At 60.6% G+C, this 115,343-nt stretch carries 98 protein-coding genes and 1 riboswitch (2 of these 99 cut by a window edge); of the genes, 44 read left to right on the forward strand and 54 right to left on the reverse strand.

What is annotated here, in order from left to right; all coding sequences use genetic code 11:
* From VC35_RS08850 to ahcY, 4 genes are all read right to left on the reverse strand, one after another.
* Positions 1-472: the start of an RNA helicase RhlE2 gene (locus VC35_RS08850; RefSeq protein WP_046039300.1), read on the reverse strand. It extends 1,397 nt beyond the left edge of the window; 472 of the gene's 1,869 nt are visible here — the first part of the coding sequence; its start codon is at positions 470-472; its stop codon lies beyond the left edge, outside the window.
* Between the two features lie 222 nt (positions 473-694).
* Positions 695-1,513 carry a substrate-binding periplasmic protein gene (locus VC35_RS08855; protein WP_046039301.1) on the reverse strand — a complete coding sequence of 273 codons (819 nt, stop codon included), beginning with the start codon at positions 1,511-1,513 and terminating at the stop codon, positions 695-697.
* Positions 1,514-1,705: 192 nt separating this feature from the next.
* Positions 1,706-2,551 carry a methylenetetrahydrofolate reductase [NAD(P)H] gene (gene metF / locus VC35_RS08860; protein ID WP_046039302.1) on the reverse strand — a complete coding sequence of 282 codons (846 nt, stop codon included), beginning with the start codon at positions 2,549-2,551 and terminating at the stop codon, positions 1,706-1,708.
* 189 nt (positions 2,552-2,740) lie between these two features.
* Positions 2,741-4,150 (reverse strand): adenosylhomocysteinase, encoded by a 1,410-nt coding sequence (gene ahcY / locus VC35_RS08865; protein ID WP_046039303.1) that lies wholly within the window; start codon positions 4,148-4,150, stop codon positions 2,741-2,743.
* 23 nt (positions 4,151-4,173) lie between these two features.
* Positions 4,174-4,276, reverse strand: a riboswitch (S-adenosyl-L-homocysteine riboswitch).
* Between the two features lie 197 nt (positions 4,277-4,473).
* On the opposite strand from ahcY, the gene VC35_RS08870 reads away from it, so the two are divergent.
* Positions 4,474-4,878, forward strand: coding sequence for an acyl-CoA thioesterase (locus VC35_RS08870; protein ID WP_046039304.1), 405 nt, complete (start codon positions 4,474-4,476; stop codon positions 4,876-4,878).
* A 111-nt stretch (positions 4,879-4,989) separates the two neighbouring features.
* Here the strand turns inward: VC35_RS08870 and VC35_RS08875 are convergent, their stop codons facing one another.
* Positions 4,990-6,159, reverse strand: coding sequence for an MFS transporter (locus VC35_RS08875; protein WP_046039305.1), 1,170 nt, complete (start codon positions 6,157-6,159; stop codon positions 4,990-4,992).
* Between the two features lie 218 nt (positions 6,160-6,377).
* Between VC35_RS08875 and VC35_RS08880 the strand changes: the two genes are divergently transcribed.
* Both VC35_RS08880 and VC35_RS08885 read left to right on the forward strand, forming a co-directional pair.
* Entirely contained in the window at positions 6,378-7,211 is an 834-nt protein-coding gene (locus tag VC35_RS08880; protein WP_046039306.1) for an EamA family transporter, read from the forward strand.
* 31 nt (positions 7,212-7,242) lie between these two features.
* A complete protein-coding gene (locus VC35_RS08885; RefSeq protein WP_046039307.1) occupies positions 7,243-7,626 on the forward strand; it encodes an MAPEG family protein in 384 nt (127 codons plus the stop codon).
* Positions 7,627-7,758: 132 nt separating this feature from the next.
* On the opposite strand, the gene mltA is transcribed toward VC35_RS08885, so the two are convergent.
* Positions 7,759-8,943, reverse strand: coding sequence for a murein transglycosylase A (gene mltA / locus VC35_RS08890; RefSeq protein WP_046039308.1), 1,185 nt, complete (start codon positions 8,941-8,943; stop codon positions 7,759-7,761).
* Positions 8,944-9,071: 128 nt separating this feature from the next.
* Here mltA and VC35_RS08895 point away from each other — a divergent pair, with 128 nt between their 5' ends.
* On the forward strand, positions 9,072-9,521 hold the full coding sequence (locus VC35_RS08895; RefSeq protein WP_046039309.1) for a c-type cytochrome: 450 nt from the start codon (positions 9,072-9,074) through the stop codon (positions 9,519-9,521).
* 191 nt (positions 9,522-9,712) lie between these two features.
* Here VC35_RS08895 and VC35_RS08900 read toward each other — a convergent pair whose 3' ends face one another.
* From VC35_RS08900 to VC35_RS08915, 4 genes are all read right to left on the reverse strand, one after another.
* Positions 9,713-10,108: a DUF1090 domain-containing protein gene (locus VC35_RS08900; RefSeq protein ID WP_046039310.1), complete on the reverse strand. Its 396-nt coding sequence runs from the start codon at positions 10,106-10,108 to the stop codon at positions 9,713-9,715.
* Between the two features lie 96 nt (positions 10,109-10,204).
* Positions 10,205-11,884 (reverse strand): NAD-dependent DNA ligase LigB, encoded by a 1,680-nt coding sequence (ligB, locus tag VC35_RS08905; protein ID WP_046039311.1) that lies wholly within the window; start codon positions 11,882-11,884, stop codon positions 10,205-10,207.
* Between the two features lie 187 nt (positions 11,885-12,071).
* Positions 12,072-13,262, reverse strand: a complete 1,191-nt coding sequence (gene metK, locus VC35_RS08910; RefSeq protein ID WP_008050251.1) for a methionine adenosyltransferase — start codon at positions 13,260-13,262, stop codon at positions 12,072-12,074.
* Between the two features lie 18 nt (positions 13,263-13,280).
* The gene (locus VC35_RS08915; RefSeq protein ID WP_046039312.1) at positions 13,281-14,276 is read right to left on the reverse strand and encodes an ArsR/SmtB family transcription factor; all 996 of its coding nucleotides are present in this window, start codon (positions 14,274-14,276) and stop codon (positions 13,281-13,283) included.
* A 261-nt stretch (positions 14,277-14,537) separates the two neighbouring features.
* Between VC35_RS08915 and tkt the strand changes: the two genes are divergently transcribed.
* From tkt to fba, 6 genes are all read left to right on the forward strand, one after another.
* A complete protein-coding gene (gene tkt / locus VC35_RS08920) occupies positions 14,538-16,535 on the forward strand; it encodes a transketolase (RefSeq protein ID WP_046039314.1) in 1,998 nt (665 codons plus the stop codon).
* 152 nt (positions 16,536-16,687) lie between these two features.
* A complete protein-coding gene (gene epd, locus VC35_RS08925; protein ID WP_008050248.1) occupies positions 16,688-17,740 on the forward strand; it encodes an erythrose-4-phosphate dehydrogenase in 1,053 nt (350 codons plus the stop codon).
* A gap of 12 nt (positions 17,741-17,752) precedes the next feature.
* Positions 17,753-18,916 carry a phosphoglycerate kinase gene (locus VC35_RS08930; protein ID WP_046039315.1) on the forward strand — a complete coding sequence of 388 codons (1,164 nt, stop codon included), beginning with the start codon at positions 17,753-17,755 and terminating at the stop codon, positions 18,914-18,916.
* A 34-nt stretch (positions 18,917-18,950) separates the two neighbouring features.
* Complete coding sequence (locus tag VC35_RS08935) at positions 18,951-19,172, forward strand: hypothetical protein (RefSeq protein WP_046039316.1); 222 nt, start codon at positions 18,951-18,953, stop codon at positions 19,170-19,172.
* A gap of 56 nt (positions 19,173-19,228) precedes the next feature.
* Positions 19,229-19,561, forward strand: coding sequence for an MliC family protein (locus tag VC35_RS08940; protein ID WP_046039317.1), 333 nt, complete (start codon positions 19,229-19,231; stop codon positions 19,559-19,561).
* 119 nt (positions 19,562-19,680) lie between these two features.
* Entirely contained in the window at positions 19,681-20,745 is a 1,065-nt protein-coding gene (fba, locus tag VC35_RS08945) for a class II fructose-bisphosphate aldolase (RefSeq protein WP_007981624.1), read from the forward strand.
* An 89-nt stretch (positions 20,746-20,834) separates the two neighbouring features.
* On the opposite strand, the gene VC35_RS08950 is transcribed toward fba, so the two are convergent.
* The gene (locus VC35_RS08950) at positions 20,835-21,503 is read right to left on the reverse strand and encodes a polysaccharide lyase family 7 protein (RefSeq protein ID WP_046039318.1); all 669 of its coding nucleotides are present in this window, start codon (positions 21,501-21,503) and stop codon (positions 20,835-20,837) included.
* A 322-nt stretch (positions 21,504-21,825) separates the two neighbouring features.
* Between VC35_RS08950 and VC35_RS08955 the strand changes: the two genes are divergently transcribed.
* The 3 genes from VC35_RS08955 to VC35_RS08965 are packed head-to-tail and all read left to right on the forward strand — an operon-like array spanning position 21,826 to position 24,817.
* Complete coding sequence (locus VC35_RS08955) at positions 21,826-23,949, forward strand: putative bifunctional diguanylate cyclase/phosphodiesterase (RefSeq protein WP_046039319.1); 2,124 nt, start codon at positions 21,826-21,828, stop codon at positions 23,947-23,949.
* A 45-nt stretch (positions 23,950-23,994) separates the two neighbouring features.
* Positions 23,995-24,483 carry a M48 metallopeptidase family protein gene (locus VC35_RS08960; protein ID WP_046039320.1) on the forward strand — a complete coding sequence of 163 codons (489 nt, stop codon included), beginning with the start codon at positions 23,995-23,997 and terminating at the stop codon, positions 24,481-24,483.
* Between the two features lie 37 nt (positions 24,484-24,520).
* Positions 24,521-24,817, forward strand: coding sequence for a winged helix-turn-helix domain-containing protein (locus VC35_RS08965; protein WP_046039321.1), 297 nt, complete (start codon positions 24,521-24,523; stop codon positions 24,815-24,817).
* A 109-nt stretch (positions 24,818-24,926) separates the two neighbouring features.
* On the opposite strand, the gene VC35_RS08970 is transcribed toward VC35_RS08965, so the two are convergent.
* Complete coding sequence (locus tag VC35_RS08970) at positions 24,927-25,379, reverse strand: GNAT family N-acetyltransferase (RefSeq protein ID WP_046039323.1); 453 nt, start codon at positions 25,377-25,379, stop codon at positions 24,927-24,929.
* Between the two features lie 258 nt (positions 25,380-25,637).
* Between VC35_RS08970 and VC35_RS08975 the strand changes: the two genes are divergently transcribed.
* A complete protein-coding gene (locus VC35_RS08975) occupies positions 25,638-26,375 on the forward strand; it encodes a substrate-binding periplasmic protein (protein ID WP_046039324.1) in 738 nt (245 codons plus the stop codon).
* Between the two features lie 84 nt (positions 26,376-26,459).
* Here the strand turns inward: VC35_RS08975 and yccS are convergent, their stop codons facing one another.
* The 9 genes from yccS to betI form a co-directional block, all read right to left on the reverse strand.
* Complete coding sequence (gene yccS / locus VC35_RS08980) at positions 26,460-28,643, reverse strand: YccS family putative transporter (protein WP_046039325.1); 2,184 nt, start codon at positions 28,641-28,643, stop codon at positions 26,460-26,462.
* 220 nt (positions 28,644-28,863) lie between these two features.
* Positions 28,864-30,042, reverse strand: a complete 1,179-nt coding sequence (locus VC35_RS08985; protein ID WP_046039326.1) for a BaiN/RdsA family NAD(P)/FAD-dependent oxidoreductase — start codon at positions 30,040-30,042, stop codon at positions 28,864-28,866.
* A gap of 147 nt (positions 30,043-30,189) precedes the next feature.
* The gene (gene dbpA, locus VC35_RS08990; protein WP_259674431.1) at positions 30,190-31,527 is read right to left on the reverse strand and encodes an ATP-dependent RNA helicase DbpA; all 1,338 of its coding nucleotides are present in this window, start codon (positions 31,525-31,527) and stop codon (positions 30,190-30,192) included.
* Between the two features lie 105 nt (positions 31,528-31,632).
* Complete coding sequence (mdtD, locus tag VC35_RS08995) at positions 31,633-33,060, reverse strand: multidrug transporter subunit MdtD (protein WP_046039330.1); 1,428 nt, start codon at positions 33,058-33,060, stop codon at positions 31,633-31,635.
* 189 nt (positions 33,061-33,249) lie between these two features.
* Entirely contained in the window at positions 33,250-34,587 is a 1,338-nt protein-coding gene (locus tag VC35_RS09000; RefSeq protein WP_046039331.1) for a TldD/PmbA family protein, read from the reverse strand.
* Positions 34,587-36,029 carry a TldD/PmbA family protein gene (locus VC35_RS09005; protein WP_046039332.1) on the reverse strand — a complete coding sequence of 481 codons (1,443 nt, stop codon included), beginning with the start codon at positions 36,027-36,029 and terminating at the stop codon, positions 34,587-34,589. Before VC35_RS09005 ends, VC35_RS09000 begins: the two co-directional genes overlap by 1 nt.
* 284 nt (positions 36,030-36,313) lie before the next feature.
* Entirely contained in the window at positions 36,314-38,014 is a 1,701-nt protein-coding gene (gene betA, locus VC35_RS09010) for a choline dehydrogenase (protein WP_046039333.1), read from the reverse strand.
* Positions 38,015-38,154: 140 nt separating this feature from the next.
* Positions 38,155-39,627 carry a betaine-aldehyde dehydrogenase gene (gene betB, locus VC35_RS09015; protein ID WP_046039335.1) on the reverse strand — a complete coding sequence of 491 codons (1,473 nt, stop codon included), beginning with the start codon at positions 39,625-39,627 and terminating at the stop codon, positions 38,155-38,157.
* 61 nt (positions 39,628-39,688) lie between these two features.
* Positions 39,689-40,282, reverse strand: a complete 594-nt coding sequence (gene betI, locus VC35_RS09020; protein WP_046039336.1) for a transcriptional regulator BetI — start codon at positions 40,280-40,282, stop codon at positions 39,689-39,691.
* 380 nt (positions 40,283-40,662) lie between these two features.
* On the opposite strand from betI, the gene VC35_RS09025 reads away from it, so the two are divergent.
* Positions 40,663-42,603, forward strand: a complete 1,941-nt coding sequence (locus tag VC35_RS09025) for a BCCT family transporter (protein WP_223465367.1) — start codon at positions 40,663-40,665, stop codon at positions 42,601-42,603.
* Between the two features lie 255 nt (positions 42,604-42,858).
* Here VC35_RS09025 and choV read toward each other — a convergent pair whose 3' ends face one another.
* The 3 genes from choV to VC35_RS09040 form a co-directional block, all read right to left on the reverse strand.
* Positions 42,859-44,037 carry a choline ABC transporter ATP-binding protein gene (gene choV, locus VC35_RS09030; RefSeq protein WP_046039341.1) on the reverse strand — a complete coding sequence of 393 codons (1,179 nt, stop codon included), beginning with the start codon at positions 44,035-44,037 and terminating at the stop codon, positions 42,859-42,861.
* Entirely contained in the window at positions 44,034-44,879 is an 846-nt protein-coding gene (gene choW / locus VC35_RS09035) for a choline ABC transporter permease subunit (protein WP_046039343.1), read from the reverse strand. Before choW ends, choV begins: the two co-directional genes overlap by 4 nt.
* A gap of 66 nt (positions 44,880-44,945) precedes the next feature.
* The gene (locus VC35_RS09040) at positions 44,946-45,890 is read right to left on the reverse strand and encodes a choline ABC transporter substrate-binding protein (protein WP_046039346.1); all 945 of its coding nucleotides are present in this window, start codon (positions 45,888-45,890) and stop codon (positions 44,946-44,948) included.
* Positions 45,891-46,325: 435 nt separating this feature from the next.
* On the opposite strand from VC35_RS09040, the gene VC35_RS09045 reads away from it, so the two are divergent.
* Both VC35_RS09045 and gbdR read left to right on the forward strand, forming a co-directional pair.
* A complete protein-coding gene (locus VC35_RS09045) occupies positions 46,326-47,702 on the forward strand; it encodes an L-serine ammonia-lyase (RefSeq protein WP_046039348.1) in 1,377 nt (458 codons plus the stop codon).
* Positions 47,703-48,253: 551 nt separating this feature from the next.
* On the forward strand, positions 48,254-49,357 hold the full coding sequence (gene gbdR, locus VC35_RS09050; protein WP_007975492.1) for a choline metabolism transcriptional regulator GbdR: 1,104 nt from the start codon (positions 48,254-48,256) through the stop codon (positions 49,355-49,357).
* Positions 49,358-49,453: 96 nt separating this feature from the next.
* Here gbdR and VC35_RS09055 read toward each other — a convergent pair whose 3' ends face one another.
* From VC35_RS09055 to choX, 6 genes are all read right to left on the reverse strand, one after another.
* Positions 49,454-49,720, reverse strand: coding sequence for a hypothetical protein (locus tag VC35_RS09055; RefSeq protein ID WP_046039350.1), 267 nt, complete (start codon positions 49,718-49,720; stop codon positions 49,454-49,456).
* A 385-nt stretch (positions 49,721-50,105) separates the two neighbouring features.
* Positions 50,106-51,269 carry a gamma-butyrobetaine dioxygenase gene (locus tag VC35_RS09060; RefSeq protein ID WP_046039353.1) on the reverse strand — a complete coding sequence of 388 codons (1,164 nt, stop codon included), beginning with the start codon at positions 51,267-51,269 and terminating at the stop codon, positions 50,106-50,108.
* A 13-nt stretch (positions 51,270-51,282) separates the two neighbouring features.
* Positions 51,283-51,759 carry a thioesterase family protein gene (locus tag VC35_RS09065; RefSeq protein WP_046039355.1) on the reverse strand — a complete coding sequence of 159 codons (477 nt, stop codon included), beginning with the start codon at positions 51,757-51,759 and terminating at the stop codon, positions 51,283-51,285.
* A gap of 136 nt (positions 51,760-51,895) precedes the next feature.
* Entirely contained in the window at positions 51,896-52,861 is a 966-nt protein-coding gene (locus VC35_RS09070; RefSeq protein WP_046039357.1) for an L-carnitine dehydrogenase, read from the reverse strand.
* 231 nt (positions 52,862-53,092) lie between these two features.
* The gene (cdhC, locus tag VC35_RS09075) at positions 53,093-53,980 is read right to left on the reverse strand and encodes a 3-dehydrocarnitine:acetyl-CoA trimethylamine transferase CdhC (protein ID WP_008048151.1); all 888 of its coding nucleotides are present in this window, start codon (positions 53,978-53,980) and stop codon (positions 53,093-53,095) included.
* Between the two features lie 96 nt (positions 53,981-54,076).
* Entirely contained in the window at positions 54,077-55,021 is a 945-nt protein-coding gene (choX, locus tag VC35_RS09080) for a choline ABC transporter substrate-binding protein (protein WP_046039360.1), read from the reverse strand.
* 224 nt (positions 55,022-55,245) lie between these two features.
* Here choX and VC35_RS09085 point away from each other — a divergent pair, with 224 nt between their 5' ends.
* Positions 55,246-56,190, forward strand: a complete 945-nt coding sequence (locus VC35_RS09085; protein ID WP_046039362.1) for a GlxA family transcriptional regulator — start codon at positions 55,246-55,248, stop codon at positions 56,188-56,190.
* A gap of 124 nt (positions 56,191-56,314) precedes the next feature.
* Here VC35_RS09085 and VC35_RS09090 read toward each other — a convergent pair whose 3' ends face one another.
* The 3 genes from VC35_RS09090 to VC35_RS09100 form a co-directional block, all read right to left on the reverse strand.
* The gene (locus VC35_RS09090) at positions 56,315-56,731 is read right to left on the reverse strand and encodes a DUF3010 family protein (protein ID WP_046039547.1); all 417 of its coding nucleotides are present in this window, start codon (positions 56,729-56,731) and stop codon (positions 56,315-56,317) included.
* A gap of 33 nt (positions 56,732-56,764) precedes the next feature.
* Positions 56,765-57,088: a helix-turn-helix domain-containing protein gene (locus VC35_RS09095; protein WP_046039364.1), complete on the reverse strand. Its 324-nt coding sequence runs from the start codon at positions 57,086-57,088 to the stop codon at positions 56,765-56,767.
* Positions 57,089-57,304: 216 nt separating this feature from the next.
* Entirely contained in the window at positions 57,305-57,706 is a 402-nt protein-coding gene (locus VC35_RS09100; protein ID WP_046039366.1) for a lysozyme inhibitor LprI family protein, read from the reverse strand.
* A 236-nt stretch (positions 57,707-57,942) separates the two neighbouring features.
* Here VC35_RS09100 and VC35_RS09105 point away from each other — a divergent pair, with 236 nt between their 5' ends.
* The 7 genes from VC35_RS09105 to VC35_RS09135 all read left to right on the forward strand — a co-directional run bounded on the left by VC35_RS09105 (position 57,943) and on the right by VC35_RS09135 (position 67,224).
* Positions 57,943-58,920 (forward strand): dipeptidase, encoded by a 978-nt coding sequence (locus tag VC35_RS09105; RefSeq protein ID WP_046039549.1) that lies wholly within the window; start codon positions 57,943-57,945, stop codon positions 58,918-58,920.
* A gap of 78 nt (positions 58,921-58,998) precedes the next feature.
* Positions 58,999-59,529 (forward strand): DUF5943 domain-containing protein, encoded by a 531-nt coding sequence (locus VC35_RS09110; RefSeq protein ID WP_008048169.1) that lies wholly within the window; start codon positions 58,999-59,001, stop codon positions 59,527-59,529.
* Positions 59,530-59,544: 15 nt separating this feature from the next.
* A complete protein-coding gene (gene dgcA, locus VC35_RS09115) occupies positions 59,545-61,605 on the forward strand; it encodes a dimethylglycine demethylation protein DgcA (RefSeq protein WP_046039367.1) in 2,061 nt (686 codons plus the stop codon).
* Between the two features lie 222 nt (positions 61,606-61,827).
* Positions 61,828-63,774 (forward strand): dimethylglycine demethylation protein DgcB, encoded by a 1,947-nt coding sequence (gene dgcB, locus VC35_RS09120; RefSeq protein ID WP_046039368.1) that lies wholly within the window; start codon positions 61,828-61,830, stop codon positions 63,772-63,774.
* Entirely contained in the window at positions 63,774-64,994 is a 1,221-nt protein-coding gene (etfA, locus tag VC35_RS09125) for an electron transfer flavoprotein subunit alpha (protein ID WP_046039370.1), read from the forward strand. Before dgcB ends, etfA begins: the two co-directional genes overlap by 1 nt.
* A gap of 15 nt (positions 64,995-65,009) precedes the next feature.
* The gene (etfB, locus tag VC35_RS09130) at positions 65,010-65,780 is read left to right on the forward strand and encodes an electron transfer flavoprotein subunit beta (protein ID WP_046039371.1); all 771 of its coding nucleotides are present in this window, start codon (positions 65,010-65,012) and stop codon (positions 65,778-65,780) included.
* A gap of 277 nt (positions 65,781-66,057) precedes the next feature.
* Positions 66,058-67,224 carry a retropepsin-like aspartic protease gene (locus tag VC35_RS09135; protein ID WP_046039373.1) on the forward strand — a complete coding sequence of 389 codons (1,167 nt, stop codon included), beginning with the start codon at positions 66,058-66,060 and terminating at the stop codon, positions 67,222-67,224.
* Between the two features lie 779 nt (positions 67,225-68,003).
* Here VC35_RS09135 and gbcA read toward each other — a convergent pair.
* Complete coding sequence (gene gbcA / locus VC35_RS09140) at positions 68,004-69,299, reverse strand: glycine-betaine demethylase subunit GbcA (protein ID WP_046039375.1); 1,296 nt, start codon at positions 69,297-69,299, stop codon at positions 68,004-68,006.
* A 283-nt stretch (positions 69,300-69,582) separates the two neighbouring features.
* Here gbcA and gbcB point away from each other — a divergent pair, with 283 nt between their 5' ends.
* Positions 69,583-70,683, forward strand: a complete 1,101-nt coding sequence (gbcB, locus tag VC35_RS09145; protein WP_046039551.1) for a glycine-betaine demethylase subunit GbcB — start codon at positions 69,583-69,585, stop codon at positions 70,681-70,683.
* A gap of 73 nt (positions 70,684-70,756) precedes the next feature.
* On the opposite strand, the gene VC35_RS09150 is transcribed toward gbcB, so the two are convergent.
* Positions 70,757-71,581, reverse strand: a complete 825-nt coding sequence (locus VC35_RS09150; protein ID WP_046039377.1) for an SDR family oxidoreductase — start codon at positions 71,579-71,581, stop codon at positions 70,757-70,759.
* Between the two features lie 243 nt (positions 71,582-71,824).
* Positions 71,825-72,862: a threonine aldolase family protein gene (locus VC35_RS09155; protein WP_046039378.1), complete on the reverse strand. Its 1,038-nt coding sequence runs from the start codon at positions 72,860-72,862 to the stop codon at positions 71,825-71,827.
* Between the two features lie 132 nt (positions 72,863-72,994).
* Here VC35_RS09155 and VC35_RS09160 point away from each other — a divergent pair, with 132 nt between their 5' ends.
* From VC35_RS09160 to fdhA, 8 genes are all read left to right on the forward strand, one after another.
* Positions 72,995-73,759, forward strand: coding sequence for a TraX family protein (locus VC35_RS09160; protein WP_046039379.1), 765 nt, complete (start codon positions 72,995-72,997; stop codon positions 73,757-73,759).
* Between the two features lie 283 nt (positions 73,760-74,042).
* A complete protein-coding gene (gene glyA / locus VC35_RS09165; RefSeq protein ID WP_046039380.1) occupies positions 74,043-75,296 on the forward strand; it encodes a serine hydroxymethyltransferase in 1,254 nt (417 codons plus the stop codon).
* A 23-nt stretch (positions 75,297-75,319) separates the two neighbouring features.
* Positions 75,320-76,570: a sarcosine oxidase subunit beta gene (locus VC35_RS09170; protein WP_007947735.1), complete on the forward strand. Its 1,251-nt coding sequence runs from the start codon at positions 75,320-75,322 to the stop codon at positions 76,568-76,570.
* Between the two features lie 14 nt (positions 76,571-76,584).
* Entirely contained in the window at positions 76,585-76,914 is a 330-nt protein-coding gene (locus tag VC35_RS09175; protein WP_046039383.1) for a sarcosine oxidase subunit delta, read from the forward strand.
* Positions 76,911-79,928 carry a sarcosine oxidase subunit alpha gene (locus VC35_RS09180; protein ID WP_046039385.1) on the forward strand — a complete coding sequence of 1,006 codons (3,018 nt, stop codon included), beginning with the start codon at positions 76,911-76,913 and terminating at the stop codon, positions 79,926-79,928. Before VC35_RS09175 ends, VC35_RS09180 begins: the two co-directional genes overlap by 4 nt.
* A 147-nt stretch (positions 79,929-80,075) precedes the next feature.
* Positions 80,076-80,708, forward strand: a complete 633-nt coding sequence (locus tag VC35_RS09185; RefSeq protein ID WP_007980412.1) for a sarcosine oxidase subunit gamma — start codon at positions 80,076-80,078, stop codon at positions 80,706-80,708.
* 217 nt (positions 80,709-80,925) lie between these two features.
* Positions 80,926-81,783: a formyltetrahydrofolate deformylase gene (gene purU, locus VC35_RS09190; RefSeq protein ID WP_007981374.1), complete on the forward strand. Its 858-nt coding sequence runs from the start codon at positions 80,926-80,928 to the stop codon at positions 81,781-81,783.
* Between the two features lie 204 nt (positions 81,784-81,987).
* Positions 81,988-83,187 carry a formaldehyde dehydrogenase, glutathione-independent gene (fdhA, locus tag VC35_RS09195; RefSeq protein ID WP_046039387.1) on the forward strand — a complete coding sequence of 400 codons (1,200 nt, stop codon included), beginning with the start codon at positions 81,988-81,990 and terminating at the stop codon, positions 83,185-83,187.
* A 63-nt stretch (positions 83,188-83,250) separates the two neighbouring features.
* Here fdhA and VC35_RS28790 read toward each other — a convergent pair whose 3' ends face one another.
* Positions 83,251-84,390 (reverse strand): RHS repeat-associated core domain-containing protein, encoded by a 1,140-nt coding sequence (locus VC35_RS28790; protein WP_080925285.1) that lies wholly within the window; start codon positions 84,388-84,390, stop codon positions 83,251-83,253.
* A 225-nt stretch (positions 84,391-84,615) separates the two neighbouring features.
* Here VC35_RS28790 and VC35_RS09205 point away from each other — a divergent pair, with 225 nt between their 5' ends.
* Entirely contained in the window at positions 84,616-85,170 is a 555-nt protein-coding gene (locus VC35_RS09205; protein WP_046039391.1) for a DUF2780 domain-containing protein, read from the forward strand.
* 1 nt (position 85,171) lies between these two features.
* Here the strand turns inward: VC35_RS09205 and VC35_RS09210 are convergent, their stop codons facing one another.
* A complete protein-coding gene (locus VC35_RS09210) occupies positions 85,172-86,059 on the reverse strand; it encodes an acyltransferase (RefSeq protein WP_046039392.1) in 888 nt (295 codons plus the stop codon).
* 164 nt (positions 86,060-86,223) lie between these two features.
* On the opposite strand from VC35_RS09210, the gene rloA2 reads away from it, so the two are divergent.
* Positions 86,224-86,730: a retropepsin-like aspartic peptidase RloA2 gene (gene rloA2 / locus VC35_RS09215; RefSeq protein ID WP_046039553.1), complete on the forward strand. Its 507-nt coding sequence runs from the start codon at positions 86,224-86,226 to the stop codon at positions 86,728-86,730.
* A gap of 254 nt (positions 86,731-86,984) precedes the next feature.
* Here rloA2 and VC35_RS09220 read toward each other — a convergent pair whose 3' ends face one another.
* Positions 86,985-87,788, reverse strand: a complete 804-nt coding sequence (locus VC35_RS09220) for an RHS repeat-associated core domain-containing protein (protein WP_080925286.1) — start codon at positions 87,786-87,788, stop codon at positions 86,985-86,987.
* Between the two features lie 179 nt (positions 87,789-87,967).
* Here VC35_RS09220 and creB point away from each other — a divergent pair, with 179 nt between their 5' ends.
* The 3 genes from creB to creD all read left to right on the forward strand — a co-directional run bounded on the left by creB (position 87,968) and on the right by creD (position 91,531).
* On the forward strand, positions 87,968-88,648 hold the full coding sequence (creB, locus tag VC35_RS09225) for a two-component system response regulator CreB (RefSeq protein ID WP_046039393.1): 681 nt from the start codon (positions 87,968-87,970) through the stop codon (positions 88,646-88,648).
* A complete protein-coding gene (creC, locus tag VC35_RS09230; protein ID WP_046039394.1) occupies positions 88,648-90,066 on the forward strand; it encodes a two-component system sensor histidine kinase CreC in 1,419 nt (472 codons plus the stop codon). Before creB ends, creC begins: the two co-directional genes overlap by 1 nt.
* Positions 90,067-90,160: 94 nt before the next feature.
* Positions 90,161-91,531, forward strand: a complete 1,371-nt coding sequence (gene creD / locus VC35_RS09235; protein ID WP_046039396.1) for a cell envelope integrity protein CreD — start codon at positions 90,161-90,163, stop codon at positions 91,529-91,531.
* Between the two features lie 210 nt (positions 91,532-91,741).
* Here creD and VC35_RS09240 read toward each other — a convergent pair whose 3' ends face one another.
* The 9 genes from VC35_RS09240 to VC35_RS09280 all read right to left on the reverse strand — a co-directional run bounded on the left by VC35_RS09240 (position 91,742) and on the right by VC35_RS09280 (position 102,546).
* Positions 91,742-92,371: a glutathione S-transferase family protein gene (locus VC35_RS09240; protein WP_185754758.1), complete on the reverse strand. Its 630-nt coding sequence runs from the start codon at positions 92,369-92,371 to the stop codon at positions 91,742-91,744.
* Between the two features lie 193 nt (positions 92,372-92,564).
* The gene (locus VC35_RS09245; RefSeq protein WP_046039399.1) at positions 92,565-93,863 is read right to left on the reverse strand and encodes an MFS transporter; all 1,299 of its coding nucleotides are present in this window, start codon (positions 93,861-93,863) and stop codon (positions 92,565-92,567) included.
* Between the two features lie 285 nt (positions 93,864-94,148).
* Complete coding sequence (locus VC35_RS09250) at positions 94,149-94,328, reverse strand: hypothetical protein (RefSeq protein ID WP_046039401.1); 180 nt, start codon at positions 94,326-94,328, stop codon at positions 94,149-94,151.
* The gene (locus VC35_RS09255) at positions 94,325-95,455 is read right to left on the reverse strand and encodes a PepSY-associated TM helix domain-containing protein (protein ID WP_046039556.1); all 1,131 of its coding nucleotides are present in this window, start codon (positions 95,453-95,455) and stop codon (positions 94,325-94,327) included. The genes VC35_RS09250 and VC35_RS09255 overlap by 4 nt, the downstream gene beginning before the upstream one ends.
* Before the next feature lie 72 nt (positions 95,456-95,527).
* Positions 95,528-97,972, reverse strand: a complete 2,445-nt coding sequence (locus tag VC35_RS09260) for a TonB-dependent siderophore receptor (RefSeq protein ID WP_046039403.1) — start codon at positions 97,970-97,972, stop codon at positions 95,528-95,530.
* Between the two features lie 285 nt (positions 97,973-98,257).
* Positions 98,258-99,232 (reverse strand): FecR family protein, encoded by a 975-nt coding sequence (locus VC35_RS09265; RefSeq protein WP_046039405.1) that lies wholly within the window; start codon positions 99,230-99,232, stop codon positions 98,258-98,260.
* The gene (locus VC35_RS09270; RefSeq protein ID WP_046039406.1) at positions 99,229-99,747 is read right to left on the reverse strand and encodes an RNA polymerase sigma factor; all 519 of its coding nucleotides are present in this window, start codon (positions 99,745-99,747) and stop codon (positions 99,229-99,231) included. The genes VC35_RS09265 and VC35_RS09270 overlap by 4 nt, the downstream gene beginning before the upstream one ends.
* Positions 99,748-99,901: 154 nt before the next feature.
* Positions 99,902-100,609: a 3'-5' exonuclease gene (locus VC35_RS09275; protein WP_046039408.1), complete on the reverse strand. Its 708-nt coding sequence runs from the start codon at positions 100,607-100,609 to the stop codon at positions 99,902-99,904.
* Entirely contained in the window at positions 100,606-102,546 is a 1,941-nt protein-coding gene (locus VC35_RS09280) for a putative nucleotidyltransferase substrate binding domain-containing protein (protein ID WP_046039410.1), read from the reverse strand. Before VC35_RS09280 ends, VC35_RS09275 begins: the two co-directional genes overlap by 4 nt.
* Positions 102,547-102,799: 253 nt before the next feature.
* On the opposite strand from VC35_RS09280, the gene VC35_RS09285 reads away from it, so the two are divergent.
* Positions 102,800-103,246 (forward strand): response regulator, encoded by a 447-nt coding sequence (locus VC35_RS09285; RefSeq protein WP_046039412.1) that lies wholly within the window; start codon positions 102,800-102,802, stop codon positions 103,244-103,246.
* Positions 103,247-103,328: 82 nt separating this feature from the next.
* Here VC35_RS09285 and VC35_RS09290 read toward each other — a convergent pair whose 3' ends face one another.
* The gene (locus VC35_RS09290) at positions 103,329-105,518 is read right to left on the reverse strand and encodes a malate synthase G (RefSeq protein ID WP_046039414.1); all 2,190 of its coding nucleotides are present in this window, start codon (positions 105,516-105,518) and stop codon (positions 103,329-103,331) included.
* Between the two features lie 546 nt (positions 105,519-106,064).
* On the opposite strand from VC35_RS09290, the gene VC35_RS09295 reads away from it, so the two are divergent.
* Complete coding sequence (locus VC35_RS09295) at positions 106,065-106,583, forward strand: glycine cleavage system transcriptional repressor (protein ID WP_046039415.1); 519 nt, start codon at positions 106,065-106,067, stop codon at positions 106,581-106,583.
* Positions 106,584-106,798: 215 nt separating this feature from the next.
* Here VC35_RS09295 and rarD read toward each other — a convergent pair whose 3' ends face one another.
* From rarD to VC35_RS09320, 5 genes are all read right to left on the reverse strand, one after another.
* Positions 106,799-107,686 (reverse strand): EamA family transporter RarD, encoded by an 888-nt coding sequence (rarD, locus tag VC35_RS09300; RefSeq protein ID WP_046039417.1) that lies wholly within the window; start codon positions 107,684-107,686, stop codon positions 106,799-106,801.
* 205 nt (positions 107,687-107,891) lie between these two features.
* Positions 107,892-108,866, reverse strand: a complete 975-nt coding sequence (locus VC35_RS09305) for a serine/threonine protein kinase (RefSeq protein WP_046039418.1) — start codon at positions 108,864-108,866, stop codon at positions 107,892-107,894.
* 196 nt (positions 108,867-109,062) lie between these two features.
* On the reverse strand, positions 109,063-110,964 hold the full coding sequence (locus VC35_RS09310; RefSeq protein WP_046039419.1) for a PhoX family protein: 1,902 nt from the start codon (positions 110,962-110,964) through the stop codon (positions 109,063-109,065).
* A 67-nt stretch (positions 110,965-111,031) separates the two neighbouring features.
* Positions 111,032-111,796 (reverse strand): TOBE domain-containing protein, encoded by a 765-nt coding sequence (locus VC35_RS09315; protein WP_046039420.1) that lies wholly within the window; start codon positions 111,794-111,796, stop codon positions 111,032-111,034.
* A 63-nt stretch (positions 111,797-111,859) separates the two neighbouring features.
* A complete protein-coding gene (locus VC35_RS09320; RefSeq protein ID WP_046039421.1) occupies positions 111,860-112,600 on the reverse strand; it encodes a ComF family protein in 741 nt (246 codons plus the stop codon).
* Positions 112,601-112,693: 93 nt separating this feature from the next.
* Here VC35_RS09320 and bioB point away from each other — a divergent pair, with 93 nt between their 5' ends.
* The 3 genes from bioB to VC35_RS09335 form a co-directional block, all read left to right on the forward strand.
* Complete coding sequence (gene bioB / locus VC35_RS09325) at positions 112,694-113,749, forward strand: biotin synthase BioB (protein ID WP_046039423.1); 1,056 nt, start codon at positions 112,694-112,696, stop codon at positions 113,747-113,749.
* A 159-nt stretch (positions 113,750-113,908) separates the two neighbouring features.
* Positions 113,909-115,087, forward strand: a complete 1,179-nt coding sequence (gene bioF, locus VC35_RS09330) for an 8-amino-7-oxononanoate synthase (protein WP_046039424.1) — start codon at positions 113,909-113,911, stop codon at positions 115,085-115,087.
* Positions 115,080-115,343, forward strand: partial view of an alpha/beta fold hydrolase gene (locus tag VC35_RS09335; protein WP_046039426.1) — the 5' portion only. It continues 468 nt past the right edge of the window; the window shows 264 of its 732 coding nt (coding positions 1-264); its start codon is at positions 115,080-115,082; its stop codon lies beyond the right edge, outside the window. Before bioF ends, VC35_RS09335 begins: the two co-directional genes overlap by 8 nt.

Consider the following 115,343-nt stretch of genomic DNA (forward strand, 5'->3'; position numbering starts at 1 on the left):
CGAGGATTTCCACGTGTGACAGATCGACGCTGCCTTGGCCGGCCAGGTCGAGCAGGCGCCCAGGGCAGGCCACCAGCACGTCTACGCCACGGGACATGGCCTGAACCTGCGGGTTCATGCCGACACCGCCGAAGATGCAGGCGCTGACGAACTTCAGGTCACGGGCATAGACCTTGAAGCTTTCATGCACTTGCGCGGCGAGTTCGCGAGTCGGGGTCAGGACCAGTACGCGCGGCTGGCGCGGGCCGTGACGCTGGGATTTGTCCGGGTGACCGTTGGGGAACAACCGCTCCAGAATCGGAAGGGCGAAACCGCCGGTTTTACCAGTACCTGTCTGTGCCGCGACCATCAGGTCGCGACCTTGCAACACGGCGGGAATGGCCCGCTGTTGCACCGGAGTAGGCTCGGTATAGCCCGCTGCCTCGATGGCGCGGACTAAAGCCTCGGAGAGACCGAGGGAAGCAAAGGACATGAGTAATCCTGTTCTAGTTAGGGCTTGGCCCAATGGGAGTCTTGCCTGGCGCGAATCGCGTTTAAGAGGACGCAATCCCGTCCGGTCCTGCTGGGTCTCGAAGGCTCGTCTGCAAGCGCTCGCGCGGGCTGAAAGCTGCGCAGTAGCGGGGTTGAGATGCCTTTAACGATTCCGAGCGTCCGGGCGTGAGCCTGGCGGGAAGGCCGGAGTATAACAGAGCAATCACTGCGCGCCGCTTTCCTGCTGCTCAACGGTTTTTTCCGTGGCAACCGTGGTCTTTTCGTTTTTCACGCTGGCTGCCGGTTCCGCGCCGTAGCGGGCACTCAGTTCAGCGTAGGCGGGCTCGCGCTTGAAGCGTTTGAGTTCGGCGCCAAAACGCTGCACCAGCAGATCCATGCCCGCATTGCGCCGTACCGCGAGAAACTGGCTTTGCTGGCTGATGATCGTAGGGTTTTCGGTGATCTTGTTGCGGATTCCCAGTTCGTCGAGCAAATGCTGGCCGACCCGGCGGTCGGTGATCAGCAGGTCAATCCGCCCGCGTACCAGTTTGCCGAAGTTGGCTTCATGGGTGGGGGCCGGCTCGCGGGTGAACAGCGTCGAATCGCTGAAGTCCTTGCTGTACAGGTAACCCGGCGAGGTGCCGATGGTCAGGCCGCGCAAGTCATCGAGGGTGCGAAACGGATGGGGCCGTTCATTGGCGTAGAACATCACGAACTGGACTTCAGACAGTGGTTCGCTGGGGTAGAGCAGGGTCGCATCGCGTTCGTCGCTGTGAAAGATGTCCAGCGCGCCGTCGGCCTGGCCTGACTCCAACATCGACAGGCAGCGTTTCCATGGCAGGAATTGCCACTCCACTTCGATGCCCAGGCGCTTGAAGACAATGGCGGTGGTTTCGTAGTCCAGGCCCAGGGATTTGCCGTTGTTGTCTTCGTATACGTAGGGCGCCCACGGCTCCGTGACAATGCGCAGCTTCTCGCCCCGGGCGGTGAAGCTCAGGCAAGTGAAGACAAGCACGGCGATTAACTGCGTGATCAAAGGCATGGGCTGAGATTACGACGAGAAACCGGAAAGAGCCAGAAACTGACCGCAGAAGCTCTAACTCCGTGGATTGCTGCACATTAATAGTGCGCTGAAAGCAAAAGATCGCAGCCTGCGAAAGCTCCTACAGGAGCTGCCGAAGAATACGATCCTTTGATCTTGCTTGTCGCTTTCAGCTTGAAGCTTGCAGCTGCTTCAACGCGGCAACTTCAGGTTGTTCCACACCGCCAGGCTCGCTTCAGCCTGGTTCAGGGTGTAGAAGTGCAGGCCTGGAGCGCCACCCTGCAGCAGTTGTTCGCACATCTCGGTGATGACCTGTTCGCCAAAGCGCTGAATGCTCTGGGTGTCGTCGCCGTAGGCTTCCAGTTGCTTGCGGATCCAGCGCGGGATTTCCGCACCGCAGGCATCGGAGAAGCGCGCCAGCTTGCTGTAGTTGGTGATCGGCATGATGCCCGGCACGATCGGGATGTTCACACCCAATGCCCGCACGCGTTCCACGAAGTAGAAGTAGCAGTCGGCGTTGAAGAAGTACTGGGTGATCGCACTGTCGGCGCCAGCGTTGGCCTTGCGCACGAAGTTGGCAACATCGTCTTCGAAATTGCGCGCTTGCGGATGCATTTCCGGGTAAGCGGCGACTTCGATGTGGAAGTGATCACCGGTTTCTTCACGAATGAATTCAACCAGGTCATTGGCGTGGCGCATTTCACCGCTGGCCATGCCCATGCCCGAAGGCAGGTCACCGCGCAGGGCGACGATACGCTTGATGCCGGCGGCCTTGTACTGGGCCAGCAGGCCACGCAGGTCAGCTTTGCTATCGCCCACGCAGGACAGGTGCGGAGCGGCAGGGATTTTGACTTCGCTTTCGAGCTGCAACACGGTGTTCAGCGTGCGATCACGGGTCGAACCGCCGGCGCCGTAGGTGCAGGAGAAGAAATCGGGGTTGTAGGCGGCCAGCTGGCGAGCAGTGGCGAGCAGCTTTTCTTGCCCAGCATCGGTCTTCGTAGGGAAGAACTCGAAGCTGTAGCGACGATCTTGGGACATGGAGGGAACCTCCAGCTACAAGCTGCAAGCCACAAGCTGCAAGAGAAGCGGAGGTGCGCTCGTCTCTTGTGCCTGGAACTTGCTGCCTGACACTGTTTTGGCAAATTGGGGCAAAACTGCGGGCTTCGTGCGGCAAGATCGGCTTTTGGCCTGTGCTTGCCGCTTGAAGCTCAAAGCTTGCAGCTGCTCTTAGTAGCGGTAAGCGTGCGGCTTGAACGGACCTTCGACGGTCACGCCGATGTAGTCGGCCTGGGTCTTGGTCAGTTGAGTCACAACGCCGCCGAAGCCGCGGACCATTTCCAGGGCCACTTCTTCGTCGAGTTTCTTCGGCAGTACTTCAACGGTCAGGCGCTCGGCTTTCTTGGCTGGCGACAGGTCGGCGTACTTCTGGCCGAACAGGAAGATCTGAGCCAGAACCTGGTTGGCGAACGAACCGTCCATGATGCGGCTCGGGTGGCCAGTGGCGTTACCCAGGTTAACCAGACGGCCTTCGGCCAGCAGGATCAGGTAATCGTCGTTCTGTGGGTCGAAATCGCCAGCGCCGGTGCGGTGGATCTTGTGAACCTGTGGCTTCACTTCTTCCCATGCCCAGTTCTTGCGCATGAAAGCGGTGTCGATTTCGTTGTCGAAGTGGCCGATGTTGCAGACAACAGCACGCTTCTTCAGGGCCTTGAGCATGTTTGCGTCGCAAACATTGACGTTACCGGTGGTGGTCACGATCAGATCGATCTTGCCCAGCAGTGCCTTGTCGATGCTCGCTTCGGTACCGGTGTTGATGCCGTCGATGAACGGCGAAACCAGTTCGAAACCGTCCATGCAGGCTTGCATGGCGCAGATCGGGTCGACTTCGGAGACTTTGACGATCATGCCTTCCTGACGCAGGGACTGGGCCGAACCCTTGCCCACGTCGCCGTAGCCGATGACCAGCGCTTGCTTGCCGGACAGCAGGTGGTCGGTGCCGCGCTTGATCGCATCGTTCAGGCTGTGACGGCAGCCGTACTTGTTGTCGTTCTTGCTCTTGGTCACCGAGTCGTTGACGTTGATGGCCGGGATTTTCAGCTCGCCCTTGGCCAGCATGTCCAGCAGGCGGTGAACGCCGGTGGTGGTTTCTTCGGTCACGCCGTGGACGCGGTCCAGAACGGCTGGGTATTTCTTGTGCAGCAGCTCGGTCAGGTCGCCGCCGTCGTCGAGGATCATGTTGGCATCCCAAGGCGCGCCATCTTTCAGGATGGTTTGCTCCAGGCACCACTCGTACTCTTGCTCAGTCTCGCCTTTCCAGGCGAAAACCGGGATGCCGGCAGCGGCGATGGAAGCGGCGGCCTGATCCTGAGTCGAAAAAATGTTGCAGGACGACCAGCGCACTTCGGCACCCAGGGCAACCAGGGTTTCGATCAGCACGGCAGTCTGAATGGTCATGTGGATGCAGCCGAGGATCTTCGCGCCCTTGAGCGGTTGCTCTTCGGAGTACTTGCGACGCAAACCCATCAGGGCTGGCATTTCAGACTCGGCGATGATGGTTTCGCGACGGCCCCAGGCAGCCAGGGACATGTCGGCGACTTTGTAGTCGGTAAAATCTGCAGGCGTGTTGACAGCGCTCATGAAGAGCCTCCATTCGTAATGTATGCGAATGGGCGCCGTTGTGCGTTTAGTGTCCAGCCAGTGAAGGCCAGGCAACGCCCCATCCGAGCCTGACAGGTCGAACCTGCTGCAGCGCCCCTCGGACAGGTGGCGGGAAAACGGTAGCAATTGAAGATGACCGTTTTGAAACGGTGGCGATTATAGCTTTCTTTGAGCGGCAAGTTGCAAGCTGCAAGCGACAAGTTGCAGCGGCAAGTTGCAAGCGGCAAGCTACAAGAAATAGCCGCTCGACGATCAACTTGCAGCTTGTAGCTTGCCGCTTGAAACTGCTTTCAGGAGTGAACATGAACTTCCACACCCGCAAATGGGTAAAACCCGAAGACCTCAACCCCAACGGCACGCTGTTCGGCGGTAGCCTGCTGCGCTGGATAGACGAAGAGGCGGCGATCTACGCCATTGTCCAGTTGGGCAACCAGCGTGTGGTCACCAAGTACATTTCCGAAATCAACTTCGTCAGCGCCTCGCGCCAGGGCGACATCATCGAACTGGGCATCACGGCGACCGAATTCGGCCGCACTTCCATCACCCTGACCTGTGAAGTGCGCAACAAGATCACCCGCAAGAGCATCCTCACCGTTGAAAAAATGGTGTTCGTGAACCTCGGTGAAGACGGCTTGCCGGCGCCTCATGGTCGGACAGAGATCAAGTACGTCAAGGATCAGTTCAAGGATGATGACGCCGGTCAGTGAGATCGGTGATGTCCCCATCGCGAGCAGGTCGAATCATCGCTCCCACATTGAGCCGCGATCCCTTGTGGGAGCAAGCCTGCTCACGAATGCGGCATACAATCAAGGTGATGCTCAGCCCACCAAATCAAGCGCAGTCGCACCGCGACGCTGGCGATAGATGAAGAACAGTGCAGTCAACACGGTCAGCCCGCTGACCAGTGCACCGGTCCACGGCAAGTCCGCAAGGTCCGCGCCGCTGGCCACCACCAGCCCGCCGATCCAGGCGCCGGCCGCGTTACCCAGGTTGAAGGCGCTCTGGTTCAGTGTCGAACCCAGGTTCGGTGCCTCGTGGGCCTGATCGATGATCAGCAGTTGCAGGATCGGGCACAAGGCAAAGGCAAACGTCCCCCACAACACCAGTGTGATTGCCGCCGGGATCACCGAATGGCTGGTTTGCGTGAATGCCGCCAGCACCAACAGCACCGCCAGCGCCATGCCCACCAGCGAAGGCAGCAAGCGGCTGTCCGCCAGACGACCACCGAGCATGCTGCCGGCGGTCAAGCCCACGCCGAACAATAGCAGCATGATGGTGACGCCGTGAGGGCTGACTCCGGTGATGTCCTGCAGGATCGGTGCAATGTAAGTGAACACACTGAACAGGCTGGTTGAGGCCAGCACGCTCATGCCCAGGGCCAGCAGCACGTTGGCCTTGCCCAGTACCTTGAACTCGCTGGCCAGGTTGGCTTTATCCATCGCGATGTTTTTCGGCAGCCAGACCCATTGCGCAATCGCCGCCAGAACCCCGATCACCGACACCGCCCAGAAGGTCGAGCGCCAACCTGCGTATTGCCCGAGTGCGGTGCCCAGTGGCACGCCGAGCACATTGGCCAGGGTCAGACCGGTGAACATCATGGCAATCGCCTGAGCCCGTTTGTTGGGTGCCACCAGCCCGGCAGCCACCACCGAACCGATGCCGAAAAATGCGCCGTGGCACAGTGCCGTGATCACGCGCGCGGCCATCAGCGTGGCGTAGTTCGGCGCCAGTGCGCAGAGCATGTTGCCGAGAATGAACATCAGCGTCATGCCCAACAGCGTGGCCTTACGTGGCATGTTGGCGGTGCCGACCGCGAGGATCGGAGCACCGAACACCACGCCCAGGGCGTAGCCGGTGATCAGCAATCCGGCATCGGGAATGCTCACGCCGAGGTCGCGGGCGACATCGGGCAAAAGACCCATGATGACGAATTCAGTGGTGCCGATGCCGAAGGCGGCAACAGCGAGGGCAAGCAAAGCGAGTGGCATGCGCAAGGTCTCTGTCGGTAGTCTTGACGCTGTGATCAGGCATACGCAGGCCGACGACCGTTCTCGACGAGAGCGGGTCGGGCAGAATTTTTATTGGAATTAGTCTGTGCGCAACTGAGTGCGGCGTGGTCACTTGCAGTATAAGCAGCCACTGAAGTATGGCGAATCAATTCTCGGCGCCCCTATAAGGATCGTGGAGACAACAAAAGGAGTAGGCCGTGCTTGCGACGGCGTTGGTGTTGGTGGCGGCGCTGTTGCATGCGGCGTGGAATACCCTGATCAAGTTCAGTGCGGAGCGACTGTTGGTGGTGGCCTGCATGGACAGCGTGGCGCTGCTTTTTGTCGCGCTGATGCTGCCGTTCCTGAGCGTGCCGCCACTGGAGATCTGGCCGTGGATCCTGGCGTCGGCGGCGTTCGAGTTGCTCTATCGCTATTTGTTGATCCAGGCCTATCGGGTCGGTGACCTCGGGCTGGTCTATCCATTGATGCGCGGCCTGTCACCGTTGGTGGTGCTGGCGCTGACGCTGATCTTTGCCGGGGAGGTGCTGACCCATCAGCAGATCTTCGGAATCCTGCTGATCCCGTTCGGCATGCTGTGCCTGCTCTGGCAGGGCGGCGGCGGAGCGCGCCTTCCATGGTCGATGCTACCGGTGGTGGCGCTGATCGGTCTGTGCATCGGTTGCTACACCTACATCGACGGTCAGGCATTGCGGCGCTGGTCCCATCCACTGGATTACCTGGTCTGGGTCACCTTGCTCAGTGCCTGGCCGTTTCCGCTGTTGGCGTTGGTGCGCAAGCGGCCCGCGTTCATGTTGTTCTGGCGCGAGCAGTGGCGACTGGGCCTGGCCGTCGGGTTTTGCGTGTTGTTCAGCTACGCTCTGGTGCTGTGGGCGATGCAATTGGGCTCGATTGCAGAAGCGGCGGCGTTGCGCGAGATCAGCGTAATTCTGGTGGTGCTATTTGGCATGCGTTACCTGAAAGAAACTTTTGGCGGACCGCGCCTCTTAGCTTGTGGGCTGGTGCTGATCGGCATTTTGGTCATGAAATTTTGACTGTTCTGAAACGTGAAGAAGGGACTGCTTTATGACGGTTGCTCTGTGGTGCATTTTGATCGCGATTCTCCTGCCGTATGTGTGTACGTGGGTCGCCAAGATCAGTGGCGGGTTCAGGTTGAGAGACAACCATGACCCCCGGGATTTTCTCGATTCGCTGGAAGGCTTGGGCAGGCGCGCGAATGCGGCGCAACTGAACAGCTTTGAAGTGATCCCGGCGTTCGCTGCGGCAGTGATCGTAGCGCACCTGGCAGGCAATGCCGAACTGGTGACGATCAATGTGCTGTCGGTGTTGTTCATCACCAGTCGCCTGCTCTACATCATTTGCTACCTGGCGGACTGGGCGACGCTGCGGTCGCTGGTGTGGTTCGTGGGGATGGCGTTGATCGTGAGTTTTTTTGTGGTGTCGGTCTAAACGATCTTCAGGGTTTTTGCCGGCCTCATCGCGAGCAGGTCGAATCGTCGCACCGTCGCTCCCACATTGGAACGCGTGTCTTCTGTGGGAGCGAGCCTGCTCGCGAAAGCTATCTAACGGTCAACACTCGCCTCAGGGCTTGGTCTTCTCTGCATCCGCCACCTGCGGTACTTGTGGCAGCGCAGCACCTTTGGGCCAGAGCATCCAGATCTGTCCCTGCTGTTTCATGTCCCCGGCCAGTTGCCCGGCCGCATCGCCGGTGCCCCAGAACAGATCCGCCCGAACCTCGCCGGCAATGGCGCCGCCGGTGTCCTGTGCTGCCACCGGGCGAACCAGTGCAGTGCCGTCCGGTTTGGTGGTCGATAACCACAGCAGACTGCCCAGCGGAATTACCTTGCGATCCACCGCCGCGCTGTAACCGGCAGTCAACGGTACGTTCAGCGAGCCGCGCGGACCTTCGTTGCTGTCCGGGTTGCGGGTGAAGAATACGTAGCTGGGGTTGCTGCCGAGCAGTTCGGGAATCCGCGACGGATTGGCCTTGGCCCAGGTGCTGATGGCGCCCATGGTCACGTCTTCTTTTTTCAACTCGCCCTGTTCCACCAGCCAGCGGCCGATCGGTCGATACGGATGGCCGTTCTGATCGGCGTAGGCAATGCGCAACTGGCGACCATTGTCGAGCTGGATACGGCCCGAACCCTGGATTTGCAGGAACTGCAGGTTCATCGGATCGGTCAGCCAGGCCACGACCGGCGCCTTGACCCCTTTGCTTTCGATGGTTGCCGCATCGTCGTACGGCTTGAGCACACGACCTTCGAGTCGACCGCGCAGGCGCTTGCCCTTGAGTTCCGGGTAAATGCTGTCGAGGGCGACGATGATCATGTCTTCGGGGACGCCATACACCGGCACACTGGCAACGCTGGTCTGGGTCAGACTGCCGGGGTAAACCGGTTCGTAGTAACCGGTGATCAAACCGTTGGAGTTGTCGTTGGCAGCGCGCAGGCCATAGACATCGAGGTTCTGCTTGAGAAAACCGCGAATGTCGCTGGCGGTTTGCGGCACGTTGGCAGCCGCTACGCAGGTGCCACCCCAGACCGGGTCGGCCTTTAGTCGGGTGCAGGCGCTGCGCCAGGAACCGAAACCGGCGACCAGGTCGCTGTCGGACACCGCCGGCAGCGCTTCCCATGTGGCGCTGGAGTAGGTGGCCAGGGCGTGGGTTTTCGGTTGTTTGTTGTCGCCACCGGTGCAGCCTGCGAGCAGGGCCACCATCGGCAGGGTCCAGGCCAGGCTGTGACGCCAGGCCTTGAAACGGCTGTTCATGGAGTGATTCCTTTGCCGGTTGCCTGAGCGCTCCATGTGCTCAAGCAACCCTTGTTGATAATAGGGCTATTGGTCTTTGCCGATGACGCGAGGATACTGGCCGCCGTTTCCCGTGACCTGAAGCCACCATGACTTTTAAAAGACTTTCTGTTGTATTGCTGGCCTGCCTGACGTTGTCCGCTTGTGGCGGTGTCGACCCCAACTCGCCGCTCGGCCAGCGCAAGGCCATTTTCAAGCAGATGCTCAAGACTGGCGAAGACCTGGGCGGCATGTTGCGTGGACGCATTGCGTTCGATGGTCCGAAATTCGCCGAAGGCGCGGTGAAGCTCGATGCGTTGTCCCGTGAGCCGTGGCAGCATTTTCCGCAAGTGCGCGAGGAAGATCACACCAGCGCCAAGAGCGATGTCTGGGAGCAACAGGCACGCTTTCAGGCAATGGCCCGCGACCTTGAAAGCGCCACCGGTGAATTGGTGATCGCCAGCCAGGTCCAGCCCTACAAGGCCAGCAACCTGGGGCCGGTGGTGCAGAAAGTCGAAGATGCTTGCAGTGCTTGTCATAAGGCGTTTCGGGATCATTGATTCTCGGCTGCGACGGTCTGTTGTTGTGGCGAGGGAGCTTGTCGGAGCGCCGCATCGTCCCGCTCGTCTACGCAGCAGGCGTTAGTTGGCAGTCGGGTTCGATCTGATGTTCAGGATGGCTGGTTTGGGGCTACTTCGTAGCCCGGCGGGAGCAAGCTCCCTCGCCACGGTTAGCCTTGGGTGTTGCTTGTTTATTTATCCAGCTCATCCAGTGCGTTCTGCAATTCCTTGCGGGCATCGGCGAGTTTGTCTTTGCGCTTGTTGATCTTGTCGGGGTCGCCTTTGCTCATGGCCTTGTCGAGGTCCGCCTGACGCTTGCTGACTTCGTGCTTGGCGTCGAGCACCTTGTTTTCCCGTTCCTTCTTCAGCGAGGCGTCGGTGCAGTTCGCTTCGACTTCGCTCAGGGCCTTTTCCAGGCCGGCCTGCTGGTCGGCATTACCGTGGACCTTGGCCAATTCGATCTGGTTGATGATTCCTTGCTTCTTGGCGGCGCAACCGGTCAGCCCTGGCGCTTCCTCGTCCGCCATCAACGGGGTGGCCAGCACGCTGCAAAGGGTCAACAGGGCGAGCGGTGAAAGAAATTTCATAAAAGCTCCATGTAGGAAAGCAAGCAGGCCGGTGTGGCAATGGCTTGTTGGAGCCCAGCGGTCCCTTGGGGTTCCCGGTGGGCGCAGGGCCGACAGCTAAAAGCCGTCAATCCCCGCATCACGTAACGTTTCACTCAAGGCCAGGACCTGCGGATCGCGGAAAAATGCGTTCAGTTGCGCTGCGCGCCCTGGCCCGATATCGGCCTCGGCCCGCCATTGTTCGATGTTTCGCTCTGCCAGTACCTGCCATGAATCGCCGAGATGCGCCTGGCCTGTCGGTGGTAATCCCAAGGCTTTGAGCCAGTGCGCGAACGGGCGTTGCCGGGCCTGGTTGAAGCCGTCCGCAAGGCGAGCCGCACTGCGCTCGCCGAAACCGTCAATGGTAGCAAGCTCTTGGGCATCGAGGGTCAACCAATCCAGCAGACCGTTCAGGCGACCTGTTGCAAGAAGTTTTTCCCAAGTACCCGGACCCACATTGGGTAGCGCCAGGCCCTGCTTGCTGCTGAGCCAGGTCAGGCGCGCGAGAAACTGGCTCTCGCAGCCCGGAGTCGGTTGCCAGCAACTCAATAAATGGAAGTCTGCTGCCAGCGGTGTGTTCAATTCGGCGCGTTCGCTGCTGCGCAATACAACGCTATCGAGCCTGGGAATGGTCAGCCCGGCCAGGCTGATGGCGACCTGATCACCCGGGCGTATGTCCAGCGCCTGCCAGCGTTGCAACGAACCGACGCTGACGTGTTTGATCTGCCGGTCATCGAGCTTCACCGGGGTCAGTTCAAGTACCGGAGTGATCCGCCCGGTCCGGCCGATTTTGAAGTGAACCTGGCGGACTTCGGCCAGTGCCTGGGCGAAGGGGTATTTCCAGGCGATGGCCCAGTAGGGCGACCTGGCCTGCCAACGCTCAGCGGCTGGGCGCTGGTTTTGGCGCAGGACGATGCCGTCGCTGGCAAAGGGCAGGGCAGAGCGATACCAGTGCTCGCGCCAGCGTTCGGCATCGACAGCGGAGGCAATGGGCTGGCTGTATGTCGTGGTACTCGGGAAGCCAAGCGCAGTCAGCGCCGCGGCACGCGCGGGCACGCTCGCCGGCCCTTGGGGCCAGTCCCAGACAAACAAGTCGATGTTGGCGGCCTGTTCGGCGCTCAAGACCTTGCGCGCCATCAGGCCGGCCACCGAGCCACGAGCATTGAGGCTACCGGCCCGGGCCTGCACATGATCGGTCAGGCGCCAATACAGTTCGCCTTGCACGATCAGGTCCCGGGCCTGCGGTAGCCGTTGCGGGATGGCCGGAATCTGCCGTGCAGGAAGCGTCCAGTCCTGACCACTCTTGCCGTCACCACGGCTGATGGCCTGGGCCAACAGACCGTTGCGGTAAACCAGGGTCACCGCCACGCCATCGATTTTAGGCTGGACCCAGACGTCCACCCGGCCACGCAGCCATTTTTCCACGGCGGGCTGATCGTGCAGTTTGTCCAGGCCAGTGTGGGCGATAGGGTGGGGCAGTGTGCCGCGTGCAGTGCGCAAGGGGTCTGCGGACGGGCTCAGGTTGAAGCAGTGGCGCCATTGGGTGAGTTGGGCGCGGGACTGGTCGTAGAGTTCATCGGCGACCAGTGAGCGTCCCTGGCGGTGATAGCTGTCGTCCCAGAGGTCGACTTGCTGTTGCAGTTTGTTGACTTCAATCAGGGCGCGTTCCGGCGTCCAGTCGGGGCACTCGGCGGTATTGGCGGTCATGTGGGTAAAGAACAGTAGAACGGCAAAAAACAGGCGCAGGTGGGGAAGCATCTTGAGCGTCCTTGCTCGGTGAGGTGCTTGAAGGCTAGGTCAGTATCAGTTAGCGCAGCGGGCGGGGTTTTTACCGAGTGTTTCTAATGGCTTGCCCGCGAAGGCTGCGATGCGGTGTAAAGCGAATCCCAATAAAAAGCCCCGCAGGGCGCGAACCGTGCGGGGCTTCGGGTGTTGCGGGGAAGTCTTACAGGCCGGCAGCAGAACGCAGAGCGTCGGCGCGATCGGTTTTTTCCCAGGTGAACGTGGTGAAGGTGTCGTCGCCCACGGTCTTGGTCGCCGGGGTGCGACCGAAGTGGCCGTACGCAGCGGTTTCCTGATACATCGGGTGCAGCAGGTCGAGCATCGTGGTGATCGCGTATGGACGCAGGTCGAACACTTCGCGGACCAGTTTGACGATCTTGTCATCGCTGATCTTGCCGGTACCGAAGGTGTTCAGCGAGATCGAAGTCGGCTGAGCAACGCCGATGGCGTAGGACACCTGAATCTCGCAACGCTCGGCCAGGCCGGCGGCAACAATGTTCTTGGCCACGTAACGACCGGCGTAGGCAGCCGAACGGTCAACCTTCGATGGATCCTTGCCGGAGAATGCGCCACCGCCGTGACGGGCCATGCCGCCGTAGCTGTCGACGATGATCTTGCGACCGGTCAGACCGCAGTCACCCACCGGGCCGCCGATAATGAACTGGCCGGTCGGGTTGATGTGGAACTGGGTGTCCTTGCTCAACAGTTCGGCAGGCAGCACGTGCTTGACGATCAGCTCCATCACGCCTTCGCGCAGGTCGTTGTACGACACTTCCGGGTTGTGCTGGGTCGACAGAACGACGGCGTCGATACCGACAACCTTGCCGTTTTCGTAACGGCAGGTCACTTGCGACTTGGCGTCCGGGCGCAGCCAAGGCAGCAGGCCGGATTTACGGGCTTCGGCCTGGCGCTGCACCAGTTGGTGCGAGAAGGTGATCGGTGCAGGCATCAGCACGTCGGTTTCATTGCTGGCGTAGCCGAACATCAGGCCCTGGTCGCCGGCACCCTGATCTTCAGGCTTGGCACGGTCGACACCCTGGTTGATGTCTGGGGACTGCTTGCCGATGATGTTCATCACGCCGCAGGTCGCGCCGTCGAAGCCGACGTCGGAGCTGGTGTAGCCGATGTTGGTGATCACGTCACGAACGATCTGCTCCAGGTCAACCCAGGCCGAAGTGGTGACTTCGCCGGCGATGATCGCCACGCCCGTTTTCACCAGAGTCTCGCACGCCACACGGGCGAACTTGTCTTCAGCAATGATGGCGTCCAGCACCGCATCAGAAATCTGGTCGGCGATTTTGTCCGGATGCCCTTCAGACACGGACTCGGAGGTGAAAAGGGAGTATTCGCTCATCTCGATGTTTTCCTGAAATTACCGATGGTGAGTGTCGCCAGCCGGTCGCTGAAAATGGCGGACCTGGATCTGGAAACCATTACGTAAGCCTACATAGAGGCTTTCCCCGGGAACGAGTCCCGCAGCGGTGGCCCAACGGGCCAGATCGTCCTGTTCAAACCCCAGCCAGAGATCACCGCAGGCCTCCTTGGCCCAACTCTGGTTGTGGCTACATAACTCTGTCACTAACAGGCTACCGCCTGGTTGCAGCAAATTGGCCATGTGCTTGAGCGCATCGGCCGGCGCGGCAAAATGGTGCAGCACCATGTTCAGTACAACGCAATCGGCCTTGAGGCTGACGCCGTTCAATGCATCGGCCAGTTGCAGGCTGACGTTAGTCAGCTTGTCGCGTTCGCAGACCTGGCGCGCCAGCTCAAGCATCGCGCTGCTGTTATCCAGCGCCGTGACTTGCGCGAAGCGGCGCGCCAGTTCCGGCAGGAATGCGCCATCGCCGGGGCCGACTTCAATGGCCGTGGCGTCTTTGTCGAAGCTCAGCTTGTCGAGCAGGGCCACCACGCTTTCGCGGTATTGCGGCAGGCCGGCGATCAAGTCTTGCTGGGCGCGAAACTTCTCCGCCACCCGTGAGAAAAAGTCCTGGCTGGCGGCCGCGCGTTGTCCATGGACCTGGGTGATGCGCGACTGTACGTCGGTCGGCAGCGTCAGGTTGTCCACTTCTTCGAGCAGCGCTGCGTGCAATTTGCCGCCCAGCAGTTCGGTGTGGGGCAGTGCACGACGGTAGAAAATCGCGTTGCCTTCGCGGCGCGTCGCCACCAGGTCGGCCTGGGCCAGTACCTTGAGGTGGTGGCTCATGCCTGACTGGCCGATGCCGAAGATCTGTGCCAGTTCCAGCACACCGAACGAATCGTTGGCCAGTGCGCGCAAGACATTCAACCGCAGGGGATCGCCGCCAGCCTTGCACAAGGCTGCCAGCTCATCGCAATCGTCATGTTGAATGGATGGCACGCGTAAATTCATAAGGCCGGCAGTCTAGTCACGGGTCGAAGGCATCGCAAGAGCAATATCAAAAAGTTTTGATATTGCTCGATAGATGGCACTTCTTAACGTTAGCTTCAGTCAACAAACGGACGGCGGAAAGGTTTCACCAAGCGAATACGTCGTTATCCATTGGAAAAACGCCTTCAGATGACTATCTGTCATTGCCCCGAGGCGTCCCGGTGAGGGAAAATGCTCGCCTTTTTTCCGTTTCGTTTTATTCAAGCCCCCAGGAGAACAGCGATGCCTAGCCGTCGTGAGCGTGCCAACGCCATTCGTGCCCTCAGCATGGATGCCGTGCAAAAAGCCAACAGCGGCCATCCCGGTGCCCCGATGGGTATGGCGGATATCGCCGAGGTACTTTGGCGCGACTACCTCAAGCACAACCCGAGCAATCCATCGTTCGCCGACCGTGACCGCTTCGTGCTGTCCAATGGCCACGGCTCGATGTTGATCTACTCGCTGCTGCACCTGACCGGCTACGACCTGTCGATCGATGACCTGAAGCAGTTCCGTCAACTGCACAGCCGCACCCCGGGCCACCCGGAACTCGGCTACACCCCGGGCGTAGAAACCACCACCGGTCCACTGGGCCAAGGCCTGGCCAACGCCGTGGGTTTTGCCCTGGCTGAAAAAGTCATGGCGGCGCAGTTCAACCGTCCTGGCCATAACATTGTCGACCACCACACCTATGTGTTCCTGGGTGATGGCTGCATGATGGAAGGCATTTCCCACGAAGTCGCTTCCCTGGCCGGTACCCTGGGCCTGGGCAAGCTGATCGCCTTCTACGATGACAACGGCATCTCCATCGATGGCGAAGTCGAAGGCTGGTTCACCGACGACACGCCGAAGCGTTTTGAGTCCTACAACTGGCAAGTGATCCGCAATGTCGACGGTCACGACCCGGAAGAGATCAAGACGGCGATCGACACTGCGCGCAAAAGCGAGCAGCCAACCCTGATCTGCTGCAAGACCACCATCGGTTTCGGTTCGCCGAACAAGCAAGGCAAGGAAGATTGCCACGGCGCCCCACTGGGTGACGCGGAAATCGCCCTGACCCGTGCGGCGCTGAAATGGAACCACGGTCCGTTCGAAATCCCGGCCGATATCTACGCCGAGTGGGACGCCAAGGAAGCAGGTAAAGCTGTCGAGGCCGAGTGGGACCAGCGTTTCGCCGCTTACTCCGCCGCGTTCCCGACTGAAGCCAGCGAACTGGTGCGTCGTCTGAGCGGTGAGCTGCCAGCTGATTTCAGCGAAAAAGCCTCGGCCTACATCGCCGAAGTGGCTGCCAAGGGCGAAACCATCGCCAGCCGTAAAGCCAGCCAGAATGCCCTGAACGCATTCGGCCCGTTGCTGCCTGAGTTCCTCGGCGGTTCGGCTGACCTGGCCGGTTCCAACCTGACCCTGTGGAAAGGCTGCAAAGGCGTCACCGCCGAAGACGCCAGCGGCAACTACATGTACTACGGCGTGCGCGAGTTCGGCATGACCGCGATCATGAACGGTGTTGCCTTGCACGGCGGCCTGGTGCCTTACGGCGCGACCTTCCTGATGTTCATGGAATACGCGCGCAACGCGGTGCGCATGTCGGCCCTGATGAAGCAGCGTGTGATCCACGTCTACACCCACGACTCCATCGGTCTGGGCGAAGACGGCCCGACTCACCAGCCAATCGAGCAACTGGCCAGCCTGCGCTGCACGCCGAACCTCGATACCTGGCGCCCAGCCGACGCCGTTGAGTCGGCGGTGAGCTGGAAATACGCACTGGAGCGCAAGGACGGTCCTTCGGCCTTGATCTTCTCCCGCCAGAACCTGCAGCACCAGACCCGCGACGCCGGCCAGATCGCCGACATCAGCCGTGGTGGTTACGTGCTGAAAGACTGCGCTGGCGAGCCTGAGCTGATCCTGATCGCCACCGGTTCGGAAGTCGGCCTGGCCGTTCAGGCCTTCGACAAACTGACCGAGCAGGGCCGCAAGGTACGCGTGGTTTCCATGCCGTGCACCAGCGTGTTCGATGCCCAGGACGCCGGCTACAAGCAATTGGTCCTGCCGTTGCAGGTCAGCGCCCGTATCGCCATCGAGGCTTCCCATGCGGACTACTGGTACAAGTACGTGGGCCTGGAAGGCCGCGTGATCGGCATGACCACCTACGGCGAGTCGGCGCCTGCGTCGGCCTTGTTCGAAGAGTTCGGCTTCACCCTGGAAAACATCCTGGGTCAGGCTGAAGAGCTGCTGGAAGACTAAGTCCGACAGTGATGTTGTCCGGGCTGACGCCTTCGCGAGCAGGCTCGCTCCTACAGGGTTCTACATCGCCCATGTAGGAGCGAGCCTGCTCGCGATAGCGTCGGTTCAAACGACACAAAACTGATGGATTCACCACGGTAATCGAGAACCCCATGCCTCAACCGCGTCCCTACAAAGTTGCACTCAACGGCTACGGCCGGATTGGTCGTTGCGTCTTGCGTGCGTTGTTCGAGCGAGGCGAGAAGGCCGGGTTCGAGATTGTCGCGATCAACGATCTGGCGGACATGGCCAGCATCGAATACCTGACACGCTTCGACTCCACCCATGGCCGGTTCCCCGGCGAAGTGAAGGTCGACGGCGATTGTCTGCATATCAATGGCGACTGCGTGAAGGTCCTGCGCAGTGCTACCCCCGAAGGCATCGATTGGGCGTCCCTGGGCGTCGATCTGGTGCTGGAGTGCTCCGGTGCTTATCACACGCGAGAGGACGGCCAGCGTTTCCTCGACGCCGGCGCCCCGCGTGTGCTGTTTTCCCAGCCGATGGCCAGCGAGACGGACGTCGACGCAACCATCGTCTATGGCGTGAACCAGGATTGCCTGACCGGCGACGAGTTGCTGGTGTCCAACGCGTCCTGCACCACCAACTGCGGCGTGCCGCTGTTGCGCCTGTTGAATCAGGCCATTGGTCTGGATTACGTATCGATCACCACCATTCACTCGGCGATGAACGATCAGCCGGTCATCGATGCCTATCACCACGAAGACCTGCGCCGTACCCGTTCGGCGTTCCAGTCGGTGATTCCGGTGTCCACCGGTCTGGCGCGTGGTATCGAGCGCCTGCTGCCGGAACTTGCCGGCCGAATTCAGGCCAAAGCCGTGCGGGTGCCGACGGTCAACGTGTCCTGCCTCGATATCACGATGCAGACCGCCACCGCGACCGACGCCACCGAGGTCAACCGGATCTTGCGCGAAGCCGCCACCAGCGGCCCGCTCAAAGGCTTGCTGGCCTACACCGAGCTACCTCACGCAAGCTGTGATTTCAACCATGACCCACATTCGGCGATCGTCGATGCCAGTCAGACCCGCGTTTCCGGCCCACGGCTGGTGAACATCCTGGCCTGGTTCGACAACGAATGGGGTTTTGCCAACCGAATGCTGGACGTTGCAGAACACTATCTGCAAACAGCAACTTCAAAAAAACCGTAGGAAGTGCGACCCATGACCGTGTTGAAGATGTCCGACCTCGATCTGCAAGGTAAGCGCGTATTGATCCGCGAAGACCTCAACGTCCCAGTCAAGGACGGTGTTGTCACCAGCGATGCGCGTATCCTGGCCTCGCTGCCGACCATCAAGCTGGCCCTGGAAAAAGGCGCGGCCGTGATGGTCTGCTCGCACCTTGGCCGTCCGACCGAAGGCGAGTTCTCGGCCGAGAACAGCCTCAAGCCAGTCGCCGACTACCTGAGCCGTGCTCTGGGTCGTGAAGTGCCGCTGGTGGCCGATTACCTGGGCGGTGTCGACGTGAAAGCGGGCGACATCGTGCTATTCGAAAACGTACGCTTCAACAAGGGCGAGAAAAAGAACGCTGACGAACTGGCCCAGCAATACGCAGCCCTGTGCGACGTGTTCGTGATGGACGCCTTCGGCACCGCTCACCGTGCCGAGGGTTCGACCCACGGCGTGGCCAAGTTCGCCAAAGTCGCTGCTGCCGGCCCGCTGCTGGCTGCTGAACTGGATGCGCTGGGCAAAGCCCTGGGCGCCCCGGCCCAGCCGATGGCGGCCATTGTTGCCGGCTCCAAGGTGTCGACCAAACTCGACGTGCTGAACAGCCTGAGCCAGATCTGCAACCAGTTGATCGTCGGCGGCGGCATCGCCAACACCTTCCTGGCTGCTGCCGGTCACCCGGTCGGTAAATCCCTGTACGAGCCGGACCTGCTGGACACCGCTCGCGCCATCGCCGCCAAGGTCAGCGTACCGCTGCCAGTGGACGTGGTGGTTGCCAAGGAATTCGCCGAAAGCGCCACTGCGACCGTCAAGCTGATCGCTGACGTTGCTGCCGACGACATGATCCTGGACATCGGCCCGCAGACCGCGGCGAATTTTGCCGAGCTGCTGAAGTCGTCGCAAACCATCTTGTGGAACGGTCCGGTCGGCGTGTTCGAATTCGATCAGTTCGGTAACGGTACCAAGGTGCTGGCCCAGGCCATCGCAGACAGCGCGGCGTTCTCCATTGCCGGCGGTGGCGACACCCTGGCCGCCATCGACAAGTATGGCGTGGCCGAGCAGATCTCCTACATTTCTACCGGTGGCGGCGCGTTCCTCGAATTCGTCGAAGGCAAGGTCCTGCCAGCCGTTGAAGTCCTGGAAAGCCGGGCCAAGGCCTGAGGGTCGCCCGTTTGACCAGGCAGGGAGTGTTGAAATGGTCAAGACGTTAGCGCTGTTGATCGTCGCAGGTTCGCTGGTGGCGTGCGGGAGTAACCCGAAGGCCACTGCGGAACCGGCGCCGTCCGAGTCGGACAAAGGCTGCTACCAGGCTGACTGGCAGGCGGAAACCAACCCGGTGCTCAACAAGCGTTCCGGGCCGGAGGGCCTGGACAAATACGAGACCCAGGCACCCGCCAAGGAACATGGCTGCCCTTGACGGGTCTGACTCATTACTCAGGGCTGGCGGCGTGCGCCGTCAGTCGAGGGACACGGATGAAAGGTTTTATCGCCGTTGCGGCGCTGACGTTGTTGGCCGGTTGTGCTCAGTTGAACCTGTTCCAGTCGTCCGCCCCTGTGGATAACTGGACCACCTGGACCTGCGACAGCCAGGCCAAAGTGCTGTGGCGCTACACCGACGACAGCCGCAGGGAAGTCGACGTGCGCCTGGGCGGTGCCGATCAGGTCTACCGCCTGAAGCAGGAACCGGGTGCATCGGGTTCGCTGTACAGCAATGACATGCTGGCGTTTCACATAAAAGGTGAGGAAGGCCTGGTTTACTGGGTCGCCACCAATGATTTGATCGGCCGTGGTTGCAAGGCCGAGTAAAACGAAGAACACCGAATCCGCAGCCCGGGCCAACCCCCGATCTGCAAAAACTTGAATAGCCGCCGCCGCTCCGGCAGGCTGGCACGATTAACGACCCTCAACCGGGAGAGATACACACAATGGCACTTATCAGCATGCGCCAGATGTTGGACCACGCAGCCGAGTTCGGCTACGGCGTTCCAGCCTTCAACGTCAACAACCTTGAGCAGATGCGCGCCATCATGGAAGCCGCTGACAAGACTGACTCCCCGGTGATCGTCCAGGCTTCGGCCGGCGCCCGTAAATACGCTGGCGCGCCATTCCTGCGTCATCTGATCCTGGCCGCGATCGAAGAATTCCCGCACATCCCGGTGTGCATGCACCAGGACCACGGCACCAGCCCTGACGTCTGCCAGCGTTCCATTCAACTGGGCTTCAGCTCGGTAATGATGGACGGTTCCCTGGGCGAAGACGGCAAGACCCCGACCGACTACGACTACAACGTCCGTGTTACCCAGCAAACCGTAGCCATGGCTCACGCCTGCGGCGTTTCGGTAGAAGGCGAGCTGGGCTGCCTGGGTTCGCTGGAAACCGGTATGGCCGGTGAAGAAGACGGCATCGGCGCCGAAGGCGTTCTGGATCACAGTCAGATGCTGACCGACCCGGAAGAAGCCGCTGACTTCGTAAAACGCACTCAGGTTGATGCCCTGGCGATCGCCATTGGCACCAGCCACGGCGCCTACAAGTTCACCAAGCCGCCTACCGGCGACGTGCTGGCCATCGACCGCATCAAAGAGATCCACAAGCGCATTCCGAACACTCACCTGGTGATGCACGGTTCGTCTTCGGTTCCGCAAGAGTGGCTGGCGATCATCAACCAGTACGGCGGCGACATCAAAGAAACCTACGGCGTACCGGTTGAAGAAATCGTCGAAGGCATCAAGCACGGCGTGCGCAAGGTCAACATCGACACCGACCTGCGCCTGGCATCCACTGGCGCAATGCGTCGCCTGATGGCCACCAACCCGAGCGAGTTCGACCCACGTAAATTCTTCGGCGCCACCGTTACCGCCATGCGCGACGTGTGCATCGCTCGCTACGAAGCCTTCGGCACTGCCGGCAACGCTTCGAAGATCAAGGCGATCTCGCTGGAAGGCATGTATCAGCGTTACCTGAAAGGTGAGTTGAACGCCAAGGTCAACTAAGCCTGAGCGTTAAACTGCCTTGATGAAAAACCCGCCGAGAGGCGGGTTTTTTTGTGGGCGAGAGAAATGTATGACGCGGACTTTCGGGGCTATTGATTGTGATCGATATCCAGCTTGCTAAATGTCACTTTGCCGCCTTCCGTGGTGTACCCGGTGTTGTCCTGCACATAGACCCCGGCCTTGAAATACAGCGGTTTGTCGCGCCAGGTTGTGCTGATTTGCGTATCCCATTGATAACCTGCGGCGCTGATGCCCAAGGCGCCACCAGGGCTGAGATGAATGAGATAGTTGAACTCCTGGTCGAGTTTCACCCCCGTCGCAACGATGATCACCTGGCCTGTATCGTCATCGGGATGCATCCGGACCTTGGCGACGATATTGCCGGTGCCTGTACTGGTTTTGTATTGGTATTCGACCTTCACCAGAGGTTTCTGGCTTTGATAGGCATGGATCTGGCCGATGACGATCTTCCCGGAACTCGGCACCTGGTTTACTGCCAGAGTGGCATACAACAAATTGTCGGCCTCCGGGTAATACCAGTTTTTCAACGTGCCGTTGCTGTAGGTTTCACGCAATTCGGTGCGCGGATAAATCGCGTTTTCGGTACGGGAGCCGGTCACGGGCGACCAGAAAAACAATGTGCCGGTGTCGGAATGGAAGTATTGATCTTTGAAGCCATCCACCAGTTTGGCGGTTTCGACGGTGTACGGTGGGCTGCCAACGGGAACGCTGAGGTTCCAGGTTGCGAGATCGATCATGTCGGTTCTTCCACTGGGTTCATGCTGCACGGGCGTACCAGAAGCTCTAGACCGCACCTTTTGGGCGGCCTTTATAAGCGTAGCGGGGGATTTTGTTAATGCTCGCCTGACGGATGGCTGACGTCAACATCCTGTCGAAATGCCATCTTCCGGGGTTTCATCGGACAGAGCATTCGACCGTTAGTCGGTAAAAAGACACAATGATTAAATGATGGCTCACTGACACCTTCTGCTTTCGCAGAACCGGGTCTAGAGTGAAGGCACAGTATTTGTCCGGTTTTCACGAGAAACCGGCCTGACACCCCGCAATTAGAGAAGCAGCATGGAATGCGCGCAACCCACGCCAGTAGAAGGCGGCTCAACCCTTTTAGTCGTCGACGATTACCCTGAAAACCTGATTAGCATGCGCGCGTTGTTACAGCGCCAGGGCTGGCGGGTCATTACTGCCAACTCGGGTTTCGAGGCCCTCGGCTTGTTACTTGAACACGATATCGACCTGGTGCTGCTGGACGTGCAGATGCCAGGAATGGACGGTTATGAAGTGGCGCGCCTGATGCGCGGTAGCCAGCGGACCCGTCTGACACCGATCATTTTCCTGACCGCCAACGAACAGTCCAAGGACGCCGTGATCAAGGGCTATGCCAGTGGTGCGGTGGATTACCTGTTCAAGCCGTTCGACCCACAGGTCTTCACGCCCAAGGTCCAGGCGTTGCTTGAACACCAGCGTAACCGCCGGGCCCTGCAGCGACTGAGTCATGATCTGGAAGCCGCTCGTGCCTTTAATGCGTCGGTGCTGGATAACGCAGCCGAAGGCATTCTGGTATTGGGTGAGGACGGTCTGATTCGTTTTGCAAATCCTGCGATGTCTCGGTTGCTCAATGCCCCGGTGCAGGAGCTGCAAGGCAAGGAGTTTCTGGACTACCTGCAAAAACCGCATATCCCGATATGGGCCGATTCCGAGTTGCTGGCCGGATACAAACGCGGCGAAACCCTGCGACTGCACGATGCCCAGCTACGAACCGCGCCCGGCCAGCAGGTGCCGGTGGCCTTGTCCTGCGCGCCATTGCCTGCCGAGCAACACGCGATGGTCGTGACCGTGCTGGACATGTCGGTGGTGCGCCATCTGCATCAGCAACTGGAGTTTCAGGCGGTCACCGATCCGTTGACCGGATTGCTCAACCGCCGGGGTTTCTACCAGACCGTAGAGAACCTGCTGTTGCGCGGTGAGCGTTCCGACAGTTCCTGGGTCTTGATGTACCTGGACCTCGACGGCTTCAAGCGAGTCAACGATTCCCTAGGGCACGATGCTGGTGATCGTGTGCTGCGCTGGGTCTCCGAACAGTTGAAGGCTTGCCTGCGGCCCTTCGACATTCTGGCGCGGATGGGCGGCGACGAATTCACCGCGCTGCTGGATCTGGAGTTCCCCGAGCAGGCGGCGAAGATTGCCGAGAAGCTCATCGAGCGAGTGTCGATCTGTCAGCAGGTCGATGGCCTCGATATCGCCCTGGGTGCCAGCATCGGCATCGCCACGTTCCCTGATTGTGGCGCCAATCTCGACGGCATGCTGCGGGCGGCCGACATCGCCATGTACGAAGCCAAGCGTGCCGGCCGTCAGCAATATCGCTTCTACGATCATGAAATGAATGGCCGGGCGCGCACGCGGCTGATGCTGGAAGAAAGTGTGCGCACGGCCATCGAGAACCGGGATTTCAATCTGGTGTATCAGCCTCAGGTGGCGATTGCCGACGGGCGGATTCGGGGCTTCGAGGCCTTGTTGCGCTGGCAGCATCCGAGCGTTGGCGATGTCCCCCCGGGGCTGTTTTTGCCATTGCTGGAGGAGGCGCGGCTGATCAGTCGCCTGGGTAGCTGGATCTACCATCGCGGCGCCGGGCAACGCAAAGCCTGGGAGTCCCTGTTTGCCGAGGACCTGGTGCTCGGCGTCAGCTTGAGCAGTACGCAGTTCGGCTTGCCAAATCTGGTCACCGAGTTGCGCCAGGTGCTGGAGCGCCATGGCCTGCAACCGCGTCATCTGGAAGTCGAGGTCACGGAAGAGGCCTTGATGCACAACCCCGAAGAAACCCGCAAGCAATTGCGCCTGTTGCACAATCTGGGCGTACGAGTGGCATTGGATGACTTCGGGGCCGGCCCCTGTTCCCTGACGCACTTGCGCGACCTGGAGCTGGATACCCTCAAGATCGACCGCCATTTGATCGCCAAGTTGCCGGCGTCGGCAAAGGATGCGGCGCTGGTGCGCAGTGTGATCGACCTGTGCAAACAGTTCGGGATGCTGGTGATTGCCGAAGGGGTGGAAACCGTTGCGCAGTATGAATGGCTGCAAGCCAACGGCTGTGAATCTGTGCAAGGTTTTCTGGTGGCCCGGCCGCTGATGGCCGAAGACACCGGGGTCTTTGTCCAGCCGTTTGACTGGGGCGCGCTACCCCGCTGAATTCGCTACACTGGCGACCTTTTAGTGACCTGTATTGCCGCCCCGATGACCGTGTTGAAATATCTCCAGGCTTATCCCGCTACCCTGCAGGATCAGGTGCGCCAGCTGATCGCCGACGGTCGGCTGGGCGATTACCTGAGCCAGCGTTATCCGCAAAAGCACGGGGTGCAGAGCGACAAGGCGCTGTACACCTATGCCCTGGACCTCAAGCAGGAGTACCTGCGTAATGCTCCGGCCATCGACAAGGTGCTGTTCGACAACCGCCTGGACCTGACCCACCGTGCCCTTGGCCTGCACACCACGATTTCCCGGGTGCAGGGCGGCAAGCTCAAGTCCAAGAAGGAAATCCGCATCGCTTCGTTGTTCAAGGAGGCGCCTTCCGAGTTCCTGAAAATGATCGTGGTGCATGAGTTGGCGCACTTCAAGGAATCGGACCACAACAAGGCGTTCTACAAACTGTGCGAACACATGCTGCCGGGTTATCACCAGGTGGAATTTGATGTGCGGGTGTACCTGACGTGGCGGGATCTGTAGGCGTTGCCGCAGGCTGCGATCTTTTAAGGAGCATTGGATGGACGTGAGCAAGACCAAGAGCAGCTTCTATCGCCGGTTGTACGTGGCGTACCTGATCGACAGCGGGCTGGCCAGCAGCGTCCCGTCGCTGACCGAGGTCACCGGCATGCCCCGGCGCACGGCACAGGACACCATCGCGGCGTTGGCGGATCTGGATATCATTTGTGAGTTCGAGCAGGAAGAAGGCGCGCGCAACCATGCGGGGCGCTATCGGATTCGCGAGTGGGGGGCGATTGATCGTGATTGGATCGAACGTAATCTGCGGCAGATCAAGGCAGTGTTGGAGTATCCCTGAAATCTTTCAGTGGTTTGACTGACGCCTTCGCGAGCAAGCCCGCTCCCACAGTTGATTTGAGTTGTGAACACAATCCAGTGTGGGAGCGGGCTTGCTCGCGAAGAGGCCCTTACGGGCGACGCATGCCAATGTGTGGAATGCCATCCTCGACATATTCCTCACCCGCCACGACAAACCCGTACCGCCCGTAATACCCCTGCAAATGCGCCTGGGCCGAGAGGTAGACCGGCAGGCCGGGCCAGTATTTTTCGATCTGTTTCAACGCCTGATCCATCAGCTCATGCCCCAGGCCGACGCCGCGTGCCTGAGGGGCAATGATCACCCGCCCGATCACCACGTCGCCGCCTTGTGACTGCGGGTCGAGCAGCCGCAGGTAGGCCACCAGCCGGTTACCGTCCCAGGCCATCACGTGGCAGGTGTCGCCTTCCAGGTCCTGACCATCAATATCCTGGTAAACGCATTTTTGCTCGACGACGAACACTTCCGCACGCAACTGCAAAATGGCGTACAGCTGCTCCTTGCCCAGGTCGCTGTGGTGTTTGCAGATCCAATCGACTGTCATGTTTTTATTCCCTGAAAACGTCGTTCCGATACTAAGCGCACTCACGCCAGAAGTCTTTATGGTGGAAGAATCTGTGACAAAGGCCAAAATGCCATCATTCATTTCTCGCGCAGATGTCTTCTTTGTGTAATCTGGATCGAAGCGCTGTGCTGTGGCGTCGATGAGCTAATGTTGAGTACCCGGGTCTTGCCGATACAGGGGCCTTGGGGTTTTGGCTGAAAACACGTCGGGCAACCTGCCCGCTAAGGATTTTCTGGCATGCCGCGATTGCATCGAGCTTTGGCCTTGATTGGATTGCTGTTGCTGGTTCAGGGAGCGGCGGCAGAAAAACTGCGGCTGGTCGCTGATGCCTGGCCCCCCTTTACCGATTCCACGCTCGTCAACGGTGGTTTGGCCACGGACATTGTCAGTACCGCACTCGCCAGGGCCGGCTATGCCAGTGAGTTCGAGCAGGTGCCCTGGGCACGGGCCTTGATGGGACTGGGCGAGGGTCGATACGACGTGCTGGTCAACGCCTGGTACACCGAGGAGCGGACCAGGCTTGGCCAGTTTTCTGGCGAGTACCTGCTTAATCGCGTACGCTTTCTCAAGCGCAAAGACGCGCCCATCGAATTCAATAACCTGCAGCAATTGCACACCTATCCGATCGCGATCGTGCGTGGATACGCGTATTCGCCTGCGTTCGACAGCGACGAGTCGTTGCAGAAAATCCCCGTGCACAGTTTCGCCATGGCGGTGCGCATGCTCGCGGCCGACCGGGTCAAGCTGACACTGGAAGATGAGTTCGTCGCTCGCTACTATCTGGCCCGTGAGTCACCCAAGGTGCGAAACGCCGTGGAGTTCCTGCCCAAGCCATTAAGCGAGAACAGCCTGCATATCATGGTCAGCCTGAAGAATCCTGAGCATGCGCGGATCGTCGCCGGTTTCGACCGCGAGATCGCGGCGATGAAGGCGGACGGGAGTTATGACAAGTTGATCAAACAGCACGGGATGTGAGTGGGTTGAGCCAGTTTCTGTGTTGTTGCTGATGGCCTCATCGCGCGCTTGCTCGCGATGAGGTCCGCACGGACACCACAGGTCTCAATCCTCACTGGTGTCCTTGATCAGATGCGCCGCCAGCGTCCTCAACGGCCCCAACTGCCGGCAGATCAACGCCAGTTGCGTCTGCACCAACCGCTGCCCCTCATCGATTTCATCAGGCATCTGTTCCAGTTCATTGGCCAGTGCTTCTTCTTCATCGCTCTGAATCTCGATCGAAGACTTGCTCGCCAGCCCTTGGGCGATCGCGTCGATGCTGGTGGCCAGTTTCACCCCGGCCCCATCGATCAAGTGCTCGCGCACGTCTGTCGGCAGTTGAGTTTCCCGATGCGCACCCAGGCCCGACAGGTAGCTGAGTAGCGTGTGTGACAGCACCAGGAAGCGGAAGCCTACATCCGCTTCCTTTCGGAAATGCCCAGGCTCCATCAGCATGTTGGCCAGTGTGGTGGACAGCGCCGCGTCGGCGTTGTGCGCGTTGCGGCGGGCCAGGCGGTAAGCCAGGTCGTCGCTTTTGCCCGCAGCGTATTGCTGCATGATCTGGCGCAGGTAAATGCTGTTGCAGGCCAGGGTGTTGGCCAGCACTTTGTTCAGGCGTCGGCCCTGCCAGTCCGGCAGGAACAGGAACACAGCGAGCCCGGCGATCAGGCTGCCGAGCAAGGTATCGAACAACCGTGGCAGGAACAGCCCGTAACCGTCACCCACCTGGTTGAAGCAGAACAGCACCATCAGGGTGATTGCCGCCGTCGCCAGGGTGTAGCGGGTGGTGCGGTTGGTAAAGAACACCACCCCGGCGGCAATGGCGAAACACGACTGGATCAGCGGGTTCGGGAACAGGTCGAACAGCGCCCAGGCCAGGGTCAGGCCGATGGCGGTGCCGATGATCCGTTGACCGAGTTTGCGGCGGGTGGCGCCGTAATTCGGTTGGCAAACGAACAGCGTGGTGAGGATGATCCAGTAACCCTGGGACGGGTGAATCAAATGCACCATGGCGTAGCCGATACTCAAGGCCAGGGGCAATCGCAGGGCATGACGGAACAGCAGCGAGGTCGGCGTCAGTTGCGTGCGCAAGCGCAGCCACACGTCCTTGAGGCTGCGCGGCGAACGGTCGAGCAGGCTGCTGTCGGTGGCATCGGCCAGGGCGTCGGGGTTGCTGGCATCGCTGAGCAGGCGGTCGAGAGTACCGAGGTTGGCCGCCAGTGCCCGCAGTGAACGCAGCAAGCCGCGCCAGGCCGGGTTGCTCTGGATGCGCAGGTGTTCGAGAGAGGCATCCAGGTCGCTCAGGGCCTCGGCGAAACTGGCGTCATAGGTGAACGGCTGGCGCATCTGGATCGATTCGGCCAGGGCCCGGCAGGCCTTGCCTTGCTGACGCAACAGGCGTTGGCAGCGGAACAGCACGTCGCTGTGGAAGAAGGCGTCGGCCAGAGCGTTATAAGGGTAGTGCGATGAGCTGGCGCGCTCGTGGATGTCCTGGGCAAGGAAGTACAGCTTGAGGTAGCGGCTGACTTTCGACCCCGGGCGACCATTGCCGACCCGGTGCAGGATGATCTCCTTGGCGGCGTTCAGTGCCGCCACCACCCGGCCGTTCTGCTGGGCCAATTCCAGGCGCCGCGCCTCCACGTCCATCTGCCGGATCGGCTCGAACAGCGAGGATTTCAGCTTCAGGTAAAAACCCAGTTCGCGGAACAACCGCGCCAGGCTCTGCTGCACCGGCTGATTGGAAAACAGCGCCTGCCACACCACCGACAGCAAGCCGTACCAGGCAGCACCGGCCACCAGCAGCAACGGTTCGTGCCAGACATCGCTGACCGCTCCGCCGCGCTGGTCCACGCCGATCATGGTGTAGACCGAAAGGATCAAAGTTGCCGAGGCAATCGCGCCATAGCGCTCGCCAAGAGCGCCGAGCATGGTCAGGCAGAACGCGGCCAGGGCGAAGGCGATGATAAACAGCGAGGGGTAGGGGAAGAGCAGTTCGACAGACAGGGCGGCGACAGCGAAACACACCAGCGTCACCGCCAGCGCGTTGATACGGCCCTGCCAGCTGTCGTCGGTTTCGGCCAGGGCACTGGCGATAATCCCCAGGAACAACGGGATCAGCAGGCCCATTTCATCCTGATACCAACACAGCGCCATGGTGCCGGTCAGGGCAATGAATACCCGCACGCTGTAGCTGAATTTATCCAGCGCCCAAAGGCGACGCAGAGACTGGCGGAACGAAGTCGATGACATGAAATGCGAAGGCCTTCCGAGGCAATGACGCTAAATTGAGCCACTAATGACGCCGACGCAATGGCGCCGATCACATCAGACAGCAAAATCTGTTCCTTGATACCACACGTATTCAATGTAGGAGCGAGCCTGCTCGCGATGAGGCCGGTACATTCGATATTGATGTCGACTGTTAGACCGCTATCGCGAGCAGGCTCGCTCCTACAGGTTTTGGGGTGAGTCAGACGTACTGCGCGGCGGCGTAACCAGAAGCCCACGCCCACTGGAAGTTGAACCCGCCCAGATGCCCGGTCACGTCCAGCACCTCACCAATGAAGTACAGCCCCGGGCTTTTCAGCGATTCCATGGTCTTGGACGACACTTCATTGGTGTTGACGCCGCCCAGGGTCACCTCAGCGGTGCGATAGCCTTCGGTGCCGGCGGGCACGACTTTCCAGCTCGCCAGTTTTTCCGCGATATCGGCCAGCTCGGCGTGGGTGTACTGCTTCATCGGTTTGGAGACGAACCAGTTGTCCGCCAGCAGGTTGGCCATCTTCTTGGTGAAGATTTCGCCAAGCAGGGTTTTCAGCTCGCTGTTGGGGCGTTCGGCTTGCTGCTGTTGCAGCCAGTCCGGCACGTCGTGATCCGGCAGCAGGTTGATCTCGACGGTGTCGCCGGATTCCCAGAACGACGAGATCTGCAAAATCGCCGGGCCGCTGAGGCCGCGGTGGGTGAACAGGATGTTCTCGCGGAAGCTCTGGTCATTGCAGCTCACCAGGCAATCCACCGACGTGCCGGACAACTCGGTGCACAGGGCCTTGAGCTGATCGGTGATGGTGAACGGCACCAGGCCGGCGCGGGTCGGCAGCAGTTCGTGTCCGAATTGCCTGGCCACCTGGTAACCGAAACCGGTGGCACCCAGGGTCGGGATCGACAGACCGCCGGTGGCGATCACCAGGGATTCGCAGGTGATCTGGTCGAGTGTCGTGTCCAGCAGGTAGCCGCTTTCGAGTTTCTCGATGGTCTGGATCGAGGTGTCCAGGTGCAGGCTGACGCCGACCTGATCGCACTCGTTGAGCAGCATTTCGAGGATGTCGCTGGATTTGTTATCGCAGAACAGCTGGCCGAGTTTTTTCTCGTGGTACGGCACGCCGTGCTTGGCCACCATGCCGATGAAATCCCACTGGGTGTAACGGGCCAGGGCGGATTTGCAGAAGTGTGCGTTCTGCGAGAGGAAATTGCTCGGCTCTGTGTACATGTTGGTGAAATTGCAGCGGCCACCGCCCGACATCAGGATTTTCTTGCCGGCCTTGTTGGCATGGTCGAGCAGCAACACCTTGCGCCCACGCCCGGCGGCGGTCAGTGCACACATCAACCCTGCGGCGCCAGCGCCAATGATCACGACTTCGGTAGAGCGCAAAACGGTGTCCTCACACAAAATTCAAATTCACCGGCGATCCATGTGGGAGCGGGCTTGCCCGCGATGGCGGACTGACAGACAACATTGATGTTGAATGTTCTGGCCTCATCGCGGGCAAGCCCGCTCCCACAGGGGTATACGTTGTTCTTACAGGATGCGAACGCGCAACGAACGGCCCTTGATCTTGCCGTCGTTCAAACGCTGCAAGGCCTGCTTGGCGACGCCGCGTTCTACGGCCACATAGGCCTGGAAGTCGAAAATCGCGATCTTGCCGACCTGGGCGCCTGGGATGCCGGCGTCACCGGTCAGTGCGCCAAGAATGTCGCCCGGACGAACCTTGTCCTTGCGGCCGGCGGCGATGCACAGGGTGCTCATCTGCGGCAACAGTGGGCCACCGCCCTTGGAGGTGAGGTTGTCCACCTGATCCCAGGTCAGTGGTGTCTGCTGCAATTGCTCGATGGCTTGGGCGCGCTGCGCTTCGGACGGCGCCACCAGGCTGACCGCGAGGCCTTTCTCACCGGCGCGGCCAGTACGGCCGACGCGGTGGATGTGGATTTCCGAATCACGGGCCAGTTCGACGTTGATCACCATGTCCAGGGAATCGATATCGAGGCCGCGGGCTGCGACATCGGTCGCCACCAGTACCGAAGTACTGCGGTTGGCGAACATCGCCAGCACCTGGTCGCGGTCACGCTGTTCCAGATCGCCGTGCAGGCCGACGGCGGAAATGCCTTTGGCGGTCAGGTGGTCGACGGTTTCCTGAACCTGCTGCTTGGTGTAGCAGAAAGCCACGCAGGAGGCCGGGCGGAAGTGGCCAAGCACCTTGGTCACCGTGCTCATGCGGTCATCCGGGGAAATCTCGTAGAAGCGCTGCTCGATCTGCGTGTCGTCGTGGAACGCCTCGGCCTTCACTTGCTGCGGGTTGCGCATGAACTTCGAGGCCAGCTGCTTGATGCCTACCGGGTAGGTGGCGGAGAACAGTAGGGTCTGGCGACGCTCCGGGGCCTGCATGATGATTTCTTCGATGGAATCGTAGAAACCCATGTCGAGCATGCGGTCGGCTTCGTCGAGGATCAGCGTGTTGAGGCCGTGGAGTACCAGCGAACCCTTGCGCAGGTGTTGCTGGATGCGTCCCGGGGTGCCGACGATGATGTGCGCGCCGTGCTCCAGCGAAGCGATCTGCGGGCCGAGGGACACGCCGCCGCACAGGGTCAGGACCTTGATGTTGTCTTCGGCACGGGCCAGGCGACGGATTTCCTTGGCGACCTGGTCAGCCAACTCGCGGGTCGGGCACAGGATCAGCGCCTGGCAACCGAAGTAGCGCGGATTGATCGGGTTCAGCAAGCCGATGCCGAACGCGGCGGTCTTGCCGCTGCCGGTCTTGGCCTGGGCGATCAGGTCCATCCCCTTGAGGATCACCGGCAAGCTTTGCGCCTGGATCGGCGTCATCTGGGCATAACCGAGGGAGTCGAGGTTAGCCAGCATGGCGGCGGACAGCGGCAAAGTATTAAATTCGGTGGCGATGGTGGTCACGGGACTGGCCTGCAAAACAAAATGTCGCGCAGTGTACCAGCCCGGTGGCCATTCGCCCTAAGGCTCTATGTGTTCTTCCGGACGTTTGACTCGCCGTCCGTCATTCTTTGACAGTTGCGAGAAAATCGTAGCGGCCAGCATCGCCATGATTCCCACGGTCACGAAGGTCAATTGGAATGCCCCCAGAACCGTGTCCACGCCATCATTGCCAATCTCCGCCGTAAAGCCACCGAGCAATGCACCTGCGCACGCAACCCCCAGGCTCAGGGACAATTGTGCGACCACTGACAGCAGGCTGTTGCCGCTACTGGCATTGGCATCGTCGAGGTCGATCAGGGTCACGGTGTTCATCGCGGTGAACTGCAAGGAGTTGATCGCGCCAAGGATCGCCAGCAGGCACAGCAGCAGCCAGTACGGCGTCTGCTCGCTGACCAGGCCCATGCTCGCCAGCATGATGCCCAACGCAAGGGTGTTGCCGGTGAGCACGATGCGATAACCCAAGCGCTCGATCAGCGGCCGCGCGACCCACTTGGCGATCATCGCCGCCGCGGCCAGCGGCAGCATGCTCATCCCGGCCTGGGACGGCGAATAGCCCAGCGCCACTTGTAGCAACAACGGCACCAGAAAGGGCAGGGCGCCGCTGCCGAGGCGGGCGAACAGGTTGCCGAGAATGCCCACGGCAAAGGTCCGGGTCTTGAATAGGGACGGCGCAAACAACGGGTTCTCGATATGCCCGGCCCGCAGCCAGTACGCCGCCAGGCACGCCATGCCGCCGAACAGCAACAACATCACCCGCAGGTGCGGCAGGTGCAGTTCGCCCAGGCCTTCCATGGCGATGGTGATCAGAATCATCGCCGCGCCAAACAGCACGAAGCCCAGGCTGTCGAAACGGGTGCGCTCGGAACCGCGCAGGTCCGGGATGAATTTCCACACGGCGTAGCAACCGACCAGCCCCACCGGCAGATTGATCAGGAAAATCCAGTGCCAGGTCAGGTATTGCACCATCCAGCCGCCCATGGTCGGGCCGATCAACGGGCCGAGCAGCCCGGGAATGGTGATGAAGCCCATGATCCGCACCAGTTCCGAGCGCGGGTAGGCGCGCAACACCACCAGCCGCCCGACCGGCAGCATCAACGCGCCGCCCAGGCCCTGGATCACCCGGGCGCCGATCAGCATGCTCAGGCTGCTCGACAATGCGCAGAGCAGCGAGCCGAGGCTGAACAGCAAAATCGCACTGAAGAAGATTTTCCGGGTGCCGAAGCGATCGGCGATCCAGCCGGACGCGGGAATCAGCAAGGCGACCGTGAGCATGTAGGCGATGATCACACCCTGCATGCGCAATGGATCTTCGGCCAGGTCCCGGGCCATGGCTGGCAGGGCGGTGTTGAGGATTGTCCCGTCGAGGGACTGCATGAAGAAGGCAATGGCGACAACCCAGGGTATCCAGCGGGCGGTTACAGCGTCGAGAGGTGGGCGGTTGGGCATGGGACCTCAATTGGACTAGAAAGGACCATTGTGGCGAGGGGGCTTGCCCCCGTTCGGCTGCGCAGCAGTCGCAAATCCGGCAATGTGGTTGATCTGACGAAACGCATTTGCCGATTTTGGGGCCGCTTCGCGACCCAACGGGGGCAAGCCCCCTCGCCACAGGTTTCCCGGTATACCGGGATATTGCGTTTACAGCGTCAGGGTCAATCGGCTGACCAACGCCCCCGGCAACAACGCCGAAGCCGTCGCTCGCTGGCTGTAGGTGCTCGCCGACAGCAACAACTCCCGCTCCTCGGTCAACGCTTCCAGTTGCGAACCGAGCAGGCTGAAGGCGCTGTCATCGAAGCGCATGGTGCTGACCGGTGCCTGGATCTCGCCGTTCTCGACCCAGAACGTGGCAAACCGGGTCATGCCGGTCAGGCGTGCGGCCGGTTGATCGGAGAAGTTCAGGTACCACAGGTTGCTGATGTACAGCCCGGTGCCCAGTTGCTTGAGGATGTCCGCGTCAGGCAATGCCCCGGCTTTCATGTTCAGCGCGCTCGGCGATTCACCACCGCTGGCACCATTGGCGGTCAAGCCGTATTCGGCGGCGCTGCGCGAGCTGACCAGTCGTGCCCCGGCCTTGCCGTCGACGATCAACCCCAGATCGCTGCGCGGATACCCTTCATCGGAAAACGCCGGGCTCAGCGAGCCGCTGACTTTTTCATCCAGCGAGACCAGCGGGCTGAACGCGCTGTCGCCACCGTAGAGCTTTTGCAGCGGGCTGCTTTTGCTGGCAATCGACTGTGCCGAGAATCCACCCCAGCACAGCATGCCCATGATTTCTTCCAGCGCGGCCGGTGCCAGGTAGGCGCGGTATTGGCCGGGTGGCAAAGTGCGCAGCGGCCGGCCCAGAAACTCAAGCTGCTCGCGGGCTTGCTGGAAGCGTTTGGCAAAGCCTTCGCTGTTCCAGTCGTGCCCGGCGTAGCTGGCTTTCACGGCCTGGCCATTCTCGTGGAACAGACTGAAGTCGAAGTTGAAGCTGTTGGCCTGATGCCAGCCGAAGGCGCCCGAAGAGCTGGCAAAGCCACGACTGATCGGGCCGGCAGCGTAGAAACCGACAAGATCCAGACCTTCGGCGGCCTGGGTGATTTGCGCGACCACCTGCTCGGTGTCCGGCAGCGGATGCGACTGCACGTTGTTGCTCTGCCAACCGTTGTAGTTGAGCAGCAAGTAAGGATCCTGAGGCAGCAGCGGCAAGGTTTCCCGCAGCTGTTGCAGACCTTCGGTCAAACGTTGCAGATCAACCTGGGGATCGCCGGCCAGGGTGATGTTCAGGTCGGCATGGCGGCCTTCGTTGATCAGTTTCAGGCCGATGCTCGCCTGCTGCACCTGACCGGCCTGACGCACTTTGGCGTGGTTGAAGCGCACGAAGGCCGACGACTCGGCGGCGTAGCTGAGGGTGAACTGCTCGGGCTCGCGCAGGGCTTCACGCAGGCTGTTGACCAGCGCCTTGAACGACGCGGACTGGCTGTTTGAAGGATTCATCAGGCGTCTCCTCCGAATACATCAACGTTGCTGAACACGCAGGCCGGTGACGCGTGGCCGACGCGGATCACCTGGTTCGGTTCGCCCTTGCCGCAGTTCGGTGTGCCGAGGACCTTGAGGGTAGTGGCATCGCCGACGGCGCTGAGGCTCTTCCAGAATTGCGCGGAGATGCCCCGGTAATTGGGGTTCTTCACCACGCCCTTGAGTTCGCCGTTTTCGATCAGTTGGCCCCATTCGCAGCCGAACTGGAATTTGTTGCGCGCATCGTCGATCGACCATGAACGGTTGGTCGACATCAGCACACCGTTTTCGATACCGCCGATCAACTGCTTGATGGACTGATCGCCCGGTTCGATGTTGAGGTTGGCCATGCGGTCGATCGGTGGGCGGTTCCAGCCACAGGCACGGCTGTTGGCGACGCCTTCCATACCGGCACGGAATTGCGACAACGCACCGCCCAGCGGGCGCAGCAACAGGCCTTCACGGATCAGGAACTGTTTGCTGGCAGGCGTGCCGTCGTCGTCATGGCTGTAGCTGGCGAGTTCTTCGGGGATGTCCGGGTCGAAGGTCACGTTGAGCAGGCCGGAACCGTATTGCAGGCGGCCGAAATCACTGGCTTTGACGAAGCTGGTGCCGGCGTAGTTGCGCTCGTCGCCGAGGATGCGGTCCAGTTCCAGCGGATGGCCGATGGACTCGTGGATTTGCAGCATCATCTGGTCGGGCATCAGCAGCAGGTCGCGTTTGCCTTGCGGGGTGTTTGGCGCCAGGAGCAACTGCAGGGCCTGATCGGCCACCTGGGCACCGGCACCGATCAGGCCGCAGCGGCTGATGACGTCCGCCGCGCCTTGCTGGCCGAAGTTTTCGCGGCCAAGGCTGCGGGTCTGGCTGTCGTTGCCGTCGTAGGCCGTGACGTCCAGGCCGGGGTACACAAAGCGTTGGGCCTGGCGCAGTTCGGCACTGGCGCTGTTGAGGTAGATCTGCTCGACGTGGGTGATGCCGAGGCTGACTTGCCAGTTTACCAGGCGGTCGTCCTTGGGCACGGCGGCGGATTCGGCGCCGAGCAACTGGAAGCAGTCGCTCAGGGGCGGAAAGGCCTGGTCGAGGTTGGGTGAAAAGTAATCGGCGCGGTCGCTGGAAACGGCTTGTTCGCGCAGGTCCAGCAGGGCGTGGGGCTTGAGTCGACGGGCCTGGAATTCGGCGCGTTCGAGGGCAGCTTGCAGGCCCTGTTGCGACAGGTCGTTGGTGGCCGCATAGGCCTCGACGCCATTAACCCGCACGGTCAGCATCGCCCCTTCGTCACGGCTCAGGCTTGGCGGTTCGGCGACGTTCTTGCGCACCGACAGGTACTGTCCGGATTCGCGCACATAACGCAGGGAAAAGAATTCGGCACCCGTGCGCAAGGCAGCGAAGCGCTGCTTGAGCTGGGGGTAAAAATCGAACATTCGTGAACCTCCTGGGTATGGAGTGGCGATGGAGCGGTGTTGCGAGGGGAGGGGTGAAACGATTGCGTGGCGCTAGATTAGGCCTGCAAGGGGGGAGGATCAAGTTTGGATCTGTGGAGAGAGGGATTGCTGGGTTTGTCCGGAAGATGTGTGCGGGTTGTCAGGACCTCATCGCGAGCAGGCTCACTCCTACAGTGGTTGAGGGTGGATCACAAATCTGCAATCCAACCTGAAACCTGTAGGAGCGAGCCTGCTCGCGAATAGCCGTAACGCGGTGTAACGCCTTAAGCGATCTGGCTCAATTCCCGCACCGGCTTGCCCTTCACCGGCGCTTCACCCGCCACATAGTAAGTGGCGGTGCTGCGCGGCAACGGCTTGCGGCCACGGATCTTGTCGGCGATTTTCTCGGCCATCATGATCGTTGGTGCGTTGAGGTTGCCGGTGGTGATGATCGGCATGATCGACGCATCGACCACCCGCAGGCCTTGCATGCCATGCACGCGACCTTCGCCATCGACCACGGCCATTTCGTCGGTGCCCATCTTGCACGAGCAGGACGGGTGGAACGCGGTTTCGGCGTGCTCGCGGATGAACTTGTCCAGTTGCTCGTCGCTCTGCACGTCGATGCCTGGGCTGATCTCTCGACCACGGAAGGCATCCAGTGCAGGTTGCTGCATGATTTCACGGGTCAGGCGGATGCCGTCGCGGAATTCCTGCCAGTCCTGCTCGGTGGCCATGTAGTTGAACAGGATGCTCGGGTGCTGGCGCGGGTCCTTGGACTTGGCCTGGATGCGCCCGCGGCTCGGCGAACGCATGGAGCCCATGTGCGCCTGGAAACCGTGCTCTTTCACACCGTTGCTACCGTTGTAGTTAATCGCTACCGGCAGGAAGTGGTACTGGATGTTCGGCCATTCGAATTCCGGACGGGTGCGGATGAAACCGCCGGCTTCGAACTGGTTGCTGGCGCCGATGCCGGTGCCGTTGAACAGCCACTCGGCACCGATGGCCGGCTGGTTGTACCAAAGCAGCGACGGGTACAGGGAGACCGGTTGGGTGCAAGCGTATTGCAGGTACAGCTCAAGGTGATCCTGCAGGTTTTCACCGACGCCCGGCAGGTCGTGGACCACCGGAATGTCGAGCTTGTTCAGCAGCTCGGCCGGGCCGACGCCGGAGCGTTGCAGGATCTGCGGTGAAGCGATGGCGCCGGAGCACAACAGCACTTCCTTGCGCGCCTTGACCTCAACGCGCTCTTCAGCGGCGCCGACCAGGTAACGCACGCCGACCGCACGCTTGCCTTCGAACAGGATCTTGTCGGTCAGGGCGTGGGTGACGATGGTCAGGGTCGAACGCTTCTTGGCGACGTCCAGGTAACCACGGGCGGTGGAAGCACGACGACCTTTCGGTGTCACGGTGCGGTCCATCGGGCCGAAGCCTTCCTGCTGGTAGCCGTTCAAGTCTTCGGTACGCGGGTAACCGGCCTGCACGCCGGCTTCAACCATGGCGTGGAACAGCGGGTTGTTGCCGGCTTTCGGCGTGGTCACGCTGACCGGGCCGTCGCCACCGTGGTAGTCATTCGGTCCGATGTCGCGGGTTTCCGCTTTACGGAAATACGGCAGGCAGTCCAGGTACGACCAGTCTTCCAGGCCTGGCAGTTTCGCCCAGCCGTCGTAGTCCATGGCGTTACCGCGGATGTAGCACATGCCGTTGATCAGCGAAGAACCGCCCAGGCCCTTGCCGCGACCGCATTCCATGCGACGACCGTCCATGTGCGGCTCGGCATCGGTTTCGTAGGCCCAGTTATAGCGACGGCCTTGCAGCGGGAACGCCAAAGCGGCCGGCATCTGCGTGCGGAAGTCGAAACGGTAGTCCGGGCCGCCCGCTTCGAGCAGCAGGACAGTGACGCCTGCGTCTTCGGTCAGACGGGTCGCCAGGGTGTTACCGGCCGAGCCGGCACCGATGATGATGTAGTCGAATTCTTGGGACATTGAATGCCTCCGTGAGCTGCAAGCCTCAAGCTTCAAGCTGCAAGTAGAAGCAGCGAAGCGGGGCTTGGTTGAAATGAGAGCGGTGGGCAAGCAAGGCTTTTGCCCTTGCTTGCCGCTTGAAACTTGTGGCTTGCCGCTGCTCAGAACACTGAGCTGTAATCGCCCAGCTCGACCTGTACCGATTTGATGCGGGTGAAGTTGTTCAGCGAGCTGATCCCGTTCTCACGGCCGACACCCGACTGCTTGTAGCCGCCAACCGGCATCTTCGCGTCGGACTCGCCCCAGGCGTTGATCCAGCAGATACCGGCTTCCAGCTGATGAATCACGCGGTGGGCGCGGTTCAGGTCCTTGGTAACGATACCGGCGGCCAGGCCGAAGTCGGTGTCGTTGGCGCGGCGGATCACTTCTTCCTCGGTTTCGTAGGACAGGATCGCCATTACCGGGCCAAAGATTTCTTCACGCACGATGGTCATGTCGTCGGTGCAGTCGGTGAACACGGTCGGCGCCACGAACGCACCTTTGGCGAACTCGCCGTCAGTCAGGCGCTCACCGCCGCATAGCAGGCGGGCACCTTCTTCCTTGCCCTTGGCGATGTAGCCCAGCACGCTTTCCATGTGCGCAAAGCTGACCAGCGGGCCGAAGTTGGTGTTTTCGTCTTCCGGGTTGCCGATGCGGATGCGCGCAACGCGCTCAGCGATCTTGGCTTCGAAAGCGGCCTTCAGGTGGGCCGGTACGAACACACGAGTGCCGTTGGTGCAAACCTGGCCGGAGCTGTAGAAGTTGGCCATCATCGCGGTGTCGGCGGCGCGATCGAGGTCGGCGTCGTCGCAGATGATCAGCGGCGATTTGCCGCCCAGTTCCATGGTCACGTCCTTGAGCGAAGAGCTCGAAGCGCTGGCCATGACTTTCTTGCCGGTGTCGGTGCCGCCGGTGAACGAGACTTTCTCGATGCGCGGGTGTTCGGTCAGCCAGGTGCCGACTTCACGGCCGCTGCCGGTCAGGACGTTGAACACACCGTTTGGCACGCCGGCTTCGGTGTAGATCTCGGCCAGTTTCAGGGTGGTCAGCGAGGTGACTTCGCTTGGCTTGAAGATCATCGCGTTACCGGCCGCCAGGGCTGGTGCGGATTTCCACAGGGCGATCTGGATCGGGTAGTTCCACGCGCCGATACCGGCCACGACGCCCAGCGGCTCGCGACGGGTGTAGACGAACGAAGTGGTGCGCAGCGGAATCTGCTCGCCTTCGATGGCCGGTACCAGGCCTGCGTAGTACTCCAGCACGTCAGCGCCGGTGACGATGTCGACGTAGCGGGTTTCGGAGTAGGCCTTGCCGGTGTCCAGGGTTTCCAGGGCGGCCAGTTCGTCGTTGCGCTCGCGCAGGATTTCCACGGCGCGACGCAGGATGCGCGAACGCTCCATGGCGGTCATGGCGGCCCAGATCTTCTGGCCCTTTTCGGCGCTCACCACAGCGCGTTCGACGTCTTCCTTGGTCGCACGTTGCACTTTTGCGAGGACTTCACCGTTAGCCGGGTTGATGGCTTCGAAAGTGGCGTCGCTGCTGGCGTCGCTGTACGCGCCATCGATGTAGAGTTTTTGCAGTTCGAAACGGGCCATAAAGTCCTCGCAAGAGCATTAAGTGGCTGGCGCGTTCGGTGGTTGAGCGTTTATGTGTGCTCTAACTCACCCGCTTGGCCAGTTGGGTATCCATGTATTCGTAAGCAATCTGTTGCGCCTGCTCGGTGTCGAAAGCATCTCCCGACAGCGCGCCGCGCAACCACAACCCGTCGATCAACGCTGCCAGGCCTCGGGCGGCACTGCGCGCATCATTGAGCGGCAGCACGCGGCGGAACTGGCAGCACAGGTTGGAATACAGACGGTGATCGTTGATCCGCTGCAACCTGTGCAAAGACGGCTGGTGCATGCTGGTGGCCCAGAAGGCCAGCCAGGTTTTCATTGCCGGGCCATTGACCTGGCTGGCGTCGAAGTTGCCTTCGATGATCACCTGCAGATGCGCCCGCGGGCTGTCATCTCTCAGCGCCTGTCGGCGCAGGGTGACGTTCTCGCTCAGGACGGTCATCAGGTACCCCATGGTGGCGGCAATCAGGCCGTTCTTGTCCCGAAAGTAGTGACTGATGATGCCATTCGAGACACCGGCCAAACGGGCGATCAGCGCAATGCTGGCGTCCCCCATTCCGACCTGATCGACGGCCTGCAAAGTGGCTTCGATCAATTGCTGGCGGCGGATGGGTTGCATACCGACCTTGGGCATCTTGCACATCTCCTTAGGCCTTCCGGTGGACGTGGAACGGCTACCGGGTTGAAGGCCAGTCTATTTTGTTTTGATTGAACGTTCAATCAACAAAGAATAAGATCTGCGACAAATCGTCGCTGCCTGTGAATTTTCCTACGTGCAGTGGCGGAAAAAACGACAACTGAAACGGCTCGAAACCTACGCGCTGCGGCGCTCCAGGGGTTTCGGGCTTTTTTCGGGGTGTCTTTATATCACCCGCCGGTCGGCTGCCCACTAATCGATTGGTCGGGTAACACGTTTGTCTTGCGTTCTTCTCTCGCACTGCCCGGAGCATCTGTGCCATGAGTTCTGCCTCGCTAATAAAGACCCCACCCGAGAAGGTGACGGTCAACGGTTGGGTGTTCTACACCTCTACCGCGTTGATTCTGTTGTTGACCGCCATTCTGATCATCGCCCCGCAAGAGGCCGGCAGAATGCTGGGTACGGCGCAAGCCTGGTTGTCCCGCAGCTTCGGCTGGTACTACATGGTGGTGATTGCCGCCTACCTGATCTTTGTCGTCGGCCTGGCGTTTTCGTCCTACGGCAAACTGAAACTGGGCAGCAAGGACGACACCCCGGACTTCAGCTACGGCGCCTGGGCGGGGATGCTGTTCTCCTCAGGTATCGGCATCTCGTTGCTGTACTTCGGTGCGTCGGAGCCCCTGGACCACTACTTCAACCCACCGGAAGGCGTGGCCGGCAGCAACCTTGCCGCCCGTCAGGCGGTTCAGCTGACATTCCTGCACTGGGGCCTGCATGGCTGGGCGATCTACGCGCTGGTGGGGTTGGCCGTGGCGTACTTTGCCTACCGGCATAACCAGCCGCTGGCGTTGCGTTCGGCGTTGTATCCGCTAGTGGGCGAGCGTTGGGTCAAGGGCGCTGCCGGGCATGCGGTGGACGGCTTCGGCATGTTCGTGACCCTGCTGGGGCTGGTGACGAACCTGGGGATCGGTTCGCTGCAAGTGTCGTCGGGGCTGGAAAACCTGTTCGGCATGGAACACAGCAACACCAACCTGCTGATCGTGATCATCGTGATGAGCACCGTGGCGACCATCGCTGCCGTGTCGGGTGTGGAAAACGGCATCCGCCGTCTGTCCAACCTCAACATCGTGCTGTTCAGCGGCCTGCTGATTTTCGTGCTGTTGTTCGGCCCGACCCTGCACCTGCTCAACGGCTTCGTACAGAACGTCGGTGACTACCTGAACGGCGTGGTGCTGAAGACTTTCGACCTCTATGTGTACGAAGGCGACAGTGAGAAATCCGACCGCTGGTTGGGCCTGTGGACCCTGTTCTACTGGGCCTGGTGGATTTCCTGGGCGCCATTCGTGGGCATGTTCATCGCGCGTATTTCCCGTGGCCGCACCGTGCGTGAACTGGTAGCCGGCGTTCTGCTGATTCCGCTGGGCTTCACCCTGGCGTGGCTGTCGATCTTCGGTAACTCGGCTTTGGACCTGGTGATGAACCATGGGGCGGTGGAGCTCGGGAAGACGGCGCTGGAACAGCCGTCCATGGCGATCTACCAGCTGCTTGAGCATTACCCGGCGTCGAAGGTTGTGATCGGCGTGTCGATCTTTGTCGGTTTCGTGCTATTCCTGACCCCGGCGGATTCCGGCGCGGTGATGATGGCCAACCTTTCGTGCAAGGGCGGCAATGTCGACGAAGACGCGCCGCACTGGCTGCGGATCTTCTGGTCGGCGGTGATCACCCTGGTGACCATCGGCCTGCTGTTCGCCGGCAACTTCGAAGCCATGCAAACCATGGTGGTGCTGGCCGGTCTGCCGTTCTCGGTGGTGCTGGTCTTCTTCATGTTCGGCTTGCACAAGGCCATGCGCCAGGACGTGCAGATCGAACAGGAGCAGGCGGAACTGGCGGCACGCGGTCGCCGTGGTTTCAGCGAGCGTTTGACCCAACTGGACCTGCAGCCGAGCCAATCGGTGGTGCAACGTTTCATGGACAAGCAAGTGAGCCCGGCGCTGGAAGATGCGACGGCGCAAATGCGTGCTCAAGGCCTGCAAGTGCAGACACTTCTGGGCAAGTCCAAGCGCTGCATGGGCGTACGGGTTGAGATGGAAGAGGGCAACCCTTTCGTCTACGAAGTGAGCCTGGACGGGTATCTGGCGACGCCAACCGAGTCGGCGCAGGTCGATGAAGCGCGTCAGCGTTTCTATCGCGCCGAGGTGTACCTGCACAACGGCAGCCAGGACTACGACTTGATGGGCTTCACCCAGGATCAGATCACCCGTGACGTGCTCGATCAGTTTGAAAGCCATCGGCAGCTCCTTGGCCGGGTTTATAGCTAAGGTGTGAAGGGGTTGCGGTGCAGTGATTGCACCGCAGTTCTAATTGTGGTGAGGGGGCTTTCCCCCGTTGGGTTGCGCAGCGACCCTAAACCCATACACCGCAGTAGTTCAGATAAACCGCATTATCCGGATTTACGACGGCGGCGCCGCCGAACGGGGGCAAGCCCCCTCGCCACAGGGTTCTCTGTTTACAGCTGAATATCTGCACAAACAAAAACGCCGCGATTCTCTCGCGGCGTTTTTGTGTCTGTTGCCTTACCCCAGGTTCTTGCCGAGCAGTGCGTGATACAGCTCGCTGTCGCCAAGAATCCCCACCACATGGTTGTTATCGTGCAGCACCAGTTTGTTGCCGGTCTGATAACGAATCTGCAGCGCATCGCGCATGCCGATGTTCGAGTCCACCAGGGTTGGTCGACGACCCAGGCCTTCAACGGCCTGACCCGGTACCCAGTTCTGCAAGTCCAGCGCAGACCCGTTCTGGCGAGCGCCCTTGATGGTGTTGCCTTCGGCCAGGTCCAGCCACGAATCGCCACCCGGATCGAGGCATACCGAACCGTTGATGCGTTTGCAGTTGTCCAGGCTGCGCATCAGGCTGCGGCCGCACAACACGTTCAGTGGGTTGGTGTGGGCTACGAAGGTCCGCACGTAGTCGTCCGCCGGGTTGAGGACGATTTCTTCCGGTTTGCTGTACTGGATGATCCGGCCGTCCTTCATGATCGCGATACGGCTGCCGAGTTTCAGCGCTTCATCAAGGTCGTGGCTCACGAAGACGATGGTCTTGTGCAACTTGCGTTGCAGTTCCAGCAGCTCGTCTTGCAGGCCTTGGCGGATCAGTGGATCGAGGGCCGAGAACGGTTCGTCCATCAGCAAAATGTCGGCGTCCATCGCCAGTGCGCGAGCCAGGCCCACGCGTTGTTGCATACCACCGGACAGCTCGTTGGGTTTCTTGTTGCGCCACTGGGTCAGGCCCACCAGCTCAAGCTTGTCGTCCACCAGTTTGCGGCGTTCTTTCTCGGGACGACCCTGCATTTCCAGACCGAAGCTGATGTTTTCGCGAACGGTCAACCAAGGCATCAGGGCGAACTTCTGGAACACCATCGCGATGCGCTTGGTGCGCATCATTTTCAGTTCTGCCGGCGTGCACGAGGCAATGTCGATCTGCTTGCCTTCGTGCTCGACGAACAACTTGCCACGGCTGACGGTGTTGAGGCCGTTGATACAGCGCAGCAGGCTGGACTTGCCGGAGCCGGACAGTCCCATCAGTACGCAGATTTCACCTTTTTCGATGTCCAGGCTGGCTTTTTCAACGCCGACAATCTGCCCGGTCTTTTTCAGGATTTCGTTGCGGGTCATGCCCTGGTCCAACAGCTTGAGGGCCTCGCGTGGATCCTTGGAGAAGATAACGTCAACGTTATCAAAGCGAATAATGCTCATGCATCACCCCCTACTTTGGCGTCGGGTTGTTTGCAGATACGGTCGAGCATGATCGCCAGCAGTACGATCGCCAGGCCTGCTTCGAAGCCCAGGGCGATATCAGCAGTGTTCAGTGCGTTGACCACCGGTTTGCCCAGGCCATCGGCGCCCACCAGTGCCGCAATCACCACCATCGAAAGGGACAGCATGATGCACTGGGTGATGCCGGCCGCGATGCTTGGCATGGCGTGGGGCAGTTCGATTCGTGAAAGCAACTGACGGCGCGAGCAGCCAAAGGCCTTGCCGGCGTCCATCAATTCTTCCGGAACATCGCGGATACCCAGGTAAGTCAGGCGGATGGGCGCGGCAATCGCGAACACCACCGTGGAGATCAGGCCCGGGACCACACCCAGCCCGAAGAGGGTGAGGGTAGGAATGAGGTATACGAAGGTCGGTACGGTCTGCATCAGATCGAGTACCGGACGCATTAAAGTATAGAACATCGGCTTGTGCGCGGCGACGATGCCCAGCGGCACGCCGATGACCACACAGACCAGGGTGGCGAACAGCACCTGGGCGAGGGTTTCCATGGTTTCCTGCCAGTACCCCAGATTGAGGATCAGCAGGAAGGAGGCAACGACAAAGGCGGTCAGGCCCCATTTGCGCTGGATGTAGTGGGCGAGCAGTGCGATCAGGCCGATCAATGCCAGCGGGTTGAACCAGGTCAGCGCAAACGTCACGCCGTGGATCATCGTTTCCAGTGTCACGGCGATTGCGTCGAAGGTGCTGGCGCCGTGTTGCGTCAACCATTCAACGAAGCTCGCGATGTACTGGCCTAGGGGTATTTTCTGATCAATCAGCATGGTAGTGAACGTCCGCATGCAAGGAAATAAACAGCCCGGGCAGGCGAACCTGCCCGGCATAAGCGATTACTGCAGTTTGGCTTTCACGGCCTCCAGGCCAGGTTTACCGTCAATGGTGGTCACGCCAGCGAGCCAGGTATCGAGCACCTGTGGATTCTTTTTCAACCAGGCCTTGGCGGCCGCGTCAGGCTTCATCTTGTCGTCCAGGATGTTGCCCATCAGTTCACTTTCCATGTCGACGGTGAACTCCAGGTTCTTCAGCAACTGACCAACGTTGCCGCACTCCTGCGCGTAACCCTTGCGGGTGTTGGTCGCTACGGTGGCGGCACCGAAGTCCGGGCCGAAGAAGTCATCACCACCGGTCAGGTATTGAATCTTGAAGCGCTTGTTCATCGGGTGCGGCGCCCAGCCCAGGAACACCACGGCGGTGTCGCGTTTCTGCGCGCGGTCGACCTGCGACAGCATGCCGGCTTCGGAGGATTCGACGACTTTGAAGCCGGCGGCCTTCAAGCCGAAGGCATCTTTGTCGATCATGCTCTGGATCAGACGATTGCCGTCGTTGCCAGGCTCGATGCCGTAGATCTTGCCGTCGAGCTCCTTCTTGAATTTGGCGATGTCGGCGAAGTCATGCAGGCCCTTGTCGTACAGCGCCTGAGGGACGGCGAGGGTGTACTTGGCGCCCTTGAGGTTGGTGCGCAGGGTTTCCACGGTGCCGGCATCGCGGTAGGCCTTGATGTCGTTTTCCATGGTCGGCATCCAGTTGCCCAGGAACACGTCCATGTTCTTGCCGTCGGCCAGGGACTTGTAGGTCACGGGCACGGAAATCATGGTGGTCTTGGTCTTGTAGCCGAGGGCGTTGAGCACAACGCTGGTGGTCGCGGTAGTCGCGGTGATGTCGGTCCAGCCGACATCGGAGAAGTTTACGGTACTGCATTGCGCCGGTTCTGCGGCTTGCGCCAGAACCGGCAGACTAAGCATGGCGGCCAACAACAACGACGGGGAACCTTTCATGGATGGACTCCTTGGTGTTTTTTTTGGCAGTGTTCCGACTGGACCACCGCACTTATAGGTTGCGGTTGGATGGCGTTCTGGAGACAGCTCTACCACGTCGCCTTGCAATCGAGTCGATATGATCATGTACCAGTGAAAATCTGACGCCTACAGGGTGCGTCGTATCCAGTACAGGGATGGTCGCATCCAGTGTCGGTGACGTCGTTTACAGATTTTTTCAGCCCGATTTCCCCCTCTGAACCGCAAAAAAACGGCGAAAACACAGCGTAAAAGACACGCGGCGCTGGTGGGCATGAGTGCGTCGGTTAGAGACGTCGAACAACTGGATAAAAGCTTGATGATGCGGTCATCTCGGCGGATTGCAGCTTGAGCGTAGCAGCTCCGTCACCGTGCGCTTTCGCGTGCGCAGTGGGCCCATCCAGGAGTTCGGCAGTAATGGCTATCAGTGTTTTCGACCTGTTCAAAATCGGCATCGGCCCTTCCAGTTCACACACCGTGGGGCCCATGCGGGCGGCGGCGTTGTTTGTGCAGGGCCTGCGCGAGCGCGGGCTGCTTGAGCAGGTGCGGCGTGTCGAAGTCCAGCTGTTCGGCTCGTTGTCGGCCACCGGCATCGGCCACGGCAGCGACAATGCGGTGATCATGGGCCTGATGGGCGAGTGGCCGGATGCGATCGATCCGTCGCAAATCGGCATTCGTATCGCCACCCTGCGTGAGACCGATACTCTGCTGCTCGACGGTCGCCTGCCAGTGCCCTTCATCTGGGCCCGGGACATGCGCCTGATCGACGAGAACCTGCCATTCCACCCCAACGCCATGACCCTGATTGTCGAAGGTGATGACGGCGAGTTGTATCGCGACACCTACTATTCGGTTGGCGGCGGATTTGTCGTCGATGAGGCGCAGGCCTCCAGCGGTGTCGTCGACCTCGACCGCACCGTGTTGCCTTATGACTTTTCCAGTGCGGCCGAGCTGCTGGAGCTGTGTAAAAAGCACAACTTGCGCGTGGCTGAGTTAATGATGGCTAACGAGAGGGTGTGGCGCAGCGAGGAGGAAATCCGCAGCGGCCTGATGAAGCTCTGGCGCGCCATGCAGGATTGCGTCGAACAAGGCCTCAAGCACGAAGGCATCCTGCCCGGCGGGCTGAACGTGCGCCGCCGCGCGGCCAAGCTGCATCGCAGCCTGCAGGAGCTGAACAAACCCAACGTGATCGGCTCAACCTTGAGCGCCATGGAATGGGTCAACCTGTTCGCCCTGGCGGTCAACGAAGAAAACGCCGCCGGCGGGCGTATGGTCACGGCACCGACCAACGGCGCGGCGGGGATCATTCCGGCAGTGCTGCACTACTTCATGAAATTCAGCGAGGTGGTGACCGACGCCAATGTCGTCGATTATTTCCTCGGCGCGGCGGCGGTGGGGATCCTGTGCAAGAAGAACGCCTCGATCTCCGGTGCCGAAGTCGGCTGCCAGGGCGAAGTCGGTTCGGCCTGCGCCATGGCGGCGGCCGGGCTGGCGGAAATCCTTGGCGCCACGCCAGAGCAACTGTGCAACGCGGCGGAAATCGGTCTGGAGCACAACCTAGGCCTGACCTGCGACCCGGTGGGTGGACTGGTCCAGGTGCCGTGCATCGAGCGCAACGCGATTGCCGCGGTGAAGGCGATCAACGCCGCGCAGATGGCTTTGCGCGGTGATGGTCAGCACTTCATTTCGCTGGATCGGGTGATCCGCACCATGCGCGATACCGGTGCCGACATGCATGACAAATACAAGGAGACATCGCGGGGTGGGTTGGCGGTTAGCGCGGTGGAGTGCTGAGACCGTATTGACCCTGTGGCGAGGGGGCTTGTCGGACCGCCGCACCGCCCCGTTGGGTCGCGAAGCGGCCCTAAAACTTTTACGACTGCTTCGCAGCCGAACGGGGGCAAGCCCCCTCGCCACGGACCAGTCAAAACTGCGCGCTAAGTGAACACCCGCTCGAAAACGCGCCACCTTTTAGCGCGTCGCTCACAGATAAATCGTCTTGCCACTGATCGAGGGCCAACCGGCCTTCGACCGCCCGTCACCCGTGCCTGCGGTGACACTCCTTTCCATCGCGGCGCAACGCCGTTCCCACAAGTGCTACCGAATTGCTCACGGCTTGTGGGCCGGGGCGCTTGCCAGTCCTGATGGCCATTTAAATCCCCCCGCCTTGCAAGACATATATAGACACATTCCGACGTCGTTTTTAGGAGTTATTGAACGCGCATTCAAATTTAGGCATGGCAATTGCTCTGTCATTACAAAGCCCGTCTCCCACGCGAGAACGATGGCAATAAAAAGAGCCTCCGCCTGAGGCCATCACCCGCTTTGTGTGAGGAGATACCGCGATGACGACGTTCAACTCCGGGGCCCAACCCCAGAACCGTGCGCCTCAATCCATCGGCTTTCTGCTGCTGGACAATTTCACGCTGATTTCTCTGGCCTCCGCAGTGGAACCCCTGCGCATGGCCAACCAGTTGTCCGGTCGCGAGCTGTATCGCTGGACCACCCTCACCGTCGACGGCGGCCAGGTCTGGGCCAGTGACGGCCTGCAGATCACCCCCGACGCCTCCATGCACAAAGCCCCGCCAATGGATACCGTGATTGTTTGCGGCGGCATCGGCATCCAACGCACTGTTACCCGCGAACACGTGTCATGGCTGCAAAGCCAGGCGCGCCAGTCCCGCCGCCTTGGCGCGGTGTGCACCGGCAGTTGGGCCCTGGCCTGCGCCGGCCTGCTCGACGGGTTTGATTGCAGCGTGCACTGGGAATGCCTGGCGGCGATGCAGGAAGCTTTCCCCCGTGTAGCGATGAGTACCCGCTTATTCACCCTCGACCGTAACCGTTTCACCAGCTCCGGCGGTACCGCGCCGCTGGACATGATGCTGCACTTGATCAGCCGCGATCACGGTCGTGAGCTGTCGGCGGCCATTTCGGAAATGTTCGTCTACGAGCGCATCCGCAACGAGCAGGATCACCAGCGAGTGCCGCTCAAGCACATGCTCGGCACCAACCAGCCGAAGTTGCAGGAAATCGTCGCGTTGATGGAAGCCAACCTCGAAGAGCCGATCGACCTGGACGAACTGGCGGTGTATGTCGCGGTGTCCCGTCGTCAGCTCGAGCGGTTGTTCCAGAAGTACCTGCACTGCTCGCCGTCGCGTTACTACCTGAAACTGCGCCTGATCCGCGCGCGCCAGCTGCTCAAGCAAACGCCGATGTCGATCATCGAAGTGGCGTCGGTCTGTGGCTTCGTGTCCACGCCGCACTTCTCCAAGTGCTACCGCGAATACTTCGGCATTCCGCCGCGTGACGAGCGCGTAGGGTCCAACACCACCCAGCAAGTGGCGATGATGCCGTTGCCACAAGCGCTGGTGCTGTCACCGTTGTCCGGGCCGTTGTCGGCGCTGAGCCAGGCGCGCAATGAGTCGACGTTTGCCAGTGTAAGGCTCTAGACCGGGGCGACTTCATTCGCGAGCAGGCTCGCTCCCACATTTGATCTGTGTTGTTCACAGAACCAATGTGGGAGCGAGCCTGCTCGCGAAGGCGTTTTATCGGGTGGTGTGGTTTTGCTGATACTCCGCCAACGCCGGCAGCAATTGTTTGTCGATGGCCTGGCGCACTGCCGGCAGGATCGTCGCGCTGCTGGTGTACATCTCCTTGACCATCTTGCGAAGTTCATACGCCCGGGCATCGTCCAGGCCCCTTACCACGCACTCGCAAGCCTGCTCGGCAGTGGCTCCATTGGGCACGTTGAATCCCAACGACTTGAGCTGGCCCAACAGGTCTTCCTGGTCTATCAAATCGGCGTGCATCATGACGCAATCCTTCTTCAGGGAACGGTGTCGTGGTTCGATTCTGGTAGGGGTGCCGGGTGTCGGCAAGGACGAATTGTCGCAATGGCTCAATTGGTTATGAACATGTCGTTTTCGGCTAACCTGGCCCGCGGGGGAGTGGGCACACTGGACTCAGCTCGCTTCACGAAGGTTTGGTCACCCTCGCACGGCAGCTCCTCAACAGTACCCTCTGCCTCGATCCTGTCACGGCTTGATCGGGGTTTTTTTTGCCTGTGATTCAGTGGGTTTTGTGTTGATTGATATACCGCCTTCGCGAGCAAGCCCGCTCCCACATTCAGCCGCGTTCCTATGGGAGAATCCGATCAACTGTGGGAGCGAGCCTGCTCGCGAAGAACGATGACGCGGTCTAGCGCTGTAACACCAGAATCCGCGACAACAACTCATCCCGGTCCACATAGCAGCCCTGGAAGTGCCGCGCCCCGGTGGCGGGGTCGAAGGCGTTGCGGGCATGCAGGGTGCGGCGGTTGTCGAAGCACCACAGTTCACCGGGATTGAGCCGCTGCATCAACCTGAACCGAGGCTCGCGGGTCATCGCGATAAAGCGCCGGTAGGCCTGATACAGCTTGGGCATCTGCTCCACCGAGGCATCGAACGGCCCGCGCAGAAAGTTCGCCATGCGGATCTCAGACACCTGCCCCAACGCATCCAGTGCAATGATCGGCGCCAGACAGCGGTAGTCGCTGTGACGGTCCTTGTTGCGAAACTCCACGGGGATTTCGCAGAGGCTTTTGAAGGATTCGGGGGCCTCTCGGCGCAAGGCGTCGGCAATGGCAAAACCGTCGACAAAAATGCTTTCGCCACCCTCGGCGTCATTGACCAGGCAATGCAAAAATTGCAGCCCCGGTTGCAACTCTCGGGTCGGCAAGTCGCTGTGCAGCGGCAGGTTGAAGGCGGTGTAGGCGTTGCTGTCGGCGTCGGCCTTGGATTGCACGTTGAACAGCACGCCGAAATTGCTCTCGCGGATGAAGGAAATTCGTTGGGCGATCAGCTTCAACGAGCCGGGCTCGGTGGGCACGCCACGGACCTGGGTCAATCCCACATCCCGCACCGCCAGCAGCCATTGCAGTAACGCTTGCGAGTCGTTCATCAGCGCCTGGTATTCGAACACTGGCAACTGCAAATCGCTGTGCCAGAGCCTGGCTTTAGGCTTGTGCTGCTGACGCTCGGCGCGGGATTCGTCGTCATAGGCATGGGCGCGCAGCCAGCCAGGGTCGAAACGGCTTGAGTGGCCGTCCTGCCAATCAACCGACAAACAGCCATCGCCGTCGATACTGGCGTTATCGGGCATCAGATCTTGAGCCACGTCGACGATTTCCAGTACTTGCTCGCGGGTCACGGTGTAGACGCATTGCGGGCACGGGCAGTTATCCCGCAGCCATTGATGGTGGAAAGGGCTGACGCGATCGTCGGCCCACTTCACCAGAACACTGTCCGCCAGGGTCTGCACGCCAGCCAGCGCGCTGATCAACGGATAGGTACGGAAGTCGGCAAGTGCAGCGGCGGTATTCATGGCGATCTCCTTGTTATTTTTTTGGGGGTAATGCAATCACTCGGCCAATGTACCCGGGTGTTGGCAGGTCCGCCTGTTCGGCGACGATGGCTTGCAAGCGGCCCAACGACTGTTCGCTGAACGGCGCCGAACGCGGCCCGGCGAGATCCACGTGCAGCAGCATCTGTTCGTTGCCTGCGAGCTCCTGGGCTTCACCGACCAGATGCAGGCTGTGATAGAGGTGCACGCGCTTGCTGTCGTGGGCGATGATTTGGGTGTGCACTTCGACCTGGGTGTCGAGCTTCACTTCGTGCAGGTAATTGAGGTGCAGTTCGAGGGTGAACAGCGAGTTGCCGCTGGCCTCGCGGCTGTTGCTGTCCAGGCCCAGGCGATCCATCAGGGCATCGGTGGCGTAGCTGAAGATCAGCAGGTAGAAGGCGTCGCGCAGGTGGCCGTTGTAGTCGACCCAGTCGGGGATGATTTTGGTTTGGTAAGTTGTCAGGGTGGGCATGGTTCTGGTTCCGAGATTTGTGGTGACTGTACCGGCGCTTTCGCGAGCAGGCTCGCTCCTACATTGGGATGCATTCCCCCTGTAGGAGCGAGCCTGCTCGCGATGGGGCCAGTGCTGCTGGCCCCACAGCCTGGGCTTACTCGCTGAAAGCCATCCCATGCTTCTCTTTGGTGGTCTTCACCGCTTCCAGCACCGCCAGCAGGCAGTCATCACGATAGCGCTCCAGCGCCGAAATGCTGTGTTTGCCCAGTTGATCGCTGGTGCCATCGACCACGTCGTCGATCAGTTTGTCGGTCAGCTCCGGTGCCGGCAGGTAGGTCCACGGCAATTGCAACGCTGGGCCGAACTGCGCCATGAAGTGGCGCATGCCGGCATCGCCACCGGCCAGGGTGTAGGTCAGGAAGGTGCCCATGAACGACCAGCGCAAGCCCGCGCCGAAGCGGATGGCATCGTCGATTTCGCCGGTGGTCGCCACGCCGTCGTTGACCAGGTGCAACGCTTCACGCCAAAGCGCTTCGAGCAGGCGGTCGGCGATGAAACCCGGTACTTCCTTGCGCACGTGCAGCGGGCGCATCCCCAGGGATTCATAGACCTTCATGGCCGCTTGCACAGCTTCCGGGGCGGTGTTTTTGCCACCGACCACTTCCACCAACGGCAGCAGGTAAACCGGGTTGAACGGGTGACCGACCACGCAGCGTTCCGGGTGCGTGGCACTCTCGTAGAACTCGCTCGGCAGCAGGCCGGAGGTGCTGGAGCCGATCAACGCATTAGGCTTGGCCGCCGCGCTGATTTTGCTGTGCAGGTCCAGTTTAAGCTCCAGCCGTTCCGGGGCGCTCTCCTGGATGAAATCGGCATCGCGAACGCACTCTTCGATGGTCGCGACAAAGCGCAGGCGATCCTGCGATGCACCCGGCGCCAGGCCTTGTTTCTCCAGCGCACCCCAGGCATTGGCGACGCGTTTGCGCAAGGCGGCTTCGGCACCGGGGGCCGGGTCCCAGGCCACTACATCCAGACCATGGGCGAGGGCGCGGGACACCCAGCCGCTGCCGATGACACCGCTGCCCAGCGCTGCGAAGGTTTTGATTTCGGTGATGAAGGTCATGGCAATTTCCTGAATTTGGCTCGGAAAAAAAACTGTGGGAGCGAACTCTGTGGCGAGGGGGGCTTGTCGGAATGCCGCACCACCCCGTTCGACTGCGAAGCAGTCGTAAACCATTGAGCTTGGTGTGTCTGAAACACAGCAGTTTCTGGTTTTAGGGCCGCTTCGCGACCCAACGGGGGCAAGCCCCCTCGCCACAAAAGCTCGCTCCCACAGGGGGAAAGTGTGTAAGGGTCAACCGCGCTTGGTCAGGCCCATTTTTGCCCGGCCTTCAGCCGGGGTCAGGACGCGGGCACCGAGGCGGCTGAGGATTTCACCGGCGCGCTCGACCAGTTGGCCGTTGGTCGCCAGCACGCCCTTGTCCAGCCACAGGTTGTCTTCCAGTCCGACCCGTACGTTGCCGCCGAGCAACACCGCTTGCGCCGCCATCGGCATCTGCATGCGACCGATACCGAAGCCCGCCCAGACCGCGTCGGCCGGCAGGTTGTCGACCATGGCTTTCATGGTGGTGGTGTCTGCCGGCGCGCCCCAAGGGATGCCCAGGCACAGCTGGAACAACGGGTTGTCGAGCAGGCCCTCCTTGATCATCTGCTTGGCGAACCACAGGTGGCCGGTGTCGAAGATTTCCAGCTCGGCTTTCACGCCCAGCTCTTGAATGCGTTTGGCGCCAGCGCGCAGCTGGGCCGGGGTGGAGACGTAAATGGTGTCGCCGTCGCCGAAGTTCAGGGTGCCACAGTCGAGGGTGCAGATTTCCGGCAGCAGTTCTTCGACGTGGGCCAGGCGGGTCAGCGGGCCGACCAGGTCGGTGTTCGGGCCGAATTCCATCGGGTTTTCGCCGGCACCGATTTCCAGGTCGCCGCCCATGCCGGCGGTGAGGTTGACGATGATGTCGACGTCCGCCTCGCGGATGCGCTCCATCACTTCGCGGTACAGCGCCACGTCACGGCTGAACTTGCCGGTTTGCGGGTCACGCACATGGCAGTGAACCACGGTGGCGCCGGCCTTGGCGGCTTCCACGGCGGCAGCGGCGATTTGTTTCGGGGTGACCGGCACGTGTGGGCTCTTGGCGGTCGTGTCGCCAGCACCGGTGAGTGCGCAGGTGATGATGACGTCGTGGTTCATTTGGGCGGTTCCTTACAGGCGAGTTTTTGGTTTTGGCCAGGCGTGGTGGTCCCGTTCGCAGCCCGTCGGGGCTGCGAGTCGGTGGTTCTATCGGGTTTATTTACTGGTCAGTTGCAGGTTTTCAGCGGCCGGTTTGCCATCGAAGGTGGTGACGCCTTCAAGCCAGCGCTTTTTGTCCTGCGGGTGATCCTTGATCCATTGCTTGGCCGACTCGAAAGCGTCCTTGTGATCCAGCAGCGGCTGCATCATCCGGCTCTCGTCTTCGGCGGTGAACGTCAGGTTGCTCAGCAGGCGACCGATGTTCGGGCATTGCTCGGCGTATGTCGGTGCAGTGACGGTCCACACCGTGGCCTTTCCTTCGTCCGGCCCAAGGGCGTTTTCACTGCCGGTGAGGTAGGTCATTTTCACGTTGACGTTCATCGGGTGCGGCGCCCAGCCGAAGAACACCACGGCTTCGTTGCGACGTACGGCGCGATCCACGGCGGCGAGCATGCCGGCTTCACTGGACTCGACCAGCTGGAACTTGCCGAGGCCAAACTGGTTCTTGGAGATCATCGCCTTGATCTGGGTGTTGGCGCCCGAGCCAGGCTCGATGCCGTAGATCTTGCCGCCCAGTTCTTTTTCGAATTTGGTGATGTCAGCGAAGGTTTTCAGGCCCTTGTCGGCGAGGTAGGTCGGCACGGCTAGGGTCGCGCGGGCGTCCTGCAGGCTTGGCGCTTCAAGCACCTTGACCTGTTTGGCGTCGACGAACGGGGTGATGGTCTGGGTCATCAGCGGGTTCCAGTAGCCGAGGAACAGGTCCAGACGCTGGTCGCGGATCCCGGCGAAGATGATTTGCTGGGAGGCGCTGGTTTGTTTGGTGCTGTAGCCGAGGCCATCGAGCAATACCTGGGTCATGGCGCTGGTGGCGATCACGTCGGTCCAGTTCACTACACCCATGCGCACGTTCTGGCACGCGGCGGGTTCGGCTGCCATGACACTGGCGCTCAGCAAAGCGGTACCACTGAGTGCAAGAACACAGCTGCTGATCAGTCGTTTCATCTCAGGTTCCTCGGCAGTTCGTTTATTGTGAGTTCCGGTGTCTGATGCGCCGGTGATGCCAAGTTACGCAGCAAAGCACCGATGAAAGCGCACTGCGGCGACCAGCTCTTGCACTGCAGCGACCTGTGCTCTTGAATGCCGCTCGCAACTGGCGTATCAACATCCCTACGCTGCCCGCCCTCTCGTTACCTGGCCTCTTGTTACCTGCTAAGCGAGTGCGCTCCATGTCCCAGGATTTCTACTTCTTGTTGATGCCGGGTTTCTCGGCCATCGGATTTATCTCGGCCATCGAGCCGTTGCGGGTCGCTAATCGATTTCGTGGCGAGCTGTATCGCTGGCATGTGCTGAGCGCTGATGGCGGGGCGGTGCTGGCCAGTAACGGCATGTCGGTCAACGCCGACGCGGCGCTGGAACCGTTGAAAAAAGGCGCGACGCTGCTGGTGGTCGCCGGCTTCGAGCCCCTGAAGTTCACCACCCCGGCGCTGGAGCACTGGCTGCGCCGCCTGGACCACGAAGGCGTGACCCTAGGCGCCATCGACACCGGCAGCTTCATCCTCGCCGAGGCGGGTTTGCTCGACGGTCATCGCCTGACCTTGCACTGGGAAGCCATCGACGCCTTCAAGGAATCTTATCCACAGCTCAGCGTCACCCAGGAACTGTTCGAGATCGACCGCCGGCGCATCACCTCTGCCGGTGGCACCGCTTCCATTGACCTGATGCTGGACTTGATCGCCCAGGCCCACGGTCCGGAATTGGCGATTCAGGTCAGCGAGCAATTTGTGCTCGGCCGCATCCGCCCACGCAAAGACCACCAGCGCATGGAAGTAGCCACGCGCTATGGCATCAGCAACAAGAAACTGGTGCACGTGATCGGCGAGATGGAGCAGCACAGCGAACCGCCGCTGAGCACGCTGGAACTGGCGGAATCGATCAAGGTGACGCGGCGACAGTTGGAGCGCCTGTTTCGCCTGCATCTGAACGACACGCCGAGCAATTTCTACCTGCGGTTAAGGCTGGAAAAGGCCCGGCAGTTGCTACGGCAGACGGATATGAGCGTGCTTGAAGTGAGCATTGCCTGCGGGTTTGAATCGCCGTCGTATTTCACCCGCAGTTATCGGGCGAAGTATGAGCGCTGTCCGCGGGAGGACCGGCGTACCGCGAAAGCATAAACACCCGAAAACCCTGTAGGAGTGAGCCTGCTCGCGAAGGCAGTCTGTCAGACACATTCATGTCGACTGATGCACCGCTATCGCGAGCAGGCTCACTCCTACAGTTGTACAGCGGTGCCTGAGATTACTTCTTCACCAACGCCGAACACGCCGCTTTGTAAGCCTCATGCTGATACTTGTTCAGCGTCCCTGGCAGTTCGAAATTGTGCTTCTTGGCCTGGGCATTGATGGTCTGCGGCGACAGCAGGGCTACCTCGCAATTCTCCAGTAACTGGAAAACCCCTTCGATCTTGAAGGTGGTCGGCCCGCCAGCGAACTCGCCTTTCTTGCTGCGCTTCTTGATCGCGATGCGGTCGATGGAATTCTCGCGGACAAACGAGGCGACCTGAGCGGCGAACACTTTGACGTTGGCGGCTTCGTCGTCATCGTCCAGGGCAATTTTCTTGGTGGCGAGCGCGACATGGCCCAGCGCCTGACCGTCCAGCGTGGCCACGGCGATGATCGCTTCGCTGCCTTTGATTTCGATGCCGCAGACTTTCATGTTCAATCCCATTAGTGACAGAGGGTGTGTAGCTTACAGCTCAAGCTGACTGGCGGTGATGCCAAAAGCCGCAGCGATCTTCTCGCGGGTGGCCTTGCGAGGCTTGGCGACAGTCTCTTGCTGGGCGAAGGCCGGTTGAGTGATGCCCATGCGTTTGGCCACTTCTTCCTGGGTAAGGTTCAAGTGTTCGCGCCAGGCGCGGATGGGAGTAGCGCCATCGACGATTCGGCTCACCACCTCATGGGGGATCAAGTCGGGTTCGATTTTCTGCGCCACGTATTGTGCATAGGGAATGACCACGAAGGCTGGATTACCTTCGGCGTCATTGATGATTTGGATGTCAGTAGGTGCGTTCATCTCGGAAAAATATAAGTCTTTTATAAGAATTGCGAATCTTTGCTTATATTTTTATGGTTGGCCATCAACAACATTTGTCGGCATGTTGCGTGAAAAGTCCACAGAACAGCGGCTTTGGACAGAAGCTGTAGGTCAGATCAGAGTACTTTGTGGGAAAAGGGTTTTTGGGCGATTGAAAGCTGGTGGTAGTCCCAGCTTTCACCGGAATTTTCAGGACTACTCCTGCCCAATCGACTCCAAAAACTCCGACCGTTCATCACTCATCCGCGCCACACAATCGTTCTGGGCAATGGTGAACGCCTTGCTGCCAGCGGTAGTCGGGAAGGCTTCGACGGCGCAGTCTGCGTCGCGGGTCTTCAGCCATTGCTGTTGGGCGGCCTTGATCTTGGCGGTGATGTCGGCCAGTTGCGACGGGGTTTTGCCGTACTGCGACTGCATGCGCTCGGCCAGGCCCTGGAGGTTTTCCTTGAGCAGGTCTTCGGCGGTGGTTTTGCTGAAGGCCGAGCATTCCAGGGTCTGGACGTCGTTTTCGACTTTGTCGCACGGGTTGTCGTCGGACACCTCCGCTGCGTGTACGCCGGTCGCAATCAGTGCCATTGCCAGAATGATCGATTTCATTATCGTTGCCGCTCTTGTCCAGTGAAGCATCCAGTGATGCGGCGAATTCTGGCCCAAGCAGGCGGCCTTGAACAGGTCGGTGATTGTGCCTGGCGACGACCCTTTGTCGCGGATTGACGCTTTCGGCAATTCCCCTGTCGTTTTTGCACCCGGCTGCTTAGGCACCGAGGCATATGCTGGCCCCAAAGCGCCGGCAGACGATTCGGCGCATGAATCGCCAACAAGGGGACAGCCTGATGAGCCCAGCCGAATTACACGCCGACAGCATCGTTATCGACGGTCTGATCATTGCCAAATGGAACCGCGAGCTGTTCGAAGACATGCGCAAGGGCGGTCTGACGGCAGCCAACTGCACCGTGTCGGTGTGGGAGGGCTTTCAGGCCACCGTCAACAACATCGCCGCCAGCCAGAAGCTGATCCGCGAGAACAGCGACCTGGTGATTCCGGTCCGCACCACCGCCGACATCCGTAAAGCCAAGGAGCAGGGCAAGACCGGCATCCTTTTTGGCTTCCAGAATGCCCACGCCTTTGAAGACCAGATCGGCTATGTCGAAGTCTTCAAGCAGCTTGGCGTCGGTATCGTGCAGATGTGCTACAACACCCAGAACCTGGTGGGCACCGGTTGCTACGAGCGTGACGGCGGCCTGTCGGGCTTCGGTCGCGAAATCGTCGCCGAGATGAACCGGGCAGGCGTGATGTGCGACCTGTCCCACGTCGGTTCCAAGACTTCCGAAGAAGTCATCCTCGAATCGAAGAAACCGGTCTGCTACTCCCACTGCCTGCCGTCGGGGCTCAAGGAGCACCCGCGCAACAAGTCCGATGAAGAACTCAAGTTCATTGCCGACCACGGCGGCTTTGTCGGCGTGACCATGTTCGCGCCGTTCCTGGCCAAGGGCATCGATTCGACCATCGACGACTACGCCGAAGCCATCGAGTACGTAATGAACATCGTCGGCGAAGACGCCATCGGTATCGGCACCGACTTCACCCAGGGCCACGGCCAGGACTTCTTCGAATACCTGACCCACGACAAGGGCTACGCCCGCCGTCTGACCAGCTTCGGCAAGATCATCAACCCGCTGGGCATCCGCACCGTGGGCGAGTTCCCGAACCTGACCGAGACCCTGCTCAAGCGCGGCCACTCCGAGCGCGTGGTACGCAAGATCATGGGCGAGAACTGGGTCAACGTCTTGAAAGATGTCTGGGGCGAATAAGCCGCCGCACTTCTGAATCCTTTCCCGCTGCCGTCCGTGCAGCGGGCAACACAACAAATTTTCTGGAGTTAAGTTTCCATGGCCAAGATCGCCCCGCAATTGCCAATCGAAGTCGACAGCGAAACCGGTGTCTGGACCTCCGACGCCCTGCCGATGCTGTACGTGCCACGTCATTTCTTCGTCAACAACCACATGGGCATCGAGGAAGTGCTGGGCGCTGAAGCCTACGCCGAAATCCTCTACAAGGCCGGCTACAAGTCCGCCTGGCACTGGTGTGAAAAAGAAGCCGAATGCCACGGCCTGGAAGGCGTCGCAGTGTTCGAACACTACATGAAGCGCCTGTCGCAGCGTGGCTGGGGCCTGTTCAAGATCCAGGACATCGACCTCGACAAAGGCACCGCCAGCGTCAAGCTCGAACACTCGGCGTTCGTCTACGTGTACGGCAAGGTCGGGCGCAAGGTCGACTACATGTTCACCGGCTGGTTTGCAGGGGCGATGGATCAGATCCTCGCCGCTCGCGGCAGCAAGATCCGCACCGTGGCCGAACAAGTCTACGGTGGCTCCGAAGAGGGCCACGAAGACGGCTTGTTCACCGTCAAGCCGTTGTAAGTCGAGGAACCCGCCATGGCTTTCGAAGCAATGTTCCAGCCGATCCAGATCGGCAAACTGACCATCCGCAACCGCGTGCTCAGCACCGCGCACGCGGAGGTCTATGCCACCGACGGCGGCATGACCACCGACCGGTACGTCAAGTATTACGAAGAGAAAGCCAAGGGTGGGATCGGCCTGGCGATTTGCGGCGGCTCCTCCAGCGTGGCCATCGACAGCCCGCAAGGCTGGTGGAAGTCGGTGAACCTGGCGGACGACCGGATCATTCCGCACTTCCAGAACCTGGCCGATGCCATGCACAAGCATGGCGCCAAGATCATGATCCAGATTACCCACATGGGCCGTCGTTCCCGTTGGGACGGCGAGCACTGGCCAACCCTGCTGTCGCCGTCGGGCATCCGTGAGCCGGTGCACCGTGCGACCTGCAAGACCATCGAGCCGGAAGAAATCTGGCGGGTGATCGGCAACTACGCCACTGCTGCGGCGCGGGCCAAGGCCGGTGGCCTGGACGGCGTCGAACTGTCGGCCGTGCACCAGCACATGATTGACCAGTTCTGGAGCCCGCGGGTCAACAAGCGTACCGATGAATGGGGCGGCAGCTTCGAGAACCGCATGCGTTTCGGCCTGGAAGTGATCAAGGCTGTGCGCAAGGAAGTCGGTCCGGATTTCTGCGTCGGCATCCGTCTGTGCGGTGATGAGTTCCACCCGGATGGCTTGTCCCATGAGGACATGAAGCAGATCGCCAAGTACTACGACGACACCGGCATGATCGACTTCATCGGTGTGGTCGGCTCGGGTTGCGACACCCACAACACCCTGGCCAACGTTATCCCCAACATGAGTTATCCACCGGAGCCGTTCCTGCATCTGGCGGCCGGTATCAAGGAAGTGGTCAAGGCACCTGTACTGCACGCGCAGAACATCAAGGACCCGAACCAGGCGACCCGTATTCTGGAGGGCGGCTACGTCGACATGGTCGGCATGACCCGCGCCCACATCGCCGACCCGCACCTGATCGCCAAGATCAAGATGGGCCAGGTCGACCAGATCAAACAGTGCGTCGGCGCCAACTACTGCATCGACCGTCAGTACCAAGGCCTGGACGTACTTTGCATCCAGAACGCCGCGACCTCCCGTGAATACATGGGCGTGCCGCACATCATCGAGAAGTCGACCGGTGTGAAGCGCAAAGTTGTGGTGGTCGGTGCCGGTCCTGCCGGGATGGAAGCCGCTCGCGTGTCGGCCGAACGTGGCCACGACGTGACCCTGTTCGAGAAGAAAGAATTCATCGGTGGCCAGATCACGACCGCATCGAAAGCCCCGCAACGGGACCAGATCGCCGGTATTACCCGCTGGTTCCAACTGGAATTGGCGCGTTTGAAAGTTGACCTGCGCCTGGGCGTGGCGGCCGATGCGGCAACCATTCTCGACTTGCGTCCAGACGTGGTGGTGCTCGCCGTCGGCGGCCATCCATTCCTGGAGCAGAACGAACACTGGGGCGCGGCTGAAGGCCTGGTGGTCAGCAGTTGGGACATCCTTGATGGCAAGGTTGCACCGGGCAAGAACGTACTGGTCTACGACACCATTTGCGAGTTCACCGGGATGTCGACGGCCGACTTCCTCGCCGACAAGGGCAGCCAGGTCGAGATCGTCACCGACGACATCAAACCGGGCGTGGCCATCGGCGGTACGTCGTTCCCGACTTACTACCGCAGCATGTACCCCAAAGAAGTGATCATGACCGGGGACATGATGCTGGAGAAGGTCTACCGCGAAGGCGACAAGCTGGTGGCGGTGCTGGAAAACGAATACACCGGCGCCAAAGAGGAGCGGGTGGTCGACCAGGTGGTGGTGGAAAACGGCGTGCGTCCGGACGAAGAAATCTACTACTCGCTGAAGGAAGGCTCGCGCAACAAAGGCCAGATGGACATCGAAGCCTTGTTCGCGATCAAGCCGCAGCCATCGCTGAGCACCACGGGTGACGGCTACTTGCTGTTCCGTATCGGCGACTGCGTGGCTCAGCGTAATACACACGCTGCGATCTATGACGCGCTGCGGTTGTGCAAGGATTTCTAACAGTATCACCATCATCACTGTGGCGAGGGGGCTTGCCCCCGTTGGGCTGCGAAGCGGCCCCAAAATCAGTCAATGCGGTCTGTCAGTAAAAAATGCATTTGACCGATTTACGACTGCTTCGCAGCCGAACGGGGGCAAGCCCCCTCGCCACAGGTCGGTGTCAGGCCTTTAACGGCAAGCACATGAACCCTTGCAAGACCCGAGGTCTTTGGGAGCTTCACCATGTTGAACACCCTTCTTCCAATCCTGTTGTTCGCAGCCCTGGGCCTTGGTGTCCTGGGCGCGTTGCGGCGGGTGGCCATGTGGCGCCGGGGCCGGGCTTCGAAAGTCGACCTGATCGGCGGCCTGTTCGCCATGCCCAAGCGCTACATGGTCGACTTGCACCATGTGGTCGCGCGGGACAAATACATTGCCAACACCCACGTCGCCACGGCCGGCGGTGCGGTGGCGTCCATCGTGCTGGCGATCCTGGTGCATGGTTTCGGCCTGCATAACCGCTTCCTCGGCTATGCGTTGCTGCTGATGACAGCGGTGATGTTCGTTGGTGCGATCTTTGTTTACCTGCGTCGGCGCAACCCGCCGTCCCGTCTGTCGAAAGGCCCGTGGATGCGCCTGCCGAAAAGCCTGCTGGCGTTCTCGGTCTCGTTCTTCCTGTTGACCCTGCCGGTGGCAGGGATCCTCCCGGAAAACTTCGGTGGCTGGCTGTTGGCGGCGATTCTCGGGGTTGGCGTGTTGTGGGGCGTGTCGGAGCTGTTCTTCGGCATGACCTGGGGCGGGCCGATGAAACACGCCTTCGCCGGTGCGCTGCACCTGGCCTGGCACCGTCGCGCAGAACGCTTCGGTGGCGGTCGTTCCACGGGCCTCAAGCCTCTGGACTTGAATGACCCGACCGCGCCACTGGGCGTGGAAAAACCCAAGGATTTCACCTGGAACCAATTGCTCGGCTTCGACGCCTGCGTGCAGTGCGGTAAATGCGAAGCGGCGTGCCCGGCGTTCGCCGCCGGCCAGCCGTTGAACCCGAAAAAACTGATTCAGGACATGGTCGTCGGCCTGGCCGGTGGCACTGACGCCAAGTTCGCCGGCAGCCCGTATCCGGGCAAGCCGATTGGCGAACACGCGGGTAATCCGCATCAACCGATCGTCAACGGCCTGGTGGATGCCGAGACCCTGTGGTCGTGCACCACCTGCCGCGCCTGCGTCGAGGAATGCCCGATGATGATCGAGCACGTCGATGCCATCGTCGACATGCGCCGTCATCTAACCCTGGAAAAAGGCGCCACCCCGAACAAGGGCGCCGAGGTGCTGGAAAACCTGATCGCCACCGACAACCCGGGCGGTTTCGCGCCGGGAGGGCGGATGAACTGGGCAGCAGACTTGAACCTCAATCTGCTCAGCGAAAAGAAATCCACCGACGTGCTGTTCTGGGTTGGCGACGGTGCCTTCGACATGCGTAACCAGCGCACCCTGCGTGCGTTCGTCAAAGTGCTGAAAGCGGCGAAAATCGACTTCGCGGTGCTCGGCCTCGAAGAACGCGACAGCGGTGACGTGGCTCGGCGCCTGGGCGACGAAGCGACCTTCCAGCTGTTGGCCAAGCGCAACATCCAGACTCTGGCCAAATACAGTTTCAACCGCATCGTCACCTGCGATCCGCACAGTTTCCACGTGCTGAAAAACGAGTATGGCGCTTTCGATGGCAACTACCTGGTGCAGCACCACAGCACCTACATGGCGGAAATCATCGATGCTGGCGCGCTCAATCTCGGTCAGCACAAAGGCGACAGCGTGACCTACCACGACCCGTGCTACCTCGGCCGCTACAACGGCGAATACGAGGCACCGCGTCAGGTGTTACGCGCCCTAGGGATCGAAGTGAAAGAGATGCAACGTTCCGGCTTCCGCTCGCGCTGCTGCGGCGGTGGTGGCGGCGCGCCGATCACCGACATTCCCGGCAAGCAACGCATTCCCGACATGCGCATGGAAGACATCCGCGAAACCGGCGCCGAACTGGTGGCCGTGGGTTGTCCACAATGCACCGCGATGCTCGAAGGCGTGGTCGAACCCCGGCCGATGATCAAGGACATTGCCGAGCTGGTGGCCGACGCGTTGCTGGAAGAAGCCGCCTCCAAACCCTCTACGCCGGCCCAACGTGAACCAGCGGAGGCCCACTGATGAGCGACATTATCCGCCGCGACCCGCGGGCCGAATGGATTGCCCGCAACCGTCTGCACCCGCTGCACGCAGCCATGCAGCCGGCGCAACACAGCTGGATGGGGCCTAACGGCGTCATCCGCAAGAATCCCCATGGAGTCGGTTTCATCGGCCCCAACGGTATCAAACGCATCGACCGCAGCGGCGCTCAGCAGGGCGGGGCGACCAAGCGCTCGGCTGCCGTGGAAGTACAATTGCCGCTGCATCAGGTGACCGCGCCTGCGTTTTACATCAGCGTGGTGCCGGACATGGTCGGTGGTCGCTTGAGCAGTCACGACCGCGACCTGCTGGGCCTGGCCCATCAACTGGCCGGCAAGGACGGCGCAGTGCTGGCCGTGGTGTTCGGCGAACACAAGGAAAACGCTTTCGCCACGGCGGGCGTCGACCGCCTGCTGGTGCTGGAAGGCGAAGAATTCAACGGTTATGCACCGGAGCAACGGGTCCAGGGCCTGCGGGCTGTGGATAACCAGTTCAGCCCGCGTCACTGGTTGCTGCCGGACAGCCGCAGTGGCGGTGGCGAACTCGGCCGTCGTTTTGCTGCGGCACTGGGCGAGCGCCCGGCCACGCGGGTCTGGCAGGTCAAGGATCAGGAGTGCATCGGCCGTGCTGGCGCAGGTCTGCAAGACCTTGCCCGGCCGCTGGCGCGATTGATTCTGGCGGCTGCCGAGTGCGCCGAACCGGTCAGCGAAACCCGTCACGAAGCCTTGGCCGTGGAGTTATCCACAACTGTGGCGCGCAGCCTGTCGCGGATCGAAGATCTGGGCGCGGTGGCCGTCGATCCGGCGGCAATTCCAATGGCCGAAGCCGAGTTCATTTTCTCCGGTGGCAACGGGGTCAAGGACTGGGGACTTTTCCACAGGACCGCCGAAGCCCTCGGCGCGACCGAAGGCGCATCGCGGGTGGCGGTGGACGACGGCTTCATGGCCCGCGACCGCCAGGTCGGCGCGTCCGGCACCTGGGTCACTGCACGGGTCTATGTGGCGGTGGGGATTTCCGGGGCGATCCAGCACCTGCAAGGCATTGGTGCCTGCGACAAGGTGGTGGCGATCAACCTCGACCCGGGCTGCGACATGATCAAGCGTGCGGACCTCTCGGTGATTGGCGAGAGCGCGGAGATTCTTCAAGCCTTGATCGAGGCGGTAGAGGCTTACCGCAACGACGCCAAGCGCGATGCGGCTTAAGGGAAGGAAAGGGTTATGAGCACGAAAATCATCAGCCTGGTGTCCATCGGCGCCCACCCGACATCCGGTCGGCCGCGTCGCGCGGAGCAGGATGCGCGGGCGGTTGAACTGGGCCTGCAATTGGCTGGGGATAACTTGCAGGTGCTGCATGCCGGCGACATTTCCGAGCCTGCATTGCGCGCCTACCTGGGCATGGGGCTTGAGCAACTGCATGTGCTGGAACAACCGCAAGGCGCCGACGCGCTACCGGCGCTGACCGACTATTTGCGCGATGCCGGGGCGCAGGTGGTGTTGACCGGTAGCCAGGCGGAAACCGGTGAAGGCTCGGGCATGTTGCCCTTCCTGCTGGCCGAAAGCCTGGGCTGGCCGCTGGTGGTGGGACTGGCGCAGGTCGAGTCCATCGATGGCGGTTCGGCGCTGGTGCTGCAAGCCTTGCCCCGCGGTCAACGTCGTCGGCTGAAGGTACGCCTGCCGTTTCTGGCGACGGTGGATAACGCTGCACCCAAGCCTCGGCAGAGCGCTTACGGCCCGGCCCGACGCGGCGTGCTGCAAGCGCAGGACGTCGAGGTCATCGACGATGAACTGCTCGCGGTCGCAACCCTGCAACCGGCCAAGCCAAGGCCCAAGCGTCTGAAGGTGATCAAGGCCAAGAGCGGTGCCGACCGAATGAAAGCCGCGACGGCCAAGGCCAGTGGTGGAGGCGGGCAGGTACTCAAGGGCGTGACGGCGCAAGCCGGGGCCGAGGCCATCCTCAAATTGCTGATTGAAGAAGGTGTGGTTCGCTAACAAACACTGTGGGGGCGGCTTGTTCGCGAAAGCGTGGTATCAGGCGGCATTGATGTTGACTGATACTCCGTCATCGCGAGCAAGCTCGCTCCCACAGGATCTCTTCGTCCCGCACCACACCCGTCAGCCCGGTGAGCTACAGTTTTCCATGCGCTGATCAAGGGTGCGGCACGTTTTCGGGAGCTTTCAGACATTCAGCGCTGACTCATAAAACCCTGTTTTTATGACTGGCCTGAATATGAAGACTTTCGCTCTTCTGGCGCTCTGTGCATCGGCCATGTGGTTATCCACAGGCTTGATCTCTGCCGCCCAGACAAAGGCGTCCGAGGCTGATCAGGATTTTTACCGCTGGATAGACTCCGAACAAGGCCGCAACGCGTCCCTGGCGCAACTGCGGCAACAGTGCGACAAGGTACTGGATGCCGACAGACACCTCAGCTGCTCGGTGACGGTCTTCGCCAGATTGCTCGAAGCCAAGGCCGCCAATCAAATCCCCGAGTACTACCTGGCGATCAAGGCCAGGCATGCCCGGGCGATTGCGGCCAGCGCCGATCTGAAGCCGCTGTTCTCCACGTTTGGCAGCAAATCACTGGCTGTCCTGGCGGCGACCGGCGATTTCACGGTCAACGGTTCGACGCGGTATGAGGTGCTGCCGCTCTATCCGTATGCCGACGACTTCTACAACGCTGAACAAGTGCTGCCATTTATCGAGGTCGGCGCGGCCAATGGTGTCTCGGCGCGTTTTGTTCTGGACACGGGCGCACCGCAAACCCGGGTCAACATCGACACTGCGAAACAGTTGGGCATCAGGTTGTTGCCCGATGCTTTTTATCGCTACAGCACGTTTTATGGCGAAAAAGGCTTGGCCGCGAGGCTGGGAGTTCTCGGGTCGCTGAAAGTCGGCACCCGCGAGTTCAGGAATGTCCTGGTCTTTGTCAGCGACCGGGACAATCTGTTGGGGCTGGATCTGATCAGCAAGCTGGGGCGCTTGAAGATCACCAGCAGAACACTGGAGCTGAATCCGCCGCCGGCCACACGCTGTGATGCGCCGATTGCCATTAGCCGCCTGGATCTCAATCAACGGTTGGTGGTGGCCGCACAGCTGGATCGCCGGGCAACGCAGGCCATCATCGATACCGGAAATGTCGACTACTTGACGGCCTCGTCGCCCGGCAGGCAAGTCAGCGTTGTGCAGGCGCTGACACCGGGAGGCTCGAACGTTTACACCGGCAACAACAAACGCTTCCAACGCTTCGACGGCGTATTGGCCCTGCAAGGCAACACCATGGCGGTCACCTACAAATACTACCCGGGCTTTACCATCCCGCCGTCGCTGATAGGCGGGCAATACGTCCCGTCAATATTGCTCGGATGGCACGCGTTCAAAGACTTTGAATTGAACCTGGATCTGGATTCAGGTCGCTCATGTCTCAATAAAATCTGAACAACTTCGGTGTTTACCCACAATCCCTGTTGGTGGTTCTGTGGATAACATGTTCGCCCATGGCTACACCCCATATAAATCAGGCCCTGCAAGCCTCAGGTCAAAAAACAACCAGTCCTGTCCGTGGTTTTTCCAAGCTTTTTCAACGGGATAAGTGCTGTTGTGGGTGCAGACTTGCCCCCAATCTCTGTTGGCGCTTCTGTGGATAAGATGTTTGCTATCGGCTGTAGGCCTTATAAACAGCGGCTTTCATGGTTGCGATCAAAAAGTGATCAATTGATGGTTGTGAGCCGTAGAATTCCGTGCAAACACCGGTTTTTTGCGGGTTGTAGCGGTTTTCCACAGAGCCTTCGAAGTTAACCCCAAAGTCTGTTGGCGCTTCTGTGGATAAGGTGTTTGCCATCCTCTGAAAGCTACGCAGTCCGTGCCTTTCAGGCTTTTGATCAAAAAACGACCAGTCCGCTCGTGGAAGCATGCTTCTGGATAAGTCACGATTTTTCTTTGGGTTTTGTGGAGAAATTTTGCGGTCTGTCCACAGTTGTCCCCAATAGCTGTGGGTGGAGATGTGGATAACTTGTTCGCGGAAGGCTGGGAGGTGCGGCGGGCATAGGCCTGAACGAGATAGGTCATATTTCGTGCAGTTCTAATGAGGAGAGGAATTACCGAGAGGATTGTGTTGATGCAGAGGGTGCCATCGCGAGCAGGCTCGCTCCTACAGTGGATCTGTGAACGACACAGATCGAGTGTGGGAGCGAGCCTGCTCGCGATGCTTTTGATGTTTAGCCGCTAACCGGGACACCCTTGAGGTACGGCGCAGGCTCGGCCCCCAGGTTGCTCAGCAGACGCTCGCTGTACCAGTCCACGAAGTTCACCACACCAAACTCATAAGTCTTGGAGTAAGGCCCAGGCTGGTACGCAGTGGAGTTGATGCCGCGCTGGTTCTCTTCGGCCAGACGACGGTCCTGGTCGTTGGTGGCGTCCCAGACCTGGCGCATGCGCTCCACGTCGTAGTCCACGCCTTCGACCGCGTCCTTGTGCACGATCCACTTGGTGGTGACCATGGTTTCCTGGGCGCTGATCGGCCACACGGTGAACACGATGATGTGGTCGCCCATGCAGTGGTTCCACGAGTGCGGCAGGTGCAGGATGCGCATCGAGCCCAGGTCCGGGTTCTGGATGCGGCCCATCAACTTGGCGCAGCCCTGCTTGCCGTCCATGGTCATCGACACGGTGCCCTTGAGCAGCGGCATGCGCACGATGCGGTTACGCAGGCCGAAGCTGGCGTGGGCGTAAGGGATCTTCTCGGCTTCCCAGGCAGCGGCGGAGGCGGCGACGTGGTCCTTGAAGGCCTGGTCGGCGCGCGGGTCGGTGACGTCGTCCCACTCCAGCAGGGTTTTCAGCAGTTCCGGGTGCGACGCGTTGCAGTGGTAGCACTCGCGGTTGTTTTCCAGCACCAGTTTCCAGTTGGCCTTTTCCATCAAGGTGGTTTGCACCGCCACCTTGGTGTTCTCCATGTCGTACGGTTCCATGTAATGGTTCAGTGTCGACAGGAAGTCATCGATGGCCGGCGGATTCTCCGCCAGGCTGATGAAGATGTAGCCGCCGGCGGTCTTCACGTTCACCGGCTTGAGGCCGTACTCTTTCATGTCGAAGTCGGCGCCCATTTCGGTGCCGGCGAACAGCAGGCGGCCGTCCAGTTCGTAGGTCCACTGGTGGTAGTGGCAAACCAGCTTGGCGACCTTGCCCTTGTCGCTGGTGCACAGGCGCGAGCCACGGTGGCGGCAGACGTTGTGGAACGCATGCACCACGCCTTCGGCGCCACGGATCACGATGATCGGGTTCTTGCCGATCTGCAGGGTCAGGTAGTTGCCCTTGGTAGGGATCTCGCACGTCATGCCGGCGATCAACCACTCTTTCTGAAAGATTTCCTGCATGTCGATATCAAACAGGCGCTCGTCGGAGTAAAACGGCTGCGGCAGCGAGAACGTGCGCTCGCGCTCTTGCAGCATCTGTGCGGTGGCCTTGCGTGCGGGTTCCAGCGGATCGCCCAGGCTCAGGGTAGTAGTGACGTCCATCGTTTAATCCTCAAGGCCATTCTGTGTGGCCGGCGAAAGTGGCTAATCAGGGTTGCTACGCAAGGTGTAAAGAATGTGTCTTGGTATGGGGCGAGTGTGGGGCCGGCGCTGGCCAGAACCTTATCCATGGGCGACATGGTGCAATCTGTTCCCGACGCGCAAGCCCCGGTCGTTGGGGGCTGGTCGCGATAAGCATGTCAATGTCGCAGATAGGTAAATGGATGGTTCGCGCTATACGCAGAATCGCCAACATGAAGGCCGACAGTCGGCCGTGGAGATCAGCATGTCCAACAGCTTCCTGAACCCGGTAACCACCCAGACCTGGGCCAATGGTCGACACATCGTCCGTTGCGTCAAAGTCATCCAGGAAACCTGGGATGTGCGCACCTTTTGCTTCATGGCCGACCAGCCGATCCTGTTCTTCTTCAAACCGGGGCAGTTTGTCACCCTGGAGCTGGAGATTGAAGGCCAGCCGATCATGCGTTCGTACACCATTTCCAGCTCGCCATCGGTGCCGTACAGCTTTTCGGTGACCATCAAGCGCGTGCCGGGCGGCAAGGTGTCCAACTGGCTGCACGACACCCTGCACGAAGGCCAGGAGCTGGCGGTGCACGGGCCGGTCGGGCTGTTCAATGCCATGGACTTCACCGCGCCGAAGGTGCTCTACCTCAGCGGCGGCGTTGGTATCACGCCGGTCATGTCCATGGCGCGCTGGTTCTACGACACCAACGGCAATGTCGACATGGTGTTTATCCACAGCGCCCGTTCGCCTAAAGACATCATTTACCACCGTGAGCTGGAACACATGGCGTCGCGGATCGAGAACTTCAGCCTGCACCTGATCTGCGAGAAGCACGGCATGGGTGAGCCATGGGCCGGTTATCGCGGTTACCTGAACCACAGAATGCTTGAATTGATGACGCCTGACTTCCTTGAGCGCGAAGTATTCTGCTGCGGCCCGACACCGTATATGAATGCGGTCAAGCGCTTGCTGGAAGCCGCTGGCTTCGACATGTCGCGTTATCACGAAGAATCCTTCGGAGCGACCCCGCCAGAGGCGCGCGCTGACGCCGTGGAACACGCCGAACAAGCGGCCGAGGCACCGGAAGTCGACGCCGCGGACTTGCATCAAGTGGAATTCACCACCTCCGGCAAGAGCATCCGCGTGGCCCCGGGCGAGACCGTGCATGCAGCGGCGGCCAAGGTCGGCCTGATGATTCCGAAAGCGTGCGGCATGGGCATCTGCGGCACCTGCAAGGTGTTGAAACTGGGCGGCGAAGTGGAGATGGAGCACAACGGCGGGATCACCGAGGAAGACGAAGCCGAAGGGTTCATCCTGTCGTGCTGCAGCGTGCCGAAAGGCGATGTGCGGATCGAGTATTGATTCGGGTGGGAATATATCTCTGAAAGCAGTGGTGTTCCCTTGTGGGAGCGAGCAGGCTCGCTCCCACAGGTTTTTAGTCAATAAACAGATCCGTCATCAGCTTGTCGCTGCTGTCCGGCGCGAACCGATAGTGTTCGAACTCCGTCACACCGCTTTCTCGCAGAATCTCCTCATCAATCAACAAACGCCCGGTCAGGCTGCGCCCGCTGCTGCTCAGAATCACATGGGCGGCATCGGCCATGATCGCAGGCAGGCGCGCATGCTTGAACGACTCGCGCGACCCCAACTGAAACTCGATCGCGGCGGTGGCAATCATCGTCTGTGGCCATAGCGAGTTGACGCTGATCCCGTAGTTCTTGAATTCCTCACTCATGCCCAGGGTCAGCATGCTCATGCCGTACTTGGTGACGGTGTAGGGGCTGTATTGGGCGAACCACTTGGTGGCAAGGTTCAGCGGCGGGGACAGATTGAGGATGTGGCCGCCGGATTTTTTCAGGTAAGGCAACGCAGCCTGGCTGCACAGTAAGACGGCGCGGGTGTTGATCTGATGCATCAGATCAAAGCGCTTGAGTTCGAGGTGCTGGACCCCAGTCAGCTTGATCGCCCCGGCATTGTTGATCAGCGCATCGATACTGCCGAAATGTTCGTTGGCCTGGGCCAGCGCCGCACGTACGGCATCCTCTTCACGCACATCCACCTGCAAGGCCAGCGCCTTGCCGCCTGCGGCTTCCACCTCCTGGGCCACGCTGAAAATCGTGCCCGGCAGCTTGGCGTGGGGTTCGGCGCTTTTGGCGGCAATCACAATGTTGGCGCCGTCACGTGCGGCCCGCAGCGCGATCTCGCGGCCGATGCCGCGGCTGGCGCCGGTGATGAACAGGGTTTTGCCTTGCAATGACATGCTGACGCTCCTGATTATTGTTATGTGAGCACAGGCTCGACAAACAATGTAGACGAAGTCTTTCAGGAGCAGTGGCGGGGGAACGGACGAACGCGAACTTGTGGCGAGGGGGCTTGCCCCCGTTCGGCGGCGCAGCCGTCGTAAAACCTGCTGTCGCGGTCTGACTGACAAACCACGGACTCAGACTTTGGGCCTGCTGCGCAGTCCGACGGGGGCAAGCCCACTCGCCACAGGGGATCGTGGTTATGCCATGACTTCACGGATATCCCGCGCCAATTCACGCACGCGCTCTTCCTCGGTGTCCCACGAGCACATGAAGCGTGCGCCGCCGTTGCCGATGAAGGTGTAGAAGCGCCAGCCCTTGGCGGTCAGTGCGGCGATGGCCGGTTCCGACAGTTGCAGGAACACGCCATTGGCCTGTACCGGGAACATCAGCTCCACGCCTGGAATGTCGCTGACCAGCTCGGCGAGCAATTGCGCGCAGTGGTTGGCGTGGTTGGCGTATTTGAGCCAGGCGTCGTTTTCCAGGATCCCGACCCACGGTGCCGACAGGAAGCGCATTTTCGACGCCAACTGCCCGGCCTGCTTGCAGCGGTAATCGAAGTCTTCAGCCAGTTTGTGGTTGAAGAACAGAATCGCCTCGCCCACTGCCATGCCGTTTTTCGTGCCGCCAAAGCACAGCACGTCGACGCCGGCCTTCCAGGTCAGGTCGGCCGGGGTGCAGCCGAGGAAGGCGCAGGCGTTGGAGAAGCGCGCGCCGTCCATGTGCAGGTTCAGGCCCAGTTCCTTGCAGGTGGCGCTGATGGCGCGGATTTCGTCCGGGGTGTAGACGCTGCCGACTTCGGTGGCCTGGGTCAGGGTCACGACGCGGGGTTTCGGGTAGTGGATGTCCTGGCGCTTGAGCGCGACCTCACGGATCGATTCCGGGGTCAGCTTGCCGTTTTCAGTGCGGGCGATCAGCAGTTTGGAGCCGTTGGAGAAGAATTCCGGGGCGCCGCATTCGTCGGTTTCGACGTGGGCGGTTTCCGAGCAGATCACACTGTGGTAACTCTGGCACAACGACGACAGCGCCAGCGAGTTGGCGGCGGTGCCGTTGAAGGCGAAAAACACTTCGCAGTCGGTTTCGAACAGCTTGCGGAAATCGTCGGACGCGCGGGCGGTCCACTCGTCGTCGCCGTATGCGCGCTGGTGGCCGTGGTTGGCCTGTTCCATGGCAGCCCAGGCTTCAGGGCAGATGCCGGAATAGTTGTCGCTGGCGAATTGTTGGCTCTTGTCGGTCATGGCCTGCTTCCGTGGTCGAGATGCCTATGGTGAAGCGTCCCGTGGTCAATGAGGGTGCGCACTGTACCCAAGATCGTCAGGTGGAGCGCACAGGATGTCGCTGTCGGGAAAATACACGGTCGAAGGGCAATTATGCACGTGACTATGTACAAGAGCATGCACAAGACCATGCACAAGGCCATGCACTTAAAGCAGCGCGACGGGGCACTGGATCTGCTCAAGTGGCTGGCGCTGCTGTGCATGGTGCTCGATCACCTGCGATATGTCGGTTATTCCGCCGATCTGTTGTATGTGCCGGGGCGCCTGGCGTTTCCATGGTTCTGTTTGGCGATGGCGGCCAATCTGGCGCGCACGCGGACTGCGACGACCGGTGGCCAGTGGCGCTATCTGGGGTGGTTGTTGCTGTTTAGCGCGGTGAGTGAAATTCCTTACCGGATGTACATTCCCAATCCCGACACCTTGAACGTGCTGCCCACCCTTGCCTTGGGCTTGCTGGTGATTCGTGGCTGGCAGCAGCCGGTGCTTGCCTCGCGGCTGCTGGCGGTGGGCGCGTTGATGCTGGCAGGGTTTTTCTCCCAGCGGTTGATGTTCGGTTTCTTTGGAGTGCTGTTGCCGCTGGCGATGTTGCTGGTACTGCAACGGCCCTGGTATTTCGCGCTGTTGGCGGGGGTGGTGTGCCTGGCGGCCAATCAGTGGCAGTTGCTGTATCACGCCGCTCGCCTGGGCAATGTCGCGGCGATTCCGGCCATCGTCACGTGCCTGATCGCGCCATGGCTCGGGCTGTTCTTGTTGCGACATGCAAAGGGCGCAAAACCACCGCCGATGCGGCGCTGGGCGTATGCGCTCTATCCCCTGCATTTCCTTGTGTTGCTCGCAGTGCGACAGGCCATCGCCTGACCTGTGGGAGCGAGCTCGCTCGCGATGGCGGCGGGTCAGTCGACATCAATGTTGAATGTGATGCCGCTATCGCGAGCAAGCTCGCTCCCACAGGGGATCTGCGCTGGATCGACGGTCGTGTTTGGCCTGCCATTTCTTCCCATGTCGTAAACGCACCTTTGCGTGGCGCCCGTAGGCATTTGACGACTCCAAGCCAGTCATACCATCGCTACCAAAGGGCACTGCCGAAACGCCAGTGCCTCACCGAGACGAATGGCGCACCGCCGCCGCTGGGAGAGACGCGATGTTCAGCAAGCAAGACCAGATCCAGGGTTACGACGATGCACTGCTGGCGGCGATGAATGCCGAAGAGCAACGTCAGGAAGATCACATCGAGCTGATCGCGTCGGAGAACTACACCAGCAAGCGCGTGATGGAAGCGCAAGGCAGCGGCCTGACTAACAAATATGCCGAAGGTTATCCGGGCAAGCGCTACTACGGTGGCTGCGAACACGTCGACAAGGTTGAGGCACTGGCCATTGAGCGCGCCAAGCAACTGTTCGGCGCCGATTACGCCAACGTTCAGCCGCACTCCGGTTCCTCCGCCAATAGCGCCGTATACCTGGCCCTGCTGCAAGCCGGCGACACCATCCTCGGCATGAGCCTGGCCCACGGCGGTCACCTGACCCACGGCGCCAAAGTGTCGTCCTCGGGCAAGCTGTACAACGCCGTGCAGTACGGCATCGATACCAAGACCGGTCTGATCGATTACGACGAAGTCGAGCGCCTGGCCGTCGAGTGCAAGCCGAAGATGATCGTTGCCGGCTTCTCGGCCTATTCCAAGACCCTCGACTTCCCGCGCTTCCGCCAGATCGCCGACAAGGTCGGTGCGCTGCTGTTCGTCGACATGGCCCACGTGGCCGGTCTGGTCGCTGCCGGCCTGTACCCGAACCCGCTGCCTTACGCCGATGTGGTCACCACCACTACCCACAAGACCCTGCGCGGTCCACGTGGCGGCCTGATCCTGGCCAAGTCCAACGAAGAAATCGAGAAGAAGCTCAACGCGGCAGTTTTCCCGGGTGCCCAGGGCGGCCCGCTGATGCACGTGATCGCCGGTAAGGCAGTGTGCTTCAAGGAAGCGCTGGAACCTGGCTTCAAGGTTTACCAGCAGCAAGTGATCGACAACGCCCAGGCCATGGCCGGCGTGTTTATCAAACGCGGCTACGATGTAGTGTCCGGCGGTACCGACAACCACCTGTTCCTGGTCAGCCTGATCCGTCAGGGCCTGACCGGTAAAGAGGCGGACGCAGCCCTCGGTCGCGCCCACATCACTGTGAACAAGAACGCTGTCCCGAACGATCCACAGTCGCCGTTCGTGACCTCCGGCCTGCGCATCGGCACCCCGGCGGTCACCACTCGCGGCTTCAAGGTGACCCAGTGCGTCACGCTGGCCGGCTGGATCTGCGACATCCTCGACAACCTCGGCGACGCCGATGTCGAGGCCAATGTCGCCGAGCAAGTGGCAGCCCTGTGCGCGGACTTCCCGGTTTATCGCTGAGTGCGGTTTTGGAGTAAATGACTATGCAACGCTACTCGGGCTTCGGCCTCTTCAAACACTCTCTCAGCCATCATGAAAACTGGCAGAAAATGTGGCGCACGCCGACCCCTAAAAAGGTCTACGACGTGGTCATCGTCGGCGGTGGCGGGCATGGTCTCGCAACGGCCTACTACCTGGCCAAGGAACACGGCATCACCAACGTGGCCGTGGTCGAGAAAGGCTGGCTGGGCGGCGGTAACACCGCGCGCAACACCACCATCGTTCGCTCCAACTACCTGTGGGATGAGTCGGCGCACCTGTACGAACACGCGATGAAACTGTGGGAAGGCCTGTCCCAGGACCTGAACTACAACGTGATGTTCTCCCAGCGCGGCGTCTACAACCTGTGCCACACCCTGCAGGACATCCGTGATTCCGAGCGTCGGGTCAGCGCCAACCGCCTCAACGGCGTCGACGGTGAACTGCTCGATGCCAAACAGGTTGCCGACGAGATTCCGTACCTCGACTGCTCCAAGAACACCCGCTACCCGGTGATGGGCGCTACCGTTCAGCGTCGCGGCGGCGTGGCCCGTCACGATGCCGTGGCCTGGGGCTTTGCCCGTGCCGCCGACGCCCTCGGCGTGGACCTGATCCAGCAGACCGAAGTGATCGGTTTCCGCAAGGAAAACGGCGTGTGCATCGGCGTTGAAACCAACAAGGGCTTCATCGGCGCGAAGCGCGTCGGCGTAGTGACCGCCGGTAACTCCGGGCACATGGCCAAGCTCGCCGGTTTCCGCCTGCCGATCGAATCCCACCCGCTGCAGGCGCTGGTGTCCGAGCCGATCAAGCCGATTATCGACAGCGTGATCATGTCCAACGCCGTGCACGGCTACATCAGCCAGTCCGACAAGGGCGACCTGGTGATCGGCGCCGGTATCGACGGCTACAACGGCTACGGCCAGCGTGGTTCGTACCCGGTGATCGAGCACACCATCCAGGCCATCGTCGAGATGTTCCCGGTGCTGTCGCGCGTACGCATGAACCGTCAGTGGGGCGGCATCGTCGACACCACGCCGGATGCCTGCCCGATCATTTCGAAAACCCCGGTACCGAACATGTTCTTCAACTGCGGTTGGGGCACCGGCGGCTTCAAGGCCACACCTGGCTCGGGCAACGTGTTTGCCGCGAGCCTGGCCAAGGGTGAAATGCACCCATTGGCCGCACCTTTCTCCATCGACCGTTTCCACAACGGTGCGTTGATCGATGAACACGGCGCTGCTGCGGTTGCCCACTAACAGGAGAAATCCCCATGTTGCATATCTTCTGTCCTCACTGCGGCGAACTGCGCTCCGAAGAGGAATTCCATGCATCCGGCCAGGCGCACATCCCGCGTCCACTGGATCCGAACACCTGCACCGACGAGGAGTGGGGCGACTACATGTTCTTCCGCGATAACCCTCGCGGTCTGCACCACGAGCTGTGGGATCACGTCGCCGGTTGCCGTCAGTACTTCAACGTCACCCGCGACACCGTGACCTACGAGATTCTCGAAACCTACAAGATCGGCACCAAGCCACAATTCACCGACAAGACCGATAGCCCGAAAGCGGCCAGCACGGCTCTGGGAGAGAAGGTATGAGCCAGATCAATCGCCTGTCCAACGGCGGACGGATCGACCGCAACAAAGTCTTGACCTTCACCTTCAACGGCCAGAACTACAAAGGCTTCGAAGGCGATTCCCTGGCCGCTGCACTGCTGGCCAACGGCGTCGACATCATCGGTCGCAGCTTCAAGTATTCCCGTCCGCGCGGCATCTTCGCTGCCGGCGCTGAAGAGCCGAACGCGGTGCTGCAGATCGGCGCCACCGAAGCCACGCAGATCCCGAACGTGCGCGCCACGCAACAGGCGCTGTACCAAGGCCTGGTCGCTACCAGCACCAACGGCTGGCCGAGCGTGAACAACGACATGATGGGGATTCTCGGCAAGGTCGGCGGCAAGCTGATGCCACCGGGCTTCTACTACAAAACCTTCATGTACCCGCAATCGTTCTGGATGACCTACGAGAAGTACATCCGCAAGGCTGCCGGCCTTGGCCGCTCGCCGACCGAGAACGATCCGGACACCTACGACTACATGAACCAGCACTGCGACGTGCTGATCGTCGGTGCCGGCCCTGCTGGCTTGGCCGCTGCACTGGCCGCTGCGCGCAGCGGTGCCCGTGTGATCCTGGCTGACGAACAGGAAGAGTTCGGCGGCAGCCTGCTCGACTCCCGCGAAAGCCTCGACGGCAAGCCGGCGATGGAGTGGGTGGCCAGCGTCATCGACGAGCTGAAGAACACCCCTGACGTGCTGCTGTTGCCGCGCGCCACCGTCAACGGCTACCACGATCACAACTTCCTGACCATTCACGAGCGCCTGACCGATCACCTCGGCGACCGCGCACCGATCGGCCAGGTGCGTCAGCGCATCCACCGGGTCCGCGCCACTCGCGTGGTGCTGGCAACCGGCGCTCACGAACGTCCACTGGTCTACGGCAACAACGACGTGCCGGGCAACATGCTCGCCGGCGCCATCTCGACCTACGTGCGTCGTTATGGTGTGGCACCGGGCAAGAAACTGGTGCTGTCGACCAACAACGACCACGCCTACCGCGTTGCCCTGGATTGGCTCGATGCCAGCCTGCAAGTGGTGGCCATCGCCGACGCTCGCAGCAATCCCCGTGGTGCGCTGGTGGAAGAAGCCCGCGCCAAAGGCATCCGCATCCTCACCGGCAGCGCCGTGATCGAGGCCCGTGGTAGCAAGCACGTGACCGCTGCCCGTGTGGCCGCCATCGATGTCAAAGCCCACACCGTGACGAGCCCAGGCGAATGGCTCGACTGCGACGTGGTCGCCAGCTCCGGTGGCTACAGCCCGGTGGTTCACCTGGCTTCGCACCTGGGCGGCAAGCCGATCTGGCGCGAAGACATCCTCGGTTTCGTACCGGGTGAAGCACCGCAGAAACGCGTGTGTGTCGGTGGCATCAACGGCGTCTACGGCCTCGGCGATTCCCTGGCCGATGGTTTTGAAGGTGGCGTTCGCGCTGCTGCCGAAGCCGGCTTCCAGTCGGTTGAAGGCGTGTTGCCAAAAGCCCTGAGCCGTCTCGAAGAGCCGACCCTGGCGCTGTTCCAGGTGCCCCATGAAAAGAACACCGCACGGGCGCCGAAGCAATTCGTCGACCTGCAAAACGACGTCACCGCCGCCGCCATCGAACTGGCGACCCGCGAGGGCTTCGAGTCGGTCGAGCACGTCAAGCGCTACACCGCGCTGGGCTTCGGTACCGATCAGGGCAAGCTCGGCAACGTCAACGGCCTGGCCATCGCTGCCCGCTCGCTGAACGTGACCATCCCGCAGATGGGCACCACCATGTTCCGTCCGAACTACACGCCGGTGACTTTCGGCGCCGTGGCCGGTCGTCACTGTGGGCACATCTTCGAGCCGGTGCGCTACACCGCGCTGCATCAATGGCACCTGAAAAATGGCGCCGAGTTCGAAGACGTCGGCCAGTGGAAACGTCCTTGGTACTTCCCTAAATCCGGTGAAGACCTGCATGCCGCGGTGAAGCGCGAATGCAAAGCCGTGCGCGACAGCGTCGGCCTGCTGGATGCTTCGACCCTCGGCAAAATCGACATCCAGGGCCCGGATACGCGTGAGTTCCTCAACCGCGTCTACACCAACGCCTGGACCAAGCTCGACGTGGGCAAGGCGCGTTACGGCCTGATGTGCAAAGAAGACGGCATGGTCTTCGACGACGGTGTGACGGCTTGCCTGGCCGACAACCATTTCGTCATGACCACCACCACGGGCGGCGCGGCTCGCGTACTTCAGTGGCTGGAGCTGTACCACCAGACCGAATGGCCGGACATGAAGGTGTACTTCACCTCCGTCACCGACCACTGGGCGACCATGACCCTGTCCGGGCCGAACAGCCGCAAGCTGCTCGCTGAAGTCACCGACATCGACCTGAGCAACGAAGCCTTCCCGTTCATGACCTGGAAAGAAGGTCTGGTGGGTGGTGTGCCAGCGCGGGTATTCCGGATTTCGTTTACCGGTGAACTGTCGTACGAAGTCAACGTGCAAGCCGACTACGCCATGGGCGTGCTGGAAAAAATCGTCGACGCCGGCAAGAAGTACAACCTGACCCCGTACGGCACTGAAACCATGCACGTGCTGCGGGCGGAGAAGGGCTTCATCATCGTCGGCCAGGACACTGACAGTTCGATGACCCCGGACGACTTGAACATGGGCTGGTGTGTCGGTCGCACCAAACCGTTCTCGTGGATCGGCTGGCGTGGCATGAACCGTGAAGACTGCGTGCGTGATCAGCGCAAGCAATTGGTTGGCCTGAAGCCGATCGATCCGAACAAATGGCTGCCGGAAGGCGCGCAACTGGTGTTCAACACCAAGCAAGCCATTCCGATGACCATGGTGGGTCACGTGACTTCCAGTTACCTGCACAACTCCCTGGGCTATTCGTTCGCCATGGGCGTGGTCAAGGGCGGCTTGCAGCGGATGGGCGAGCGAGTGTTCGCACCGCTGGCCGACGGCAGCGTGATCGAGGCGGAAATCGTTTCTTCGGTGTTCTTTGATCCGAAGGGCGAGCGCCAGAACGTTTAAGGCTCGGGTCCTGTGGGGGGCCGGCAGCCGCTTTCGCGAGCAGGCTCGCTCCCACAGGAGATCGCGTACCCCTTGTGGGAGCGAGCCTGCTCGCGAAAGCGGCAGAACAGTCTCCACAGGGCTAACAGAATTCAGGAAAGGTGCTTTATGACCGCAGCCAATGTTTACCAACAACGCCCAACCTCCGGGGCCAAGGCCGAGTCGTCGCTGCATCACGCCGACCTCGCCAGCCTGGTGGGCAAGGGCCGCAAGAACGCCGGTGTGACTGTGCGTGAAAAGAAACTCCTCGGTCACCTGACCATCCGTGGTGATGGCCACGACGCCGCATTCGCCGCTGGCGTGCACAAGGCCCTAGGCATCGAATTGCCCGGCGCACTGAGCGTCATAGTCAAAGGTGAAACCAGCCTGCAATGGATGGGGCCGGATGAGTGGCTGCTGATCGTGCCGACCGGTGAAGAACTGGCCGCCGAGCAAAAACTGCGCAAAGCGCTGGGCGATTTGCACATTGCGATCGTCAACGTCAGCGGCGGCCAGCAACTCCTCGAACTGAGCGGCCCGAACGTGCGCCAGGTGCTGATGAAGTCCACCAGCTACGACGTGCACCCGAACAACTTCCCGGTGGGCAAAGCCGTCGGCACGGTGTTCGCCAAGTCGCAATTGATGATCCGTCACACCGCCGAAGACACCTGGGAACTGCTGATTCGTCGCAGCTTCTCGGATTACTGGTGGTTGTGGTTGCAGGACGCTTCTGCCGAGTACGGCCTGAGCGTACAGGCCTGACACGGTATGTGAGTGTGGCTGCTTTTGTGGCGAGGGGGCTTGCCCCCGTTCGGCTGCGAAGCAGTCGTAAAACCAGTGAATGCGGTCTACCTGTTAGATCGCACACTCCGGATTTGGGGCCGCTGCGCAGCCCAACGGGGGCAAGCCCCCTCGCCACAGGCAAGCTCAACACAGAATTCTCTGTGATCACAGAATTTGCTACAGGAGTCACCGCACTATGAGCCGCGCCCCAGACACATGGATTCTGACCGCCGACTGCCCCAGCGTGCTCGGCACCGTGGACGCGGTGACCCGCTTTCTGTTCGAGCAGGGCTGCTACGTCACCGAGCACCATTCCTTCGATGACCGACTCTCGGGCCGTTTCTTCATTCGTGTGGAATTCCGCCAGCCTGACGGTTTCGACGAGCAGTCCTTCCGCGCGGGCCTGGCCGAGCGCGGTGAAGCCTTCGGCATGATCTTCGAACTGACCGCGCCAAACTATCGGCCGAAAGTGGTGATCATGGTTTCCAAGGCCGATCACTGCCTCAACGACTTGCTCTATCGTCAGCGCATCGGCCAGTTGTCGATGGACGTCGCTGCTGTGGTCTCCAACCACCCGGACCTCAAGCCACTGGCCGACTGGCACCAGATTCCGTACTACCACTTCCCGCTGGACCCGAACGACAAGCCGTCCCAGGAACGTCAGGTGTGGCAGGTCATCGAAGAGTCCGGTGCGGAACTGGTGATCCTTGCGCGCTACATGCAAGTGCTGTCGCCGGAGTTGTGCCGCAAGCTCGATGGCAAGGCGATCAACATTCACCACTCCCTGCTGCCCGGGTTCAAGGGCGCCAAGCCCTATCACCAGGCCTACAACAAGGGCGTGAAACTGGTGGGCGCCACGGCGCATTACATCAACAACGACCTCGATGAAGGTCCGATCATTGCCCAGGGCGTGGAGGCAGTGGATCACAGCCATTACCCGGAAGACCTGATCGCCAAGGGGCGGGATATCGAAGGGCTGACCCTGGCCCGGGCCGTCGGGTATCACATTGAGAGACGCGTATTTTTGAACGCGAACAGAACAGTCGTTCTTTAGATTGCCATCGCGAGCAGGCTCACTCCTACAGGGGTTTGTGGTTACCCACAAATCTCAGTCACACCAAAGATCCACTGTAGGAGCGAGCCTGCTCGCGATAGCGGCATAACGGACAACACAAGACACACAGGCAATAACCCGAGCACTTAACGCGCTGCCTGCCTGGGCAACGCGGTTCCATAAAAACAACAGCGAGGTGAAAGCATGTCTGGCAATCGTGGTGTGGTGTATCTCGGCGCTGGCAAGGTCGAAGTGCAGAGTATTGATTATCCGAAAATGCAGGACCCGCGTGGCAGGAAAATTAACCACGCCGTCATCCTGCGTGTGGTTTCCACCAACATCTGTGGTTCCGACCAGCACATGGTGCGCGGTCGTACCACCGCTCAAACCGGCCTGGTGCTGGGCCACGAAATCACCGGCGAAGTGATCGAGAAGGGCAGCGACGTCGAGAACCTGCAAATCGGCGACCTGGTATCCGTACCGTTCAACGTCGCTTGCGGGCGCTGCCGTTCCTGCAAAGAGATGCATACCGGCGTGTGCCTGAGCGTCAACCCGGCGCGTCCGGGCGGTGCCTATGGTTATGTCGACATGGGCGACTGGACCGGCGGCCAGGCCGAATACGCCATGGTGCCGTATGCCGACTTCAACCTGCTGAAACTGCCGGACCGTGACCGGGCCATGGAAAAAATCCGTGACCTGACTTGCCTCTCCGACATCCTGCCGACCGGCTATCACGGCGCCGTGACTGCCGGCGTTGGCCCGGGCAGCACTGTGTACATCGCCGGTGCCGGTCCGGTCGGTCTGGCGGCGGCCGCATCCGCTCGCCTGCTCGGCGCGGCAGTGGTGATCGTCGGTGACGTCAACACCGTGCGCCTGGCTCACGCCAAGGCCCAGGGCTTCGAAATCGCCGACCTGTCACTCGATACCCCGCTGCACGAACAGATCGCTGCACTGCTGGGTGAACCGGAAGTGGATTGCGCCATCGACGCTGTCGGCTTCGAAGCCCGAGGCCACGGCCATGACGGCGTGAAACACGAAGCGCCGGCCACCGTGCTCAACTCGCTGATGGGCGTGGTGCGTGTGGCAGGCAAGATCGGCATCCCCGGCCTCTACGTGACCGAAGACCCGGGCGCCGTGGACGCTGCCGCGAAAATGGGCAGCCTGAGCATCCGCTTCGGCCTGGGCTGGGCTAAATCCCACAGCTTCCACACCGGCCAGACCCCGGTGATGAAGTACAACCGCCAGCTGATGCAGGCGATCATGTGGGACCGCATCAACATCGCCGAAGTGGTGGGGGTGCAGGTGATCAGCCTGGATCAGGCGCCGCAGGGGTATGGCGAGTTCGATGCGGGTGTGCCGAAGAAGTTTGTGATTGATCCGCATAAGATGTTTAGTGCGGCGTAAAGGCTTAGGGTAAACAAAGAGGGTGAAATGATGTCACCCTCTTTTGTTATCCCTTGGTAGAATTCAGAACGGTGCCTCGGAGGCTCTGGGAAGTACCTGGGGCCTTCTGATCTCCGTAGCATGAATTGAAACTCGTCTATAAATACGCTCATGCAAAACTATTTCCATTTCGTTTAACGATCTGTAAATCAAGCCTCCCTCGCCCATTGTTCCATACCGGTAATGGCGACCAGGAATCATGGAACTAAAGTCACTGACATATACTTCATAAACGTGGGGTGTGCCATTGTTGGAGTAACTGGCCGCGATCTCCGAAAAATCTACTGCTGTTCTTCGAGTAGGGGATACATAGAAGCCTGGACCGCTGCTGAGACCGCAAGCGCTATTCATGAAGTTGGAGTGTAGCCCGGCTGTTAAACTATTATGGTGTGCTGTCGTGGATCCATGGGTGCCAATATAATCTAACGTACTTAAATCTACTTTTGGTTGCGGCGGTGGCTCAGAAACACCTCTAGTCGTATTTGATGGTGGTTCAAAATGAGTCGGATTTTTTATAATCTGTAGGTCAGGCGTTTTTATGTAGGCAGTGCGTGCTCGCGTGTTCTTAGGTGCTACGTGTCGAGGCAACTTGAGTGATGAGCCTTTCAAAAGTGCGTTCTTGACGAATTGTGAAATATGTCCCGACGGATCGGTCCGATTTACCGGATCCCCCACGCAATACACATACGCATTCAACCCACCCTCCCCAAACGGACTCCAACTGTCCGGACTGTTAAACCGCATCAAAACCGGGTTAAACGCCCGATAACCATTCCCCAACAAATAACACCCCGTCACCGGATCCGGTCTTTCGCCATTGAAGCCGAGCAGGCTGAGTAAGCCGCTTTCCGCAGGGCGATGACCATAGGGTGAATAGGCCAAGGAATGGGGACGAGTTGCGTCGATCACATTCAATACCGAACGCTGTTGATCAGTGGCAAGCAAGCGCGCTTCCACGGCCCCGTTCTGACGCTGTTGCTGAGCCAGCAGTTGATCGTCGTGCTGCATGATCGAACGCTGCACCACACCTTGAATCTCGGTGGCCAGACGATCTTTCAGATAAAAGCGCCGGCAGGTGTCTAGTGATGTGGGAGTGCAATCAACCAGACGATCCAGCGGGTCGTAGTGGTAGCGGCAGAGCAGGGATTCTCGATTGGGGAGCATGGCCGGGTTCCTGAAGGAGTTTGTCGATTCAGGGTTTTACTGTGGCGAATTCGAACAGAGCCGCCCACTAGCAGATCTGATAGTGCCGCAGGCTTCTGGGCTGCTTTGTGACGAGCGGGTGGGAAATGGGTGGAAACCTGAGGAACATGCCCGCGTTTGCCCGGTCAAATCGGCAGCTTTGCGCCTGTAAGCCGGGCGTTTTTCATGACGCAAGAGGATGTCTGAATGAAGATTTCACGCGGTTTTGCCCTGGCATCACTCCTGACCCTGGCGGCCAGCCCGGTCTTCGCACAGTTCAGTCTGGGTGATGCGGCCAATGCCATTGCCGGCATGAAGGGCGGTGACGCGGCCGCGACCGCCGCACCAACGCCGCAGACAGCCGACCTGCTGAGCACCCTCAGTGAATTGGACATCACCCCACAGCAAGCCATCGGCGGCGCCGGGGCGATGCTTGGGCTGGCGAAGAACCAGTTGAGTTCGACCGACTACTCGGAACTGGCCAAAAGTGTACCGGGCATCGACATGCTCTCGGGCGGCGGTGAGTTGGGTGCACTGGCCGGTCTGCTCGGCTCCAGCGGCAAAGCTGCAGGACTGGACAATGCCCTGGGTAACGTCAAGAACACCAACGACCTGAACAACGCCTTCAGCGCCCTGGGCATGGACAGCGGCATGATCGGCCTGTTTACCCCGGTGCTCCTGCAATACCTCGGCCAGCAGGGCGTCGGCGGTTCGCTGCTGAGCAGCCTGGGCGGGATCTGGGGTGCTGGCGCCGGTAGCTGATTCAGCGGCGCCCGGCGCGCAAGTCGTCGATGCGCCGGTCCTTCTCGATCCAGAGCTGGTTGACCCAGTTCTGGACCTTCTCGCGAAACACCGGGTCGTTTTCGTAATCGCCCTGCCACAGCGCCGGGTCGAGTTCGCGGGTCTGGATATCGATGATGACCCTCGGCACATTGCCGCTGATCAAGTCCCAGAACCCCGGAATCTCCTGCTGCGGGTAAACCACTGTCACATCGAGAATCGCGTCCAGCTGTTCGCCCATCGCCGCCAGCACAAAGGCCACCCCGCCGGCCTTGGGCTTGAGCAGGTGATTGAACGGTGACTGTTGCTGGGCACATTTAGCCGCCGTGAAGCGGGTGCCTTCCAGATAATTGACCACTGTCACCGATTGGCGCTTGAACAGTTCGCAGGCCTGCCTGGTGATTTCCAGATCCTTGCCCGCCAGTTCCGGGTATTTGGCCAGGAAGGCTTTGCTGTAGCGCTTCATGAACGGGTAATCCAGCGCCCACCACGCCAGGCCCAGGAAGGGCACCCAGATCAGCTCTTTCTTGAGGAAAAATTTGAAGAATGGCGTGCGCCGGTTCAGCGTCTGGATCAGCGCCGGGATGTCGACCCAGGATTGATGGTTGCTGATCACCAGATATGAAGTGTCGCGGCGCAGATCGTCACCACCACGGATGTCCCATTGGGTAGGGATGCAGACACGGAAGATCAGCTTGTCGATCTCGGACCAGGTCTCGGCGATCCACATCACCGACCAGGAGGCGTAATCGCGAAAACGGCCGGGCAGGATCAATTTGAGCAGGGCAAACACCATCAACGGTCCGATCAGGACCAGGGTGTTGAGCAGAAGCAGCAGGGTCACGAAACAGCCGGTGAGCAGGCGGCGCATAAGTCACTCGTGGAAGCGGTTGGGCGCGCCATGATAAGCAGCTTCGGGCGACAGGCCAAATCGGTGCTGACAAATGTTTCACTTTTGGGTCGGTAACCTTATGGGAACGATCAAGCGAACGACGGTCTAAAATCCGACTGCTCACTCTCATGGAAACCCATTACGTGAAATCCCTCCTTGCAGTGCTCTCCCTCATTGCCCTACCGGTCATGGCCGCCGAGCCGACTCTCTATGGTCGTTACGAATACATCGCCCTGCCGGAAATCGGCGGGAAGGTCCTCAAGGCGAAAATGGACACCGGCGCCCTGACCGCGTCGCTGTCGGCCAAGGACATCGAAACCTTCAAGCGTGACGGCGAAGACTGGGTGCGTTTCCGCCTCGGCACCAAGGATGCGGGCAACCAGGTCTACGAACACAAGATCGCGCGCATCAGCAAGATCAAGACCCGCTCCGAAGAGGAAGAGGATGACAGCGAAGTGATCGCACCCACCAAGCGCCCGGTGGTCGACCTGGAGCTGTGCCTGGGTAACGTCAAGCGCACGGTCGAGGTCAACCTGACTGATCGCAGTAGCTTTAACTACCCGTTGCTGATTGGGGCTAAGGCGTTGCGTGAGTTTGGCGCGGCGGTGAATCCGGCGAGAAGGTTTACGGCGGATAAGCCGGATTGTTGATTGATCGACTTATTGGGTTCCTTTCCTTATCGCTGCCTGGGTCCACGTCTCTACATTGAAGTCCGTGGTGTCTGGACCTGGGCTTCTGAATTGCAGTGAGTATTTTATGCTGTGGGAGAGTTCATTTTTTACATCTCTTTGATTGAGTTTTAGGTTGTCGAGTTCTCGGGTGCTTAGATGTTGAAGGTATTCTGGGTTTTTTAGCAGTTCTCGGTTGGTGTTTCTCTGTGCGGTAAGTTTAGAAATGTGAGCGCTTAGTTTTCCAGATATTCATTGGCATCTTCGCCTTTGTTGAACGAGGCAAGTCGGGATGGTTTACCCTTTTCGACCAAAACCTTGGCAATTATTGCATCAGGTTCGGTTTTGGTTGATTCGGCTAGAAGTTTAAGTTTTTTACCGCCTCCGAAGCTTTTTATGGCTTCTTTTCTTGCTGTTGAAAAGTGTGAAAATCTATAGGTTTTTCTGTTGGTGACGAATTCGTGTGCGTTTTTAAAAATATTATCGAAAATCAATGTGGGTACTTTGTAGTGTCCGGTTGGATCGTTTTGATTTGCAGGATCCCCCGAACAATATCCATAAGCATTCAACCCACCTTTGCCAAACGGACTCCAACTATCCGGGCTGTTAAACCGCATCAACACCGGATTGAACTGGCGATAACCATTGCCCAAATGATAATGCCCGGTCACCGGGTCCGGCCGTTCGCCGTTGAAGCAGAGCAGGCTGAGCAATCCGTTTTCCGCCGGGCGATGGCCGTAGGGTGTGTAGGCGAGGGGATTAGGTTGAGTCGCGTCCAGAGCGTTGAGCACCGAACGTTGTAGGTCGGTGGCCAGCAGTGTGGTGTTCACCTTGGAATCGAGGTGATTTTGCTGGGCCAGTAACTGGTCGTCGTGCTGAAGGATGCTCCAGCGAGCGGCGCCCTGGATTTCAGTGACCAATCGTTCTTTGCAATTAAAGCGCTGGATGGAGGGTTGCTGAAGTACTGTGCAGCCATTTTGGCGATCCAGTGGATCGTAGTGATAGCGACACAGTACGGTATTACGGGATGTGTTGGACATGGGTTGAACTCCGTTCAAGGTCCGGATCGCATAACCTTGAGCATCGGAGTTTTTGCAGCTATTGCCTACTACCAGAACTGCTAGGTACTACAGACCTGACCGCCAATCAGCTCAGCCGGATTGACGCCGATTCCCCCTTGAGTCACCGTTCGCCCACTCAACCAGCGGGCTCGGACGCCATGCCTCATATCCTGATTGTCGAAGACGAAGCGGCCATTGCCGACACCCTGGTTTTCGCCCTGCAAGGCGAGGGTTTCACCACTACATGGCTGAGCCTCGGCGCGGTGGCGCTGGAGCATCAGCGCCAGACCCCGGCGGATCTGATCATTCTCGATATCGGCCTGCCGGACATCAGCGGCTTCGAAACCTGCAAGCAACTGCGGCGCTTCAGCGAAGTGCCGGTGATGTTCCTCAGCGCCCGGGATGGCGAAATCGATCGCGTCGTGGGCCTGGAAATCGGCGCTGACGATTACGTGGTCAAGCCGTTCAGCCCTCGGGAGGTGGCGGCGCGGGTCCGGGCGATTCTCAAGCGCATAGCGCCCCGCACGGTGAGCGAACCGTCGACGACGCTGTTTCGCATCGATAGCGAACGTGTGCAAATCAGTTATCGCGGTCAACTGCTGACCCTGACTCGCCATGAATTCCGCCTGCTGCAATGCCTGCTGGAGCAGCCCGAGCGCGTCTTCAGTCGAGAGCAGTTGCTCGATGCCTTGGGCGTGGCCGCCGACGCTGGTTACGAGCGCAGCATCGACAGCCACATCAAGAGCGTGCGCGCCAAGTTGCGACGGGTGAAGGTTGACGCCGAACCGATCCAGACCCACCGCGGCCTCGGCTACAGCTACAACCCGGGACAAAGCTGATGCCGCTGGGAATCCGGATTTTCCTGGTCTACGCCCTGTTCATTGGCCTGACCGGCTACTTTGTGCTCAACACGGTCATGCAAGAGATCCGCCCCGGCGTTCGCCAGTCCACTGAAGAAACCCTGGTCGATACCGCCAACCTGATGGCCGAGATCCTGCGCGACGATTTCAAGGCCGGCAGCCTCAACCAGAACCGTTGGCCGGAACTGCTCAAGGCCTATGGTGAGCGACAGCCGGCGGCGAAAATCTGGGGTTTGCCAAAGAATCAGGTCAACCACCGCATCTACGTCACCGACGCCAAGGGCATCGTCGTGCTGGATTCCAGTGGGGCGGCGGTGGGGCAGGACTACTCCCGCTGGAATGACGTCTACCTGACCCTGCGCGGCGAATACGGCGCTCGCTCCACGCGCATTGATCCGAACGATCCGGGGTCTTCGGTGATGCACGTCGGCGCGCCGATTCGCGACGACGGCCAAATCATCGGCGTGGTTACCGTGGCCAAGCCCAACAGCTCGTTGCAGCCTTATGTGGATCGCACCGAACGCCGGTTGCTGGCGTATGGAGCCGGGTTGATCGGCCTCGGTCTGCTGTTCGGCGCGTTGTTGTCCTGGTGGCTGAGCCGTGCCCTGCGAAGATTGACGGCGTACGCCCAAGGCGTCAGTGAAGGCCGGCGGGTTGAAGTGCCGCATTATCGCGGCGGTGAACTCGATCAGTTGGCCACGGCGGTGGAGCAGATGCGCACGCAGCTTGAAGGCAAGGCCTACGTCGAGCGATACGTGCACACCTTGACTCATGAGCTGAAGAGTCCGCTGGCGGCGATTCGTGGTGCGGCGGAGCTGTTGCAGGGCGAGATGCCTCTGGCGCAGCGGCAACGTTTCGTCGGCAATATCGACAGCGAAAGTGCGCGCATGCAGCAGTTGATCGAGCGGCTTTTGAACCTGGCGCAGGTCGAGCAACGCCAAGGCCTGGAAGAGCGCGTCGATGTGCCGTTGGGCGCATTGGTGACTGAGTTGCTGAATGCTCAGGCGGCGCGAATCGAAGGTCGTCAATTGCAGGTTGAACAAGCCATTGCAGCGGATCTGATGCTGACTGGCGAGGCATTTTTATTGCGCCAGGCGCTGGGCAACCTGTTGGAAAACGCGCTGGATTTCACTCCGGTCCAAGGCCTGCTGCGCCTCAGTGCCAGGCGAATCGGCGAGCAGGTCGAGTTCAAACTGTTCAACCAGGCCGAGGCCATTCCAGACTATGCGTTGCCACGGTTGAGCGAGCGGTTCTACTCGTTGCCGAGACCGGACAGCGGGCGAAAAAGCACCGGGCTCGGGCTCAACTTTGTCGAGGAAGTGGTCAAGCTGCATGGCGGCACCCTGAGCATCGGCAATGTCGACGGTGGTGTGCAAGTGACAGTGCACCTGCCATAGGGCCGGTCCAGTCTCCACAAAGTCTCCACATTCCCTCCATTCATTCCTCACACTGCCAACCCAGACTTTCCCCATCCAAAACAGGGAGAGTCCCATGAACCGTAGCCTGACCCTAAAACTCGGGGCAATTGCCCTGTTGATTCTGTTGTTGCTGGTTCCACTGCTGATGATCAACGGCGTGATCCAGGACCGGCAGCAACTGCGCGACGGTGTGCTCGACGACATCGCCCGCAGTTCCAGCTTCAGCCAGCAAGTGAGCGGTCCGTTGATGGTGGTGCCGTATCGCAAGGTAGTGCGCACCTGGAAGACCCGTGAAAAAACCAACGAGCGTTATCAGGAGATCGGCGAAGAGCGCGGTCGTCTGTATTTCCTGCCGGAACGCTTCGAACTGGACGGCCAGGTGCAGACCGAGTTGCGCTCCCGGGGGATTTACCAGGCGCGGCTGTTTCATGCCGACAATCGCATCAGCGGGCATTTTTCGCTGCCGGCGCGGCTCGGTATCAAGGAAGACTTTGCCGATTACCGGTTCGACCAGCCGTTTCTCGCCGTTGGCATCAGCGACATCCGTGGTATCGAAAATGCCTTGAAACTCGAACTCGACGGCCAGAGTCTGGACTTCATTCCTGGAAGCCAGGTCGGTTGGCTGGGGGAGGGCGTGCACGTGGCGCTACCGACGCTGAATACAGAGAAGGCCACGGAGCTGGACTTCGGTTTTGACCTGCGCCTGCAAGGCACGGGTGTGTTGCAGGTCTTACCGGTGGGTAAAACCAGCACAGTCTCGCTGAGCGCCGACTGGCCTCACCCAAGCTTCATCGGCAACTATTTGCCGGCCCAGCGTAAAGTCACCGATCAGGGATTCTCCGCCAACTGGCAGGCGTCATTCTTCTCCACCAACTTGCAGGAGGCCTTGAACAGTTGCGTCACCGGCGGTGACTGCACAGCCTTTAGCGGCCGCAGCTTCGGGGTGAGCTTCATCGACCCGGTTGACCAGTACCTGAAAAGCGACCGGGCGATCAAATACGCGCTGCTGTTCATCGTCCTGACCTTCGCCGGGTTCTTCCTGTTCGAAGTGCTGAAAAGCCTGGCCGTGCACCCGGTGCAATACGCGCTGGTGGGGGTGGCCCTGGCAATCTTCTATCTGCTGTTGCTGTCGCTGTCCGAGCACATCGGTTTCGGGCTGGCATACCTGTTGTCGGCGGCTGGCTGTGTGTTGTTGATCGGATTTTATGTGTGCCATGTCCTGCGCAGTGTCGTAAACGGATTGAGTTTCTCCGCGGGGCTGGCGGGGTTGTACGGCCTGCTTTATGGCGTGTTGAGCGCCGAGGATTACGCGCTGCTGATGGGCTCGTTGTTGCTGTTCGGTTTGTTAGGCGTGTTCATGGTGCTGACACGCAAGCTGGATTGGTACGGGGTTGGGCAAAAACCGCCGCAACCTTTGGACTTCGATATTGGTGCGGTGCAATGAGCCGGTCGGTGGGGTTGCGCGAGGATCAGCGCTGGAGCGAGGTGTTAGTGACGCGGATTTTGCAGTGGTTGCCTGATGAACCGCGTTGGTATTTTCGCGAGCAGGCTCGCTCCCACAAGGGTTCTCCAGTGAATACAAAATTTGTACGCACCGACGATCTGCTGTGGGAGCGGGCCTGTTCGCGAAGCGGACAGTACAGCCAGCGAAGTTCTAAGCCTTCGGCATCGTCACAATCATCGAAGGCCGCTGACTCACCTCGAAATACCACGCCGCCAACTGCGGATTCGCTGTGCGCCAATCCAGATCCGGATGGCGCAGGTCCAGGTAACCCAGTGCACAGGCCACGCTGATCGCGGCCACGTCGAAGTGGCAGGTCAGCTCGGCAATCGCGTCCTTTTCCAGCAAGGCCAGGGCGCGACGGATTTTGGCGCGCTGGCCGTCGAGCCATTCGTCCCAGTGTTTTTCCGGGGCGCGCAGGGCGGTTTCGTAGCGCACCAGCACGGCCGCGTCCATGATTCCGTCGGCCAGTGAGGCGAGGGTCAGGCGGCGCCAACGGGCCGAGCCTTCGCGGGGGATCAGCGGGTTGCCGACGTGCTGGTGGTCGAGGTAGTCGAGGATGACCCGGCTGTCGTGGATGATGTTGCCGTCGGCCAGGCGCAGGGCCGGGATTTTGCTCAGGGGGTTGTCTTCGATCAGGGTCAGGTCCGGGTTGACCGGGGTAAGCACGCTGGTCTGCAACGCCACGCGGTTCTGCTGGCCGGTTTCGTGCAGCAGCACCATGACTTTGCGAACGAAGGGAGAGAGCGGGTTGTGGTACAGGGTCATGCTCGGGGCGGACATGGCAGCGTCTCGATCGGTGGCAGTGTCGGGCAGCATAGCGCGTTGGCCTGATAGCTCAAGCGTCATGGCTTGGACCCTTGTGGGAGCGAGCTTGCTCGCGATGGCGGCTCAGTATTCAACATCAATGTTGGCTGACAAACCGCTATCGTCGGAACGCCGCCCGGAGCAAGCTCGCTCACACAGGGACTGCATTTTAGCTGGCGGGTTGTAGTGTTTGCCCAGCGGCAGGACCCGAAACAGCCTGAGGCTTGATCTCACGGGCAACGGTCCAGACGATGAACGCGGCAACGATGTCGAAAATCGCCAGCACCACGAACAGCGGGCTGTAGCCGATCTTGGTCACCATCACGCCAAACACCAGGGTGAACGCGGCTGCGCCCAGGTAGCCGAACATGCCGCCCATGCCGGTGGCGGTGGCCACTTCGTTTTTGCCGAACGAGTCGGAGGTGATCGCATACAGCGCACCGGACAGGGTCTGGTGCGCGAAGCCGCCAATGCACAACAGTGCGATGGCTGTGTACGGGCTGGCCACCAGGCCGATGCACGCCGGGCCGATCATGCACGAGGCGCCGAACAGCAGAACCATCTTGCGCGAGGTGAACAACGACACGTTGCAGTACTTGTGGAAGAACGGGCTCAGGTAACCGCCGAGCACGCAGCCGAGGTCGGCGGCCAGGAATGGCAGCCAGGCGAACATCGCGATCTCTTTGATGTTCATGTGCCTTTCGGTCATCAGGTACAGCGGAATCCACGCGTTGAAGGTCTGCCAGGCCGGCTCGGAGAGCATGCGTGCGCTGGCGATGGCGTAGAAGTTGCGGTTGCCGATGATCTTTTTCCAGCTGCCTTTTTTCGTCGCTGGGTCTTTGAAGTGTGCTTCCTGACCGCTGAGGATGTAGTCGCGTTCTTCGTCGCTCAGGCGCTTCTGGTCCCGTGGGTGCTTGTAGAGAACCATCCACAGGAACGTCCAGGCCACGCCCAGGCCGCCCACGATCAGGAACGCCAGCTCCCAGCCGCTGTGCAGAATCGCCCAGACCACCAGCGGCGGCGCCAGCACGGCACCAATCGACGAACCGATGTTGAACCAGCCGATGGCCACCGAGCGCTCTTTGGCCGGGAACCATTCAGTGGAAGTCTTGACCGCCGCCGGCAACCCCGCCGCTTCGGTCAGGCCAAGCAGGCCGCGAACAAAGGCCAGGCCCTGCCAACCGGTCGCCAGGGCTGCCAGCGCGCAGGCAATCGACCAGGCGAAGGCGAAAATGGCAAAGCCCATTTTGGTGCCGATGGCATCGATGATGTAGCCGGCCACCGGTTGCATCAGCGCATAGCACACCTGCCACGCAACGACGATGTGCGAGTACTGCTCGGTGGAGATGTTCATTTCGCTCATCAGGGTCGGAGCGGCCACTGACAGGGTATTGCGAGCCAGGTAGTTGACCATCAGGCCGGCCGTCACCAGGCCGACCATCCACCAGCGGATGCCTTTGACTTTCATCACTTCACCATGATTTTTTTGGATTTATTTTTGGTGCTGCATTTGTTGTAGGTTGTCGTACAACATGCGTCTTTATAGGAGCGCAAGGGTAAAACTGTCAACAGATATGTCTGAGGATTTGCAGGGGGAGGCGACAGGCGGGGGATGGTGTTGTCGTATGACTGGCGAGTATTTGAGACTTATCGTTGAACCTGTAGGAGTGAGCCTGCTCGCGAAGGCGGTGTGTCAGCCAATTCAATATCGACTGATACGACCCCATCGCGAGCAGGCTCGCTCCCACAGGGATCAGCGGCGTTGCAGGAGGCCGTGCAGGGCCAGCACAGCTGGGATGCCCAGCCCCACCCAGCTCAACGAATCCCAAACACCATCCCCGAGCAACGCGGCAAACAACCCAGCCGCGCTGAGCATCGCGATGACGGTCGGGATGGCAAACACTTTCCAGAAGTTCGACTGCCGGGGCTTCATGCCACGCTCTCCGCTTTTTCTAGCACCGGCCTGGCAACCTTGCGCCGCACCACCCACAGGTAGACTCCGCTGCCGAGCACGATGATGGTCAGCACATCCAGGGTCGCCCAGAGGATCTTCATCGGCATGCCGCCGTAGTCACCGAAGTGCAGTGGCTGCGACATGCCCATGGCGTCCATGTACCACGGTCGTTCGGCCACGGCGGTGACTTGCAGGGTGCTGGCGTCGATCAGTACCGGCGTCAGCAGGTGCGAAGTCAGGTGCGTGCTGCCTTTCATGAACACCGCGTAATGGTGCTCACTTGAAAAACGCGTGCCTGGGAAGGCGATGAAGTCCGGCTGCATGCCCGGCGCGACATCCTTGGCGATATCGAGCAAACGGGTCGCGGGCGCTCGTTGCGTCAGCGGTGGCGCATCGCGGTACGGCGCGACCATCGCGCTCAGGCTGTCGTTGCGCCAGGCGGCGATGATCAGGTCGGCGCAGGCACTGATCACACCTGTCACGCCGACCACCAAGGCCCAGGTCAGCGTCACCACGCCGATCAGGTTATGCAGGTCGAGCCAGCGCAGGCGGGTGGATTTGTCCTGACGCACGGTGGCGAATTTCAAGCGACGCGTGAACGGCAGGTACAGCACCGTGCCGGAAACGATCGCTACTACGAACAGAATCCCCATGAACGCCAGCAACAACTTGCCCGGCAGCCCGGCAAACATGTCCACGTGCAGGCGCAGCATGACCATCATGAAACCGCCGTTGGCCGATGGCGTCTCCAGCGCTTCGCCGGTACGGGCGTCGAGCATGAAGGTGTGGGACGAGTTCGGCTCCGTGCCCGCGGTCGCGGCCATGATGGTCAGCACCGCGTTGGGCTCATCGTCCTCAAAGCCAAAATACTGCATGACTTCACCGGGGCGATGCTTCTCGGCGGCTTCCACCAACTGCTGCAAATTCAGGCGCGGGGTGTCTGCCGGCATTGCCTTCACTTCAGGCGCATCGCCCAGCAAGTGGTCGATCTCGTGGTGAAAGATCAACGGCAGGCCAGTCAGTGCCAGCAGCAACAGGAACACGGTACAAATCAGGCTGGTCCAGGTATGAGCAGCGGACCAGCGGCGAATTGTTTTACTTTTCATTTCATAGCCTTCAGAAAAACCAAAGCCGCCCACGAAGGACGGCCTGGTCATTGGGCGTGTCAGCTCAGAGCGTTACCACTTGTAGGTTGCACTTGCGACGACACTGCGCTGGTCGCCGTAGTAGCAGTAGAAGCTGTCGCAAGTCGAGATGTAGTCCTTGTCGAACAGGTTGGTGGCGTTAACGGCCAGCGAAGCGCCTTTGAGGCTGTTGTCCAGGCGACCGAGGTCGTAGTGAACCACTGCGTCGAACACCGTGTAGGCGCCGGCCTTGCCCAGCAAGGTGTTGGCCTGGTCGCCATAGGTATTGCCGGTATAGCGCGCACCAGCACCGATGCCAAACCCATCCAGCACGCCGTTGTGCCAGGTGTAGTCGCCCCACACCGACGCTTGCTGGTTTGGCATCAGTTGCAGGCGATTGCCCTTGTAGATGCCCTCTTGCACTTCGGATTTGGCCAGGGTGTAGGCGGCGGTGACCTTGAGGTTTTCGGTCACGTCGGAAACGGCTTCCAGTTCCAGGCCTTTGACTTTCACTTCGCCGGTCTGGCTGGTGACTGTCACATTGCCCACGTTGTTGGTGACGGAAACGTTTTTCTGGGTCAGGTCATACACAGCCGCCGTCAGCAGGGTGTTGCTGCCCGGTGGCTGGTACTTGATCCCCAGTTCCCACTGCTTGCCTTCGGTCGGCTTGAACGACTCGGTCGGCGAGGCGACGGCATTGCTGGTCGGCTGGAACGATTCGGCGTAGGACAGGTAGGGCACGAAGCCCGAGTCGAACACGTAGCTGATCGCCGCGTTGCCGCTGAAGTTCTTGTCGCGTTCAGTGTTGGTGGCATCGCCCTTGTTGAAGAACTTGGTACCGGTGTGGACCCAGTCTTCACGGCCGCCGAGGGTCAGGCGCCATTGGTCGAGGGCCATCTGGTCCTGGATGTACAGGCCGGTCTGCTGGGTCTTCTGTTCGTAGTCATAGAAGGCTGTGGAGCGTGCCGGACGGGTGATCGGCAAGCCATAGACCGGGTCGTTGACATTGATGCCCGGCGCAGTGCCGAAGATCGAGAGGTAGTTGGTGGTGTTGCGTTGGTGGTCCAGGCCGATCAGCAGGGTGTGACTGACGTCGCCTGTGACGAAGTCGCCCTGGAAGTTGTTGTCCACGGCGAATTGGGCGATGTCTTCGTCGACATTGGTGGTGCCACGGCCGGTGTTGCCTTGATCGTCGACGACAAACCCGAACTCGGCAAACTCAGGGTTGTAGCTGTTGACGGTCACGGCCTGGAACGACAGCTCCGACTTGGTGTAGCGCAGGTTCTGCCGGAACTGCCAGACATCGTTCAGGCGGTGTTCGAAGGCATAACCCAGCGCGTAGTAGGTGCGGTCGTAGAAGTCGTAGTTCGGATCACCCAGGTTCTTGTGGTGGGAGATATCGCCGAACGGCATGTCGATCTTGGTACCCTGGATCGGATAGAACTGACTGGTGATACCGGTATCGTCACGGGTGAATTGCGTGAGCAGGGTGAACCTGGTGTCGTCGTCGATGTTCCAGGTCAGGCTTGGTGCAATGTTGTAGCGCTTGTCATCGATGTGGTCGATGGGCGTGCCGCCGTCGCGCAGTACGCCGCTGAGGCTATACAGGAACTGGCCTTCGTCGTCGATTTTGCCGGTGCTGGCGAAGTTGATCTGACGATGATTGTCGCTGCCGTATTGCAGTTGGATCTCGCTGCTGGCTTCAGCGCTTGGGCGGCGGCTGACCATGTCCAGCAGGCCGCCCGGCGGTGTCTGGCCGTACACCGAGGAGGCCGGTCCGCGAAGCAGCGCCAGGCGGTCGAGGTTCCAGGTTTCCTGTTTCGGGTTGGAGTACACGCCTTTTGGCAGTGGCAGGCCGTCGAGGAATTGAGTCGGCTCGAAACCCCGCACGCGCAACCAGTCGGCGCGGGTGTCGCTGCCGAAGCTGCTGGAGGTGATGCCCGGCAAGTAGCGCACGGCATCGTCGAGGGTGTGCGCGTTGCGGTCGTCCATCTGCTCACGAGTGACGACCGAAATCGAACGCGGCGCCTCGACCAGGGCGGTGTCGGTCTTGGTGCCGGCGGCGGTGCGCTTGGCCAGGTAGCCCTGTACCGGGCCCCAGGCGCTTTCAGTGTCTTGCACGCCGATCACGCTGGTCGCCGGCAGGTCCATCACACCCTCGGGCACGGCCACCAGGGTGTAGGTGCCTACACTGCTCTGCTCCAGTTGCAGGCCGGTGCCACGCAGAGCTTCGCGCAGGGCGCCGGCTGCGTCGAACTGGCCTTTGACCGGCGCCGAGGTCTTGCCCGCCGCCAGGGACGGATTCAGCGAGAGTGCCAAACCGGCCTGGCTGGCGATCTGGTTCAGGGTGTTGGTCAGTGGCGCAGCCGGCAGGTTGTAGGCGCGGACGCTGGATGCTTGTTCAGCGGCGACCAGTTGGCTGCTGGCCAACGGGGTGCAAAGGGCAATGGCGACCGTCAGCAAACTGCGGCGCAACAGGGAGTCTAGCGAACGAGGCATACAGCGGCTCCTGAATGGAAACATTTCTCAATTGCCTATGTGCCGAACGAAAATCAAAAAGTGATAGGGCTGGATGAAAATAATTTCGATTCAGTAATTCAATTGGCATCGAGGAACTTCAGGCATGCGCATTTAGTGGCGAGGGGGCTTGTCGGATCGCCGCACCGTCCCGTCCGGCTGCGAAGCAGTCGTAAAATCAGCCAAAGCGGTTTAACTGGAAAATGCGGGGCCGCTTCGCGACCCAGCGGGAGCAAGCTCCCTCGCCACAAGGAGCTATGTGCGGGTTCAGGGCTTGGTATCGGCCTTGGCCACGACCTTTACCCACCATGGCGTGTGCTGTTCGATCTGCACCGGCAGGGTTGGCAGCAGGGCGTTGAGTGCCAGGTCGGTGTCGCGCAGCGGGAAGCTGCCAGTGATGCGCAGGTCGGCCACTTCCGGTGCGACCCCGACGTATCCGTTTCGATAGCGGCCGATTTCATGCACCAGATCTTCCAGCCGCGTGTTGTCCACCACCAGCATGCCGCGGGTCCAGGCATCTGCGCCGAGGCTGACGGCCAGAACCGGGCCCAGGCCGTTGTTGCGGATCAGCACCTGTTGGCCTTCGCGCAGAATCTGTTCGTCAGGGTTGGACTCAGGGTGAACCGCCACCGCCGACTGCAATACGCTCAAGCGCGTTCCATCTTCCTCGCGCTTGACCAGAAACCGCGTACCCAGCGTGCGCATGCTGCCTTCGCGGGTTTCGACGATGAACGGCCGGGGATCGCCATGGCCGGTTTCAACCAGAATTTCGCCTTCCTGCAGCACGATGCGCCGCTGCTTTTCATCGAAACGCACATCCAGCGCGCTGTGGGTGTTGAGATGGACCAGCGTGCCGTCAGCCAGGCGCAGGGTGCGCTGCTCGCCAACGGCGGTGCGCTGGTCGGCCAGCCAATAGTCGATCGGCAGGTAACGATCCCCGGCGAACAGGGCCAGGCCGATCACTGCAACGATGCTGGCGACACCGTTACCAAGCTTGCGCACTCGCCGGCGAATACCTTCGCGCGATTGCAGCAAGGCCGTGCGGGCCGGGCCGCTGGCCACGCTGAAATGCTGGTCGAGCATACCCAGCTGGCGCCAGGCGCGGGCGTGCTCTTCGTGGGCCGCGTGCCACTTGGCGAATTCTTCGCGCTCTACCGGGTTGGCGGAGTCCATGGACAACTGCCAGGCAATCGCCGCGTCCAGCACGCTGGCCGATACCGGTTTGGAACTGACCGGGTTCATGTCGGCTCACCATACAGCGCGATATAGCACTGGCGGATGCCTTGGGCCAGGTACTGGCGCACCCGCGGCACCGAAACCCCCAGGCGCTCGGCGATGTCTGCGTGGCCGAGGCCGTCGAGACGGTTGTAGAGGAACGCCGCCCGGGCCTTGCTGGAAAGCTTGCCGAGCAAACGGTCGATGTTTTTCAGGTCTTCGAGGATCATTTGCTGTTCTTCCGCCGACGGTTGCTCGGCTTCGGGAATCAGCATCAGCTCGGTGAGGTAAGCCTGTTCCAGCGCGGCGCGACGGAAATAATCGAACAGCAGGCCCTTGGCGATCGCCACCAGAAACGCCCGCGGCTCGCGCGGGACCTTCAGTTCCTCACGGCCCAGCAAACGCACGAAAGTGTCCTGGCTCAGGTCTTCGGCCCGCTGCGGGCAGGCGACGTTGCGTCGAAGCCAGGCCAATAGCCAACCGCGATGGTCGCGATATAACGCACCGACGAGCTCACTTTGAGGGCTTGGAACTGACGACACGCCGCATCACCGATTGGGAAATATTAACTAACGAGAATAGTTCGCGATTGTGGCAGAGGCGAGGGAGGTAAGCAATTGGCGTTGGTCGGGTGGGAACTTGGCGACGGCCCCTGTAGGCGCGAGCAGGCTCGCTCCTACAGTGATTGCTTATAGGTCAGAAGGACGGCGCCTGCTGCCGGCGCTTCCACTGATTCAAGCGCTGTTGCAGATTCAACGGGCTATGAATCTGTTGCTGTCGCGCACGGCTGAACAGGATCAGGATCAGTTCGGCGGTGGCCAGGGCATCGGCGCTGGCGTGGTGGCGCTCGAAGACTTCGAGCTTGAACCAGTCGATCCAATCGTCCAGCCCGGCCTCGCGAATGTGCGCCTGGGGGCATAGCAGCGGCGCAATGTCCGCCACATCCAGAAACGGATGCTGCAATTTGAAACCCAGGTGATCTTTCAATGCACGGCCGAGCATGTGCTGGTCAAACGGCGCGTGAAAGGCCAGCACCGGACTGTCCCCGATGTACTCCATCAGGTCGAGCAATGCTTCTGTCGGTTCGCTGCCCGCCGCAATGGCGCTGGGGCCAATGCCATGGATCAGCACGCTGGGGCCGAGTTTCACTTGCGGATATTGCAGGGTGCGTTCGAACTGCTGGCGAAAGTCGATGGCCCCGTCCTCGATCACCACCGCGCCGATGGACAACACGTGGTCCTTGCTCAGGTTCAAGCCGGTGGTTTCCAGGTCGAGCACCACCCAGCGTTGCTCGCGCAGGCTGCACTGCGCCAGGTCGGCAGCCGTCGGTAATTGCTCCAGTCGATGTTGCAAGTGAGCTGGGAGGGTGGGGCTCGGCGGACGCAGCCACGAAAACAGGCTCATAACTGATACCGCAAGGCCAGGCTGCTTTGCAGGCGTTGTGCCTGGCGCAGGGACTCACGCAGGATGCGTCGGTCCAGATGATTGAGGCTGTCGGGATCGACCCGATTCGAATAGGGAAAATTCTCCCGGGTCTGTAGTTGGTGCTGCTGCATGCGGGTCTGCTGGATGAAGTGATAGGCCTCTTCGTACGCGGCGCCGTCCAGGGGATCGATGACCTCCTTGTCGACCAACTGGCGAAAACGCTCCAGCGTGTTGTTCGCTTCGATACCGTGGACCAGGGCCAGTAACCGGGCGCCGTCGACAAAGGGTGCCAGGCCCTGGATCTTCAGGTCCAGGGTGGCCTTCTCGCCATTTTTGCGCGCCAGCACGAACTCGCGGAAACGCCCTACGGGCGGGCGATTGCGCAGCGCATTCTCGGCCATCATGCGCTGGAACAAACGGTTGTCGCCGACCTGATCGAGAATGCCCCGACGCAACTGCTCGCAGCCTTGCTCGCTGCCCCAGACCACGCGTAAATCGAAATAGATGCTCGAGCCCAGCAGGTTCTCCGGGGTTGCCTCGCGGATAAACGCCGCAAAGCGCCGCGCCCATTCGGCCCGGGACAGGCACAGCTCGGGGTTGCCGGCCATGATATTGCCCTTGCACAAAGTGAAGCCGCACAGCGCCAGGCTCTGGTTGATCTGCTGGGCGATGGGCAACAGCTTGCCGCGAATCTCGGCGGCATGGGCCGCATCCCTGGCTTCGAACAGAATGCCGTTGTCCTGATCGGTGTGCAGGGTCTGCTCGCGCCGGCCTTCACTGCCGAAACACAGCCAGCTGAACGGCACGCCGGGGTCGCCTTTTTCGGCGAGGGTCAGTTCGATCACCCGGCACACGGTGTGGTCGTTGAGCAAGGTGATGATGTGGGTGATCTGCGTCGAAGACGCGCCGTGGGCCAGCATGCGCTCGACCAGTTGACCGATTTCGCCCCGCAGCGCCACCAGGTTTTCCACTTTCTGGGCATTGCGGATAGTGCGCGCCAGGTGCACCAGGTCGACCCGTTGCAGGGAAAACAGGTCGCGCTCGGAAACCACGCCGCACAAGCGCTGGTCCTTGACCAGGCAGACGTGGGCGATGTGACGCTCAGTCATGGCAATCGCCGCGTCGAAAGCACTGTGATCCGGCGACAGGAAAAACGGTGCCCGGGTCATGTGTCCTTCGATGGCCTCGTTGAAATCACTGCTGCCGTTGGCCACGGTCTGGCGCAGGTCGCGCAGGGTGAAAATCCCCAGTGGCGCCTTGAGTTCATCGACCACCACGATGCTGCCGACTTGCTGTTCATGCATCAACGTCACGGCTTCGCGCAACGGCGTCTGCGGGCTGCACGTTACCGGGTGGCGCATGGCCAATTCGCCCAGTCGGGTATTGAGCGAATATTGGGTGCCCAGGGTTTCCACGGCTTTTTGCTGCACTTGCTGGTTGACCTGATCCAGCAGGCTGCTGACGCAGCGCAGGGCGAAGTTGCGGAAGGTGTCCGATAGCGAAAACAGGCGGATGAATGCCGGTTTGTTCAGTTGCAGGCAGAAGGTGTCTTCGCCGGCCAGGTGCTCGGTGCGGGTCGCCCGTTCGCCCAGTAACGCTGCGAGGGGAAAACATTCGCCAGTGGTGATTTCGAAGACGGTTTCGGTGCCACCGTTTGCCGTATGTGGACGCTCACCCACGACTCGGCCTTGCTTGACGATATAGAAGTGCTCGACCGGGCCGTCGGCGGGTTTGATGATGCTCTCGCCGGGGGCGTAAAAACGCAGCTGACATTGCTCGACCAGATACGCCAGGTGAGCGTGTTCCATCTGGTTGAAGGGCGGGAAACGCTGAAGGAATTGCAACGTACCCTGGATGTTCTGCAACACCGCGGTTTTCCCTGCCTGTGTGAAGGCGTCCGCTTTACTCATAACCATTACCGCAGTCTTTTTTGAATTGTTGTAGTCGGATGACCCGGACATGGTCGACCCCTGTGGCCGGGGTGCCCATTGGACGTAAGTCTAGGTAGGCAGTTCGCACCCTGAAGTGTCGGAAGAAGCCTACGCAAGTGTGCGAAAAACCTCACGGCTCCCCTATTGGAAAATCATCCGACAGAGTGCACATTGATGGTCTGCTTAGCGATGTCTCACAACTGTGCTAGGGAATTGAATTGAACATGTAGAGAAAGCCATGTCCGACCACGATATTTTGAGCGACGCCGAGCGCGAAGCACTGAGTGCCGTCATGCAGGAACCTGACCTGCCACCGCAACGGGTGCTGATCGTCGACGACGATAAAGACGCCCGGGAGCTGCTGTCAGAGATCCTCGCGCTGGACGGTATTCGTTGCATGACGGCGGCCAGTGGCGAAGCGGCACTCAAGATGCTGGAAGAGAAACCTTCGATCGGACTGGTGATTACCGACCTGCGCATGGGCCACATCGATGGGCTGGACCTGATCCGACAGGTGCGCGAGTCGGTACGGGCGGCGTTGCCGGTCATCATCGTCTCGGGCGATGCCGACGTGAAAGATGCGATCGCCGCGATGCATTTGAATGTGGTGGATTTTCTGCTCAAGCCGATTGATGCCGGTAATCTGCTGGAATTGGTCAAGCGTGAGCTTGGGGTGAAGCCTTAGTTCAAGCCGATAAACCGAGCCGTAAAGAAAAAAGCCCTGATCTTTCGATCAGGGCTTTTTCATGTCCGGCGCAGACGCTCAGTTACAGGCCATTGGCAGCCTTGAACTCGCGACGACGACGGTGCAGGACCGGCTCGGTGTAGCCGTTCGGCTGCTTCGTGCCTTCGACCACCAGTTCGACCGCCGCCTGGAAGGCGATGTTGCTGTCGAAGTTGGGGGCCAGCGGACGGTACAGCGCGTCGCCGGCGTTCTGACGGTCAACCACCGGCGCCATGCGCTTGAGGCTTTCCATGACCTGCTCTTCGGTGACGATGCCGTGACGCAGCCAGTTGGCGATGTGCTGGCTGGAAATACGCAGCGTTGCACGGTCTTCCATCAGGCCGACGTCGTTGATGTCCGGCACTTTCGAACAGCCGACGCCCTGGTCGATCCAGCGCACGACGTAACCGAGAATGCCCTGGGAGTTGTTGTCCAGTTCGTTCTTGATCTGTTCGGCGGTCCACTGCGGGTTCACCGCCAGCGGGATGGTCAGGATGTCGTCCACCGACGCATGGGCACGCTTGGCCAGTTCGGCCTGACGGGCGAACACGTCAACCTTGTGGTAGTGCAGCGCGTGCAGGGCAGCAGCGGTCGGCGATGGTACCCAGGCGGTGTTGGCGCCAGCCATCGGGTGAGCGATTTTCTGTTCGAGCATCGCCGCCATCAGGTCAGGCATGGCCCACATGCCTTTACCGATCTGCGCGCGACCTTGCAGGCCGGTGCTCAGACCGATATCGACATTGGAGTTCTCGTAGGCGCCGATCCATTTTTCCGCCTTCATGTCCGCCTTGCGCACCATCGGGCCGGCTTCCATGGAAGTGTGGATTTCATCGCCCGTGCGGTCGAGGAAACCGGTGTTGATGAACACCACGCGCTCGCTCGCCGCCTTGATGCAGGCCTTGAGGTTGATCGTGGTACGACGCTCCTCGTCCATGATCCCGACTTTGAGGGTGTTGCGCGGCAGGCCCAACACGTCTTCGATGCGACCGAACAGCTCGTTGGTGAACGCCGCTTCTTCAGGACCGTGCATCTTCGGCTTCACGATGTAGATGGAGCCGGTGCGGGTGTTTTTGCGCGAGGTGTTGCCGTTCAGGTTGTGCATCGATGCCAGGCAAGTCACCAGGCCATCGAGAATGCCTTCCGGTACTTCGTTACCGTCTTTGTCCAGAATCGCATCGATGGTCATCAGGTGACCGACGTTACGCACGAACAGCAACGAACGACCGTGCAGGCTCAGTTCACTGCCATCGACCGCGGTGTAGGTGCGGTCGGCGTTCATGGTGCGGGTAAAGGTCTGACCGCCTTTAGCGACGTTTTCCGACAGATCGCCCTTCATCAGGCCGAGCCAGTTGCGGTAGATCACCACTTTGTCATCGGCGTCGACGGCGGCAACCGAGTCTTCGCAGTCCATGATGGTGGTCAGCGCGGCTTCCATCAGGATGTCTTTGACGCCGGCCGCGTCGGTCTGACCGACCGGGGTGCTGGCGTCGACCTGGATTTCGAAATGCAGGCCGTTGTTTTTCAGCAGGATCGCAGTCGGTGCAGCGGCATCGCCCTGGAAGCCGATCAGTTGCGCGTCGTTGCGCAGGCCGGTGTTGCTGCCGCCTTTGAGGGCGACCACCAGTTTGCCGTCGACGATCTTGTAGCCGGTGGAATCGACGTGGGAGCCGGCCGCCAAAGGCGCGGCTTCGTCGAGGAAGGCACGGGCGAAAGCGATGACCTTGTCGCCGCGTACCTTGTTGTAGCCTTTGCCTTTTTCCGCGCCGTCGGCTTCGCTGATGGCGTCGGTGCCGTAGAGCGCATCGTACAGCGAGCCCCAGCGGGCGTTCGAGGCATTGAGCGCGAAGCGGGCGTTCATGACAGGCACCACGAGCTGTGGGCCGGCCATGCGGGCGATTTCTTCATCGACGTTTTGCGTCGTTGCCTGGAAATCGGCCGCTTCTGGCAGCAGATAACCGATGTCTTGCAGGAAGGCTTTATAGGCTTTCGGGTCGTGCACCTGGGCTGTCCCAAGAGCTCGACGCGCCTGGTGCCAGCCATCGATACGAGCCTGGAAATCATCGCGTTTGGCGAGTAGGGCTTTGTTCTTCGGCGCCAGGTCATGGATGACCTTGTCGGCACCGGCCCAGAACTTATCGGCGGTGAGGCCGGTACCGGGAATGGCTTCGTTGTTCACGAAGTCGAACAGGACTTTGGCGACCTGCAGGCCACCGACTTGAACGTGTTCAGTCATTGCTTGCCTCACTCTGCTCAGCTATTTCGCTTTTCAGCTCTTCAATTTAACAATGAAGCCTTTGGCCATTTAAACCACAAACCCCTCTACCAGTACATGCCCATGACAGGCGGCTGGGTTGGGACCAATCAACGGCTTGGGGCCTTGCTGACAGGGCTTTCAGGGTTGCGAACGTGCCTGCGGCAGACATCGATCCAGCGTTATGTAGTGCGCGCTGCGGCATACTACATGATGAATTGCGGTTGTGAAAATTAGACTAATTACGTCGTTCTGCGACCCCATGACGCATTGCGGTCACGTCGGGGAGCGTGATGTTCTCAAAAAACTATTAGATTGTTCCAGTTAAATATCAAAAGTTGTACACGATTTGTTGGGTCAGTCAGATCGGCGGTGCCTTCATTCGCGAGCAGGCTCGCTCCCACTAAGGCCCGCGCAACCCTTGTGGGCGCGAGCCTGCTCGCGAAGGCGCCTGACCTGTCGGCGCAGGTCCAACCCTTGCCTATACTTGGTTCTCTATAACAAAAGTCATGACAAGAGGGCTGTGCCATGGACCACCTCGTACTCACTGTTTTTGCTCCGGACAAGCCCGGGCAAGTCGAGCGCATTGCCCAATGCATTGCCGAGCACGGCGGCAACTGGCTGGAAAGCCGCATGTCGCGCATGGCGGGACAATTCGCCGGGATTCTTCGGGTTGGGGTGCCGGCCGAGGCCTACGACGAACTGGTCGATGCCTTGCAGGGCTTGTCCGCCCATGGCATTCGCGTGTTGATCGCTGAAAGCGGTATCGAACAATCCTGCACCTGGAAACCGATCGCCATGGAACTGGTGGGCAATGATCGCCCGGGGATCGTGCGTGACATCACGCGCTTGCTGAGCGAGCAGGGGGTGAGTCTGGAGCGGCTGGTCACCGAAGTGCGTCCGGCACCGATGAGCAGCGAGCCGTTGTTCCATGCCGAAGCGATTCTTGCGGTCCCGCTGACGCTGTCGCTGGACGTACTGCAATCGCGGCTGGAAACCCTGGCTGACGACCTGATGGTCGAGTTGGTGCTGCGCAGTGAACCCTGATCAGGTTATCCAAGTTAAACGTGCACCCGCCTGTGGATAACCTGTAGAGACACCCCGCCAGGCCACGCCGACCGGGGTTCTTCATGTTTTGATCAAAAAACAAGCAGTTTCAGATACTTGCACACAAACGGCGGGGATCACGCTGTGGATAACCTTGGGAAGGAATGATGCAGGCCACGGGAGACGTGGCCTGTAGGTGTTTGTATGTTTTTTGATCAGCTGCGGCGGCGCAAACTTATCCACGCATCGATGCTGTAAACCGCCAGGCCGGCCCAGATAAACATGAACGCTACCAAGGTGCTGGACGACAGGTGCTCGCCAAACAGCAGGACCGCTTGCAGCAGAACCAGGGTCGGCGCCAGGTACTGGAGAAACCCCAGTGTCGTGTAGGGCAAATGCCGTGCGGCAGCGTTGAAGCAGACCAGCGGCACCAGCGTGATCGGGCCGGCGGCGACCAGCCACCAGGCTTGGGAGGTGGTCCAGAATTCGGCCTGGGCGCTGCTGGCCGTCGGATTGAGCAGCAACCAACCGAGGGCAATCGGTACCAGCATCCAGGTTTCCACCACCAGCCCCGGCAGTGCCTTGACCGGTGCCTGCTTGCGAATCAGGCCATAGAAACCGAAGGTCAGTGCCAACACCAGCGACACCCATGGCAGGCTGCCGACTTGCCAGACCTGTTGCGCCACACCGACAGCCGCCAGCCCGACGGCAATCCATTGCATGCGCCGCAGCCGTTCGCCAAGGATCAGCATGCCCAGCAACACGTTCACCAAGGGGTTGATGTAGTAACCGAGGCTGGCCTCCAGCATGCGTCCGTTGTTCACCGACCAGACGTAGGTCAGCCAGTTGGCTGCTATCAGCGCACCGCTCAGGGCCAGGATCGCCAGCCGTCGTGGATTCTCCCGCAGCTCGCGCCACCAGCCGGGATGCTTCCAGACCATCAGCAACAAGGCGCCGAACAGCGCTGACCACAGCACCCGGTGGATGATGATTTCCACGGCGGGCACACTGGCGATGGCTTTGAAGTAGAGGGGGAAAAGTCCCCAGATGATGTAGGCACTCAGGCCCAGAATGTACCCGCGACGCGGGTTGGCGGCTTGCATGCAGAATCCTTGCTTAGGCAGCTAACAAAGAGGGGATTGTAAGGAGATTTGTCTGCGAATGTCCTGACTGAATAGGTTGGGTATTTGTGAACACAAACAACTGTGGGCGCGAGCTTGCTCGCGATGGCGGTATGTCAGTCAAAGTTGTGCTGAATGTATCGCCGTCATCGCGAGCAAGCTCGCTCCCACAGGGGGGCAGGGTGGGTCAGAACAACTTCAGTGGCTCTTCGTTAAGAGCCGCCAGTTGCTCGCGCAACGCCAACACCTGATCCCCCCAATAACGCTCGGTGCCAAACCACGGGAAACTGCGGGGGAATGCCGGGTCTTCCCAGCGGCGGGCGAGCCAGGCGCTGTAGTGCATCAGGCGCAAGGCGCGCAGCGGTTCGATCAAGGCCAGTTCACGCGGGTCGAAGTCGTGGAATTCGTTGTAGCCGTCCATCAGTTCCGACAACTGGCTCAGGCAATCCTGACGATCGCCGGCGAGCATCATCCAGATGTCCTGTACCGCCGGGCCCATGCGGCAGTCGTCGAGGTCGACGATATGGAACATTTCGTCACGGCACATCATGTTGCCCGGGTGGCAGTCCCCGTGCATGCGGATGTTCTGGTGCGGTGTGTTGCTGTAGGCATCTTCCACGCGCTTGAGCAGATCGCGGGCCACCGATTCGTAGGCCGGCAGCAGGCTGCGGGGGATGAAGTTGCCGTCGAGCAGTGTGGCCAGCGAGTCATGGCCGAAGTTTTTTACCGCCAGCGCTTCACGGTGCTCGAACGGCCGGGTCGAGCCGACCGCATGCAGGCGCCCGAGCAACTGGCCCAGGCGATACAGCTGGTCGAGATTGCCCGGCTCCGGTGCGCGGCCGCCACGGCGGGGGAACAGGGTGAAGCGGAATCCGTTGTGTTCGTGCAGGGTTTCACCGTTGTGGATCAACGGCGCCACAACCGGCACCTCGCAGTCGGCGAGTTCGGCGGTGAACTGGTGCTCTTCCAGAATCGCTTCGTTGGTCCAGCGTTGCGGCCGGTAGAACTTGGCGATCAGCGGCTCGGCGTCTTCGATACCGACCTGATAGACGCGGTTCTCGTAGCTGTTGAGCGCCAGGATGCGCGCGTCGCTGAGAAAGCCGATGCTTTCAACGGCGTCGAGCACGAGGTCTGGTGTGAGGGTTTCAAACGGGTGGGCCATGCTGACTCCTGCGCGCAGCAGGCTGCTGCGTCCGGCCAGGCATGGTAGCGCAGACGGCGCGGTTTTAGGGGGCGGGCTTGAGATGTGCGTTGTTTGCGCTGACGCTATCGCGAGCAAGCTCGCTCCCACAGGTCATGCGCCAGACTTGAAATCGCGCCAATCCTGTGGGAGCGAGCTTGCTCGCGATGAGGGCCTGTCAGGCGCCGACGATCCCGCCATCTTCCCGCGAAATCGCCATCACCGAAGACCGCGGCTTGCCGTTGGGCAGGTGCTCGGGGAAGGTCGAGCCGCCGTTTTCACCCGGATGCTGAATCCCGACAAACAGGGTCTTCTGATCCGGCGAGAAGCTGATCCCCGTCACTTCACAACCTACCGGGCCAACCATGAAGCGGCGAATCTCGCCGGTTACCGGGTCGGCACAGAGCATCTGGTTGTTGCCCATGCCGGCAAAGTCTCCGGCGTTGCTCGAATCACCGTCGGTGAGAATCCACAAGCGTCCGGCCTTGTCGAAGCCCAAACCGTCCGGGCTGTTGAACATGTTCTGCGGCGTGATGTTCGACGATCCGCCTTTTGGTGTACCGGCGTGAACCCCCGGATTACCGGCGACGACGAACAGGTCCCAGGCAAAAGTTTTCGAGCCGTGATCGTCACGCTCAGTGCGCCAGCGCAGGATCTGCCCGTAGACGTTCTTCTCCCGCGGGTTCGGCCCGCCCACCGGTTGCCCGTCTTCGCCGCGTTTGGCGTTGTTGGTCAGCGTGCAGTAGACCTGGCCATCCTTGGGGCTGACCACGATCCATTCCGGGCGGTCCATTCGCGTGGCCTTCACCACGCTGGCAGCCAGGCGGGCGTGGATCAGCACTTCGGCCTGATCGGCAAAGCCGCTGCTGGCGTCGATGCCGTTTTTGCCGTGGGTCAGTTCGATCCATTCACCTTGGCCTTTCGGGTGATCGACGTTGCCGTCGCCGGCATCGAAACGCGCCACGTACAGGGTGCCGTGGTCGAGAATGTCGCGGTTGGCCTTGGGGTTCTTGTGGTCGATCTTGTCGCGGCTGACGAATTTGTAGATGAACTCACCGCGTTCGTCGTCGCCCATGTACACCACGGCATGGCCATCGCCGGTTTCGGCCAGGGCGGCGTTTTCGTGTTTGAAGCGCCCCAGGGCCGTGCGTTTGACCGGCGTCGATTTCGGATCGAACGGATCGATCTCCACCACCCAGCCATGACGGTTGAGTTCGTTGGGGTTCTTCGCCATGTCGAAGCGCTCGTCGTGGGGGTGCCAGTTGATTTCTTTGCTGGTGGCCACCACGCCGTAGCGTTTCTGCGCCGGGTCGAATTTCTGCTCGGCGTTGCTGCTGCCGAAGCAGTCGGTGAAGTTCTCTTCACAGGTCAGATAGGTGCCCCACGGCGTCTTGCCGTTGGCGCAGTTCTGGAACGTACCGAGGACGTTCTTGCCGTGCGGATCGGCGCTGGTTTTGAGCAGGGCATGTCCGGCGGCCGGGCCGCTCAGGGTGATGGGTGCGTTGCCGTGAATGCGGCGGTTGTAGCGCGAGCCCTGGACGAATTGCCATTGGCCGTTCTTGCGCTGCACTTCAATCACCGACACACCTTCGCAGGCCAGCGCCTTGCGCACTTCTTCCGCCGATTGCGGCATGCCGCCGTGGGCGTAGAGGTAGCGGTAGTTGGTGTATTCGTTGTTGATCGCCATCAGCGCCCGATCTTTTTCGCCCGGAAACTCGAACAGGCTCATGCCGTCGTTGTTGTCGCCGAACTGGACTTCCTGATGTTCGGCGCTGCCGTTGCCGCTCGGGTCGAACGCCGGACCGTCCTTGTGCAGTGGCTGGCCCCAGCTGATCAGCACCGAGGACTTGTAGCCCGCTGGCAGGGTGATGGAATCGCTGGTGGCGGCGGCAATGCTGTCGAAGCCCAACAACTGGCTGTTGCCGGCGCTGACACTGGCGGCCATCACGCTGCGGCTCAGCAGGTTGCCACCGAGGAACATCGCAGCGCCGCATAGGGCACCCGCGCTGATGAAGCCGCGACGGCTGAGGCCGACCATGTTTTCGAGGTCGGTGGACTGGTTTTCTTCTAATAGGCTCATTTCAGGCTCCCTGCGGATTTTGCAGACACCTTAAAGATGAGTAATGAACCTTTTGTTGCAGTTCTGCTTACAGTGGCGTGCCCAGCAGAACCCTGGACGGCGAGAACTCGACGCGCACCGGCTTTCCGCAGGTCAACCCCGATGCTTGCAGATGACTCGGTTCGGCCAAGGCGCATAGGGTCAGGCCATTGGGCAGGGTGATGCGCACTTCGCTGGGGCCATCGTCGGCGTCGAGAATTTTTTCGATGCTGCCCCTGAGGCAATTGTTTCCAGGCGTTTCGGCGGAATCGCTTTCCAGCACGTCGAGCCAGCCGGCCTTGATCAATGCCACAACTTCGGTGCCGATTTGCAGCTCCAGGCGCTCGGTGCTGTCGTGGGTGATTTGCGCGTCGACGATCACGCCATCGGCGACTTTGAGGCGAATCAGGTCGTTGCGCCCCTGAGGTTCAATCGCTACTACCTTGCCGTGCAACTGGTTGCGCGCGCTGGTGCGCAGCATCAGGCGCCCGAGCAGATCCAGATCGCTCGCGTCTTCGGCAGCTTCCAGCACCTGGGCCTGCAAGGCTTGCAGCTTCTGGTACAGCCGCAGCACCCGCTCCCCCTCGTTGGACAGGCGCGCACCGCCACCGCCCTTGCCGCCGACAATCCGCTCCACCAGCGGCTTCTGCGCCAGGTTGTTCAGCTCATCGATCGCATCCCAGGCGGCCTTGTAGCTCAGGCCTGCGCTTTTGGCCGCGCGGGTGATCGAGCCTTGTTCGGCGATGTGCTGCAACAGGGCGATGCGCTGCGGACGGCGGACAATGTGCTGGGACAGCAAGGTTGGCAAAGACATGGCAAGTCGCTTTGGGTGGTGACGATGATGAGGACGTTGGTCGCTTGGGCCGTGCGAGTCAAGTCAGGGTGTCTCGCCGGGTTTGGGCGTGCGGGCCAGGCAATAGACGTCGACTCTCACCGCCCCGGCGTCCATTAGCAGGCGAGCCAGGGCCTGGGTCGTGGCACCGGTGGTCAGTACGTCGTCGACCAGGGCCAGGTGCCGGCCTTTGACGACTGCGCCGGGTGCCAGGGAGAAAGCGTTGCGCAGGTTCTTTCGTCGGGCTTCGGCGTTCAAGGCCTGTTGGGCGTCGGTGTCCTGGGTGCGCAGCAGCAACCGTTCGTCGCAAGGGATATCGAGACTCGCACTCAACCAGTGAGCCAGCATCGCCGCCTGATTGAAGCCGCGCTGGCGCAGGCGCCGGGTGGCCAGCGGCACCGGGATCAGCGCATTGGGGCGCTGCAGATCGCCTTCGAAGCGATGTTGCAGGTATTGAGCAAGAAGTTCGGCGAGCAGGCGACCGAATGGCCACTTGGCGTTGTGTTTGAAGCGGGTGATCAGGCTGTCTACCGGAAAGCTGTAGGTCCAGGGCGCAATCACTTGCTCGAAGGCCGGTGGCTGCTTCAGGCAATGGCCGCAGGTGAGGCCCGCGGCCGGGAGCGGCAGGGCGCAGGTCAGGCAGTGATCGCCGAGCCAGGGCAACTCGATTTCGCAGGCCGTGCAGACGGGAGGGATGCCGTCGGCCGCTTCATCGCACAAAAGGCATGATTGTTTGTTTTTTAACCAGATGTAAACCGGTCCTTCGTATCGTGGTTGACAGCGCATCGCTCTTCCTTAAATATGCCGAAACATCTGTGAAGCGACTGTGACATTCCATTATCCAGCCGCCTGCCAAAGCATAATTCAAAGGAAACGCCCATGAGTGCCAGCACCACTGCAACCCTGCGTCATGACTGGACTTTGGCCGAAGTCAAAGCACTCTTCGTTCAGCCATTCAATGACCTGTTGTTCCAGGCGCAGACGGTGCACCGTGCGCATTTCGACGCCAACCGCGTCCAGGTGTCGACCCTGCTGTCGATCAAAACCGGCGCCTGCCCGGAAGATTGCAAATATTGTCCGCAGTCCGGTCACTACAACACCGGCCTGGAAAAAGAAAAACTGATGGAAGTGCAGAAGGTCCTCGAAGAGGCCGCTCGCGCCAAGGCCATCGGTTCTACCCGTTTCTGCATGGGCGCGGCGTGGAAGCATCCGTCGGCCAAAGACATGCCGTACGTGTTGAAGATGGTCGAAGGCGTGAAAGCCCTGGGCCTGGAAACCTGCATGACCCTCGGTCGCCTGGATCAGGATCAGACCGAAGCGCTGGCCAAGGCCGGCCTCGACTACTACAACCACAACCTCGATACGTCGCCGGAGTTCTACGGCAGCATCATCACTACCCGCACCTACGGCGAGCGCCTGCAAACCCTGGCCTATGTACGTGAGTCGGGGATGAAAATCTGCTCCGGCGGCATTCTCGGCATGGGCGAGTCGCTGGACGACCGCGCCAATCTGCTGATCCAGCTGGCCAACCTGCCGGAGCATCCGGAGTCGGTGCCGATCAACATGCTGGTGAAAGTCGCCGGTACACCGCTGGAAAATGCCGACGACGTCGACCCGTTCGACTTCATTCGCATGCTCGCCGTCGCGCGCATCCTGATGCCGCAATCCCACGTGCGCCTGTCCGCCGGCCGCGAAGCCATGAACGAGCAGATGCAGGCCATGGCGTTCTTCGCCGGTGCCAACTCGATTTTCTACGGCGAAAAACTGCTGACCACTGCCAACCCGCAGGCCGACAAGGACATGCAACTGTTCTCGCGTCTGGGCATCCTGCCGGAAGCTCGCGAAGAGCACGCCGATGAAGTGCATCAGGCGGCGATCGAGCAGGCGCTGGTGGAGCAGAAGAGCAGCGAGCAGTTCTATAACGCGGCCGTCTGAATCCAACATTTATTCCTCTGAAGGAATGCAAAACCCTGTGGGAGCGAGCCTGCTCGCGAATGCGGACTGACATTCAACATTGATGTTGGCTGACTAGACGCCTTCGCGAGCTGGCTCGCTCCCACAGGGGACATGTGTCATTTGATAGTCGAGGCCTGCATGTCTTTCGATCTCGCCGCACGCCTTGCCGCCCGTCGTGCCGAAAACCTCTACCGCCAGCGCCCGCTGCTCGAAAGCCCACAGGGGCCCCAAGTGGTGGTCGATGGCCAGCCGTTGCTGGCGTTCTGTAACAACGACTACCTGGGCCTGGCCAATCATCCGCAAGTGATCGAAGCCTGGCGTGCCGGCGCTTCGAAGTGGGGGGTGGGCGGAGGGGCATCACACCTGGTTATCGGTCATAGCTCCCCGCACCATGCCTTGGAAGAAGCGTTGGCCGACCTGACCGGTCGCCCGCGCGCGTTGCTGTTCACCACCGGCTACATGGCCAACCTCGGCGCGGTCACTGCGCTGGTGGGGCAGGGTGATACGGTGCTCGAAGACCGGCTCAATCATGCGTCGCTGCTCGACGCGGGGCTGTTGTCCGGCGCGCGGTTCAATCGCTACCTGCACAACGACCCGGTGAGCCTGGCCAAACGCCTGGAAAAAGCCACCGGCAATACGCTGGTGGTCACCGACGGCGTGTTCAGCATGGACGGTGATATCGCCGACTTGCCTGCGCTGGCCCGAGAAGCCAAGGCCAAAGGCGCCTGGTTGATGGTCGACGATGCCCATGGTTTTGGACCGCTGGGCGCCAACGGTGGCGGCATCGTCGAACACTTCGGCTTGAGCCAGGATGACGTTCCGGTGCTGGTCGGCACCCTCGGCAAGGCGTTCGGTACGGCGGGTGCCTTTGTCGCTGGCAGCGAAGAGCTGATCGAAAGCCTGATCCAGTTCGCCCGCCCCTACATCTACACCACCAGCCAGCCACCTGCGCTGGCCTGCGCCACGTTGAAAAGCCTGGAACTGCTGCGCAGCGAACACTGGCGCCGCGAGCATTTGCAGACGCTGATCCGCCAGTTCCGCAAAGGTGCCGAGCAGATTGGCCTGGAACTCATGGACAGCTTCACGCCGATCCAGCCAATCATGATCGGTGACGCGGGGCGTGCGGTGCGCCTTTCGCAAATGCTGCGCGAACGCGGGTTGATGGTGACCGCGATTCGCCCGCCGACCGTACCCGCCGGCAGTGCCCGTCTGCGGGTCACGCTGACGGCTGCCCACAGCGAGGTTCAGGTACAGCTATTGTTAAATGGACTGGCCGATTGTTTTCAGCAACTGAAGCCGGAGCCAAGCCATGCGTGATCGTCTGATTCTGCTGCCCGGCTGGGGGCTTGGCGTTTCACCGCTGGAGCCTCTTGCGGCGGCCTTGCGCGGCCTGGATGAGCACCTGCGCGTCGAGATCGAGCCGTTGCCGGAGCTGGGGTCGAGCGATCTTGAAGAGTGGCTCGATGAGCTTGATTCGACGTTGCCGCAAGACGCCTGGCTTGGTGGTTGGTCATTGGGCGGCATGCTGGCGTCCGAGTTGGCGGCGCGTCGTGGTGATCGTTGCTGCGGGTTG

This window comes from Pseudomonas fluorescens (assembly GCF_000967965.1).
In the GTDB taxonomy this organism is placed as follows: domain Bacteria; phylum Pseudomonadota; class Gammaproteobacteria; order Pseudomonadales; family Pseudomonadaceae; genus Aquipseudomonas; species Aquipseudomonas grandcourensis.

Excerpts from the sequence above, each read along its gene's own strand:
- VC35_RS08855 (WP_046039301.1), bottom strand. The coding sequence starts at position 1,513 with ATGCCTTTGATCACGCAGTTAATCGCCGTGCTTGTCTTCACTTGCCTG.
- metF (WP_046039302.1), bottom strand. The coding sequence starts at position 2,551 with ATGTCCCAAGATCGTCGCTACAGCTTCGAGTTCTTCCCTACGAAGACC.
- ahcY (WP_046039303.1), bottom strand. The coding sequence starts at position 4,150 with ATGAGCGCTGTCAACACGCCTGCAGATTTTACCGACTACAAAGTCGCC.
- VC35_RS08870 (WP_046039304.1), top strand. The coding sequence starts at position 4,474 with ATGAACTTCCACACCCGCAAATGGGTAAAACCCGAAGACCTCAACCCC.
- VC35_RS08875 (WP_046039305.1), bottom strand. The coding sequence starts at position 6,159 with ATGCCACTCGCTTTGCTTGCCCTCGCTGTTGCCGCCTTCGGCATCGGC.
- VC35_RS08885 (WP_046039307.1), top strand. The coding sequence starts at position 7,243 with ATGACGGTTGCTCTGTGGTGCATTTTGATCGCGATTCTCCTGCCGTAT.
- mltA (WP_046039308.1), bottom strand. The coding sequence starts at position 8,943 with ATGAACAGCCGTTTCAAGGCCTGGCGTCACAGCCTGGCCTGGACCCTG.
- VC35_RS08895 (WP_046039309.1), top strand. The coding sequence starts at position 9,072 with ATGACTTTTAAAAGACTTTCTGTTGTATTGCTGGCCTGCCTGACGTTG.
- VC35_RS08900 (WP_046039310.1), bottom strand. The coding sequence starts at position 10,108 with ATGAAATTTCTTTCACCGCTCGCCCTGTTGACCCTTTGCAGCGTGCTG.
- ligB (WP_046039311.1), bottom strand. The coding sequence starts at position 11,884 with ATGCTTCCCCACCTGCGCCTGTTTTTTGCCGTTCTACTGTTCTTTACC.
- metK (WP_008050251.1), bottom strand. The coding sequence starts at position 13,262 with ATGAGCGAATACTCCCTTTTCACCTCCGAGTCCGTGTCTGAAGGGCAT.
- VC35_RS08915 (WP_046039312.1), bottom strand. The coding sequence starts at position 14,276 with ATGAATTTACGCGTGCCATCCATTCAACATGACGATTGCGATGAGCTG.
- tkt (WP_046039314.1), top strand. The coding sequence starts at position 14,538 with ATGCCTAGCCGTCGTGAGCGTGCCAACGCCATTCGTGCCCTCAGCATG.
- epd (WP_008050248.1), top strand. The coding sequence starts at position 16,688 with ATGCCTCAACCGCGTCCCTACAAAGTTGCACTCAACGGCTACGGCCGG.
- VC35_RS08930 (WP_046039315.1), top strand. The coding sequence starts at position 17,753 with ATGACCGTGTTGAAGATGTCCGACCTCGATCTGCAAGGTAAGCGCGTA.
- VC35_RS08935 (WP_046039316.1), top strand. The coding sequence starts at position 18,951 with ATGGTCAAGACGTTAGCGCTGTTGATCGTCGCAGGTTCGCTGGTGGCG.
- VC35_RS08940 (WP_046039317.1), top strand. The coding sequence starts at position 19,229 with ATGAAAGGTTTTATCGCCGTTGCGGCGCTGACGTTGTTGGCCGGTTGT.
- fba (WP_007981624.1), top strand. The coding sequence starts at position 19,681 with ATGGCACTTATCAGCATGCGCCAGATGTTGGACCACGCAGCCGAGTTC.
- VC35_RS08950 (WP_046039318.1), bottom strand. The coding sequence starts at position 21,503 with ATGATCGATCTCGCAACCTGGAACCTCAGCGTTCCCGTTGGCAGCCCA.
- VC35_RS08955 (WP_046039319.1), top strand. The coding sequence starts at position 21,826 with ATGGAATGCGCGCAACCCACGCCAGTAGAAGGCGGCTCAACCCTTTTA.
- VC35_RS08960 (WP_046039320.1), top strand. The coding sequence starts at position 23,995 with ATGACCGTGTTGAAATATCTCCAGGCTTATCCCGCTACCCTGCAGGAT.
- VC35_RS08965 (WP_046039321.1), top strand. The coding sequence starts at position 24,521 with ATGGACGTGAGCAAGACCAAGAGCAGCTTCTATCGCCGGTTGTACGTG.
- VC35_RS08970 (WP_046039323.1), bottom strand. The coding sequence starts at position 25,379 with ATGACAGTCGATTGGATCTGCAAACACCACAGCGACCTGGGCAAGGAG.
- VC35_RS08975 (WP_046039324.1), top strand. The coding sequence starts at position 25,638 with ATGCCGCGATTGCATCGAGCTTTGGCCTTGATTGGATTGCTGTTGCTG.
- yccS (WP_046039325.1), bottom strand. The coding sequence starts at position 28,643 with ATGTCATCGACTTCGTTCCGCCAGTCTCTGCGTCGCCTTTGGGCGCTG.
- dbpA (WP_259674431.1), bottom strand. The coding sequence starts at position 31,527 with ATGCTGGCTAACCTCGACTCCCTCGGTTATGCCCAGATGACGCCGATC.
- mdtD (WP_046039330.1), bottom strand. The coding sequence starts at position 33,060 with ATGCCCAACCGCCCACCTCTCGACGCTGTAACCGCCCGCTGGATACCC.
- VC35_RS09000 (WP_046039331.1), bottom strand. The coding sequence starts at position 34,587 with ATGAATCCTTCAAACAGCCAGTCCGCGTCGTTCAAGGCGCTGGTCAAC.
- VC35_RS09005 (WP_046039332.1), bottom strand. The coding sequence starts at position 36,029 with ATGTTCGATTTTTACCCCCAGCTCAAGCAGCGCTTCGCTGCCTTGCGC.
- betA (WP_046039333.1), bottom strand. The coding sequence starts at position 38,014 with ATGTCCCAAGAATTCGACTACATCATCATCGGTGCCGGCTCGGCCGGT.
- betB (WP_046039335.1), bottom strand. The coding sequence starts at position 39,627 with ATGGCCCGTTTCGAACTGCAAAAACTCTACATCGATGGCGCGTACAGC.
- betI (WP_046039336.1), bottom strand. The coding sequence starts at position 40,282 with ATGCCCAAGGTCGGTATGCAACCCATCCGCCGCCAGCAATTGATCGAA.
- choV (WP_046039341.1), bottom strand. The coding sequence starts at position 44,037 with ATGAGCATTATTCGCTTTGATAACGTTGACGTTATCTTCTCCAAGGAT.
- choW (WP_046039343.1), bottom strand. The coding sequence starts at position 44,879 with ATGCTGATTGATCAGAAAATACCCCTAGGCCAGTACATCGCGAGCTTC.
- VC35_RS09040 (WP_046039346.1), bottom strand. The coding sequence starts at position 45,890 with ATGAAAGGTTCCCCGTCGTTGTTGTTGGCCGCCATGCTTAGTCTGCCG.
- VC35_RS09045 (WP_046039348.1), top strand. The coding sequence starts at position 46,326 with ATGGCTATCAGTGTTTTCGACCTGTTCAAAATCGGCATCGGCCCTTCC.
- gbdR (WP_007975492.1), top strand. The coding sequence starts at position 48,254 with ATGACGACGTTCAACTCCGGGGCCCAACCCCAGAACCGTGCGCCTCAA.
- VC35_RS09055 (WP_046039350.1), bottom strand. The coding sequence starts at position 49,720 with ATGATGCACGCCGATTTGATAGACCAGGAAGACCTGTTGGGCCAGCTC.
- VC35_RS09060 (WP_046039353.1), bottom strand. The coding sequence starts at position 51,269 with ATGAATACCGCCGCTGCACTTGCCGACTTCCGTACCTATCCGTTGATC.
- VC35_RS09065 (WP_046039355.1), bottom strand. The coding sequence starts at position 51,759 with ATGCCCACCCTGACAACTTACCAAACCAAAATCATCCCCGACTGGGTC.
- VC35_RS09070 (WP_046039357.1), bottom strand. The coding sequence starts at position 52,861 with ATGACCTTCATCACCGAAATCAAAACCTTCGCAGCGCTGGGCAGCGGT.
- cdhC (WP_008048151.1), bottom strand. The coding sequence starts at position 53,980 with ATGAACCACGACGTCATCATCACCTGCGCACTCACCGGTGCTGGCGAC.
- choX (WP_046039360.1), bottom strand. The coding sequence starts at position 55,021 with ATGAAACGACTGATCAGCAGCTGTGTTCTTGCACTCAGTGGTACCGCT.
- VC35_RS09085 (WP_046039362.1), top strand. The coding sequence starts at position 55,246 with ATGTCCCAGGATTTCTACTTCTTGTTGATGCCGGGTTTCTCGGCCATC.
- VC35_RS09090 (WP_046039547.1), bottom strand. The coding sequence starts at position 56,731 with ATGAAAGTCTGCGGCATCGAAATCAAAGGCAGCGAAGCGATCATCGCC.
- VC35_RS09095 (WP_046039364.1), bottom strand. The coding sequence starts at position 57,088 with ATGAACGCACCTACTGACATCCAAATCATCAATGACGCCGAAGGTAAT.
- VC35_RS09100 (WP_046039366.1), bottom strand. The coding sequence starts at position 57,706 with ATGAAATCGATCATTCTGGCAATGGCACTGATTGCGACCGGCGTACAC.
- VC35_RS09105 (WP_046039549.1), top strand. The coding sequence starts at position 57,943 with ATGAGCCCAGCCGAATTACACGCCGACAGCATCGTTATCGACGGTCTG.
- VC35_RS09110 (WP_008048169.1), top strand. The coding sequence starts at position 58,999 with ATGGCCAAGATCGCCCCGCAATTGCCAATCGAAGTCGACAGCGAAACC.
- dgcA (WP_046039367.1), top strand. The coding sequence starts at position 59,545 with ATGGCTTTCGAAGCAATGTTCCAGCCGATCCAGATCGGCAAACTGACC.
- dgcB (WP_046039368.1), top strand. The coding sequence starts at position 61,828 with ATGTTGAACACCCTTCTTCCAATCCTGTTGTTCGCAGCCCTGGGCCTT.
- etfA (WP_046039370.1), top strand. The coding sequence starts at position 63,774 with ATGAGCGACATTATCCGCCGCGACCCGCGGGCCGAATGGATTGCCCGC.
- etfB (WP_046039371.1), top strand. The coding sequence starts at position 65,010 with ATGAGCACGAAAATCATCAGCCTGGTGTCCATCGGCGCCCACCCGACA.
- VC35_RS09135 (WP_046039373.1), top strand. The coding sequence starts at position 66,058 with ATGTGGTTATCCACAGGCTTGATCTCTGCCGCCCAGACAAAGGCGTCC.
- gbcA (WP_046039375.1), bottom strand. The coding sequence starts at position 69,299 with ATGGACGTCACTACTACCCTGAGCCTGGGCGATCCGCTGGAACCCGCA.
- gbcB (WP_046039551.1), top strand. The coding sequence starts at position 69,583 with ATGTCCAACAGCTTCCTGAACCCGGTAACCACCCAGACCTGGGCCAAT.
- VC35_RS09150 (WP_046039377.1), bottom strand. The coding sequence starts at position 71,581 with ATGTCATTGCAAGGCAAAACCCTGTTCATCACCGGCGCCAGCCGCGGC.
- VC35_RS09155 (WP_046039378.1), bottom strand. The coding sequence starts at position 72,862 with ATGACCGACAAGAGCCAACAATTCGCCAGCGACAACTATTCCGGCATC.
- VC35_RS09160 (WP_046039379.1), top strand. The coding sequence starts at position 72,995 with ATGCACGTGACTATGTACAAGAGCATGCACAAGACCATGCACAAGGCC.
- glyA (WP_046039380.1), top strand. The coding sequence starts at position 74,043 with ATGTTCAGCAAGCAAGACCAGATCCAGGGTTACGACGATGCACTGCTG.
- VC35_RS09170 (WP_007947735.1), top strand. The coding sequence starts at position 75,320 with ATGCAACGCTACTCGGGCTTCGGCCTCTTCAAACACTCTCTCAGCCAT.
- VC35_RS09175 (WP_046039383.1), top strand. The coding sequence starts at position 76,585 with ATGTTGCATATCTTCTGTCCTCACTGCGGCGAACTGCGCTCCGAAGAG.
- VC35_RS09180 (WP_046039385.1), top strand. The coding sequence starts at position 76,911 with ATGAGCCAGATCAATCGCCTGTCCAACGGCGGACGGATCGACCGCAAC.
- VC35_RS09185 (WP_007980412.1), top strand. The coding sequence starts at position 80,076 with ATGACCGCAGCCAATGTTTACCAACAACGCCCAACCTCCGGGGCCAAG.
- purU (WP_007981374.1), top strand. The coding sequence starts at position 80,926 with ATGAGCCGCGCCCCAGACACATGGATTCTGACCGCCGACTGCCCCAGC.
- fdhA (WP_046039387.1), top strand. The coding sequence starts at position 81,988 with ATGTCTGGCAATCGTGGTGTGGTGTATCTCGGCGCTGGCAAGGTCGAA.
- VC35_RS28790 (WP_080925285.1), bottom strand. The coding sequence starts at position 84,390 with ATGCTCCCCAATCGAGAATCCCTGCTCTGCCGCTACCACTACGACCCG.
- VC35_RS09205 (WP_046039391.1), top strand. The coding sequence starts at position 84,616 with ATGAAGATTTCACGCGGTTTTGCCCTGGCATCACTCCTGACCCTGGCG.
- VC35_RS09210 (WP_046039392.1), bottom strand. The coding sequence starts at position 86,059 with ATGCGCCGCCTGCTCACCGGCTGTTTCGTGACCCTGCTGCTTCTGCTC.
- VC35_RS09220 (WP_080925286.1), bottom strand. The coding sequence starts at position 87,788 with ATGTCCAACACATCCCGTAATACCGTACTGTGTCGCTATCACTACGAT.
- creB (WP_046039393.1), top strand. The coding sequence starts at position 87,968 with ATGCCTCATATCCTGATTGTCGAAGACGAAGCGGCCATTGCCGACACC.
- creC (WP_046039394.1), top strand. The coding sequence starts at position 88,648 with ATGCCGCTGGGAATCCGGATTTTCCTGGTCTACGCCCTGTTCATTGGC.
- creD (WP_046039396.1), top strand. The coding sequence starts at position 90,161 with ATGAACCGTAGCCTGACCCTAAAACTCGGGGCAATTGCCCTGTTGATT.
- VC35_RS09240 (WP_185754758.1), bottom strand. The coding sequence starts at position 92,371 with ATGTCCGCCCCGAGCATGACCCTGTACCACAACCCGCTCTCTCCCTTC.
- VC35_RS09245 (WP_046039399.1), bottom strand. The coding sequence starts at position 93,863 with ATGAAAGTCAAAGGCATCCGCTGGTGGATGGTCGGCCTGGTGACGGCC.
- VC35_RS09250 (WP_046039401.1), bottom strand. The coding sequence starts at position 94,328 with ATGAAGCCCCGGCAGTCGAACTTCTGGAAAGTGTTTGCCATCCCGACC.
- VC35_RS09255 (WP_046039556.1), bottom strand. The coding sequence starts at position 95,455 with ATGAAAAGTAAAACAATTCGCCGCTGGTCCGCTGCTCATACCTGGACC.
- VC35_RS09260 (WP_046039403.1), bottom strand. The coding sequence starts at position 97,972 with ATGCCTCGTTCGCTAGACTCCCTGTTGCGCCGCAGTTTGCTGACGGTC.
- VC35_RS09265 (WP_046039405.1), bottom strand. The coding sequence starts at position 99,232 with ATGAACCCGGTCAGTTCCAAACCGGTATCGGCCAGCGTGCTGGACGCG.
- VC35_RS09275 (WP_046039408.1), bottom strand. The coding sequence starts at position 100,609 with ATGAGCCTGTTTTCGTGGCTGCGTCCGCCGAGCCCCACCCTCCCAGCT.
- VC35_RS09280 (WP_046039410.1), bottom strand. The coding sequence starts at position 102,546 with ATGGTTATGAGTAAAGCGGACGCCTTCACACAGGCAGGGAAAACCGCG.
- VC35_RS09285 (WP_046039412.1), top strand. The coding sequence starts at position 102,800 with ATGTCCGACCACGATATTTTGAGCGACGCCGAGCGCGAAGCACTGAGT.
- VC35_RS09290 (WP_046039414.1), bottom strand. The coding sequence starts at position 105,518 with ATGACTGAACACGTTCAAGTCGGTGGCCTGCAGGTCGCCAAAGTCCTG.
- VC35_RS09295 (WP_046039415.1), top strand. The coding sequence starts at position 106,065 with ATGGACCACCTCGTACTCACTGTTTTTGCTCCGGACAAGCCCGGGCAA.
- rarD (WP_046039417.1), bottom strand. The coding sequence starts at position 107,686 with ATGCAAGCCGCCAACCCGCGTCGCGGGTACATTCTGGGCCTGAGTGCC.
- VC35_RS09305 (WP_046039418.1), bottom strand. The coding sequence starts at position 108,866 with ATGGCCCACCCGTTTGAAACCCTCACACCAGACCTCGTGCTCGACGCC.
- VC35_RS09310 (WP_046039419.1), bottom strand. The coding sequence starts at position 110,964 with ATGAGCCTATTAGAAGAAAACCAGTCCACCGACCTCGAAAACATGGTC.
- VC35_RS09315 (WP_046039420.1), bottom strand. The coding sequence starts at position 111,796 with ATGTCTTTGCCAACCTTGCTGTCCCAGCACATTGTCCGCCGTCCGCAG.
- VC35_RS09320 (WP_046039421.1), bottom strand. The coding sequence starts at position 112,600 with ATGCGCTGTCAACCACGATACGAAGGACCGGTTTACATCTGGTTAAAA.
- bioB (WP_046039423.1), top strand. The coding sequence starts at position 112,694 with ATGAGTGCCAGCACCACTGCAACCCTGCGTCATGACTGGACTTTGGCC.
- bioF (WP_046039424.1), top strand. The coding sequence starts at position 113,909 with ATGTCTTTCGATCTCGCCGCACGCCTTGCCGCCCGTCGTGCCGAAAAC.